The organism is Blautia sp. MCC283 (assembly GCF_018785565.1).
GTDB lineage: Bacteria > Bacillota > Clostridia > Lachnospirales > Lachnospiraceae > Blautia_A.
Genome location: NZ_WQQB01000005.1, coordinates 1 through 115,343, shown reverse-complemented (window position 1 = coordinate 115,343; position 115,343 = coordinate 1). Strand labels below are relative to the sequence as shown.

General features: G+C 43.6%; 86 protein-coding genes, 7 pseudogenes and 4 riboswitches (1 of these 97 running past the window's edge). Of the genes and pseudogenes, 80 read left to right on the top strand and 13 right to left on the bottom strand.

Annotation, left to right across the window (positions count from 1 at the left end; genetic code table 11):
* On the bottom strand, positions 1 to 139 hold the start of the coding sequence (locus GPK81_RS01830) for a diguanylate cyclase domain-containing protein (protein ID WP_330627457.1). Its footprint begins 1,622 nt before the window's first position; only the first 139 of its 1,761 coding nucleotides appear in the window; the start codon lies at positions 137 to 139; the stop codon falls past the left edge of the window.
* 407 nt (positions 140 to 546) lie between these two features.
* Positions 547 to 801, bottom strand: a complete 255-nt coding sequence (locus GPK81_RS01825; protein ID WP_215706420.1) for a helix-turn-helix domain-containing protein — start codon at positions 799 to 801, stop codon at positions 547 to 549.
* Positions 802 to 975: 174 nt separating this feature from the next.
* On the opposite strand from GPK81_RS01825, the gene GPK81_RS01820 reads away from it, so the two are divergent.
* The 19 genes and pseudogenes from GPK81_RS01820 (at position 976) to GPK81_RS01730 (ending at position 23,484) form a co-directional block, all read left to right on the top strand.
* Positions 976 to 1,383, top strand: a complete 408-nt coding sequence (locus tag GPK81_RS01820; RefSeq protein WP_215706419.1) for a type II toxin-antitoxin system RelE/ParE family toxin — start codon at positions 976 to 978, stop codon at positions 1,381 to 1,383.
* On the top strand, positions 1,376 to 2,455 hold the full coding sequence (locus tag GPK81_RS01815; protein ID WP_021975931.1) for a HigA family addiction module antitoxin: 1,080 nt from the start codon (positions 1,376 to 1,378) through the stop codon (positions 2,453 to 2,455). The genes GPK81_RS01820 and GPK81_RS01815 overlap by 8 nt, the downstream gene beginning before the upstream one ends.
* 89 nt (positions 2,456 to 2,544) lie before the next feature.
* A complete protein-coding gene (locus tag GPK81_RS01810; protein ID WP_148445658.1) occupies positions 2,545 to 2,826 on the top strand; it encodes a hypothetical protein in 282 nt (93 codons plus the stop codon).
* A gap of 20 nt (positions 2,827 to 2,846) precedes the next feature.
* On the top strand, positions 2,847 to 3,239 hold the full coding sequence (locus tag GPK81_RS17825; RefSeq protein WP_237972460.1) for a hypothetical protein: 393 nt from the start codon (positions 2,847 to 2,849) through the stop codon (positions 3,237 to 3,239).
* 26 nt (positions 3,240 to 3,265) lie between these two features.
* Positions 3,266 to 4,144 (top strand): LysR family transcriptional regulator, encoded by an 879-nt coding sequence (locus tag GPK81_RS01800; RefSeq protein ID WP_021650153.1) that lies wholly within the window; start codon positions 3,266 to 3,268, stop codon positions 4,142 to 4,144.
* Between the two features lie 126 nt (positions 4,145 to 4,270).
* Complete coding sequence (locus GPK81_RS01795) at positions 4,271 to 4,741, top strand: flavodoxin (protein ID WP_005426704.1); 471 nt, start codon at positions 4,271 to 4,273, stop codon at positions 4,739 to 4,741.
* Between the two features lie 28 nt (positions 4,742 to 4,769).
* On the top strand, positions 4,770 to 5,537 hold the full coding sequence (locus GPK81_RS01790; RefSeq protein ID WP_118071534.1) for a carboxymuconolactone decarboxylase family protein: 768 nt from the start codon (positions 4,770 to 4,772) through the stop codon (positions 5,535 to 5,537).
* Positions 5,538 to 5,547: 10 nt separating this feature from the next.
* Positions 5,548 to 6,295, top strand: a pseudogene (locus GPK81_RS18410) (aldo/keto reductase).
* A 541-nt stretch (positions 6,296 to 6,836) separates the two neighbouring features.
* Positions 6,837 to 6,927, top strand: a riboswitch (cyclic di-GMP riboswitch).
* 232 nt (positions 6,928 to 7,159) lie between these two features.
* Entirely contained in the window at positions 7,160 to 10,366 is a 3,207-nt protein-coding gene (locus GPK81_RS01780) for a hybrid sensor histidine kinase/response regulator (RefSeq protein ID WP_215706418.1), read from the top strand.
* 58 nt (positions 10,367 to 10,424) lie between these two features.
* Positions 10,425 to 12,269 (top strand): ABC transporter substrate-binding protein, encoded by a 1,845-nt coding sequence (locus GPK81_RS01775; protein WP_215706417.1) that lies wholly within the window; start codon positions 10,425 to 10,427, stop codon positions 12,267 to 12,269.
* A gap of 146 nt (positions 12,270 to 12,415) precedes the next feature.
* Positions 12,416 to 14,557 (top strand): ATP-binding response regulator, encoded by a 2,142-nt coding sequence (locus tag GPK81_RS01770; protein ID WP_215706416.1) that lies wholly within the window; start codon positions 12,416 to 12,418, stop codon positions 14,555 to 14,557.
* 204 nt (positions 14,558 to 14,761) lie between these two features.
* Positions 14,762 to 14,938, top strand: coding sequence for a helix-turn-helix domain-containing protein (locus GPK81_RS01765; RefSeq protein WP_118062263.1), 177 nt, complete (start codon positions 14,762 to 14,764; stop codon positions 14,936 to 14,938).
* 121 nt (positions 14,939 to 15,059) lie between these two features.
* Positions 15,060 to 15,275 carry a hypothetical protein gene (locus tag GPK81_RS01760; protein ID WP_243004412.1) on the top strand — a complete coding sequence of 72 codons (216 nt, stop codon included), beginning with the start codon at positions 15,060 to 15,062 and terminating at the stop codon, positions 15,273 to 15,275.
* 434 nt (positions 15,276 to 15,709) lie between these two features.
* A complete protein-coding gene (locus GPK81_RS01755) occupies positions 15,710 to 16,960 on the top strand; it encodes an ATP-binding protein (RefSeq protein ID WP_215706415.1) in 1,251 nt (416 codons plus the stop codon).
* A 153-nt stretch (positions 16,961 to 17,113) separates the two neighbouring features.
* Positions 17,114 to 18,235: pseudogene (locus tag GPK81_RS01750) on the top strand (McrC family protein); the annotation flags it as partial.
* Positions 18,228 to 19,430, top strand: a complete 1,203-nt coding sequence (locus GPK81_RS01745) for a DnaB-like helicase C-terminal domain-containing protein (RefSeq protein ID WP_215706414.1) — start codon at positions 18,228 to 18,230, stop codon at positions 19,428 to 19,430. The pseudogene GPK81_RS01750 and the gene GPK81_RS01745, both read left to right, overlap by 8 nt.
* Positions 19,431 to 19,469: 39 nt before the next feature.
* Positions 19,470 to 20,564 (top strand): hypothetical protein, encoded by a 1,095-nt coding sequence (locus GPK81_RS01740; protein ID WP_215706413.1) that lies wholly within the window; start codon positions 19,470 to 19,472, stop codon positions 20,562 to 20,564.
* Between the two features lie 117 nt (positions 20,565 to 20,681).
* Positions 20,682 to 21,923, top strand: a complete 1,242-nt coding sequence (gene codB / locus GPK81_RS01735) for a cytosine permease (protein WP_215706412.1) — start codon at positions 20,682 to 20,684, stop codon at positions 21,921 to 21,923.
* A gap of 139 nt (positions 21,924 to 22,062) precedes the next feature.
* Complete coding sequence (locus tag GPK81_RS01730) at positions 22,063 to 23,484, top strand: GGDEF domain-containing protein (protein ID WP_118071525.1); 1,422 nt, start codon at positions 22,063 to 22,065, stop codon at positions 23,482 to 23,484.
* 58 nt (positions 23,485 to 23,542) lie between these two features.
* Here the strand turns inward: GPK81_RS01730 and GPK81_RS01725 are convergent, their stop codons facing one another.
* Complete coding sequence (locus tag GPK81_RS01725; protein WP_021975939.1) at positions 23,543 to 26,365, bottom strand: HD domain-containing phosphohydrolase; 2,823 nt, start codon at positions 26,363 to 26,365, stop codon at positions 23,543 to 23,545.
* Positions 26,366 to 26,770: 405 nt separating this feature from the next.
* Between GPK81_RS01725 and GPK81_RS01720 the strand changes: the two genes are divergently transcribed.
* The 8 genes from GPK81_RS01720 (at position 26,771) to GPK81_RS01685 (ending at position 33,517) form a co-directional block, all read left to right on the top strand.
* Entirely contained in the window at positions 26,771 to 28,354 is a 1,584-nt protein-coding gene (locus GPK81_RS01720; RefSeq protein WP_215706411.1) for an ATP-binding protein, read from the top strand.
* Positions 28,355 to 28,574: 220 nt separating this feature from the next.
* On the top strand, positions 28,575 to 28,916 hold the full coding sequence (locus GPK81_RS01715) for an arsenate reductase family protein (RefSeq protein ID WP_021976587.1): 342 nt from the start codon (positions 28,575 to 28,577) through the stop codon (positions 28,914 to 28,916).
* Positions 28,917 to 28,976: 60 nt separating this feature from the next.
* Positions 28,977 to 29,198: a hypothetical protein gene (locus GPK81_RS01710; RefSeq protein WP_021976586.1), complete on the top strand. Its 222-nt coding sequence runs from the start codon at positions 28,977 to 28,979 to the stop codon at positions 29,196 to 29,198.
* A gap of 119 nt (positions 29,199 to 29,317) precedes the next feature.
* Entirely contained in the window at positions 29,318 to 29,839 is a 522-nt protein-coding gene (locus GPK81_RS01705) for an O-acetyl-ADP-ribose deacetylase (protein ID WP_334292218.1), read from the top strand.
* A 3-nt stretch (positions 29,840 to 29,842) separates the two neighbouring features.
* The gene (locus tag GPK81_RS01700; RefSeq protein ID WP_177968122.1) at positions 29,843 to 30,055 is read left to right on the top strand and encodes a hypothetical protein; all 213 of its coding nucleotides are present in this window, start codon (positions 29,843 to 29,845) and stop codon (positions 30,053 to 30,055) included.
* A gap of 171 nt (positions 30,056 to 30,226) precedes the next feature.
* Positions 30,227 to 30,949, top strand: a complete 723-nt coding sequence (locus tag GPK81_RS01695; protein WP_215706410.1) for an AzlC family ABC transporter permease — start codon at positions 30,227 to 30,229, stop codon at positions 30,947 to 30,949.
* 60 nt (positions 30,950 to 31,009) lie between these two features.
* Positions 31,010 to 31,336: a branched-chain amino acid transporter permease gene (locus GPK81_RS01690; protein WP_275945125.1), complete on the top strand. Its 327-nt coding sequence runs from the start codon at positions 31,010 to 31,012 to the stop codon at positions 31,334 to 31,336.
* A 663-nt stretch (positions 31,337 to 31,999) separates the two neighbouring features.
* Positions 32,000 to 33,517: a CoA-acylating methylmalonate-semialdehyde dehydrogenase gene (locus GPK81_RS01685; RefSeq protein WP_021977103.1), complete on the top strand. Its 1,518-nt coding sequence runs from the start codon at positions 32,000 to 32,002 to the stop codon at positions 33,515 to 33,517.
* Between the two features lie 293 nt (positions 33,518 to 33,810).
* On the opposite strand, the gene GPK81_RS01680 is transcribed toward GPK81_RS01685, so the two are convergent.
* Positions 33,811 to 34,575, bottom strand: coding sequence for a DeoR/GlpR family DNA-binding transcription regulator (locus tag GPK81_RS01680; protein ID WP_021977104.1), 765 nt, complete (start codon positions 34,573 to 34,575; stop codon positions 33,811 to 33,813).
* A 177-nt stretch (positions 34,576 to 34,752) separates the two neighbouring features.
* On the bottom strand, positions 34,753 to 36,393 hold the full coding sequence (gene hcp, locus GPK81_RS01675) for a hydroxylamine reductase (RefSeq protein ID WP_118071518.1): 1,641 nt from the start codon (positions 36,391 to 36,393) through the stop codon (positions 34,753 to 34,755).
* Between the two features lie 484 nt (positions 36,394 to 36,877).
* On the opposite strand from hcp, the gene GPK81_RS01670 reads away from it, so the two are divergent.
* The 5 genes from GPK81_RS01670 (at position 36,878) to GPK81_RS01650 (ending at position 41,351) form a co-directional block, all read left to right on the top strand.
* Positions 36,878 to 37,291, top strand: a complete 414-nt coding sequence (locus tag GPK81_RS01670) for a Fur family transcriptional regulator (protein ID WP_021977106.1) — start codon at positions 36,878 to 36,880, stop codon at positions 37,289 to 37,291.
* The gene (locus GPK81_RS01665) at positions 37,288 to 38,286 is read left to right on the top strand and encodes a metal ABC transporter substrate-binding protein (protein ID WP_118062250.1); all 999 of its coding nucleotides are present in this window, start codon (positions 37,288 to 37,290) and stop codon (positions 38,284 to 38,286) included. Before GPK81_RS01670 ends, GPK81_RS01665 begins: the two co-directional genes overlap by 4 nt.
* 28 nt (positions 38,287 to 38,314) lie before the next feature.
* The gene (locus tag GPK81_RS01660; protein ID WP_118071517.1) at positions 38,315 to 38,977 is read left to right on the top strand and encodes a metal ABC transporter ATP-binding protein; all 663 of its coding nucleotides are present in this window, start codon (positions 38,315 to 38,317) and stop codon (positions 38,975 to 38,977) included.
* Entirely contained in the window at positions 38,974 to 39,771 is a 798-nt protein-coding gene (locus GPK81_RS01655) for a metal ABC transporter permease (RefSeq protein WP_178744863.1), read from the top strand. The genes GPK81_RS01660 and GPK81_RS01655 overlap by 4 nt, the downstream gene beginning before the upstream one ends.
* 98 nt (positions 39,772 to 39,869) lie before the next feature.
* On the top strand, positions 39,870 to 41,351 hold the full coding sequence (locus GPK81_RS01650) for a S1C family serine protease (protein WP_215706408.1): 1,482 nt from the start codon (positions 39,870 to 39,872) through the stop codon (positions 41,349 to 41,351).
* A 588-nt stretch (positions 41,352 to 41,939) separates the two neighbouring features.
* On the opposite strand, the gene GPK81_RS01645 is transcribed toward GPK81_RS01650, so the two are convergent.
* Positions 41,940 to 42,698: a LuxR C-terminal-related transcriptional regulator gene (locus GPK81_RS01645; protein WP_118071514.1), complete on the bottom strand. Its 759-nt coding sequence runs from the start codon at positions 42,696 to 42,698 to the stop codon at positions 41,940 to 41,942.
* A 430-nt stretch (positions 42,699 to 43,128) separates the two neighbouring features.
* Between GPK81_RS01645 and GPK81_RS01640 the strand changes: the two genes are divergently transcribed.
* From GPK81_RS01640 to GPK81_RS01555, 20 genes and pseudogenes are all read left to right on the top strand, one after another.
* Positions 43,129 to 44,484, top strand: a complete 1,356-nt coding sequence (locus GPK81_RS01640; protein ID WP_215706407.1) for a Na+/H+ antiporter NhaC family protein — start codon at positions 43,129 to 43,131, stop codon at positions 44,482 to 44,484.
* 12 nt (positions 44,485 to 44,496) lie between these two features.
* Positions 44,497 to 46,113, top strand: a complete 1,617-nt coding sequence (locus GPK81_RS01635; protein WP_215706406.1) for an amidohydrolase — start codon at positions 44,497 to 44,499, stop codon at positions 46,111 to 46,113.
* Positions 46,114 to 46,181: 68 nt separating this feature from the next.
* Entirely contained in the window at positions 46,182 to 47,663 is a 1,482-nt protein-coding gene (locus GPK81_RS01630) for an aldehyde dehydrogenase family protein (RefSeq protein ID WP_215706405.1), read from the top strand.
* 44 nt (positions 47,664 to 47,707) lie between these two features.
* Positions 47,708 to 48,322 carry a cytidylate kinase-like family protein gene (locus GPK81_RS01625; protein WP_118062242.1) on the top strand — a complete coding sequence of 205 codons (615 nt, stop codon included), beginning with the start codon at positions 47,708 to 47,710 and terminating at the stop codon, positions 48,320 to 48,322.
* A 19-nt stretch (positions 48,323 to 48,341) separates the two neighbouring features.
* Positions 48,342 to 48,470, top strand: a complete 129-nt coding sequence (locus GPK81_RS18120) for a hypothetical protein (protein ID WP_255820980.1) — start codon at positions 48,342 to 48,344, stop codon at positions 48,468 to 48,470.
* A 236-nt stretch (positions 48,471 to 48,706) separates the two neighbouring features.
* Positions 48,707 to 49,819: a 4-hydroxybutyrate dehydrogenase gene (locus GPK81_RS01620; protein WP_118062240.1), complete on the top strand. Its 1,113-nt coding sequence runs from the start codon at positions 48,707 to 48,709 to the stop codon at positions 49,817 to 49,819.
* 1,003 nt (positions 49,820 to 50,822) lie between these two features.
* A complete protein-coding gene (locus GPK81_RS01615; protein ID WP_215706404.1) occupies positions 50,823 to 51,779 on the top strand; it encodes a hypothetical protein in 957 nt (318 codons plus the stop codon).
* Positions 51,780 to 51,795: 16 nt separating this feature from the next.
* Positions 51,796 to 51,912 (top strand): annotated as a pseudogene (locus tag GPK81_RS18405) (transketolase); the annotation flags it as partial.
* Positions 51,904 to 52,586, top strand: a pseudogene (locus GPK81_RS18400) (transketolase family protein); the annotation flags it as partial. The pseudogenes GPK81_RS18405 and GPK81_RS18400, both read left to right, overlap by 9 nt.
* Positions 52,516 to 52,926, top strand: coding sequence for an FGGY-family carbohydrate kinase (locus tag GPK81_RS01605; protein WP_215706403.1), 411 nt, complete (start codon positions 52,516 to 52,518; stop codon positions 52,924 to 52,926). The pseudogene GPK81_RS18400 and the gene GPK81_RS01605, both read left to right, overlap by 71 nt.
* A gap of 231 nt (positions 52,927 to 53,157) precedes the next feature.
* Positions 53,158 to 53,856, top strand: a complete 699-nt coding sequence (locus GPK81_RS01600) for a hypothetical protein (RefSeq protein WP_118071506.1) — start codon at positions 53,158 to 53,160, stop codon at positions 53,854 to 53,856.
* Between the two features lie 46 nt (positions 53,857 to 53,902).
* A complete protein-coding gene (locus tag GPK81_RS01595) occupies positions 53,903 to 54,259 on the top strand; it encodes a hypothetical protein (RefSeq protein ID WP_215706402.1) in 357 nt (118 codons plus the stop codon).
* Positions 54,260 to 54,307: 48 nt separating this feature from the next.
* Positions 54,308 to 55,468 carry a hypothetical protein gene (locus GPK81_RS01590; RefSeq protein WP_147343296.1) on the top strand — a complete coding sequence of 387 codons (1,161 nt, stop codon included), beginning with the start codon at positions 54,308 to 54,310 and terminating at the stop codon, positions 55,466 to 55,468.
* Positions 55,469 to 55,495: 27 nt separating this feature from the next.
* Positions 55,496 to 57,826, top strand: coding sequence for a serine/threonine protein kinase (locus GPK81_RS01585; protein WP_215706401.1), 2,331 nt, complete (start codon positions 55,496 to 55,498; stop codon positions 57,824 to 57,826).
* A gap of 201 nt (positions 57,827 to 58,027) precedes the next feature.
* Positions 58,028 to 58,843, top strand: coding sequence for a sugar phosphate isomerase/epimerase family protein (locus GPK81_RS01580; protein ID WP_215706400.1), 816 nt, complete (start codon positions 58,028 to 58,030; stop codon positions 58,841 to 58,843).
* Positions 58,844 to 59,091: 248 nt separating this feature from the next.
* A complete protein-coding gene (locus GPK81_RS01575; RefSeq protein ID WP_215706399.1) occupies positions 59,092 to 63,906 on the top strand; it encodes an Ig-like domain-containing protein in 4,815 nt (1,604 codons plus the stop codon).
* Positions 63,907 to 64,008: 102 nt separating this feature from the next.
* Positions 64,009 to 64,194: riboswitch (cobalamin riboswitch) on the top strand.
* A gap of 192 nt (positions 64,195 to 64,386) precedes the next feature.
* On the top strand, positions 64,387 to 65,226 hold the full coding sequence (locus GPK81_RS01570) for a leucine-rich repeat domain-containing protein (protein WP_118071501.1): 840 nt from the start codon (positions 64,387 to 64,389) through the stop codon (positions 65,224 to 65,226).
* 33 nt (positions 65,227 to 65,259) lie between these two features.
* Positions 65,260 to 66,024, top strand: coding sequence for a gamma-glutamyl-gamma-aminobutyrate hydrolase family protein (locus GPK81_RS01565; protein ID WP_021976061.1), 765 nt, complete (start codon positions 65,260 to 65,262; stop codon positions 66,022 to 66,024).
* The gene (locus GPK81_RS01560; RefSeq protein ID WP_021976060.1) at positions 66,021 to 66,578 is read left to right on the top strand and encodes a TIGR00730 family Rossman fold protein; all 558 of its coding nucleotides are present in this window, start codon (positions 66,021 to 66,023) and stop codon (positions 66,576 to 66,578) included. Before GPK81_RS01565 ends, GPK81_RS01560 begins: the two co-directional genes overlap by 4 nt.
* Before the next feature lie 223 nt (positions 66,579 to 66,801).
* Entirely contained in the window at positions 66,802 to 69,315 is a 2,514-nt protein-coding gene (locus GPK81_RS01555; protein ID WP_118168471.1) for a beta-mannosidase, read from the top strand.
* A gap of 197 nt (positions 69,316 to 69,512) precedes the next feature.
* Here GPK81_RS01555 and GPK81_RS01550 read toward each other — a convergent pair whose 3' ends face one another.
* Positions 69,513 to 70,925, bottom strand: a complete 1,413-nt coding sequence (locus GPK81_RS01550) for an alanine/glycine:cation symporter family protein (RefSeq protein ID WP_181989047.1) — start codon at positions 70,923 to 70,925, stop codon at positions 69,513 to 69,515.
* Position 70,926: 1 nt separating this feature from the next.
* Positions 70,927 to 71,034, bottom strand: a riboswitch (glycine riboswitch).
* A gap of 174 nt (positions 71,035 to 71,208) precedes the next feature.
* Positions 71,209 to 72,108, bottom strand: a complete 900-nt coding sequence (locus GPK81_RS01545; RefSeq protein ID WP_118608989.1) for a LysR family transcriptional regulator — start codon at positions 72,106 to 72,108, stop codon at positions 71,209 to 71,211.
* Between the two features lie 359 nt (positions 72,109 to 72,467).
* Between GPK81_RS01545 and GPK81_RS01540 the strand changes: the two genes are divergently transcribed.
* The 13 genes and pseudogenes from GPK81_RS01540 to GPK81_RS18605 form a co-directional block, all read left to right on the top strand.
* The gene (locus tag GPK81_RS01540) at positions 72,468 to 73,733 is read left to right on the top strand and encodes an SLC13 family permease (RefSeq protein ID WP_021977661.1); all 1,266 of its coding nucleotides are present in this window, start codon (positions 72,468 to 72,470) and stop codon (positions 73,731 to 73,733) included.
* Between the two features lie 228 nt (positions 73,734 to 73,961).
* Positions 73,962 to 74,867, top strand: coding sequence for a L(+)-tartrate dehydratase subunit alpha (ttdA, locus tag GPK81_RS01535; RefSeq protein ID WP_021977662.1), 906 nt, complete (start codon positions 73,962 to 73,964; stop codon positions 74,865 to 74,867).
* 20 nt (positions 74,868 to 74,887) lie between these two features.
* A complete protein-coding gene (gene ttdB, locus GPK81_RS01530; RefSeq protein WP_021977663.1) occupies positions 74,888 to 75,520 on the top strand; it encodes a L(+)-tartrate dehydratase subunit beta in 633 nt (210 codons plus the stop codon).
* Positions 75,521 to 75,872: 352 nt separating this feature from the next.
* Positions 75,873 to 76,502, top strand: a complete 630-nt coding sequence (locus tag GPK81_RS01525; protein WP_330627443.1) for a hypothetical protein — start codon at positions 75,873 to 75,875, stop codon at positions 76,500 to 76,502.
* 539 nt (positions 76,503 to 77,041) lie between these two features.
* Positions 77,042 to 78,337, top strand: coding sequence for an aminotransferase class V-fold PLP-dependent enzyme (locus tag GPK81_RS01520; RefSeq protein ID WP_215706398.1), 1,296 nt, complete (start codon positions 77,042 to 77,044; stop codon positions 78,335 to 78,337).
* 141 nt (positions 78,338 to 78,478) lie between these two features.
* Positions 78,479 to 79,357 (top strand): alpha/beta hydrolase, encoded by an 879-nt coding sequence (locus GPK81_RS01515; RefSeq protein WP_118071494.1) that lies wholly within the window; start codon positions 78,479 to 78,481, stop codon positions 79,355 to 79,357.
* A 6-nt stretch (positions 79,358 to 79,363) separates the two neighbouring features.
* Positions 79,364 to 79,885: a cysteine hydrolase family protein gene (locus tag GPK81_RS01510; RefSeq protein WP_021975862.1), complete on the top strand. Its 522-nt coding sequence runs from the start codon at positions 79,364 to 79,366 to the stop codon at positions 79,883 to 79,885.
* Positions 79,886 to 80,012: 127 nt separating this feature from the next.
* Positions 80,013 to 80,270 (top strand): annotated as a pseudogene (locus GPK81_RS01505) (PTS transporter subunit EIIB); the annotation flags it as partial.
* A gap of 194 nt (positions 80,271 to 80,464) precedes the next feature.
* Positions 80,465 to 81,565, top strand: coding sequence for a YibE/F family protein (locus GPK81_RS01500; protein WP_215706429.1), 1,101 nt, complete (start codon positions 80,465 to 80,467; stop codon positions 81,563 to 81,565).
* Positions 81,562 to 82,341, top strand: coding sequence for a YibE/F family protein (locus GPK81_RS01495; protein WP_118071491.1), 780 nt, complete (start codon positions 81,562 to 81,564; stop codon positions 82,339 to 82,341). Before GPK81_RS01500 ends, GPK81_RS01495 begins: the two co-directional genes overlap by 4 nt.
* A 197-nt stretch (positions 82,342 to 82,538) precedes the next feature.
* Positions 82,539 to 82,787: pseudogene (locus GPK81_RS18395) on the top strand (TnpV protein); the annotation flags it as partial.
* 1 nt (position 82,788) lies between these two features.
* Positions 82,789 to 83,523 (top strand): ORF6N domain-containing protein, encoded by a 735-nt coding sequence (locus tag GPK81_RS01485; RefSeq protein ID WP_432366502.1) that lies wholly within the window; start codon positions 82,789 to 82,791, stop codon positions 83,521 to 83,523.
* 65 nt (positions 83,524 to 83,588) lie between these two features.
* A pseudogene (locus tag GPK81_RS18605) lies at positions 83,589 to 83,729 on the top strand (ORF6N domain-containing protein); the annotation flags it as partial.
* 138 nt (positions 83,730 to 83,867) lie between these two features.
* Here the strand turns inward: GPK81_RS18605 and GPK81_RS01480 are convergent.
* Positions 83,868 to 84,740, bottom strand: coding sequence for an AraC family transcriptional regulator (locus GPK81_RS01480; protein WP_118071490.1), 873 nt, complete (start codon positions 84,738 to 84,740; stop codon positions 83,868 to 83,870).
* A gap of 319 nt (positions 84,741 to 85,059) precedes the next feature.
* On the opposite strand from GPK81_RS01480, the gene GPK81_RS01475 reads away from it, so the two are divergent.
* Genes GPK81_RS01475 through GPK81_RS01465 form a run of 3 tightly spaced genes read left to right on the top strand, consistent with a single transcriptional unit; the run spans position 85,060 to position 87,362 of the window.
* Positions 85,060 to 86,319: a glycoside hydrolase family 27 protein gene (locus tag GPK81_RS01475; RefSeq protein WP_117569647.1), complete on the top strand. Its 1,260-nt coding sequence runs from the start codon at positions 85,060 to 85,062 to the stop codon at positions 86,317 to 86,319.
* Between the two features lie 27 nt (positions 86,320 to 86,346).
* A complete protein-coding gene (locus GPK81_RS01470) occupies positions 86,347 to 86,511 on the top strand; it encodes a hypothetical protein (RefSeq protein ID WP_174088098.1) in 165 nt (54 codons plus the stop codon).
* Positions 86,505 to 87,362 (top strand): MFS transporter, encoded by an 858-nt coding sequence (locus GPK81_RS01465; protein ID WP_174088097.1) that lies wholly within the window; start codon positions 86,505 to 86,507, stop codon positions 87,360 to 87,362. The genes GPK81_RS01470 and GPK81_RS01465 overlap by 7 nt, the downstream gene beginning before the upstream one ends.
* 393 nt (positions 87,363 to 87,755) lie before the next feature.
* Here the strand turns inward: GPK81_RS01465 and istB are convergent, their stop codons facing one another.
* Both istB and istA read right to left on the bottom strand, forming a co-directional pair.
* Complete coding sequence (gene istB / locus GPK81_RS01460) at positions 87,756 to 88,532, bottom strand: IS21-like element helper ATPase IstB (protein ID WP_215706397.1); 777 nt, start codon at positions 88,530 to 88,532, stop codon at positions 87,756 to 87,758.
* 6 nt (positions 88,533 to 88,538) lie between these two features.
* Positions 88,539 to 90,077, bottom strand: a complete 1,539-nt coding sequence (istA, locus tag GPK81_RS01455) for an IS21 family transposase (protein WP_215706396.1) — start codon at positions 90,075 to 90,077, stop codon at positions 88,539 to 88,541.
* A gap of 1,040 nt (positions 90,078 to 91,117) precedes the next feature.
* Here istA and GPK81_RS01450 point away from each other — a divergent pair.
* The 3 genes from GPK81_RS01450 to GPK81_RS01440 all read left to right on the top strand — a co-directional run bounded on the left by GPK81_RS01450 (position 91,118) and on the right by GPK81_RS01440 (position 93,803).
* Entirely contained in the window at positions 91,118 to 91,555 is a 438-nt protein-coding gene (locus tag GPK81_RS01450; protein WP_215706395.1) for an Hsp20/alpha crystallin family protein, read from the top strand.
* A 267-nt stretch (positions 91,556 to 91,822) separates the two neighbouring features.
* Complete coding sequence (locus GPK81_RS01445; protein ID WP_118062217.1) at positions 91,823 to 92,779, top strand: nucleoside hydrolase; 957 nt, start codon at positions 91,823 to 91,825, stop codon at positions 92,777 to 92,779.
* A gap of 64 nt (positions 92,780 to 92,843) precedes the next feature.
* Positions 92,844 to 93,803 (top strand): 3'-5' exonuclease, encoded by a 960-nt coding sequence (locus tag GPK81_RS01440; protein ID WP_118062216.1) that lies wholly within the window; start codon positions 92,844 to 92,846, stop codon positions 93,801 to 93,803.
* Here the strand turns inward: GPK81_RS01440 and GPK81_RS01435 are convergent.
* The gene (locus GPK81_RS01435; protein WP_243003827.1) at positions 93,777 to 95,096 is read right to left on the bottom strand and encodes a D-alanyl-D-alanine carboxypeptidase family protein; all 1,320 of its coding nucleotides are present in this window, start codon (positions 95,094 to 95,096) and stop codon (positions 93,777 to 93,779) included. The two genes, GPK81_RS01440 and GPK81_RS01435, sit on opposite strands and share 27 nt — an antisense overlap.
* 719 nt (positions 95,097 to 95,815) lie before the next feature.
* Here GPK81_RS01435 and ileS point away from each other — a divergent pair.
* The 3 genes from ileS (at position 95,816) to GPK81_RS01420 (ending at position 104,499) form a co-directional block, all read left to right on the top strand.
* The gene (ileS, locus tag GPK81_RS01430; protein WP_215706394.1) at positions 95,816 to 98,980 is read left to right on the top strand and encodes an isoleucine--tRNA ligase; all 3,165 of its coding nucleotides are present in this window, start codon (positions 95,816 to 95,818) and stop codon (positions 98,978 to 98,980) included.
* Positions 98,980 to 101,442, top strand: coding sequence for a glycogen/starch/alpha-glucan phosphorylase (locus GPK81_RS01425; RefSeq protein WP_215706393.1), 2,463 nt, complete (start codon positions 98,980 to 98,982; stop codon positions 101,440 to 101,442). Before ileS ends, GPK81_RS01425 begins: the two co-directional genes overlap by 1 nt.
* Before the next feature lie 321 nt (positions 101,443 to 101,763).
* Positions 101,764 to 104,499: a DUF4430 domain-containing protein gene (locus GPK81_RS01420; RefSeq protein ID WP_215706392.1), complete on the top strand. Its 2,736-nt coding sequence runs from the start codon at positions 101,764 to 101,766 to the stop codon at positions 104,497 to 104,499.
* Positions 104,500 to 104,578: 79 nt separating this feature from the next.
* Here GPK81_RS01420 and GPK81_RS01415 read toward each other — a convergent pair whose 3' ends face one another.
* Positions 104,579 to 105,406, bottom strand: coding sequence for a leucine-rich repeat domain-containing protein (locus GPK81_RS01415; protein ID WP_118062212.1), 828 nt, complete (start codon positions 105,404 to 105,406; stop codon positions 104,579 to 104,581).
* 93 nt (positions 105,407 to 105,499) lie between these two features.
* A riboswitch (cobalamin riboswitch) is annotated at positions 105,500 to 105,691 on the bottom strand.
* A 322-nt stretch (positions 105,692 to 106,013) separates the two neighbouring features.
* On the opposite strand from GPK81_RS01415, the gene GPK81_RS17815 reads away from it, so the two are divergent.
* Genes GPK81_RS17815 through GPK81_RS01385 form a run of 6 tightly spaced genes read left to right on the top strand, consistent with a single transcriptional unit; the run spans position 106,014 to position 115,196 of the window.
* Entirely contained in the window at positions 106,014 to 107,438 is a 1,425-nt protein-coding gene (locus tag GPK81_RS17815) for a DUF4430 domain-containing protein (RefSeq protein WP_021976319.1), read from the top strand.
* A 20-nt stretch (positions 107,439 to 107,458) separates the two neighbouring features.
* The gene (locus GPK81_RS01405) at positions 107,459 to 111,040 is read left to right on the top strand and encodes a prenyltransferase/squalene oxidase repeat-containing protein (RefSeq protein WP_118070814.1); all 3,582 of its coding nucleotides are present in this window, start codon (positions 107,459 to 107,461) and stop codon (positions 111,038 to 111,040) included.
* A 2-nt stretch (positions 111,041 to 111,042) separates the two neighbouring features.
* Complete coding sequence (locus GPK81_RS01400) at positions 111,043 to 111,936, top strand: energy-coupling factor transporter transmembrane component T (RefSeq protein ID WP_118070816.1); 894 nt, start codon at positions 111,043 to 111,045, stop codon at positions 111,934 to 111,936.
* Positions 111,909 to 113,618 (top strand): ABC transporter ATP-binding protein, encoded by a 1,710-nt coding sequence (locus GPK81_RS01395; RefSeq protein ID WP_215706391.1) that lies wholly within the window; start codon positions 111,909 to 111,911, stop codon positions 113,616 to 113,618. Before GPK81_RS01400 ends, GPK81_RS01395 begins: the two co-directional genes overlap by 28 nt.
* Positions 113,600 to 114,337, top strand: a complete 738-nt coding sequence (locus tag GPK81_RS01390) for an ECF transporter S component (protein ID WP_178745735.1) — start codon at positions 113,600 to 113,602, stop codon at positions 114,335 to 114,337. The genes GPK81_RS01395 and GPK81_RS01390 overlap by 19 nt, the downstream gene beginning before the upstream one ends.
* Complete coding sequence (locus tag GPK81_RS01385; RefSeq protein WP_178745732.1) at positions 114,327 to 115,196, top strand: energy-coupling factor transporter transmembrane component T; 870 nt, start codon at positions 114,327 to 114,329, stop codon at positions 115,194 to 115,196. Before GPK81_RS01390 ends, GPK81_RS01385 begins: the two co-directional genes overlap by 11 nt.
* Positions 115,197 to 115,343: the final 147 nt, after the last annotated feature.

The following is a 115,343-nucleotide window of genomic DNA, read 5'->3' as shown; positions in this document are numbered from 1 at the left end:
CGCCATAGGTGGCTACGTTTAATTGTGCTGTTATGTGTCTCTGCTCTTTTTCGTGGGTGTCTGTTTTGTATACAATCAAACTAATAAGGCATATGCCCAGTAAAAAAGTGATAAGAGGCACAAGTGTTTTCTTTTTCACTTGGTTCACCTCATTTTGTCCATGGGAATTATTATAATAAAGCATTATATCACAGAAGTTGAAAAACAGAATAAGTTTTATGAAAAAGACGAACTGTGCAAAATCTTTATACATCTATGACAGAAGAATGTATATCGATAGGGATTTGTGAAATCTATATATTTTAAGAAGGAGCCTTGGAATCATCATAAATATCCTGTATTTTTGCTTTTACAGCTTTACGACGTTTTTCTGTATCAGAAGGTACGTGGTGGAGCCATGCAAGATATCCTGAGCGAGAGACACCTAAAAATTTCAACATTCCGGAGACGGAAACCCGGCGTCCAGTCTTTTTGGCAGCTTCCGTCTTCTCAGACACTTCAAGATAAATGGCTTCCGTCATTTTCCCAGAATGTTGATTGCTTTTTTTAACACATCAAGTGTATCTTGGGCATCACGTAATTCACGTCTGAGACGGGCAATTCCTTCTGCTCATCAGATGCATAATTACCAGAACCACGAACAGGAATATCACCTGATTCCCGGAAGTCTTTCAGACATTTTGTTAATGTGCTGTATCCGATGCCAAGATTTTCTGCACATCCACGTACTCCGAGATCTTTGTGATCCTGATAGTACTGGACTGCATCAAGTTTAAATTGTTTGTCATGTTGCTTTGCCATATGAGATCCTCCTTCAGCATGCCTCTATTGTATCATGCTTATGTGTATTTGGAATTTCTCATTTTGGTTTGTACTATTTATATTCTAGCACCAGAGGTTGAAGCCAGAAAGCAGAAGGAAATGGAAGAATAATTGTGAAAAGAGTGTGTGAATTATTGACTAGAGCCTCTCCTGATGGTATATTTAGATTACCCAACGGGTAATTTGAAAAGGATGGCAAACGTGCAGCTACTATACAATAACAGCAAAGTTCAGAAACAATGTACCGATTTAAAGACTGCAAAAAAATTGTTTGGCGGGAATGCTGCATTAGCAACCAGCCTATTTGCCCGAATAAATGCTATGCAGCAGGCGAGTGTAATTAAGGATATAGTAATGATGCCGACGTTTCATTTTCATAAGTTGAGTGGCAATATGGATGGATTTTTTGCTATAGATGTAAAAACGAGAAGAGATCCATGGCGTATTATTATTCAGCCATTAGATGAGAATGAAGAACCTTATGATCCTTGTAATATTGATGAAATTGCTGGTGTGGTTAGAATTGTTGAAGTAAAGGAGGTAAGTAAGCATTATGAGTAATTATATTGAATATAATGATAAGATTGCTTTTCATCCTGGATACTATATCAAAGAAATCATTGAAGAAAGTGGACTTTCTCAGAAAGATTTTGCAAAACGATTAGATACCACGCCAAAGAATTTAAGTATTCTGGTACGTGGGGAGCAAAGCTTATCAATCGATATAGCCATGAAATTATCTCGAATGTTAGGGACTAGTGTTGACTACTGGCTGAATCTTCAGAAGAGCTATGACGCTTTGATTGCTGAGTTTGAATCATCCAAGGAATTAGAGCAGGAAAGAAGAATTTTCAAATACTTTCAGTACACATATTTCAGAGAGAATTTTGGATTGCCTGATCTTCCGAGAAAAACAAATGAGCAGATTAAGTGTCTACGTGAATTTTTAAATGTTGCATCATTATCTGTTTTTACAAAGCAAAATATGACAGTTAGTTTCCGAAGTGCATCTGAGGATATGAAAGAGACTAATACTGCCAGAGCAAATGCAATGGTTCAGATCGCAATTAATCAGGCACTGAAGATAGAAGCACCTAAGTTTGACAAAAAGAAGTTTGAAAAAGCTGTTGATTATGCATTGACATTAACAACACAGCATGGTGATTTTTATCCACTGATTAGGAAGGCCTTTGAAGATGCGGGAGTAATATTCGTAATACTTCCAAATCTTCCGGGTTCAGGAATAAATGGTGCAACCAAGAAGATTGGGCAGAATGTAATGCTGATGGTGAATGACAGACGTTTCTATTCAGATACATTTTGGTTTACTCTGTTCCATGAGATTGGCCATATTATTAATGGTGATTATGGAATTACGTTTGAAAATGAGCACGCTGGACAGGAGGATGCAGCAGATAAATATGCGGAAGACAAATTGATCCCTCCGGGAGAATATGAGGCTTTCGTTAGAATGAATGAGTTTAGCGAAAATGCTATCCGCAGATTTGCTGAAAGAATTGACAGAGATCCGGGTATTGTCCTTGGCCGCTTGCAAAATGATCAGATTGTTCCATTTACAAATGTTGCACTGTCAAAAGCATTAAAACACAAATACAAAGTAATAACATCATAAAGAAGTATATAACTTGAGGTCGTCTACCGTTATCCACGATAGATGGCCTTATTTTTTTATCCATTTGGGGAGAAAGGAGGTGAAAGCGATTGGAGGAATTTAAGGCGAAAAGACATGCGGTCAAAAAGATGACCCGAAAGGGACTTGTGGAAACAGATTCCAGAGAAGGGATAGTGAAGGAAACTGCGGAAGCAAAGTCCGATGGAAGGCGCATCAATGAGGCTGACTTTGTGTGTACCATCATTTGGTACCGCACGCAGTACATGAATTATATTATCCTGGGAATCGCTGAATTCATGTTGGTAGGCGTATTGGCTGCAGGAGCATTTGTCCTGGCATTGGAGTCAGAAGTGAGAAACTGGCAGTGCTGATGAGAGGATACCTGCAATCTATGAAGGCAAATCTGAGAGAAATTATTCACTATATTGACGAGTCAACACTTGAAAAAGCGAAGAACGAAAAAGTTCAAAAGCAAGAGTCTCCCTCAAAGATGTCAAAAGACGTAGAGGAGTCTGTTGATAAGATGATCTCCAATCGTATGAGCAAAGCATATTCTGAATGGAAATCAAATCAAGATACACAGCCATTTAATGAAAATATAGAGAAGGAATACCAGAAGCTTTTGGAAACACTGTCTCCGGAACAAGAGGAAGTGCTTACGAAGTATTGTGATGAAATATTTGCCAGCGGAGCAGAGACAGAAGAGTTTTTCTATCGCCTGGGTATAAAGGATGGACTGAGATTAAAAAGTACGGTAAAATCTGTATTAGAAATGATGTCGTGAAATCGAAAGTTGAGGGAACAAAAAATATGGAATTAAGACTATTGCGCTATTTTCTGACGGTGGCAAAAGAACAGAGCTTTACAAAAGCAGCAGAACAATTGCATATTACCCAGCCAACGCTATCCAGACAAATGGCGGCATTTGAAGAGGAGCTTGGAGTAACATTATTTATTCGAAGCGGGAAGAAAATTTCGCTTACTGAAGAGGGGATTTTATTAAAAAGGCGTGCCCTGGAGATCCTTAATCTTGAGGAAAAAACACTTGAGGAACTGAAAGGAAAAGAAGATGTTGTAGAGGGAAATATAACCATTGGATGCGGTGAATTTGCAGCGGTGGAGACATTGGCGGAGATATGTAAAACATATAAAGAAAAATACCCGCTGGTTCAGATTGTATTGCATACTGCAACAGCAGATGCAGTGTATGAGATGATGAACAAAGGACTTGTAGATATTGCATTATTCATGGAGCCGGTGGACACCGAAGGGCTGGATTATATCCGGATCACAGATTGCGATCACTGGTGTGTTGGAATGCGGCCGGATGATCCGCTGGCAGAAAAAGAGTTTATAAGAAAAGAAGATCTTATTGGAAAACCATTGATCCTGCCGGAAAGAGTAAATGTTCAAAGTGAACTTGCCAATTGGTTTGGAAAAGACTTTTCGAAACTGCAGATTGCTTTTACAAGTAATCTTGGAACGAATGCCGGAGTTATGGCAGCAAATGGACTGGGCTATCCGGTATCCATCGAAGGTGCTGCAAAGTATTGGCGGGAGGATATTCTTGTACAGCGAAGAATTTCTCCTGAAATCACAACAAGTACTGTGATTGCCTGGAGACGAAACATTCCATATTCTCTGGCGGTCAGTAAAATGATAGAAGAAATAAATGCTTTTCAGGCATAGAATGGAATTCAATATAAGCATTAGACATAATAAAAATATCAGGTATAAAATAGATGTATAAGAGAAATTCAAATCTTATACATCTATTTTTATACGAAAAATTCGCAAAGAAAGGGGATTTTTATTATGAGTAAAAATTTAGTCGCATTTTTCAGTGCAAGCGGGACAACAAAAAAAGTAGCAGAAATGATTGCAGAGGAAGCAAAAGCGGATTTATTTGAGATTGAGCCAAAAGTTCCATATACAAAGGCTGATCTTGACTGGATGAATAAAAAATCCCGCAGTAGTGTGGAAATGAGTGATAAGAAATACAGACCGGAGATTATGAAGAAAAAGATGGATATGAGTTCTTATGACGAGATCCTTCTGGGATTCCCAATCTGGTGGTATGTAGCTCCGACAATTGTCAATACATTTTTGGAAGCCTATGATTTCAGTGGCAAAAAGATTGTGCTCTTTGCAACATCCGGTGGAAGTGGATTCGGTAATACTGTAAAGGAATTACAGCCATCCGCACCGGATGCGGTTATCACAGAAGGCAGCCTGTTAAACCGTGGAACAAAACAGGAAATCAGTGAGTGGGTAAAATCTTTATAAATAACAGTGCTATGGAGGTATACAGAAAATGGGAAAAATAATACAGACAGCAGGAAGAAATGCACTTGGTGAATTTGCACCGGAGTTTGCACATTTTAACGATGATGTCCTTTTCGGTGAAAACTGGAATAACCAGGATATTGACGTAAAAACAAGAAGTATCATCACAGTGGTTGCTCTGATGGCTTCCGGAATTACAGATTCTTCTTTAAAATATCATCTTCAAAATGCAAAAAATCATGGTGTAACACAAAAAGAGATTGCCGCAGTAATCACACATGTCGCATTTTATGCAGGATGGCCAAAAGCATGGGCTGTTTTCAATCTTGCAAAGGAAGTGTGGGAGACAGGCGAAGGAGATTTGCCATACGAAGAGGAAGCGATGCGGGCGCATGCAAAAGAGATGGTATTTCCAATTGGTGCACCAAATGATGGTTTTGCACAGTATTTTTCTGGCAGAAGTTTTCTTGCACCGATTTCCACTTCTCAGGTTGGCATTTTCAACGTGACATTTGAACCCGGATGCAGGAATAATTGGCATATTCATCATGCAAAAAGCGGTGGCGGGCAGATCTTAGTATGTGTAGCCGGCCGAGGGTTTTATCAGGAAGAAGGCAGGGATGCGGTAGAAATGAAACCGGGTGACTGTATTAACATTCCGGTAGATGTAAAGCACTGGCATGGGGCCGCTCCGGATGAATGGTTTTCCCATCTGGCAATTGAGGTGCCGGGAGTGGATTGTTCCAATGAGTGGTGTGAGGCGGTATCGGAGAAAGAGTACGCTGGATTAAGATAAGGAGAGCACTATGGAATACGGTAAACTCGGAAATACAGATATAGAAGTGTCAAAATTATGTGTGGGCTGCATGAGTTTTGGGAAAGCTGGAACCATGCATGACTGGACGTTGGATGAAGCTGAAAGTGAGAATGTTATCAAACATGCACTTGATTTGGGATATAACTTTTTTGATACAGCAAATGGATATTCAGCAGGAACAAGTGAGGAATATTTAGGTAAAGCATTGAAGAAAAATGTAGCGAGAAATCAGGTTGTGATTGCATCCAAGGTATATTTTAATGAAGGTCGTTTATCAAGACAGGCAATCATGAGGGAAATAGATGGAACTCTGTCACGTCTTGGAACCGACTATCTTGATTTATATATCATCCATAGATTTGACTATGATACACCAATTGAAGAAACTATGGAGGCACTGCACGATCTGGTAAAAGCAGGAAAGGTCAGGGCACTTGGTGCATCTGCCATGTATGGATATCATACAGATAGTTAAACGTGTAGCGGAGCTTGCCGAAAAGTATAACTGCAAAATGTCCCAGATAGCCATTGCATGGCAGTGGGCAAAGGGAATTCTATCGCCTATTATTGGGGCAACCAAAACGCAGTATCTGGATGATTCAGCCGGAGCATTTGACATTAAATTAACTGCCGAAGACCTTGCATATCTTGAAGAGCCATATGTTCCACATGAGATAGTTGGTGCAATTGATAAAAATCCGGCGCAAGGTGTTATTTTGCTTGATGAAAAGAAATAAAGTTTCAGTAATCATAGAGTGTATGGATTCAATTCCATCGGTAAGACGTAATCCTATAAAATGTCTGTGATTCAGTTCTTTATCTTTGTTTTCTGTTCTCATACTCCTCCTTCCACTGAGACTATTCCTCCCTCCGGGAGTCCACGTATTTCAATATCGGCTGTCCCTTCCGATATTAGAAATAGTGCTGTGAACACTTTCAGGTGGAACCAACAGACAAGTGAAACGTCTGTTATTGAGAGGGTATGGGGAGATCCCCATCAAGATAAATCCCATAGGAGAACAGGATGCCAAACGGCAATACTGTTAAACATGGGTGGATCTTGCTCTTATTTGTATCCCTCTATATAACGAAACGCTCAGAGGCTGTTTTACAGTGGGGGGAAAAGAAAAAATATCAAAAAAATGTTGAACGGAATGTATTAAATGTAATTGACTACTTATACAACTATACCAAGATAAAAAAATATACAGATTTTCTATCCAATATTATTGACGTGTAAAAAACTTCATGGTATTTTTATTTTGGGAAAAATGAAAATTATTTTAAAGGCAAACCTGTTGAAAGGCAGGGGCGCAAAGCCAGAAGGGACTAAAGTCAGAAAGCTTGACCATGTCAGCCGGTTGCCACTGTTTCCATATCAACATAATATATGGAAAAGATGTTTGAACAGAAGAGATTCCGATACCTTTTATACTATATAGATGTGTGATTTAAAAAAATATAATAGGGACACTGGCAGATTTTGGCAAGTGTCCTTTTTGTATGCAAAAATGGGTAACAAAACTGGCAGGGACAGGTTTTCTGTATACAGATAAAAGCAGGGTGAAGAAGGCATAAGACGGAGAGAGGATTTTTATAAAATGAAAAATTATGAGGACAAAATATATTCCTTAGGTGAGACTGTACCAGGACAGACACAGGCCATGTCACAGGCAGTACAGAAAACACTGGAAAATAATGGCGGGGTAGGCATAATGACAGGATATTATGACCAAAACCTGTCTGTTTTATCTGTGAGCAATCTGCTGTTACATAGTACAGGATATACATTCGACTCTTTTATGAAGCAGACAAACGGCTCATTGAAAAATTTCTTTTATGGCGAGGAAGATATACTGGATCGAGATCGTTTTTTGCAGCTTCACGGAGCAGGGGAATCACAGATCCTTACAGCAGACGGTACAGTGAATAATGTACGGCTTTATAAAGAAGATGCGACAGATGAGGCGGGCAGACAGATCTGGGTTATGTCTGTACAGGTCAACTGGGATCATGTAAATCTGGCACTGCTCAATGAGGCTATCTGTTCCGGCTTCTGGTATTTTGACTGTGACGAAAACAGTGAGATTGTGAATGCAAACTGGAGTCATGAATTCCGAAAAATGCTTGGCTATCATGACACTCTGGACTTTCCGAATAAACTGGAATCCTGGTCAGATCTTCTGCATCCACAGGATAAAGAAAGAGTAATGGTGCAGCTTCAGGCGGCAATTAAGGATAAGACGAACCAGATAAAATACCAGGTAGAGTATCGTATGAGAATGAAGGATAATCAATACCAGTGGTTTCGGGCATCGGCAGAAGTAATACGCCGTCTGGATGGTTCTGCCAGCAGGATTGCCGGGATTTTTATTAACATTGATGGGGAGAAAAAAGAAATCATGCAGGCACAAAAATCTGCTGCTTTCCACCGGGCTTTTACAAAAGCAGATCTGTGCGAGTATTATGTGAATCTGGAAGCGAATACTTTTGATACCTTTAAGGTTGAGCCGTCCCTGATGACCGTCTTTGAACAGAGTCATACATGGGATGAACTGATTCGGCATTTTGTGGATTCCTATGTTGTGGAGAAAGATAAGAAGGCGGTATCCTCTTTTTACGACCGTGGTTATATTGCAGAAAGGCTGAAGGGTCTGGAAACCGAATTGGCTTTGGAGTGCCGTATCACTCTGAATGGAGAAGAACGATGGGTCCGTAATGTGATCATACGCGGCGAGATAGAGGATTCAGAATATGCCATGATCTTTCTGCGGGATATCACAGAGACAAAGGTGGAGAGTGCACGGCATCTGCAGATGGCAGCGGATAATGCTTCCATGGAGCAGCTGATCCAGAGTATTGTGCGTCTGGTTGACCGTTTTGTTGTCTGTGATCTGGAAAATGACAGGTATGAATTCTACAATCTGAATGGACAGATGATATATAAACCTCTGGGATTTTATCATGATTTTCAGATGCAGGTTCTTGAAAAATATAAGACACTGGAACCATTGGAAGCTATAGATATCCTGATAGCCCCGGATAATATTCGGAAAAAACTGAAAAGTGAAAATGATATTTATAAGTTTGAGTATTGCAGCCAGGATGAAAAGACTTATAAGATCGCTTCTTACATACCCCTGGAATGGGAGGATGGAAAACTGGTAAAAGTATTGCTGGCATCCATGGATGTGACACAGGAGAAAAAAGCAGAGATTGAATCCCGTCAGGCACTGAAAGAGGCTTACTGTTCTGCAGAAAATGCTAATCGTGCGAAAACAGAATTCCTTTCCAATATGTCCCATGATATCAGGACACCGATGAACGCTATTGTCGGTCTGACAGCGATCGCAGGAGCAAATATTGAGAGTCAGGACAGAGTCATTGAATGTCTCAGCAAAATTACAAAATCAAGCCGTCATCTGCTGGGGCTGATCAATGAAGTGCTGGATATGGCACGTATCGAAAGCGGAAAAATGACGCTGGCACAGGAAGATTTCAATCTGTCAGAACTGGTGGATAATCTTATTACGCTTACGAAACCGGTGCTTGATGAACATAAACATAATTTTGATATACATATTAATCACATTGAACATGAGGATGTCTGCGGTGATAGTCTGAGGATTCAGCAGGTGTTTGTGAATCTGATGAGTAATGCGATCAAGTATACACCGGATGGTGGGAATATTATTTTTTCCATAGAGGAAAAGCCAAATGGATTTTCAGAGCTTGGATGCTATGAATTTACGATTGAGGATAATGGAATCGGTATGTCACCGGAATTCCAGAAAATCATGTTTGATCCTTTCAGTCGCGCAGATGATCACCGGACAACCAGAGTTCAGGGAACTGGTCTGGGAATGGCGATCAGCAGAAATATTGTTAATCTGATGAATGGTAATATTAAAGTGGAGAGCACCTTACATAAGGGAACCAGAATTACGGTAACGATTTACCTGGAGCTTCAGGAAAAAGAAAAAGAACAGGACAAAAATCTGATGAATCTGCCGGTTCTGGTAGTGGATGATGATAAGACATGCTGTGAAAGTACAGTTGCCACACTGAAGGAAATCGGTATTATGGGTGAATGGGTTCTCTCTGGCAGGGAAGCGGTTGAGCGCTGTTATGCACGGCATGAGTTGAAAGATGATTACTTTGCTGTTATTTTAGACTGGAAGATGCCGGAGATGGATGGCATAGAAACAGCCAGACAGATTCGGAAGCGGATAGGAAAAGAGATCACCATCATTGTATTGACATCTTATGAATTCAGCGAAATTGAAGAAGAAGCAAAGGTTGCAGGTGTAGATGCTTTTATTGCAAAACCGCTGTTCCGTTCCCGGCTGACGGCTACACTGCGGCAGTTTACTTCAGGCAGAAAAGAAAAAACAGCAAGAAATTATCTGGAGAAGTTGTCAGAATCAGACTACACAGGAAAAAGGATTCTGCTGGTTGAGGATAATGAGTTGAACAGAGAAATTGCTGGTGAAATTTTGCAGATGACAGGGGCAGAAGTGGAAATAGCAGAAAATGGAAAAATCGCAGTTGAAAAAGTGGAAGCTTCTCCGAAAGGTTCGTATGATCTTGTTTTTATGGATATCCAAATGCCTGTCATGAATGGCTATGAGGCAACCGCAGCGATCAGGAGCCTTCCGGGTGAACAGGGAAAACTGCCGATCGTTGCCATGACTGCCAATGCTTTTGCAGAAGATGTACAGCTGGCAAAAAACACAGGCATGAATGGACATATCGCAAAACCGCTGGATATGAATAAGCTGAATGATGTCCTGGAAAGCTGGCTGTAATTGATTCCCGATTATTGAATTAATGTTTTTAGCAGGAAAGAATGAGGAAAATACGAGTATGAAAAAGGCAAAACATTGTCTGATAGCTTTATTGTCAGGGGTGCTTGTAGCAACTACTGTTTTGTCTGGCTGTGGACAATCTGAAAAAGCAGTATCTGAAAATGATGATCACCTTACTGTGTATCTGTGGGAAAATCGTTTAATGAAAAATATTGTACCCTATATCTATGAGCAGTTTCCGGATCAGGATATTGAGTTTATTACCGGCAACAATGATACCGATTTATACAGCTATTTTGAAGAACATGGTGAACTGCCGGATATCATAACTGTACGTCGATTCTCAGGAACAGATGCACAGAATCTGGAGCCGTATCTTATGGATTTTGCTTCTTATGATGTGGTTTCCAGGTATTACTCCTATGCATTGCAATATTATAAAAACTCAAAAGATGAGATTCAGTGGCTTCCTATCTGCGGTATGCCGCAGACGATCATTGCCAACAAGACATTGTTTGAGCAGTTCGGGATCAAGATACCGGAAAATTATAAGGAATATGCACAGGCGTGCCAGCAGTTTTATGATAATGGTATAAAACCTTATTCTCTGGATCTTGCAGAAGACTGGTCTGCTCATGAGGTGATTCAGACAGGTGCAATCGGTGAATTCATGAGTCTGGATGGAATCGAATGGAGAAGCTCAGCTGAAAGTGCATCAGGGGATATTGCGTTTGATGATGCGTTATGGAAACGTATTTTTTCAGAAACCAATACATTTTTGAAGGACTCACATTTTACAAGTGATGATATTAGCGTCGATATTAATACTGCAGCGCAGATGTTCCTTGAGGGAAAAGCAGCAATGTTTCATGGTTATCCGGCACTTATGCAGGAATATCAGGAACAGATGGATGCAGAATTAACCCGTATACCGTTTTTTTCACAGATTTCGGATGAAGCTTTTATAAATATGACCCCTTCTCTGAATATTGCATTCAACAAAGACCTGGAAAAAGATCAGGAAAAACTGGACCTGGCATTCGATGTCCTGGATCGTATGATTTCAAAAGAAGGACAAACGCTGATTGCAGAAGGAAAGGGTGTAATTTCATTAAATGTAGATGTTCCAAACATGATGGAAGATGTACCTGGCCTTGAAGATGAAATTAATAATAATTCTGTTTATATCCGATATTCTGCTCAAAAATCATTTGATGCCAGCCTTAAGGCTGTTCACGGATTATTGTCAGGGGAAATGGATGAAACACAGGCGTATGATGCTTTTCGCAGCACAATGAACAGCAAGGATTCAAAAGAAGAAACCACAGTTAATTTTGAAAACGAATATGCCATTTCGCTAAATGATAAAAACGGTCGCGATGCGGCATCTTCTATTTTAACTACGATCAGAGAAGAAAATGATGCTCAGCTGGCTTTGGTACCATATTATTATTTTACTTCTTCCATTTACAAAGGGGAGTGCACCGGCAGCCGGGTTGCTTTGATGACAGCAAAGAGTTCAGATACACCATTATATCTGGCAAAAATCAATGGCAAAGAGGTTTATGAACTTGCGGAGAAATATCTTGCTGATTCTGATGAGAAATTTCATGTAACCAATAAATATGAATTACCAATTGCATCCGGTATGAAAATAATCGTCAGTCAGGAGGAAAACGGATTCTCATTACAGGACATAGAAGTAAATAAGAAAAAAACAGACAAAGACAAGGAGTACTCTATTCTTCTTACAGACACCACAATGTCTGTTTTGAAAAAAATAAATCCGGAATGTGAGATCAGGCAGCTTAAGGACACAACATTATCAAGTGCATGGACTGCAGCAATGGCAAACGGACAGCAACCGTCAGCACCGGAAGATTATATAGAGGTTGAAAAATAAAAGTGGGAAAAGAACAAGTGATAACAAAAAGAAAAAAGATCATAGTACCATTGTTTTTTTTAATTCTTATACTTTTAAGCTTAATTTTTGTAAAGCTCCTTTTGAACAGGATGAACAGCTATATCGCAGAAAACGGGAAAAGCAATATGGGAGCGGTTGTTGAACAGATACAGCAGACCTATGATCTGCAGGTGAATGGATACTACAGTCAGCTGCATTTGCTTGAGGATTCTCTTATTCAGGAGGACGGAAGGTCTCTTGGACTGGATATAAACAAAAAGTTTTTTGAGGCATGGCAGAAAGAATCTGAAAGTACACTTATATTTCTCCAGGAAAATGGAAAGGCAATAACCACTGATGGAACAAAACTTCGGGTTGACATGCCAAGTAAACTTTTGTTGGATTTGAGGAACGGATATAATATTGGAAAATTAGTTTCTCTTGATTACAACCAGAAGAAAAAAGATGGTTATCTGGTTGCAATTCCATGTCAGGAATATACGATTAATGGGGAAACTTATACGGCAATTGGAACCTTGTATGATCATTCAAAATTAGATTCCATGTTAAGTGTGAAAAGCTATAACGGGAATGCGTATCTGTTTATGCTGGATAACGACGGAAATATTACTTATACAAATCAGAAAGAAGATAAATTTTTTAGGAACTATTTTTTGTTAAAGCATTTAAAAGGAGATCAGGCTATCACTGAGGAAGAGGCTGATTCTCTTCAAAAAAAGCTGGATGGCAGAGAACAGGGGGTAGAACTTCTGGGAAGTGACAAACCTTACTATCTGGGATACTGTCCGATAGAAAATAATAACACCATGCTGATCTGTATTGTAGAAAAGAGTGTTGTAGATAATGTACTGAAAGATTATCAGAAAACAATAGGATTTACAACATTACTCATGGCAGGTTTTATACTTTTGCTTTTTGCCGGATTATTCTGCAGTATTTCTAGACGCAGTCTTGCTGAGCAAAAAGCTGAATATGAAAAAAGAAATAATGAGATTCAGACGCAGGCAATGAAGGAAATGGAGGAGTCCAATAAAAAACTGAAAAAAGCAAAGGACATTACAACGGAAGCCTTGCAGACAGCTGAAAATGCAAATAAGGCGAAAACAGATTTCCTGTCCAATATGTCACATGATATTCGTACACCAATGAATGCAATTATCGGTATGACGTCATTGATTAGACATGATGCAGGCAATAAAGCGAAAGTAATAGAGTATGCAGATAAAATAGATATTTCATCACAGCATCTGTTAGGAATCATTAATGATATTCTGGATATGAGTAAGATAGAAGCAGGAAAAACAGTTTTTAAATATACAGACTTTTCCATGCCAGATCTTATTGAGGAACTCAATACGATATTTCAGCCACAGATTGCTGAAAGAAATCAGACTCTTATGGTCATAAAAGAAAACATCCGGCATGAGTGGGTAAATGGAGATCAGGTTCATCTGATGCAGATTTTCAGCAACCTGCTTTCTAATGCAGTGAAGTACACGCAGGAAGGTGGAAAAATTCAGTTTCTGGTAGAAGAATGTGAGACAAAGTCATCTGTCTATGCAAAGTACCGTTTCTTAGTCAGCGATAATGGCATGGGAATGTCGGCAGATTTCAAAGAGACGATCTTTGATCCGTTTACCCGTGCTGAAGGTTCTGTGACTAATAAGATACAGGGAACCGGTCTGGGAATGGCTATTACCAGAAACCTGGTTGAAGCAATGGGAGGCACCATAGATGTGGAGAGTGAACTGGGACAGGGAAGCTGTTTTGAGGTTCTCATAGATCTGAGAATTGCAGAGGATAGATCTGTTTCCTCAACAGTACAGGAAGAAAAGAATGAACAGAATGATAATATCTTTCAAGGAATGAGATTCCTGTGTGCGGAGGATAATGAGCTGAATGCAGAAATTCTGACGGAACTGTTAAAGATTGAGGGGGCAGAATGTACCATCTGTGAAAATGGTGAAGAGATTTTGAAGACATTTGAAAAGTCTGCACCAGGGGATTATGACATGATCCTGATGGATGTGCAGATGCCTGTTATGAATGGTTATGAGGCAACGGAGGCAATCCGCAGAAGTTCTCATGAGTTGGCAAAGAAGATTCCGATTATTGCAATGACCGCCAATGCATTCTCGGAGGATATTCAGCATTCTCTGGCAGCCGGTATGAATGCGCATGTTTCAAAACCGGTTGAGATGAGGGTACTGGAAAAGACGATCAGAAGCATAAAAACCGGTGGGGGGGGGCGAAACTCAAGGCATTAATCAATAACCACTAAAAATAATAATATTATTAATCATAGAGTGTATGGATTCAAATTCCATATGCTCTTTTTCTTTACTTAATTTCAGGAAAAATGCAAAAAATTCAAAAAGATTGCTTTTGACCACTGTAAAACAGGCTCTGAGCGTTTCGTTATATGAAGGGATAATTTTTCTTTCGTATTTCAAAGAAAAGAGGATAAAGAAATGTCAGAAAAAAGATGTTATACAGTTCAAGAGTTACAGGAAATCTTAGGAGTCAGCAGACCTACTATTTATAACCTTTTGAAGAAAAAGGAATTCCGGTGGATCCAGTTGGATGGCGGCAAGTATCGCATCTCCAAGAAGAGTTTCGATAACTGGCTCGATAACTTGGAACAGTAAAAAAACAGGGTGTTGATCAGGCAGATTTTGTCTGCAATCGATATCCTAAATTTTTATCTGGATTTGAGATATGATATAAGAAAAAACACTAACACTAAAAAAGACAGGAAGTGAAGAATAAATGGCAACAGCAATTATGAAACAAAAAGAAGTTCCGGAAATGGACGATGTTGAAGAAATCATTTCGAAGATATCAGAGGACAGCCCTTACAAACGTCGTCCAACACAAAAGAGAACCTGGATGACAGTGCCGGAAATGGGAAAGCTGCTGGGAACAACCAGAAGCTCAGTATATGCAATTCTTGATAATCCAAAGTATGCGTTATATTATTTATAGACAAGAAAATATCTTGTGCTTTCGATAGGAAGTTTAATTGAATACTGTTTACCATGATCGAACGTACGAAGCATGGTGGTCATATAACAGATGTCGATGGTAATATCAAGGCATTCCCCGATTATTAGCTGGAGCAAACAAACAGCTAACTTTCAGAGCTTTACAGAGCTTGACAGAGAGTGACAATAGGTTGGAGCTCTCCTAAGCGAGGGGTCGGAGGTTCAAATCCTCTCGGGGACGTCTGACAGCGGTCCATGGTTCGCAGATTGTGCGGATCGTGGGCTGCTTTTTATTGGATTTATGTTTTCTTAGGGTTATGTGCAGATAAATCAATCGAAAACGGCCAAAAAAACAATCGCAAAAAAATACGATTGTTTTTTTGACCGTTTTTGCATATAATAATATAACAAAAAAATGGAAAGGATGGAAAGAGTATGCAGGAAACAAGAACGATAGAGTTTAAAGAAACGATTACAAATACTTTTTTAAAAACAGTGAGTGCCTTTTCAAATTACAATGGGGGAAAGATTTTCTTTGGAATTGATGACAGCGGGAAGGTAAAGGGACTGGCAGATGTAAAACAAGCATGTCTGGATATTGAAAATAAGATCAATGACAGCATTTCACCTCAACCGGATTATACACTTGAAGCACAAAAAGATCATACAATAATACTTTCTGTTAAAAGTGGTGCATATAAGCCATATTTGTATAAGTCAAAAGCATATAAGAGAAATGATACAGCAACGATAGAAGTAGATGCACTGGAATTATCAAGACTTATTCTGGAAGGAAAAAATATACGCTTTGAGGAACTTCCATGTAAAGAGCAGAATTTGTCATTTGAAGTTTTAAATCATAAGCTGGAAGAGTGTGTTCATATCGAAAGATTTAATCAGGATACTTTAAGAACCTTGAATTTATATAATGATGATAATGGTTATAACAACGCTGCGGGGCTTCTGGCAGATAAAAATCAATTTCCGGGAATTGATATCATGAAGTTTGGTGAAAACATCAGCATTATTCAAAAGAGAGCAACTTTTGAAAATGTATCAGTTTTGGAAGAATATGATAAGACAATAGATGTATTCAGAGATTATTATCAATATGAGATAATAGAAGGCACTGACAGAAAAAAAATGGAAAAAATACCCGAGGCTGCATTCAGAGAAGCGATTGCAAATGCTTTGATCCACAGAGCGTGGGATGTGGAAGCGAGAATCAGAGTTTTGATGTTTGATGACAGAATAGAAATTGTTTCTCCCGGAGGTTTGCCATCTGGAATAACAGAAGATGAATATTTAGCTGGTAAATTGTCTGTTTTAAGAAACAGAATTCTTGCAAATGTGTTTTACAGATTAGGGTTTGTTGAGATATTTGGAACGGGAATTACAAGAATTAAACAACTTTATGAAACGGGACTGAAAAAACCAGATTTTGAAATCTCAGAGAACACTATTAAAATAGTACTTCCAGTTTTGGAAAAAGATTTAAATTTAACAGACGACGAAAGACTGATATATAAAAACTTAAGTAAAACAATGTTGAAGCCAATCAGTGAAATTGTATCACATGTCCCTTTTGGAAAATCAAAGACAACGGATATATTGAAAAGTATGATAAAAAAAGGTGCTGTAAAAGTTGAAGGAAGAGGTCGAGGAACGAAGTATATATTAAAATAGATGAAAAGCAATAGTCCCCTGCGGAGCTGCGACAGGCAGTGCGCAGGGGATTTGTTTTATTTGGTGACGGGAAGTTTTTCAAATGCATCAACCGGAAGAAGGTAGCGCATGGTGCAGTTTCCTTTGTAGGCTGGGGAGTTTGGGTATGTAGGAGAGCTGGAACTGAAAAGCGGACTGCGGCTTCAGATTCTGCCAAAGATTTATTTTGGCGGCAGTGAGGATCGGACGAAACAGATCTATCTGGAGATGCTTAAGAGCACCTACAGGTTAACGGAAAAAGCGATGAACCAGATTTCTCTTGGAATGGGGGATATGGAACTGTTTGAGGCTTATATCCGGATGTATCTTGATGAGGCACAGATGCTGGTGAAACGGGGACTTCGTTCTGCATATGAAGAAAAAACGGATAACCTCAGATGCTTTCGCGGAAAGCTCCAGGTGTCAGGCCATATCCGTCGAAATATCGCACATAAAGAGAGATTCTATGTGACGTATGAGGAATTTACAAAGAACCGGCCAGAGAACCGACTGATAAAAACTACGTTAAAGAAACTGCAGAAAGTTACCACAGATGGGAAGAATAAACAGGATGCAAGAGAACTTCTTCTGTTTTTTGACGGGATACAGGAATCCGTGGATTACCGCCAGGATTTTGCACAGATAAGGATCGACCGGAATTCCAGAGAATATGAGAAGATCATGAAGTGGACGGAAGTGATCTTACTGGGAAACAGCTTCCTCAATTTTTCAGATGGGCTCAAAGCCAGATCCATATTATTTGCCATGGACGAAGTTTTTGAGAATTATGTGGCATGTCAGATAAAAAAATATTTCAGAGAAAACTGGGAGGTATCTTCCCAGGATAAAAATTATTATCTGTTTGAAAAACCACGGGATTTTCAGCTGAGACCGGATATTGTAATGAAAAAAGGGGAAGGAAACAGAACTGTTATCCTTGATACAAAATGGAAAAGCCTTCCTGATATGAAAAACGAAGGATGGAGTGCCTTCAATAAAAAAGCCAGAAATGATATTTATCAGATGGTTACATATGCAAGCCGTTATGAGGCAGAGGAGATCTGGCTTCTCTATCCGAAAGCAAAGTATTCATACCAGTATGAAGGAATCAGGGACCGTTTTGAAACAAAAATTTATGGTCATACACTGGTGATCCATCTGTTTTTTATTGATCTGGAAAATATGGAAGAGTCTATGAAACGTTTATCTCAGGGACTTGAAGACAAAATGGCCGGGGAGGTGAAGAAGTATGAGTGAACAGGCATCCGGAAATTTTATTTCTGTTTCAGAGAGACTGAAACGGTTTAAACCGGCCAGTGGAAGAAGAACTGTAAAGCATTATCCTACCGGGATCAAAAAGCTGGATCAGATGCTTGGCGGCGGACTTTATGCAGGACTTACTTTTCTCGGCGCAAGACCAGGAATGGGAAAGAGTACCTTTGCGCTGCAGATCGCTTCAGAAATTGCGGCAGCCGGTTCGCCGGTACTGTTTTACTCCCTGGAGATGCCATCTGTCCGTATGGAGGCAAAAATATTAAACCGTGCCATTCATATGCGGTATCCGAACAGCTCCCTGACCGCGGACTGGTTTCTCAGAGAAGAAAACAATACAGGGAAACAGAAAGACTGGAAACTGATAGAAAAGGTGGGAAAAGAGATCAGCGGCAGTTTTGACAAGATGTACATAAAAGAGCGTAAAAAGCTTTCTGTTTCGGGCCGGGATATCGTTCAGGATGTGGAAATGTTCATGAACGAAAAGAAAGAAAAACCGGTGGTTTTTGTAGATTACCTGCAGATCCTTTCTTCCTGCACAGGAAACAGAAACGCTACAGAGCGGCAGAAAAATGATGAAAATATCAATGAGCTCAGCGGCCTTTCCAACAAGTATGACCTAGCGGTTTTTGTGATCAGTTCCCTGAACAGAGAGTCTTACCGGGAGGAACAGAGATCTCTGAGAATGGATTCTTTTAAGGAGACGGGAGGAATCGAGTACTCTGCAAGCGTGATCCTGGGACTTCAGCCAAGAAATATCCGACAGCCTAAATTTAATTATGAACAGGAAATATCGAAAGAGATCCGGGAGCAGGAGATTGTTTTTCTGAAACAGAGATATGGTATATCCGGGATGAAGGCGAATGTGAGTGTGGATTTCCATGCTGCGAAGGACCTTTACACAGAAAAAGGAGCATTCGGGAAAAAATCAGCTCAAAATGTTTCACGTGAAACAAAAACGGATAAGAAAAATACGGAGAATGCAAATGCTTTACCGAAAAAGAGCGGGAGTGCTTCAGAAAACACAACATTGCAGGATGTAAAAGCCAATGCAGATTCACTGAAAAATACAGAAACACAAGCCCTGGAAGCAGAACGCCCACAAACTCAAAATGCAAATCTGGAATATCCGGATGATCCGAGAGCACGTCTGGAGGAAGAATTTCGAAGTCTTTTGTAATATTCCGGGAACCGCAACAGAAGAGAGGAAAGAATAACTATGAAAATACCTGATAATATTTACATGAACATATGCAAAGTATTTCAGGAACTATATAAAAATAAATTTGTACCGAATGAACTGAATATCGCCGAGGTAGGCAGCCGCGGAAAAAATATGACATGCAGATACCGCATTACCGTTCCGGAAGAAATGGAGAGCGTGACATTTTCCTACTATGACGCGGTTGTTTATGATGCGGTCTACACCCTGTACAGAGCAAACTGTTCCAAATTTGCGCTGACAGATTTACTCCGGGTAATGTCCGGAGACGAGAAGGTACGTTTTTACAGCACAAAAGGCAGGATACAGAAAAGAGAGCAGAGGCTTCGGGATTCCCTGGAAAAACTTCGGAATACTACCATCGCCATTGACTACAGTGAAGAGGTACAGATGCGGGAGCTGAAAGATGACAAAGGGAAGCCACTGGAAGGTTTTGTGGCAGATTATCTGCTTCCTGTAGCAGTGGAAAAAAACGGGAAAGCATACTGGTTTCTGGAAGGCAGAGAGCTCCCGGTCTATAAATATGCGGAAGATATCGGACAGATGATCTGTGTGTTCCGGGAACTGCTTGATCCGGCAGCTCTCCTTAAAACAATGTTTCCGGATCAGGAATTTCAGGACAGTGAAGAAGGGAAAAAACTTCTGGAGAATGTAAAGTTTTCAAGTACAGATGAGATGATACTCCTGAAAAGGATCCTGATCCAGCGTCTTGAGATCATGAGAAATTCCAGAAACAATGCAGACGGCCGGCGAATTCGCTACTATGCCATGAAAGCAGATGAGGGAATCCTGCCCATGGCAGATATCCGCAGAGAAAATTTTGAGCAGGATATCCGGTTTGTCAGCGACAGGGGAAAAGTACGGTTCGAGAGCCGGGGCTGGAAGAATAAAGTACATGCGGTAAACAAAAAACTGTGTGCGATCCTGGATATCTACAAAAAATGCGGTTATGTGACAGAATATGAGCTTTTACGAAATGAACCGAGATCTCTGGTGAGAGGGATGGAGATCCTGGGAGAGATCAAAAAGGTTGAAATCAGAAAAAACCGGGAAACGGAAACATCTGCGGAAAAAACTGCAGAACAGAAATGATTTGTGATATAATCTCCACAGCAAACAAAAGAAAGGAGAAGGGAAAGGGCGGAGTGTGTAAGGAAAAACACTCCGGAGAGTAACTGACAACAGTATAAGATAAACGAAGGAGAAAAAATGAGCGAAAAAACAAAACCCCAGGTAACTGCGGCAGATGACGATTATTCCATGGAAGCAGTGCCGGAAAGTGCGAGAAAAGGGTTCCGCAGCATGTTTTTTGTAATGCTGGGATTTACTTTCTTTTCCGCAAGTATGAGTGTCGGCGCGAAACTTGGAAACGGACTGGATCTGAACGGGTTTGCGGCAGCCTGCGTCATTGGTGGCGTGATCCTGTCCGCATACTGCGGAATTCTCGCGTATATCGGCTCTGATACAGGAATGAGCATGGATCTTCTGTGCAGAAGAGCTTTTGGAAAAAAAGGTTCTTATCTTTCCTCACTGGTACTTGGCCTCACACAGATCGGATGGTTTGGTGTCGGTGTTGCCATGTTTTCCATTCCAACTGCAGAATTACTGGGAATCAATAAATGGGTTCTGACGATCGTGGCAGGTCTTCTGATGACCATTACCGCAGCAACAGGAATGAAAGCGCTGGAGATTGTAAGTACGATTTCCGTACCGCTGATTGTGATCTTGGGGGTATATTCCATGGTAACAGCGGCAGCAGACGGCGGTGGCCTGGCGGCAGTATTTAATCAGTCTGCAGGATCAATTACTTTATTTACCGGTGTGGGATATGTAATCGGGTCTTTTATTTCCGGTGGTACGGCAACCCCGAATTTTATCCGTTTTGCGAAGAATAATAAAGTTGCCGTATGGACAACCGTGATCGCATTTTTCCTTGGAAATACCCTGATGTTCTGTTTCGGAGCTATCGGCGGCGCGTTTACAGGAAAAGATGATATCTTTTATGTTATGATTGCACAGGGCCTTGCGATTCCGGCAATTATCGTGCTGGGAGCCAATATCTGGACAACCAACAACAATGCACTGTACACCGGCGGTCTTGCAATCTCGAACATCACCAATGCAAGAATGAAGATCGCTACCTGTATTTCCGGTGTGATCGGTACAGCACTTGCGATCTGGTTATACTATAACTTCACAGGATGGCTGAATATCCTCAACTGTGCCCTGCCGCCCATCGGCATCACAGTGATCCTGGATTTCTTCCTTCGCCGTGACAAATACAGAGAAAAAAATGTACCGCTGCAGACAGCCGACTGGTTTAATCTGGCAGGTGTTGTGGCGGGTGCGGTAGCTGCCAACCTGATCCATGCAGGAATTGCGGCAGTAAATGCCATGGTAGTGGCAGCAGTGTTCTATCTGATCGGATTTGCGGCAACAAAACAGAAATAATCCTCAAAAACAGGCGAATGTATCTTTTTGAAAACATCTATTGAAATGTAAACATGCACTATAGTAACAACGTAGATACTATAGTGCATGTTTTTTTTGCTGCTCTGCATTCAACGCAGAGCAGCAGTCAGGAGCAGAAATGCAGAAAATAAAATACGATAAAGTACGACAATTGGATAAAATCGTATTCCTTGCGCTGGGGCTTATTCTGGTAGCTTTGGTTATTCAGATGGCGATTCTGAACTGGATCAATAACAGGAATATATCGAAAATGTCAGAGGTATTGCTGGATCGTGTAGTCAACGTGATTGAGAAGAATGAACAAGACGAGAAGGATATGATAGCTTCTCTGAAAGAGGACTATATTGTGCGTGCCAAGGCAGTGGCCTATATTATCAATGCGAATCCGGAAGCAGAGAAAGATGTGGACGAACTGAAAAAGATCGCCAAACTTATGGCAGTAGATGAGATTCATCTGCTTGATGCCACTGGAAAGATCTACAGTGGAACCATACCGGAATATTACGGATACAGTTTTGATTCCGGAGAGCAGATGGAATATTTCAAACCAATGCTGGAAGATAAAACTCTTACCATGTGTCAGGATGTCACGCCGAATACCTCCGAGGGAAAAAAGATCATGTATGCCATTACCTGGGATGAAACCGGTACCCGTATGATCCAGGTTGGGATTGAACCGGTGCGGCTTCTGAATGAGGTGAAGCAGAATGAAATGTCTTCTGTTGTAACAAATATGCCGGTATACGAGGGAATCCGTATTTTTGTGGCAGATAAAGAATCCGGAAAGATTTATGGAGCGACAGATTCTTCTGATATCGGGAAAAAACTGGATGATATCGGCATAACAAAAAAGGGTGATGAGGAAGGTAAAATATTCACTGGTATCAATGAGATCGATGGTGAAAATTATCGCTGTTCTTTTTATATCACAGGAGATTATGCGGTGGGAGTTGCCTGCTCCAATTCTTCCAATGCGGAAAGTAATGCCATTGCGCTGCTGATCGTCGGGATTTATCTTACGCTGGCAGCAGTGGGAATTATTTATATGTATGTAAAGGTTAACAAGGCAAAAATCGATGAACTGACCGGCTGTTTGAATCGAAGAGCCTACAAGGATGACCTGAGCGGAATCTCTCTTGCATCGGAGTTTGTTTATGCAGCTCTGGATGTAAACGGGTTAAAAGGTGTGAATGATACATTGGGGCATAACGCAGGTGATGAGCTGATCCACGGTGCGGCGGAATGCATGAAGCAGTGTTTTGGAAGCTATGGAAAGGTTTATCGGATTGGCGGAGATGAATTTGTCAGTATCATTTTTGTAGATGAAAGTGAACTCAAAAAAATAAGAGAAGACTTTGACGAAGTGATAAGCCACTGGTCAGGGGCAATGGTCAATAAAATATCCATATCCTGCGGATATGTTTACAGCAGGGAAAAGAACTGGGAATCTTTCGAAGAAATTGCCAGTGAAGCAGACATTCGAATGTATGAAGCAAAAGAAAAATATTATAGCGTAGAAGGCAGAGACAGAAGAAAATAAAAATACCGGCAGGTGAATGAGTACATAAAAAACTCATTTATCTGCCGGTATTTTGTTATTAAGGCTGTTTTTCGTCGATCATGGAGAGATATTCATAAATCGGATGAAAATCGCGGTCGCTGCACTGGCGGTAATATTGCAGGAAGATCCTTTCCATGATATTGGGAATCTGTGTTTCAATCGGCTCGAACAATATGATCAGATATTGCATGGAACTGTAGCGGGTACAGATATCCACGCGGCGGATTTTTTCACAGATGGCCTGCTCCATGCATTTCAGAGCGTGCTCAATGGCTTCGATGTTAGGCAAGGTATCAATGACTGTCTCCATGGTAACCATGACGAGGTAACAGCGGCAGTTACTGCGGTTGACAAGCTGGCTCATGTATTCATAATGGCGGGCAAAATCACGGTAATTCAGATCAAGTGCACCACGGTAGCTGCCACTTTCACGGAGAGAGTTCGCAATCAGCTTCAGATCTTTTCCAACGCTTGAGCTGGAAAGATCTCTGCGGTCCATCTGCTGATAGAAGAAAAACTGATTTTTACCATTTTGTTTTACGTAGTACAGTGTCTTATCTGCCTTTAGGTAGCAGCTTTCGAAGGAGTCCTCACAGGTGCACATGCAAAGGCCGGCAGAAAGTGTTGCGCACTGGATTTCCACATCGTTTTCGATAATGGAATGAAATTCCTGAAAAAGTTTGTGCATCTGTTCTGCAACTGCTTCATGAGAAACATCCGGCATGAAAATGAGAAATTCATCTCCGCCAAGACGGCTGGCAATGCCATGTCCTGTGTACTTGGCGAGCATATTGCCCAGAAGTTTCAGTGCCCGGTCTCCGGCGGTGTGGCCATAAATGTCATTGATCCGTTTGAGATTATCCATATCAAGGAAGATCAGGCAACCATTATGTTCCTGCATAAGTTCCGCGGCGAGACGTTCACCGAGGCTCCGCATGGGAAGCCCTGTGAGAAAATCGTAATTCTTGGTATCGGCCTGTGCCTTGATAGTAGTTACTACATCAGAGATGAACTTGCTGACGGTAAGCTGCATATCAGGAAAATTGTAGGAATCCGTATCTTCTGAATCGGAATCCCATTTTGGCAGCCGGTTTTCATCCATCAGTTTCAGGAATATATCGGTGATTTCAGGATCAAACTGAAGACCGCGGTTTTTGCGGATCTCTTCGTAAATGACATCACGGGAAAGTGCACTGCGGTAAATACGCCGGGAACTCATAGCGTCATAGCTGTCAGCCATGGCAACGATCCGTGCGTGAACAGGAATCTCTTTTCCGGCAAGTCCATCAGGATATCCATTGCCATCGTAACGTTCGTGATGGCCGCGGGTAACTTCGAGAACATGGGGAAGAAGAGTAACGTCTTTCAGGATCTCAGCACCAATAACAGGGTGCTTCTTAATAAGGCTGTATTCGTCATCTGTAAGCCGGGATGGTTTATTCAGGATTGAATCTGGAATACCGATCTTGCCGATATCATGTAAAAGTGCAGAATGTTTCAGTACCTGTATCTCTTCCGGTGACCAACCCAGTTCAGAGGCGATCAGTGCGGCGTATTCAGCAACCCGGTAAGAATGTCCACGGGTGTACTCATCTTTGGCTTCAATGGTTGTGGAGAGTGTCTGCATCATCTGAAGAGACATTTTTTCGGTTTGTTTTCGCCTTTTTTCAAGTTCGATCTGATGTCGCTGGATTTCTGTATCCTGGACATTTTTTAAGGTTCTTATAATGTTGACAAAAAGCAGGATCAGCATTCCGATTCCCATAAAAATTCCGGACAGGGATGTTACAAAATATACGGAGATCCCTTCAACGCAGGTACATATGATGGAGGTAAGCAGACCTAGCAGAAGAATACGGTCTGCCTTATTCTGCCCGGCCCGTATATATTGAAAAAGATGTATAAATATAAGGATAAGTGTAAATGCAAGGAGCAGCTGCCCAACGGGAAGCGTTTCCATATAATCTGCTTTTTTCGTTACAGCCAGAACAGAACAGGCTGCAAAATTGGCAAGTGCGATCCAGCCGAGACATGCGTAAGAACGGTGGTGCTGCTCTTTCTGTATGCTGTCCGCATAAAGGATAATCGGAAGCGGGCTTAACAGGATCATAACGAAACACAGAGATCCCAGGGCGGAAGCGTTGGGAACCAGGAGCTGACGCATTTTTGATTCTCCAAGCATCCATATGGCACCCATGACCATACACCATCCCAGATATTCCATATCAAATCTTTTTTTGTATACCATTCCAAGGGCAAAGCTGAACAGAATGGAAATAATCCCGGAAAACAGAATAAAAAAGGCAATACCGGTGGACAATCCATATTCAGCGAAAATGGAAAGCCAGATATCGGATTTATTTCCACAGTAAATGGTATTTACAACCCCGGAATAATTGGAAGTATATGTAGTCAGCTCAATGCGGAGCTGTTTTCCGGCATCGCTGGAAGAAACCGGACAGAATATATAACGGCTGGCAGAATTTTTGCCGGCCAGCCGGGTTTCACGTGTACTGTAACTGGTGCGGAGTTCATTATTAATATAGACGTTTACATCCTGCAGGGAAGAACGGATGGCGATGTCCGTTTCCTGGAGAGTGTCCGGAAGCTGTGAGATGAGGACCATTGTTTCACCGGCAGGAACTTTGTATTTTCCGGGAACAGTAATTTTCTCGGAAGTTCCGTCAGATTTCTGCCAGATAAAGGTACCGGAATAAATAACGGGACCGGAAGACATTTCCTGAGAACGCTCATCTGCACCAAAAAACTGCATGAAAAGGAACCAGCCCAAAATGGCGATCATCAGGATATAAAAAAGGTATCGTTTTCCTCTGTCGAGGGTAAAGGCTTTTTCTTTCATAGGATATCCTCCTTGCGTCTGGGAGTTCAAAGTATGAGGGATAGTCACCTGATTATAGCTTTATTATAACAGAAGAAGTATTATAGCGGTTGTAATATTTGAGGTTTCGTACTAAAATAGTAAATAAGGTATAAATTGCCGTATAAACGGCAGAAAATGCACTATGACATAATTAAATGCACATAAGCACCCCCTGTTTTAACCGAATCAAGTAAGTCCCCTGCTTCAATTGCGAAAAGCAATAAGCAGTGAGTGGGGATTTGCACAAAACTGCAGGACAGGGGATGTGACTGTGTTTATGAGCATGTAGCATAGCGGAATGGAATGTCCGCTTTATGAGGGATTATGGAGTGAATTATAGCTATGATATATGCGGTTTTACTATGCAATAAAGAATGGAACATCGTGAAAATAAAGCAAAACGTATCGGGGCTGTCTTTGAAACCGGGTGACTGTCTGGCGGATGTGGTGCAGGATGCAGATGAGCTTACAGAAAACGATGAGAAGCAGTATTCGCTGTTTCTGACATTCAGAGAAAACGGGATGACATTATCAACTCTTGTACGGAGCTTTCAGGAGGGGAATCTGGTCATCCTTTCTCATGTCCGGAGTGATGCGGATTTTGTAGAATTTAATAATGAATACCTGGATTTTGTGGAATGGGTGGAGAATCATCTGGAAGGCTTTTATCATAGTGAATATTTTCAGATCCAGAAACTGAATAATCAGCTGATCGATTCGCAGAGAGCTTTGATCCGAAGTAAGAGAAATCTTGAAATGGCACTGGAAGAAAATAAAAAGATAAACCGGAAAATATCCGAAGCCAGACAGGCTGCAGAACAGGCGAGCCGGTCAAAAACGCAGTTTCTGGCAAATATGAGTCATGATATCCGGACTCCGATGAATGGAATCATCGGAATGTTAAATATTGCGGATCGATATGTAGATAATCCGGACGAGGTAAAAAAGTATCATCAGAAAATCCGGATGGCATCGGAATATCTGTTGGCGCTGATCAATGATGTTCTGGATATGAGAAAGATCGATCAGAAGGATATCATGCTGCTTGAGGAATCCGTGAATCTTCGGGATGTGATAGAGAATTGCCGGGATATTCTGGAAGCAAAAGCAGGGGAACAGGAAATTACTCTGGACACAACCGGAATGGCAGAATTTAATCCACCACAGTTAATGGCCAGTGAGGTGCATCTACGTCAGATATTTATGAATATCATCAGCAATGCGATCAAATATAACAAATATGGTGGAAAGATTTTTATTCAGGCGATCGTGCTGGAACAGACAGAAGATAAGGTCACATGCAGGTTTTCTGTTACAGATACAGGAATTGGTATGAGCGAAGATTTCCAGAAGCAGATGTTCGAGCCATTTACACAGGAACATGGAGAGAACCGAAGCGAATTTAAAGGTACTGGTCTGGGGCTTTCGATTGTAAAACGGATCATTGAGGAAATGGGTGGAGAGATCCGCGTAGAAAGTGAGCTGGATATAGGCACAAAATTTTCCTGGGATCTGACATTTCCAATTGATAAGGCAATCAATGAAAGGACAGAAAATATTCCAGACAGGATAGTGACTCTGAGAGGAATCCGTGTACTTGCAGCAGAAGATAACAGCCTTAATTCTGAAATCCTTAAGTTTATTCTGGAAGATATGGGAATAAATGTGAATCTTGTAGAAAACGGGGAACTGGCAGTAAAAGCATTCGAAGAATCCAGGCCGGGAGAGTATGCTATGATTCTTATGGATATCATGATGCCGGTTATGGATGGATATGAAGCAAGCGGTATCATCCGAAATATGAAACGGCCAGATGCTGCAAAGATTCCGATCATTGCGCTGACTGCCAATGCTTTTGCGGAAGATATTGTCCGATCATCGGAAGCGGGAATGGATGCTCATATTACAAAGCCGATTGATGAGAATAAATTAAAAGAGTGTATGCTACGGCTGCTTGCAAGTCGATGAGATACCTGGAAAAATATAATGTTTCACGTGAAACATACGAAGAAGTCCGGAGAAATCCGGGCTTCTTTTTTCGAGAAAAGTGTGAAGTGAACAGGAACGATTGTGGCTATGAGTGAGCTGCAAAACGGAATAAGAATGTCCGGTTTATATATAGATGTGGTATAATGCAGGTAGTGACTGCGGAGTAAAAATCATATATCTTTGCAGAATGGGAGGTAACATGAATATACAGATTTTTGGAACAAAAAAGAACTTTGACAGTAAGAAAGCAGAGCGTTATTTCAAGGAGCGCGGAATCAAATATCAGTTTGTCGATATGAAAGAAAAAGGCCTGAGCAAAGGAGAATTTACCTCGGTGTGTCAGGCAGTGGGCGGATATGAGAAGCTGATCGATGAGAAATGTAAAGACAGGGATCTTCTGGCTCTGATCAAATATATTGCGGAGGAAGACCGTGCAGAGAAAATCCTGGAAAATCAGAAAGTTCTGAAGCTTCCGATTGTCAGAAACGGCAAACAGGCAACAGTCGGCTATGAACCGGATATCTGGAAAAACTGGAAATAAAAGATTACCGGACATTTTGCAGAAAGCAAAAATAAATAAAATCGAAAGAGAGGAATACCCATGAGTAAAATTGTAAATATCACATCAAAAGAAGATAAGGATCAGAAACTGCAGGATATTGCGAATTCACTGCAGGAACTGAAAGATGTTATGGCTGAGGTGATCGAGGCATATGAAGAAGACAATGCAGACAGTCGAAAAATGGATACGCTGACAGAAGCACTGGATGCGCTGGAGGATGCCTATGAGGCAGTCAGTGATGTGCTGCTGGAGGAATTATAAAATATAAACGTAAGGATGCAGATCACAGATGAATTCTATTGTATTCATGAGCATGTAGTGAGCATAGTGAAATATTTGTTTTGCGGCAGATTTCGGAAGGAGGAAGCGAAATGGAAACTATGATCCAGACAGTGATGGGGGATATCACAAAGGTTACAGATGTGGAAGCTATTGTTAATGCGGCAAATAACAGTCTGCTTGGCGGAGGCGGTGTAGATGGCGCGATTCACCGGGCAGCAGGTCCTGGATTACTGGAAGAGTGCCGTACTTTACATGGGTGTGAAACAGGCGAAGCGAAGATCACAGGGGCTTATGATTTGCCATGCAAGTATGTGATCCATACAGTAGGGCCAATCTGGTGGGGCGGTCTTCGGGGAGAAGCAGAGGCGTTAAAAAATGCGTATTATAATTCACTCCAGGTAGCAGTGGAGCACGGAATCAGAAGCATTGCTTTTCCATCCATTTCCACAGGGGTTTATCATTATCCGCTGGAAAAAGCAGCGTGTATTGCTGTGCAGACAGTAAAGGAATTCTGTGAAACACATCCCGGAAAGATTGAGGTTGTCCGGTTTGTATTGTTTGGGTGGCGTACATTAAAAGTATACGAAAAAGCAGTAGAGGAAATCTGGAGGGAAGTATAAAGCATGCAGTATAAAGTGCTGAAAATCGAAGAAGACATCGATTTTGGCTGCGAAGAACGCCAGCCAGGGGAAAAACTTATGTCCGTTGTTCTGCTGGAGAGAGAAGATGGATGTGAAATGAGTCTGAGACATGATGACGGGCTCTTATATGAAAGAGATATCAATGAGGGAGATCTGGTTACACTGGATGAGAACCGTGAATTGTGGAAGGCGTAGAGCTATGTAGTGAAGAGGATATTTTTATCCGCTGGATTAAAATTTCACGGCTTTTACCGAAGTGATCAGGGTGAAAACATTTGCAAAAAAATGTTTTCAGATATTCTTGACAGCTTCAGTAGGAAAAAGTAAAGTATAACGTGGAAATTGCTGAAAGGAAATATCTGAGATATGAAGAAAAAAGCATTTAAGGCAGCCTTTCCGTATACTTTGCCTATCTGCGTGGGGTTCCTTTTTCTGGGAATGTCTTATGGTTTTATGATGCGAAGCAAGGGATTTTCCTTTGTATATCCATTATGTATGAGCTTTTTTATCTATGCGGGGTCCATGGAATTTGTTACGGCAAATCTGCTTTTGTCAGCATTTAATCCGGTGTATGCGTTCTTTCTGACACTGATGGTAAATGCAAGACATCTGTTTTACGGAATTTCCATGCTGGAGAAATATAAGAATACAGGATGGAAGAAGTTTTATCTTATTTTTGGAATGTGTGACGAGTCATTTACAGTCAACTGTACCGTAGATCCTCCGGAAGATGTGGACAGAGGATGGTTTATGTTCTTTGTAAATGCGCTGAATCAGTTTTACTGGGTGACAGGAGCTACAGCAGGAGCACTTCTGGGATATGTGATCCATTTCAATACAAAAGGTATTGATTTTGTTATGACAGCATTGTTTGTGGTAATGTTTATCAATCAGTGGGAAGAGGCAGAGAATCACAAACCGGCGCTGATCGGAGTTGGATGCTCAGTGATCTGCCTGGCGATTTTTGGAAGCGGGAATTTTATTCTTCCGGCTATGGCATCGATTATCTTATGTTTCCTGGGAATGAAACGATATCATGCGAGACAGCAAAAAGAGAGGATACAGGGATCAGAAGAATCTCCATCATAGAGAAGAATTCGAATGTAAAGATCCGGGCGTAGCCAGGGCAGGAGGAAGAAAAAAATGACGATGACAATAACACAGCAGATTATTACCGTTGCAGTAGTGGTGCTGGGAACGATGACAACACGTTTTCTGCCCTTCCTTATTTTTCCGGAGGGAAAAGAACCACCGGCTGTGATCACATATCTGGGGACAGTGCTGCCGTATGCAGTGATCGGACTGCTGGTGGTGTACTGCCTGAAAGATGTTCCGGGAAGCGGCCATTATGGGATACTGGAACTGATTGCCATTTTGTTTATCGTGGCACTGCATAAATGGAAAAAAAGCACTCTGCTCAGTATAGGCGGCGGTACGGTGCTTTATATGGTACTGGTGCAGACGATATTCGGGTGATCGGAATACGCAGAAAATTATAATGATGATAAGACATGAGGTAATGTATGGAGAATATGTTATCGCATGTCTTTTTTTGTTTTGTGGGTGGGGACTTGCTTGTATCAGGAGGAGTGCAAGCAAGTCCTGATAAACTGCGGAGCAGTTATTTGGTGTAGAGCTGCGTAGCGAAGCGGATTGCGAATATCCGCTTGACATGCGACGATTGGGCAAAAAAGAAGCGTGTACGTAATACACAGACAAATGTGTTTTTTACTTACTGAAATATATCTGGAATTTTACGGCTTTTTGGTACTTTTAGGGGTCATTTCAGCAGATTTACGGTGCGTTTTTCGGATGCTGTTTCAGGCAGTGTTCAGGGTGCATGTTACGGAAATAACAAAAATGAGTATCTTTTACATTAATATTGAATAAGAAGATGGAAAGATGGAACATGGATTTATACCATAAATACGCTAATTACAAGAGTTTACACATCATATCTGAAATGCCATAAAATGTGAATAAATTAACACATAATTTTAAAAATATACTCAAAATATAACCATGTTATATTGACAAAAGTAAAAAGAAATGATAATATGTGACCAGAACAAAACGAGAACGACAGAAATTTATGCAATGAAAAAATAAAAAGATAAACACGAAAGGGGTATCTTGAAAATGGCTGAGATCAAGAAAATGGGTTACTGTGTAAACGGTGAGTGGAAAGAGTCAAAAGCAGAGAAATACATGGATGTTACAGATTCCAGTACAGGTGAGGTGATCGCGCAGGTTCCTTGTTGTACACCGGATGAGGTAGAAGAGGCGATCGCTTCCGCGCAGGCTGCATTCCCGGAATGGTCCTCACTTTCTCTTGCAAAGAGACAGCAGTATATGTTCAGATGGAGAGACGTTCTTTATGCTCATAAAGAAGAACTTTCCGTACTTTGCGCAAAAGAGCTTGGAAAGAACATCAAAGAGGCAAGAGGAGATGTTCAGAAAGCGATCGAGCCTACAGAAGAGGCATGTGCACTTCCGACAATGATCCAGGGCGATGCTGCAATGCAGGTAACTACAGGATATGACACAGCTACATATCGTAAACCACTTGGAGTAACTGCTGGTATTGTTCCGATGAACTTCCCTGCAATGATCCCATGGGGCTGGATGGTTCCGCTTTCCATCGCATGTGGAAATACAGTAGTACTGAAAGCAAGCTCTCAGACACCGCTGACAGCTATGAGAATCATGGAGCTGTTCTATACAGAGGGTGGATTCCCGAAAGGTGTTGTAAACCTTGTAACATGCAGCCGTGTAGAGGCTGATATCCTTCTTACAGATGAGAGAGTAAAGGCTGTTACATTTGTAGGTACAACAGGTGTTGGTAAACAGGTATATTCCAAAGCAGCAGCTCATGGCAAACGTGTTCAGGCACAGTGTGAGGCAAAGAACCATGCACTTGTACTTGAGGACTGCAACCTTGAGGCTACTGTTAATGCGATCATCAACTCCACATATGGATGCGCCGGTATGAGATGTATGGCTCTTCCGGTTGTATGCGTGCAGGAGAGTATTGCAGATGAGTTTGTTTCCCTCCTTAAGAAAAAAGCAGAAGCCATGAAACTTGGATGTGCATATGATGAAGCTACAGATCTCGGTCCTGTAGTAAATGCAGGCCATAAGGAGAAGATCTGCAACTGGATCCAGAAAGGTATCGATGAGGGCGCAGAGCTTGTACTTGACGGACGTAATGTAGTAGTTCCGGGATATGAGAACGGATTCTTCGTAGGACCGACAATCCTTGATCATGTAACACCTGAGATGACAGTAGGAAACCGCGAGATCTTCGGACCGGTAACCTGCATCAAACGAGTAAAAGATTATGAGGAAGGTATTGCGATCATGAATGCCAACCCATTTGCAAACGGTTCCTGTATCTTTACACAGAGCGGATATTACAGCCGTAAATTCGCTATGGAGACAGACGGCGGTATGGTAGGAATCAATGTAGGTATCCCGGTTCCGACCGCATACTTCCCATTCTCCGGAAATAAAGATTCCTTCTTCGGTGATCTGCATGTTCTCGGAAAAGACGGATATCGTTTCTTCACAAGAGCAAAAACAGTTACAACACACTGGTTCGATGAAGCTGCCGGAAAGAGAAAAGTCGGCACATGGGAAGGAAGTACTGAGGCATAAGAAAGCTTCGAAAATAAATCCATGACACTGTAAGGCAGACCATGTAAAGTCTGCCTCTCAGATAAAATCCTCTAATGAGATGAGCATATTCAAAAACGGTGCATCTGCTGAACTCCTGGCAGGTGCACTGTTTTTGCCTGGCTGAATATCTGAATGGTTTTGCGGCGGATCATAAAAAAGTGTATCGGTGACAGAAATAAAGGATGTCACCGATACACTTTTTTGGTGCGTATGTTTTGTGCGTATGCTACCGGACTGGCGTATCTTACGGTATGCGGCTCATGATGAAAAGATCAGTCGATCGTCATAACACGGATGCCGTGTTCCTGGCAGAAATTATCGTATTCTTCCGGAAGTGCCTGGTCGGTTACGATGGCGTCCAGTTTTTCCATTGGAGAATAGGTCATAAGTGAGATCCGGCCGAACTTGGAATGGTCAGCAAGAAGGATCATGCTGTTGGCGTTCTCTGCAATGGCTTTCTTTGTGATGTATTCTTCGGCACTGGCGTTGGTGAGTCCGCTCTTCATCGTTACGCCTGTGCAGGCCATAAAAGCCATGGAAATGTTGTAAGTCTGCAGATAATCGTTGATATCAGGACCTGTGAAAGACAGGGTCTTGCGGTTCAGTCTTCCGGGAACGGAAATGATATCCAGGTTCGGATAGGATGCTGCCTTGTTGAAGATAAGCAGGCTGTTGGTAAGGATCGTGCAGTGCTTATCCGCAATAAAATCAACCAGATTCAGACAGGTTGTACCGGTATCGATATAGATGGTGTCGTCTTCTGCCACAAGTTCTGCGGCACGGCGGCAGATTTCTTTCTTTTCTTCAGGAAAACGTCCGCCACGCTCTTCGTAAGACAGAAGGGGGAGAGTCTGTGGAGTTTCAAGTGCTGCGACACCACCGTATACTTTCATGATACTGCCGCGTTTCAGAAGGATGTCGACATCTCTTCTGATGGTGTTTTTGGATACGTTAAATTTCTCACATAATGTATCGAGAGAAGCGTTCTTATGCTCCAGCACATATTCTTCGATCATGTCCAGTCGCTGTGATTTCATAGAGGTCTACCTTCTTTCTATTGGTTAAGTCTTGGTTATATTTTATCATAAAAGAAGGCGGAGATAAAGTGCTTTTATGAGAACATACCAAAAAAATTGAACGCAGATCCTGTGCGGGACCTGCGTTCAGAAATGACTGGTGTAAGAGCATTGCAGATGATCAGTTTATATCGGGGATTATTTTCCGAAAAACAGTTCCATATCTTCTTCCACGCTGCTAATTCCTGCAATACCAAAATTGTTAACCAGAATTTTGGTTACATTTGGAGAAAGGAAGGCCGGAAGTGTTGGTCCAAGGTGAATATTTTTTACCCCGAGGGAAAGCAGCGCCAGGAGAACGATCACGGCTTTCTGCTCATACCAGGCAATGTTGTAGATGATCGGAAGCTCATTGATATCCTCAAGGCCAAAAACTTCCTGAAGTTTCATGGCGATCACTGCAAGGGAATAGGAATCGTTGCACTGGCCTGCATCCAGAACTCGTGGGATGCCGTTGATATCTCCCAGATTCAGTTTATTGTAGCGGTATTTTGCACAGCCTGCGGTGAGGATCACGGTGTCTTTTGGGAGCGCCTGGGCAAAATCGGTGTAGTAGCTTCGGGATTTTGCCCGGCCGTCACAGCCTGCCATGACTACGAATTTACGGATGGCACCGGATTTTACGGCATCTACGATCTGATCTGCCAGGGCGATCACCTGATCATGGGCAAAACCACCGACAATTTCACCATGCTCGATTTCGGTTGGAGCTGCACAGCGTTTGGCGTGGCTGATGATTTGTGAGAAATCTTTTTTGCCGTCAGGCCCGGGTGTGATGTGGGTGCAGCCTGGATAACCGGTAGCACCTGTGGTGTAGATCCGGTCTTTGTAGCTGTCCTTTGGCGGAACGATGCAGTTGGTGGTCATGAGGATGGGACCGTTAAAGCTTTCGAATTCTTCTTTCTGTTTCCACCAGGCGTTTCCATAGTTTCCTGCAAAGTTCGGATATTTTTTGAACGCCGGATAGTAGTGGGCCGGAAGCATCTCAGAGTGGGTGTAAACGTCAACGCCGGTTCCTTTTGTCTGTTCAAGCAGCATTTCCAGATCGTGAAGGTCGTGGCCGGAAACCAGGATTCCGGGATTTTTGCCTGTGCCGATATTTACTTTTGTAATTTCCGGATTTCCGAAAGTTTCGGTGTTTGCCTGGTCGAGAAGGGCCATTCCACGGACACCGAATTTTCCGGTTTCCAGAGTGAGAGCGGTCAGTTCCTCTGCTGTGAGACTGTCGTCCAGAGTTTTTGCCAGGGTGCTCTGGATAAAAGCATCCAGTTCCGGATCTTCACGGAGAAGTGCGTTTGCATGGCTGGTGTAGGCGCAGAGTCCTTTCAGGCCGTAGGTGATCAGCTCGCGGAGGCTTCGGATATCCTCATTCTTTGTAGACAGAATGTTGGTGACATATCCCATGGACTCGTAATCCGCAGGGCTTTCCGGGTGCCAGAGTGCGGCAGCGGGAAGGCTTTTTCTGTCAGAAAGCTGAGAGAGAAGCTGTTCTTTGGCCGAAAGGGTTTCGCTGATCTTTGCAACGATGGAATCTTTGTCGAAATTTGCGTTTGTGATGGTGGTGAAAAGATTCCGGATCACCATATGATTGATATAGGAAGGGATTTCCCGGCCTTCGCCCCGAAGTGCGGTGGTGATGGCGGAAAGTCCCTTTGTTACGTAAACGAGAAGATCCTGCATGGCAGCTACGTCAGGCTTTTTGCCGCAGACACCGGAGATGGTGCAGCCGGAACATCCGGCGGTTTCCTGACACTGATAACAAAACATTTTTGGTTCCATAAAGTATACCTCCTGTGGTAAGTGGGTGGGCCTTTGAAAATAAAGACCTGCTTTTTTTAGTGTGGTTTATTTTGGATTTTTTATCCCTGAAGTCATTGGAAAAGGCTGCATCGCAGTGTTCTCAGATGTGAATCTCTGTGTCAGACGGAAACTCTGGAGTCAGAGGGGAATGTATCTCTGATATGGAACACGGATCTGGATATCTGGTATGCTTTCAGGTGATGGAGAAAGGATAGCATGTGCCGGTGGAAAAATCGGTAACATATGATACGAAAAAAGACCTTGACGGAATTCTTTTTTAAATGTAATATGAAAACGGTTTTCAAATTCATATTGATTTAACCAAATCAAGCAAGTAGCGAAGCGGATTGCGAATATCCGCTTGACGTATGGATGACTGACCGGCCATAAAGCTGTGTATGAAAATACAGACGATGAAAAAATTTGTTATGGAAGGTGCAGTTGACGGAAGAGAGTGAACTATATGGAAGAAAAAATGAAATACAGTACCAGGCAGCAGAAGCTGATCCTGGAGTGTCTGCAGGAATATGGAGATACGTTTTATACGATTGACCAGTTTATGGAGATCCTTCGTGGAAAAGAGATCCGGATCGGAAGGACAACGGTGTACAGAGGTCTGGAGCGTCTGCAGAAAGAAGGGGCTGTGCTGAAAGTTCCGTCTGTGGAGGGAGCACCGGCACAATATCGGTTTATCCGGGATGAGGAACGGAAGAATTATGGTAAGCTTGTGTGCCTGGAATGTGGGCATACGATTCCTCTGCAGTGTGGATGCATTGACCATTTTGTGGGACATGTGCTGGATGAGCACGGGTTTGAGATTGATCAGAGCCGGACGATCTTTTATGGATATTGTGATGAGTGCAGGAGGAAGAAATGAATTTTAACAGAGGGAAGATGGCTGCGGCAGCGGTTCTGGCGGCAACGCTCCTTGTGGTCGGAGGTGTGACCGGTTATGGATTGCACAGGGCCGGAACAGTGGGGCAGCCGTTTGTGGATGATGGCCGGCTGAAAGTGATGGCCAGCTTTTATCCCATGTATGATTTTGCCCGGAAGGTGGGCGGCGATAAGATCCAGGTGAAGGATATGGTTCCTGCGGGAACGGAGCCTCATGACTGGGAACCTGCGGCGACGGATATCCGGAATCTTGAGGATGCGGATGTTTTTGTCTACAATGGCGCGGACCTGGAACACTGGGCGGAAGATGTGCTGGACACTCTGGAAAATCAGGATCTGGTGGTGTCTGAGGCATCGGATGGTGTGGAGCTTCTGGATGGAGGTGAGGATCATGCTCATGGCGATAATGGAAAAGATCCCCATGTCTGGCTGGATCCCATGCGGGCGAAACAGGAGATGGCGAATATTAAGGATGCTTTTGTAAAAGCGGATCCGGAGAATAAGGATTATTATGAAGCGAATTATGAGAAATATGCCGGTGAATTTGACGAGCTGGACCAGGAATTCCGGGATGGCCTGAAAGATACAAAGAGCCGGGATATCATCGTGGCTCATGAGGCGTTCGGATATCTGTGCAATGCCTATGATCTGACACAGCTGGCGATTGAAGGCCTGACACCGGATTCAGAGCCTGATCCTGCCAAGATGCAGGAAGTGATCGAGTATGCGAAAAAATATGACATCCATACCATATTTTTTGAGGAACTGGCAAGCCCAAAGGTGGCGAAGACTGTGGCGAAGGAAGTGGATGCTGTGACGGCTGTGCTGAATCCTATTGAGGGATTGAGTGAAGAAGATATAGAAGCCGGCGAGGATTATTTTTCTGTGATGAGGAAGAATCTGGAGGCATTGCAGAAGGCACTGAACGGAAGCCGTGAGGCAGCAGTTGCTGAGAACAAAGGCTGTTCTGAAATGTAGAACTGCTGTTGCGATAAAAGGAGAAATTATGGGAATTTTGATAGAAAATCTTTCGTTTTACTACACAGGAACGCCAGTGCTGGAGCAGGTGAACCTGGAAGTAAAGGATGGTGATTATGTCATTCTTACCGGTGAAAACGGAAGTGGAAAAAGTACGTTTCTGAAGCTTCTTCTGGGTGAGCTGAAAGCCCAGGAAGGAAGCATTACCGTAAATGGAAAAGATATTTCTGCCACATTTGGAAAGGGAGATCTGGGATATGTTCCGCAGAACAGTATCAGCAGAAATCAGAATTTCCCGGCCACGGTAGAGGAAATCATGATGACAGGCGTGTATTCCTCTTCATGGAAAGCACGTTTTCAGGTGAAAAAAGAGATTCCACGTCTGAAAGCCGCACTTGCGGAGATGGAAATGGAAGAGTTCTGGAAAAGAAGGATCGGAGATCTTTCCGGCGGGCAGCAGCAGAGAGTTATGCTGGCACGTGCACTGGTGGGAAATCCGAAGATCCTGATCCTGGATGAGCCTACCACAGGTATGGATACAGTTTCCGTGAAAGCACTTGCAAAAGTCCTGCAAAAGAGGAATGAGGAACAGGGGCTGACCATTCTTATGGTCACTCACGGAAATTCCGGTGAATTCAAAGGGGCCAATCGGTTCTTCAAGGCAGAAGAGGGGAGGATTGACGAGGTATGAGTATTTTACAGTATGGATTTATGCAGAGGGCTTTTTTCGTGGGAATCCTTCTGGCTGTGATCACGCCCTGTATCGGGATCACCATTGTTCTGAAACGGATGTCCATGATCGGAGATGCGCTTTCCCATTCTTCTCTGGCCGGTGTTGTGCTGGGACTGATCCTGGGAGTGAATCCGGTAGCTGGTGCGGTAGTGATGTGTATTGTGGCAGCCCTTGGAATTGAAGCGATCCGTAAAAAAATCCCACGGTATTCTGAAGTTGCAATTTCCATCGTCATGTCCGCCGGGATCGGACTGGCAGGTGTGCTGTCCGGTTTTGTGGAAAACGGCGCAAGCCTGAACAGCTTTTTATTTGGAAGTATTGTGTCCATCAGTGAAGGAGAGCTGGCATTGGTAGTTGTGATCAGCGTGCTGGTTCTGGCAGCGGTGCTGTTTTTTTACAGAGAACTGTTTTATATTGGATTTGATGAAAATGCGGCAAGGATTTCCGGCGTTTCCGTGCGGAATATTAATTTCCTGTTTACGATTCTGACTGCACTGACCGTTTCCATTGCATCCCGTACAGTGGGAACCCTGATCGTTTCTTCCATGCTGGTAGTTCCGGTGGCATGCGGGATGCAGATGGCAAAAAGTTATAAGGGGACTCTGGTGTGTGCCATTGTTGTGGCGGTATGTACTACGGTTATTGGTCTGTTTCTTTCTTATTATGCGGGACTGAAACCAGGTGGAATGATCGTTCTTCTTGAGGTTGCATGGTTTGTAATTGTGATGGCCGTGAAAAGTTTTAACAAATAAAACACATTTTTCCCACAAAGTAAACACAATTAAAATCTATACTTTGAAGCATCAAAAGGAAACAGAGAAGAAATTTTTTTCCAGGGAGGGACTTAATCATGAATAACAACAGAAAATTAAAAATAAAGAAAATGATGAAAAAAGGTGCAACCATCAGCCTGTGTGCAGTACTTGCAGGTGGCATTGGTGTTGGTGCATATGAAGGTGTGGATTATTTTACAGGAGCACAGTCTGTACAGGCAGCTACAGATAGTTCCGAGAAGCTGACACTTATGAAATCTGATAAAAAGTCAGATAAGAGTACCGAAGATACAACAGATACAACAGATACAAAATCTTCCGATACCAAGGGAAGTCTTGATGTATCCGAGGTTGCTGAGGAGGCAATGCCTTCTGTAGTTGCGATCACAACCAAGTCTGTTCAGGAGGTTCAGAATTATTACAGCATGTTTGGTTCCCAGTATGCGCCAAGCCAGGAGCAGGAAGTTCAGGGCAGTGGTTCCGGTATTATCATCGGAAAAACAGATTCTGAGCTGCTGATCGCAACAAACTATCATGTTGTAGATGGTGCGGACACTTTGTCCGTTGCTTTTGCAGATGGAAGTGCTTATGAGGCTACTGTAAAAGGCTTTGATGAGAACGAGGATCTTGCGGTTGTGTCTGTTGCAACCAAAGATGTTTCTAATGACACGATGGATGCGATTTCTGTTGCAAAGATCGGAAGTTCTGATGATCTGAAGATTGGTGAGCAGGTTGTTGCTATTGGTAATGCACTTGGTTATGGCCAGTCTGTTACTACTGGTATTGTCAGTGCAAAGAACCGTAAGACAGATTCTTCAGGTCAGATTGAGTCCAGTGATTCTACAGATAACAGCAGCAGTATCAATAAGGGTGTGAATCTGATCCAGACGGATGCGGCTATTAACCCTGGTAACAGTGGTGGTGCGCTTCTGAATATGGATGGTGAGGTTGTTGGTATCAACTCTTCCAAACTTGCTTCTACGGAGGTTGAGGGTATGGGTTATGCCATTGCAATCTCTGATGTTGCGGATTCTCTTGAGAATATGATGAATGCCAAGGCAAGGGATAAAGTGGATAATCATGGTATTCTTGGTATCACAGGCAGCACGGTCAGTGATGAGGCTGTTCAGATTTATGGTATTCCGCAGGGTGTGTTTGTTTCTGAGGTGACTGAGGGTGGCCCGGCTGATGATGCGGGTATTACCAAGAATATGGTTATTACGGAGTTTGATGGTAAGACCATTACCAGTATTGATCAGCTGGTTGAGCTGCTTCAGTATTATGAGCCGAAGGAAAAGATTGATGTGACGGTTGCGGTTCTGGATGGTAATGAATATAAGAAGAAGACGCTTACTGTGAAACTTGGTAAGGATGATAGTGCTAGTAAGGATAGCTCTGAGGAGAGTGCGGCACAGGATAGTCAGGATTCCCAGGATTCTCAGGATGAAAGTATCGAAGGTGGACAGGATGGTTCTGATCAGGGAGATGCAAATGCGTTTGCGGATGATGGTGAGGCCAGTCTGTTCAGGGATTTTGAGCAGAATGGGTTGAAGGATTGATACGGAAACCAGTTGTGACAGACATAGATGAGCATGTGAGATAGATATACATATAAAAATGAAGGCTTCGTGGCTGACCCGGGATTGGGTGGCTGCGGAGTCTTTTTTTGTGTGGGGGTGTGGGGCGGATAAGGGACGCCCGTGAGGCGTGTGCTGCCTGTCGCCGGGGCTTCGTCGGGGGCTGGCTTCTAAGACGCTGGAAATCTGCTAAAACCGTTTTCCAAAAGTCCGAACTCGCTTCGCTCAAACAGCGAACTTTTGAAAAACAACGCAGATTCCCACCGCCTAAGAAGCGCTCCCCTCCTGCAGAGTCCGGCGACAGGCAGCACACGCCTCACGGGCTGGCTTTTCCGGGCGGGATGGGAGAGTGGTGAAGTGGTAGTGTGGTTCAGGAGGAATGGTTGAGTGGTTTCCCGGGAGTTGGATGAGCCATCAGCGCTGCGCTGGATGGCGTGGAGGAAAGGCTGAGTTTCCTTGTGGGATGACGGGAGGGGGGCCGTCGGCGCTGCGCTGGACGGCTTCTATTGCATGCGTAAACGTAGGTTTAGATCCCCCATGATAACCTTGTTCCATAGTTCTGGACGGCTTTTATCGCATACGGAATCTCAGGAGTTCCCAGCGGGAGGTTACGTTGGTTTTTCGGAAGATGTTCTGCAGGTGTTTCTGTAGGGTGTTTTCGCGGATGCCGAGAGACCCTGCGATTTCGTCGTTGTTGCGGTACTGGTAGATCTGTTCGGCAATCTGGAGTTCGCGGTTTGTGAGGTGGCAGGTGTTTTTCAGACGGGCGAGGGTTTGTTTGAGGTCGTTGGTCTGGGGCAGGCTGTGGGTAATCTGGTAGAGGACGGCGTTTAAGTGCATGCCGATGGCCTGGAGGTAGAACATGTCTTCATTGGTGAAAGGGCCGTCTTTTTCGGTGCGGAAGAGGGTGAGGATTCCCAGGAGTTCCTGCTGGTAGACACTGGCGTATTGCATGGAGTCGAAGATGTTGTATTTGCGGTAGCAGTGGACGTAGAGGGGGGAGTTGAGGCGCTGCTGGTCTTCCAGGAGATCGCTTTCGCGGACGAGGCGGGGTTCCCGGGAGTGGAGGAGCCAGAGGAGGTGGTCTTCGTCTGCGACCTTCATGTATTCGTTTTCTGCTTCAGTGAAGGCTTCGGGGATGCAGATTGGGGTGGTGAGGCGGATGGTGTCCGGATCTTCGGTGGTTTCGTGGAGGAGGATGCTGGCGTAGCTGTAGGGGATGACCATTTTCAGGCGGAGCAGGAATTTTGCTTTGATTTCGTTAAGGCTGGTGCAGGAATAGAGATCGTAGATCATGTCGTTGATCATAAGAAAGGTGTTTTTTTCCATGGTTTTTCTCCTTTTTTTGGTACAGTGGTTGCTGTTTTTTAGTTACAAAGAGATCAGGGTTATGGATATGCAGTGGATTGTAACCGTAATGTTTGTCTTATTTTTGGATAAATCTTACTGGTTTTCCAGATTTGTGAGTACTGATTTCATTTGAAGTTAGTATACTATCACATATACTTAAAATCAAGTATATATACTTAAAAAACATTAATTTAACTACCGAAATTAAGCATTGTATCAGAGTGTGAAAAATAATAGTATATCAGTAACAAAATAATAAAAAACACGAAACGTACGATGGTGTATTGATTGCGGAAGCGCAATGAATACGCCATTTTTTGTTTCACGAAAAAGTCTGTTGATGCAAAGGGGCATATCCGTTAAACGGGTATGCCTCTTTCTGGTTCACAGAGGGAAAGGGGAGAAAAAAATGAATACTGGACTGATTGCAATTTTTATTCTTCTGGTTATTATCGTCGGTGCTATCGCAACCAGGAGATGTGTGGAGTTTCTGATCGGAGGTTCTCTGGTGGCGGCCATATTCATGTATAGGAAGGATTTTCTGCCTCAGTGGTGTACGTTGATCCAGGATGTGCTTGCCGAAAATGTGTGGATCGTTCTTGTGTGTGGCCTTTTTGGCAGTCTGATCGCACTTCTTCAGGAGTCGAAGGGTACTTTTGGTTTCCAGAAACTGGTTTCAAAATTCTGTAACACGGAGAGGAAAACTCTTCTTACTACTTTTGTTATGGGTATCCTGATCTTTGTGGATGATTATCTGAATGTGCTTTCCATTGGTGTCTGTATGAAGGGTGTCTGTGACAAACGTAAGATCCCCAGGGAGGCGCTGGCGTATATGCTGGATGCCACAGGTGCTCCGGTGTGTGTACTGCTTCCGTTTTCTACATGGGCTGTTTTTTACGCAAGTCTTTTTATTGACCAGGCAAGTGTGAAGGTGCTGGGATTTAAAACCGGTATCCAGGCTTATATCCACGCGATTCCGTATTGCTTTTATCCGATCCTTACCATTGCTATTGTTTTCCTCTTTGCGCTGGGTGTGATGCCAAAGCTTGGTGCTATGAAAAAAGCCTATAAACGTGTGGAGGAGACTGGCAAGGTTTACAGCGATGCCAGCAGAAAATATAACCACGATGACAGAAAAGGTTATGAGGAAGAAGGTAACATCTGGAATTTCGTGATTCCCATGGGTGTGTTGGTTGCCATTGCTATTGCGACAAGCAACCTGCTTCTGGCTGTTGTGGTTTCCCTGATCGTTTGTTTCGTGCTTTATGTACCGCAGAAAGTGGTTGCGCTGGATGATTTCTTTAATCTGGTTGTCCGTGGTTTTGCAGATATGCTTCCGATTCTGATCCTTCTGGTCATTGCCTTTGTACTTCAGAAAGTAACGGAGGGAATGGGAATGACAGATTTTATTATTTCTGTTGCAAAACCGCTTCTCTGGGGCCCGGTTTTCCCGGCAATCGCTTTTGTTCTGGTTGCGGCACTTACCTTTACTACCGGTTCTCTCTGGGGCATGAGCGCAGTAGTTGCACCTATCGTATTTCCACTTGGTGCAGCCATCAGCGCAAATCCGATCCTTATTATGGCAGCGATCATTTCCGGTGGTGCATTTGGAAGCCATGCCTGCTTCTATACAGATGCGACACTTCTTTCCTCCCAGAGTGCAGGAATTGACAATATGGAACATGCGCTGACACAGCTTCCATATGTAATCATTGCAAGTGTACTTTCTGTTGTGGGATTTCTGATCTGTGGTTTTGTGATGTAGGAGGTATGGCTTATGGGAAAATTTATTCTGAGAAGTAAAGCTGTTTTTACAGGTCTTGAAGACTTCCCCAGACCGGCAGCCATCGCAGTAGTGGACAAAAAGATCCAGGCGGTTCTTCCCTGGGATTTCCAGAGAGATAAGGATTATGCGGACTGGCCTCTTTACGATCACGGAGAAAAAATGATCATGTCCTCTTTCCTGGATGCACATACCCATCTTTTTTCCGGAGCCATTGATGGCAGCAGATATGTGTGTTCAGATTTGGGAAAAGGACGTTCCCAGGCAGAATGTGTAAAGATCATTAAGGAATTTGCAGATGCACATCCGGATTACAAAAGAATCCGAGGTTCCGGATGGTTTATCACCAACTGGGGTGACGAGCCGCTTCCGGATAAAAGACTTCTGGATGAGGCCATTCCCGACAGGCCGGTGTATCTTTTCTGTGCGGACTGCCACAGCATGTGGCTGAATTCCAGAGCACTGGAAGAGGCAGGGATCGATCCGGACCGGAAAATGGATAACGGTGTAAATGTAAAGTTTGAAAATGGTGAATTAAGCGGTCTTCTTCTGGAACCGGCAGCGTGTGAACCGGCCCAGAAAAAATATATGGAATTTTCGGAGGAAGAGATGCTTGAGATCCACCGGAATTTCCAGGATGTTCTGGCTGACTACGGAATTGCTGCGGCAAGTGAAATGTTTGCCGATGATTACACCGAAGAAACCATGAAAAAATACGATATCCTGAAAAAACTGGACGAGGAAGAAGGGCTTAAGGCACAGATCTTTTCCTACATGAAACTTTTCGGGTATACGGAATTTTCGAAGTATTTTAAATTTCAGAAGCATTTTGATTCCCCGCATTTTTACATTGCGGGGGTAAAGGGTTTTATTGATGGCGTGACGGAGACTTACACAGGACTTCTTCTGGAGCCTTATACCGATAAGCCGGAGACCTGTGGCGAGGGACTTCCGTTATGGCCGGAGCGGAAAATGAAGAAAGAGATCATTGCGGCGAACAAGGCAGGGATCCAGGTAAGACTTCATTGTATTGCAGATGGTTCCGTGCGGATGGCGCTGGATCTTTTTGAAAAATCTGCGGAAGTGAACGGGGAGCATGGTCTTCGAAATACGATCGAGCATATCGAAAACATCCATCCCGATACCCTGGATCGTTTTGCGGAGCTTGATGTGATTCCTTCAGTCCAGCCGTATCATGTAACACTTGCGGCAAATGGAAAGGTGAACCAGATCGGAGAAAAACGGGCAAGGCTTCAGTGGCCGTTTCGGACTTTGCTGGAGCATGAAGGCGCGCTGGCACTTGGAACCGATTATCCGGTTGTGACTATAGATCCTTTTACAACAATCTATGCGGCAGTTACAAGAAGAGATGATGACGGAAAACTGACATCCACCAACCCCTGGGAAAAAATCTCCATGGCAGATACGCTAAAAGCTTACACTTCCGGCGCGGCCCGTGTTTATCATGTGGAGGATTCCATGGGAACTCTGGAGCCGGGAAAAATGGCAGATATCATTGTTCTCAGCGGAGATCTTTTTGAAGTGGATAAGGAAGAGATCCGGGGGATGAAGGTGGAAGCAAATTATTTTGAAGGTGAAAAGATCCGATGATCGTGGGAGCCAGAAGATTGAATGGGAAGATTATTTGAACGGGTTAAGAAAATAAAAGGAGGACGCTTATGGAACTTCAGAAAATGTTTATTGATGGTGAATGGGTAGAAGGCAGTACAGGAAAATCAGTTCCTACATTAAATCCTTCAAATGGTGAGGTTCTTGCCATGGTAACGGAAGGAAATGTGGAGAATGTAGATAAAGCCATTGCGGCGGCAAAAAAATCTTTTTATGTGACAAGGGAATGGCGTGATATGGATTCCCAGACAAGGGCGGATATCCTTCTTCAGATCGCAGATGCTATTGATGCGGAAAAAGAGGATTTTGCGAAGCTGGACTGCATGGATCATGGAAAACCCTTAAGAGAGGCAGAGGCTGATGTGGATGATGCAGTTCACTGTTTCCGCTATTATGCAGGACTCTTAAAAATGCCACAGGGCGGTGTTTATGAAGTAAATGAAGGATTTGGAAAAATGCATTCCTATACCGTTCATGAGCCGGTTGGCGTGTGCGGACTGATCACTCCCTGGAACTATCCGCTGCTGATGGGTGTGTGGAAACTGGCTCCTGCACTGGCAGCCGGTAACAGTGTGGTGTTTAAACCAAGTTCCAACTGTGTGCTTTCCTGTGTGAAACTGTTTGGGATTTTTGAGAAGATCGGAATGCCCAAGGGCAGCGTGAACCTGATCCTTGGCCCTGGCGGAATTACAGGAAACCGGATCGCGGAGAGCAAAGATGTGGATATGGTTACTTTTACCGGAAGCACGGAAGTGGGACAGAGCATCATGCGTGCGGCAGCAGACAATGTAAAAAAGATCGGCCTTGAGCTTGGCGGAAAGTCACCCAATGTGATCTTTGCAGATGCGGATCTGGACGGCGCAGTGGAATGGGCCATGATCGGTATTTTCCTGAATCAGGGCGAGGTGTGCTCCGCAGGTTCCAGGATTATCATCGAGGAAAGTATCAAGGATGAATTTGTGAAACGTCTTGCAAAGAAAGCAAATGCCATCACTATTGGAGATCCTATGGAGAATCCGGATATGGGCCCGCTGGTTTCTGAGAGCCATATGAATAAAGTTCTTGGATATATTAAAAAGGGCGTTGAGGAAGGTGCTACGCTTGTGTGCGGCGGCGAGCGTTACACAGAAGGGGAGTGTGCGAAAGGCTTTTATGTAAGACCGACGGTGTTTGATAACTGTACTTCGGATATGACCATTGTCCGGGAGGAGATTTTTGGACCGGTTGTGACTATTCAGACGTTTAAGACAGAGCAAGAGGCCATTGACATGGCAAACGATACGGAGTATGGTCTGGCTGGAGCAGTATTTACCGCCGATGGTTCCAGAGCGCTTCGGGTGATCAAAGAGATCCGCGCAGGTATTACCTGGATCAACTGTTATAACCCGGCATTTAACGAGGCTCCGTGGGGCGGTTACAAAAAATCCGGAATCGGCCGTGACCTGGGTGTTCAGGGCCTTGAGGAGTATCAGGAGATCAAGCAGATCAATATCAATCTGAATCCGGGAATCGTCGGATGGTATGAATATTAAAAACATGAACCTGGAATGTATCCTTTAATTCGGGAGGAAATTATATGGGAAAAAGTAAATACGTAGTTACGATCACCAGACAGTTTGGCAGCATGGGTCGTCCGATCGCAAAAAAGATGGCGGAAAAACTGGGGATTGAATATTATGACAGGGATATTGTGGATCAGGCTGCAAAGAAGCTGAACCTTCCGGTGTCTGTTGTGGATGAAGTGGAGGAGACAGCGAAAAAAGTCAAGGCCAGTCCTTTTGCAAGAATGATGTTTCCTCTTGGAAAAGGAACCAGCAATACACAGGATAAGATTTTTGAGGCGCAGCAGAATATCATTAAATTTCTTGCGGAAAAAGAGACATGTGTTATTGTCGGAAGGTGTGCGGATTTTACTCTGGAAGAGATGGAAAATGCCATGCATATTTACATTTATGCACCATATGAGGTTCGTGTGGAGCATTGTGTGAAGGATCTGAACATTGAGGTTGAAGAGGCCAGAAAAATGATCGTGGCTATTGATGAGGCCCGTGATTCCTATCATATGCAGTATGCGGGATATCACCCGGATGACAAGAACCACAAGAGTATTCTGGTGGACAGCAGTTTTCTTGGCGTGGAAGGTACTGCGGATTTTCTGGTGGATGCAGTGAAAAGAAAGTTTCAACTGTAATATGTCAGAGACTGCAGAAATGGAGAAACAGGGTGTGATCACTGCGGAGTTTGATCTGGATGCCATCGCACAGAAGAGACGGGAGTGGGGTGTTTTCCGGGATCGAAGACCGGAGATGTATGGTACGCTCCTGACGCATGGATGTTGAAAACTGATTGGATCAGGAAAGTCCTCTGCGGAGCTGCAAATATCTGCCTGACTTGTGAAGGGATCGTATGCCGGTGGCAAAGTAGAATGTAAAAGCCTGTTTTGGCGTTTGATCTGTTTGGCAGGAGGCGGGTGGTAATGCGGATTGCAGAGGGCTGTCTGCCAGTGTTATTATATTATAATAAAATTTTATAAAAAGAGCTTCTGCGAAATGCGGGGCTGACAGGAGGAAAAACTATGCAGGAACTGATGATCAGACCGACGATTTACAGTTTTGATAATTGCCGGCAGTTTGCGGAGGAATTTAAACTTGGTAAAGGGGATCTGCTTTTTACCAATAAGAGATTGTTTAAGAAATTTTTTGAGCCGCTGGGGCTTGGCTGTGATGTGATCTTCCGTGAGGATTATGGTAAGGGCGAGCCTACGGATGTGATGGCTGAGGCAATCTGGAAGGATGTGCCGAAGGATGCGAAGCGTGTGGTTTCTGTTGGTGGCGGCAGCATTCTGGATCTTTCCAAGTTGTTTGCACTGGAGAATATTTCTCCGGTTACGGATCTTTATGACGGGCTGCTTCCGATCGTGAAGAATAAGGAGCTGGTGCTGGTTCCGACTACCTGTGGTACGGGTTCTGAGGTGACGAATATTTCGATTCTTTCCCTGACTGCGAAGGGTACGAAGAAAGGGCTTGCTGTGGAGCAGCTTTACGGGGATTCTGCTGTGCTGATCCCGGAGCTTCTGGAGGATCTGCCGTTCCAGTTTTTTGCTACGAGTTCTATTGATGCGCTGGTGCATTCTGTGGAGTCCAGTCTTTCTCCTAAGGGGAATGAGACTACAAGGATGTTTGGGTATAAGGCGATCGAGATGATCCTGAAGGGTTATATGGAGATCAGGGATCATGGTCAGGAGGCCCGGATTCCGTTGATGAAGGATTTTCTGATGGCGGCTAATTATGCGGGTATTGCGTTTGGTAATGCGGGGTGTGCGGCTGTGCATGCTTTGAGTTATCCGCTGGGGGCTAAGTATCATGTGGCTCATGGTGAGTCCAATTATGCAATGTTTACCGGTGTGCTCAACAACTATATGGAGATCAAGAGTGATGGCGAGATTGCGCGCCTGAATAAATTTATGGCGGGAATCCTTGGATGTGATGTGGATGTTGTTTATGAGGAGTTGGAGAAGCTTCTGAATGTGATGATTCCTAAGAAGGCGCTGCATGAGTATGGGGTGTCCGAGGAGGAGCTTGAGGAGTTTACGGATTCTGTGCTGGAGAACCAGGGTAGATTGATGGCGAATAATTTTGTGAAATTGGATCGGGAGAGGGTTTATAAGATTTATAAGGAGTGCTTCTGATTTTTTGATTTTTGGGATTCAGTTTTTTGTGAACGGGTCGGTGTGTGCCGGCCTGTTCTTTTTTTGTGGGAAAGGGAGGACCGTGAAAGGGACGCCCGTGAAAGGGACGCCCGTGAGGCGTGTGCTGCCTGTCGCCGGGGCTTCGTCGGGGGCTGGCTTCTAGGCTGCCGGAATTCTGCTAAAACCGCTTCAAAAATTCTCAAACTCGCGTCTGAAGCCGCTCAGACAGTGAGAATTTTTGAAGCAACGCAGATTTCCGCCAGCCAAGAATCAGCTCCCCTCCTGCAGAGTCCGTCGACAGGCAGCACACGCCTCACGGGCTGGCTTTTCAGGGCGGTAGTGTGTGTGTGGGGCTGCTCGGGAGTTGGATGAGCCGTCAGCGCTGCGCTGGACGGTTGGTAGGAGAGGCTGAGTTTGCTTGTGGTTTAACGGTAGGTGTTTGGGGTCGTCGTCGCTGCGCTGGACGGCAGGGAGGAAAGGTTGGGGTTCCTTGTGACCTGATGGGAGTAAGTGAGTGACTGGAAAAAGTTGTGGAGAATAGGAATAGATCGGCACAGCGTTTCATATCCAATACCGCAGCATCCATCGCCCCGCCAGTATCTGAACACATCTCCACAACCTACAGTAATTTGCGTGGCCGGAGGGGAGGAGCGCGAGGAGGGGAAATGGCCTTTCGCAACTACGAATGCTTCCCCTCCTCGCAATTTCCTCAGCTTTGAAAAGCGAAAAAATTTCCGGCTGTCTGACGAAGTAAATCGAGGGGGTCTGCTGTCTGTTTGTCGAATTATAGTGGGATTTTTGGATGAAATCTGAGTGATTTTTTTTATAGTATGTGATATGGTTGTTATATCTTATAAGATCTTTTGTCTGTATGGACATTCTTGGAGCTTCGTATTCTGAAGCATTTTCCATTTTTGTTTCTGTGAATTTATGAAAGGCCGGTTTATGGCGTTTTCATGTTTTGTTTGTGTGGTATAATTCATATATACCGATAGGAGTGTTAATGAACAACAATACTATATTCGATGACGTTTTCCGGACGATGGTGGAGAAGATGACGTACTTGCTTGTTCCGCTTATCAACGAGGTGTTCCATACTTCGTATCCGGAGGATGTGAAGATCGTGCATCTTCGGAATGAGCATCAGCTGGAGGACGGGGAATTGATCACGGATGCCCGGCTTTTGATCGGGGATAAGGTGTATCATATTGAGTGTCAGAGTACAGATGATGCTACGATGGCAATCCGGATGTTTGAGTATGATTTTGCTATTGCGCTGGAGAGCAGGCGGAGGGTTGGACGGAGATTTTTTGTGGAGTTTCCCAGGTCCTGTGTGATTTATTTGAGAACTACGAAGAATACGCCGGATGTTGAGGAAGTGGAGCTAAAGCTTCCGGATGGGCAGGTGTGTGTATATCGGGTTCCGACGGTGAAGGTGGAGCGTTATACGAAGGATAGCATTTTTGAGAAGAATTTACTGATGTTGCTGCCGTTTTATGTGATGAGATATGAAGAGTCAGCGCATACGATAGGAGAAAATACAGAGAAGTTACAGGAATTGTTGAGTGAGTACGAGGATATCCGGGTAAATCTGGAGAAAGAGCTTTCGATGGCGGGAAGGTCAGAATTATATACAGATTTGAATAGACTAATCGTAAGGATATCCGATTATATTTTCCGGAAAGAAGAAAAAATCAGGAAAGGAGTGGATGAAGTTATGGGCGGAAAGGTTTTACAGTTGGAATCGGAACGATTACTTGAGTTAGGAGAAGCGCGTGGAAAAATTATTGGAAAGGCAGAAGGTAAAGCGGAAGGAAAAGCTGAGGGTGAGGCCATTGGCGAAGCGCGGATGAGAATGCTGATCAATCGTCTGATTGCGGATGGCCGAATGGATGAGATTGGGAAAATTATAGACAGTGTGGAGGCTTGCAGGAAATTATATAAAGAGTATGGTTTGTAAAGGAAAGAGATAAAAGATTGAGCAGCTCCACGCAGCATTTGAGGAAGCAAAACAGACAAAAGGCCAGCCGACAGTCCTCATCGCAAACACTGTTAAAGGTAAAGGCTCTGCAGTTATGGAGAACAAGGCTGCCGGAATCAGTGGTGGAATCAGCTACGGTGCTCTTGGAATGAGCCATCATTCCGCACAGGATATCGCCGCTATGTCCGCAATCCCCAACATGAGAGTTTATCTTCCAAGTGACCGTTTCCAGACAGCAAAACTGATCGAGGCACTTCTGAAAGATGAGAAACCGGCATACATCCGTGTAGGAAGAAACCCGGTTGAGGATATTTATACAGAGGATAACTGCCCGTTCGAAATGGACAAGGCAACGGTTCTTACAGATGGTACAGACGCAGCGATCATCGCATGCGGCGAGATGGTGTACGCCTGGCTTACGAGGCTGTCAAACTTCTTGAGAAAGACGGTATTCACGCAACAGTTCTTGATATGTACTGCGTAAAACCTCTGGACAAAGAAGCAATCGTAAAAGCAGCATCCAATGCAAAAGTTGTTGTAACTGCTGAGGAACACGCACCGTTTGGCGGACTTGGTTCCATGGTAAGCCAGGTTGTTGGCGCTGAGTGCCCACGTAAAGTTCTGAACATTGCACTTCCGGACGCACCGGTTGTAAGCGGAGATTCCCAGGGTGCTTTGTTCGGACAGGGCTACATACGGAACAGGTTCCTCTGTTATGATGAACGCAGGAACAGAACCGATCATGTCAGATCTTGGTCTTGTAACTTCTCTTGCATGGGGGCTTAACGGCAAAATTACTTATCAGATCACAGACATTGTGGAGATGATGAAGGCAGAAGATGGAATGACAGTAAAAGAGCTCTGCGTAGACGGCGGCCCTACAAGAAACCAGTATCTGATGAAGTTCCAGAGTGATATCCTGGGAACAATAGTAAGCCTTCCAAGATGTGAAGAATCTTCCGCGTTCGGAGCTGGCCTGATGGCAGGATTAAGCTGTGGACTTTACAAGATGGAAAGCATCTTTGAGGTGAAAAACCGCAACCAGTTTATCCCGTCCATGAATGCGGTCGAGAGAGAGCAGAAATACAGCGGATGGAAAAATGCGGTAGAGAAAGTTCTCGTATAATTCTTGTAAAAAAAATTCTCAAAATAACATGCATTTCCAATGTACTCCAGCTACAGAGGAAATGATAAAAAGCCGGTCTTTGCAGCAGCAGAGGCTGGCAAAAATTATATCCAGGGGTAATTAAGCTTATGGTATAATCCAGGTAGAAATATTTTTCGCAAAAATATGCAGAAATATTTTACTATACTGTTTATACATAATAAATTTACAGAAGAGAAGGAGAAATAAGCTATGAGTAAGATGTCTAATGTGGTAAAAACGGTTGCAGTGATTGCAATTGCTACGGTGATCGGCCGGTCGGTCGGTTATTTTACAGGAACAAGAATGGCGGCTTCCAGTCAGACTGCCAGTTCAACGTCCTCCACTTCCAATGAAGCAGATTCTTCAGCTGCTTCTCAGATCATGAATTCTTCAGCAAATTCTGACGTCACTTCTGACAGCAGCACATCAGAAACTGCCATTGCAACACCGGCTACGGATTCTCTGTTAATAGAGCACCGTGTATTTAAGACTGACGACACTGCAGAACATCCGGAATATATAGTGATCTTTTATGAAAGTGGAAGCAAAAAGCTTGTGCAGTTAAATGATGAAACTCTTTTTTACAAATCTGCAGGTTATACTCTCGAAAGCATCCAGGGTATTGATGTCAGCCAGGTTTATCCAGGGGTTGAAAATTTCGATTTCATGACAAAAGAAGTTACTGATGAAGGTGACTATATCAGATATGTGCTCGCATTTAATAATCTTGAGAAAAACGAAAATCTTAAAGCTCTTGACGGAGCCGGAATTATCGTATTAGATGATGGATTCACAGAAAATAACTATGTAAATGCAGAGACATTATGCCAGTCCATGATTGACAGTGGGCGCCAGGAACTGAAATTAACGGAAATGCCGGACAGCCTTACCTACACAGTTAATGAGTAAACGCACTTCCTCGTAAAAAGCTTTCACCGTCAGGAAGGGAAATTCTATGTATGTAGAAAAAAGAATAGGTGGAGATTATTACCAGTATGTAATTTCCATCACCACTTATAATCCGGAGCAGGCAGCTATCCGAACCCTTAAATGGTATGTGAATTATCTGAACCAGAGACTGTTTCAGAGCTGTTATTCTTATGAGCTGACTCACGGAGAATGTTTTCTGATCATCCATCTAAAGGAAAGTGAATATAAAGATACAGAATCCAGAAGTATATTTCTGCAGACCGGGAAGGAAACAGCTGACAGTGTATGTGAAGATTTCAAAATGCTGGCCTGCGGAATCATTCCCCTGGAAATTCAGCAGAAAGTAACTGCTGAAATTGATGGAATAAAAAAGGAATGGTAAGCATAAACATGAAGAAGTATGTGGATCTATCAGGGGGTGGAACAGGATATGAGAAAGAAAACAAAAAGAATATTTGATGACATCATTATCGGTCTCAAAGGAAAAGATGCGCTTGCGTGCCTGGAATCCCTCGAAAAAATCCAGAAGGATTTCTTGCAGGACCGGGATTCCCTTGAAGGGATCCAGAAGAAGATTGACAGCTATCCCCTGCGTTACCGGATCATTTACAAAGGCTTCTGCAATCAGTGGAGTCTTGCTGAGCTTAACGCTGCATTACAGGAAAAAAATGAGGAAGTTCTCTATGCCCGGGATCTGATCGAGGCAAGTCTGATCTATGCTTTTCAGAAAAAACTGACCTTTGATCACTGGTACAGTCTGATCGTGCAGATCCGCGAATTTGAAAGCAGTGGTTCTTATGATGGATTTCTTATTAATGGGTTCAATGGCTCCTATTCAGCGTTTCCTCTTGCACGTATGGAAAACTATGTGCAGATGAATTCCTGTTTTTATGCGGAGACTATGTATACACTTCAGCGAACCCTTACTGTGGAAAAGGATCTCGGGAGACTGGGTGAGAATCAGGAATTTGTTTCTTATATGTGTGAAAACATACGGATGTTTTGTGATGGCAGAGAAAAATCCAGATATTATATCTGCAAATATTTTCTTTTTTATCTGAATACCAGGATCAAATATTATATGGCAAGTGATAAAAACCGACGGATCAAAAGAAACATTTATCTTGATCTTCCACTCAGCAATATTTCCAAAATGGATCCGAATCGACATGCTCATATGTCCGAGGAAGAGATAAAAGAGTGTCTGGCCACAGCGAAGATCAGTCCTAATAAGTTGTTTGAACTTCTGAACCGATTTTATTCCTATATTCTCCTCAGTGATTCGGATGCCAATGATCCGAACTGGGAAGAGTACAGCTTTATGCACAGGATTCTTCAGGGAGACTGCATTTCCCGGTCACTTCTTTTACTCATGATCTTATTCTTTGGAAGTGAAGCAGAACTTCCTGATCCGGGACTGATCCTGACAGTAAGACGAATGAATGAGATTCTTCAGGCCTGCAGATTTCAGGTACTGGATGAGAGCGCGGAAGAGGACAGTCTTGACAGTTTTTTGATTGCCGTTCTCTGTTCTGATGACAAAAAATCAGCGATCAACAGGATGATCGGACAAATGAATCTGATGCAGTAATTTCTGAAAACAGAAGGAACTAATATTATGCAGCAACTGAAACCCGGAAGTAAACTGAATAATAAATACAGAATTCTTCGTTTTATCGGACAGGGCGGTTTTGCCTTTGCCTATGAAGCAGTCCAGGAGCCTATTGGTCTTAAAGTCTGTATCAAGGAACTTTTTATAAAAGAATCCAGAGACACTTTTCTCAGGGAAGGAAGAATTCTTGCCACGTTAAAGAGTGACAGTATTGTAAAAGTTCTGGATTATTTTGAGGAAAATGAAACCAGTTATATTGTACTTGAATATCTGGAAGGAATAACCTTAAAAGAATATGTAAAGCGATATGGACCAATTCCGGCAGACCAGCTTTTTTCTGCGATTCTTCCAATCCTGTCGGGGCTTTCCCTGATACATAAGCGTGGTTTGATTCACAGAGATATTGCTCCGGACAATCTTATGGTCCTAGGCACGGATTTTTCCGGTGGACCTTCGCAGACTCTGCGGTTGAAACTTTTTGATTTCGGGACAGCAAGGGAATGTGGAAGGGATGAATATACCTGTACTCTGAAGGATGGTTACAGTCCGATAGAGCAGGTAAGTTCTCAGGGAAACCAGGGAACGACGACAGATATTTATGCTCTTTCAGCTACTTTATGGTATTGTCTTACAGGTAAGATACCGGATGGAGCGTACAGTCGTCTTCTGGATGATAATCTGAAGGCGCCTTCCAATCTGGGGATAGAAATCGATCCTGAGCTGGAAGATATTCTGATGAAAGGACTGTCCCTGCAAAAAGAAGACCGGCCGCAGAGTATTGATGAAATGCTGGCGATCGTGGGTAGAGAGCAGGCTGTGAAGAAAGCAGGCGATGGCAGCAGAGCAGCAAAAAGACCTCAAAAAAGAAAAAAGGTGTTTTTTGCCTGTGGTGTTTTCTGTCTCTTTGCGATACTTACGCTGTTGGGTGTTTTTCTTTACCGGAAAAATACACCGCTGGAATATAATGCGGAGACCATGTATCAGGTGACTCTGACTCCGGACGATAAATTTACAGTAGTCGGATATAATGAATCCATAAAAATTCTGGAGGAACGTCTGAAGCGATTTGCTGTCAAAAGTGGAAGGTATTCTTTAACAGAAAATAAAGGAGTTCTTACCATGCTCCTGCTGAAGGAAGATTTTCCGAAAAATACAGCCGGTGGCAATAATTACAAATCTACAGATACTGATTCAGCTTCAGTTCCGGAATATGTCCTGAAAGCTTATCTTACCCGGGCTGTAGATCTGATCATTCAAAGCCGCGAAAAAGGAGATACTTTTAACGAAAATCTGAAACTGGATCAGACGAAGGACTTTACCCTGACCTGGCACAAAGGGTCCGTTTCGGAGGTGAAATCTGACAGCGCGATGACTTCCACACAGAACTCCAATGGTTATTACGAAGTGATCTTTTCAAAAGATTTTCTCTCCCGGAACAGAGAAAAGATAAGATTCTGGAATAATAATTATGCCATTTATCAGGATCCTGATGATATTCCGTCAGTAACTCCTTATACGACCATTCCTATGGAAGATGGAAGAGGCTGTTATCTGACAGATAATGATAATGGTGCTTTTTCAGATCTTCTTAAGTATAATCTGACGCATCCACCACTGGAACACAGCTTCTCCATTTCTATTAAAGAACAGGTGGACTGGCAGACGGATGACAGCAGTTTTGGGGAAGATCAGGTCAGAGAGAATAAGATAAATGATGGAATTTACTGTTCTGTTTATGGAAGCATGACGGATGGAGAAGAAATGGATTGCTATCAGGCATTGCGTAATCGACTGGACAGCCTTGATATCTCCTATGCGCTTGGAAAAATGGATGCTCTCACAGCAGTAACGAAAGGCTGTGACGCACCGGCTTATCGTTTTCTATCTGTTAAGATAAATTCATCTGATGAGAAACTGCAATATTGGGATGTATGGAATCTGATCGCATGCAGCCACACGTTTTGTCTGACAGATGGGGATGGAAATATTGGGTGGATCTTTGATTACACAACTACTGTGGATGAGAATGGAATTACGATCGCGCAGACAGAACTGCCGGGTAGTTTTCAGGATGAAGATAAGACAGTTTATCTGTCATATTTGAACGGAGCTGATACGATCCGTATGATGTCGGGAAAAGTTCAGGGAGACGGGAGCTGTTGCTTTGATCATTTTGCAAATGGAGCGGAGATTTCGGATGATAACAGATGGATCATTCCGCTGATCGGAACCTGTATCAAAAATGATCTGCCGGTAGAACTTTTACCCTATGATCTGAAGCTCAGAAATGAAACAGTAAATGACTGGAAATCTCTGGGGCTTTTTATTGAAAAATAGCCAGTCAGATGTCGGCTTGACCCTGTGAGGATGTCAGATTATAATAAAATAACAGGCATTTCCTGTACGTTTCAGAGGTATTGGAAATGACGGAAAGCCGGTCTTTGCCATAACAGCAGGGCCGGCAAAAATTGTATACAGGTACAGAAATACCTGAAAGAAAGGACGGGAAGCCATAAGTGCTTACCCTGGTAAAGAATTATGATATATATCAGTCATCTTCTGCCGGATCATGAGATGAACGAGATTATCGAGCAGACAGGAGTGGGAATCGAAAGTATTGAATTTTCGATAGCAGACAATCTGGATCATCTGAATGATTCCATTGGCAGCTACCGGGAACGGTTGAAATTTATGGACTGTCGGGGACTGACCCTGCATGGACCGTTTATGAATATCGATCCCGCGGCTTTTGACAGCGAAGTGCGTAAAATTACGATGATGCGTTTTCACCAGACTTATACAGCAGGTATGGAACTTGGGGCAAAAAAGATCATCTATCATACCTGCATGAACCCTTATGTCCACTATCTTCAGGGCTGGCCTGAGAGAGTTGCGGAGTTTTTCGGAGAATTTCTGGAAGAGCATAAAGAGCTGGAAGTTGTGATGGAGAATGTGTTTGACCCGCAGATCAATCCGGTTCTGGATGTTTATAAACTTCTTGGGGAAAAATATCCGAATTTCCATCTCTGTTTTGACATGGGGCACGCCCACTGTTATTCGAAGATCCCGGTTCTGGAATGGACAGAGAAGCTGGCGCCTTATGTGACCCATGTCCATGTTCACGACAACAATGGTGACCGGGATTCCCATGCTGCCCTGGGCGCCGGAAATATCCCTTATGAAAGAGTACTGGGACTGCTTCCGGAAACCAGGGAGCGGACGTGGACCATTGAGTGTTGCAGCAAAAAGGATGTTCTGCAGTCAATTCGTGTGCTTCATAACATCAGCAGGACACGGAAAGAAAATCTACAGCAATCCCGAGAATTATTTGACATAAAATTTCCAAACTGTTAGAATAACAGAAGAAACAACTGCATATTTCAGATGAGGTGAACTGCCACAGACAGTTCTTAAAGGAGGATTCCAGCGTGAGGTCTGAATCGCATCTCTGCCACGTCATTTACATTATTTTTTCGCAGAGGGGATAAGAGTATCTGAGATATTCAGCTAAAATTAAATACAACTAACCGATAGAAAATCAGTTCTCTCATTTCAGTGAGGGAACTTTTTTAGTGCGGAAATAAAAGGAAAGGAAAAAAAGAATGAAAAAAACAAAAAAAGGCTATGGAAAAAAGGCGCTTAGTGTGTCTTTGTCAATGGCGCTGATGCTGGGAGGAACTGCACCGGTACAGGCCGCAGATCTGTTTTCGGATCAGACCGCAGAAGAAAGTACTTCCATGGAGCTTTATCCGGAAGAAAACACTGCAGAAGAAAGTAATACCGCAGATTTTGCGGCAGATGAAACTGAGAATGGGGCAGAAGATTTTTCAGCAGGACAGGAAGATCAGGCGGATGAATTTTCGGCAGGAGATGAAGACAGCTCTAAGGCTGCTGTGGCAGAAGTACAGTCTGCTTCCCATGTGATAAGTACAGCAGCAGATCTTCCGACAGGAGGAATCGCGGAAGGCGAAACTTATGAACTTGCGGCAGATATCACTCTGACTTCCGGTCAGCAGATCAGCTCCATTGCAGGTACGCTGGATGGAAAAGGCCATGTGATCACTCTTGCGGATAAGCCGCTTGCAGATAAAGTTTCCGGAACGATCCAGAATCTTGGAGTTGCAGGAAGCAGCACACTGACGCTTTCAGACGGACAGGGCAGTGTGGCAAATACAGTAACAGGAACGATCCAGAATTGTTATTCTACAGTATCCTCCAATGCGGCAAGTGATTATATGGATACCATCGGAGGTTTTGTGGGAAATCTTCAGGGAACAGTAACCAACTGTTACTTTGCAGGAAATACAGATATGTTTGGTGGAGGAATCGCTGCTACAAATGGAGGTTCCTATAAGATCAGCCATACACTCTGGGCATCCGGTATGTCTGCGGTTGGTATGGGAAGAACCGATAATATTTCTGATGACAGCAAAACCAAAATGACTGCAGATCAGATCAAAGCCAGTGTGGATATCCTGAATACAGAGATCCCGTCTACAGGTTTCAGATGGGCACTTCCTTCTGATGGAAGCAACAACGGACTTCCGGTACTGACAGAAGGTTCCGGGACTCCGGCAGAAGTAAACTGGGACAGCCTGAAAGCTGCCATTGAATCTACAGAGAAACTTACAGAGTCTGACTACACAGAGACCAGCTGGAAAGCTGTTTCCGAGGCTCTTGCTGAGGCCAGGGAAATGCTGGATGCAGGTACAGCTTCCCAGTCAGAAGTAAACGCAGCTGCAAAGAAACTCAGCGATGCAGTGAACGCACTGAAGAAACAGAAACCGGAAGCGCCGGTAAAAATCCCGGAAGGTGTAACCGTTACACATATTACTTCTGCAGACCAGATCGAAAATATCTGGAGCGGTACAGAAGGTCAGTATTATGTGCTGGATAACGATATCACTCTTACAGGTGATTATATGAACTTCTGTGAATTTAATGGTGTGTTTGACGGCCAGGGTCATACTGTTACGCTGAAAGATTCCCAGGGACTTTTTACCAGAGTGGGAGAGAGCGGTGTTGTACAGAATACCGCATTTAAAGGAACGATCGGAAATGTATGGGAAAATACAGGTGCACTTGGCGGAAGCATCAAAGGTGCGGTACTGAACTGTTCTGTGGAAATTTCCGGAAGTTATGCCTGCGGTTTCGCGAAGAAATTATCAGGCGGAGTTATCGCAAACAGTATTTCTTTTGGCGAGAGCCCGAAAGGCGCGTTGTTTGCACAGTATGAAACTGCGGATGATCCAGGACTTGTAAAGAACTGTTACTGGGCAGATACCCTGTCCATGCCGTCTGTACCGGAGGGAGTTCTGGTAAATTCCACATCCAGGGATGAGACAGAAATGAAGACGCTGGATCTGGTTGATGTCCTGAATAACGGACGTGGAGACAATGGTACAAAATGGGGACAGAGCAGTGAAGGATTCCCGTACTTTGGAGAAAACCAGTCCTATAAACCGGATACTGAAGTGTGGCCGGAACTTCCAGCAGAAAATCAGTATCAGGTAGAATTTTCTGCTTATAATGGAAGTGCAAAAGAAACCCTGACAGATTCCCGTCTGCAGGTATCTCCGGATTCTGTCAATGCATTTAAAGTTGCAGGCAGATTAAGCCTTAAGGATTATCAGGCACCGGAGGGTAGTCATCTGGAGTGGAACTGTACAGAGATGAAGCCGTCCGGAGCAATGGCAATGGACCTTTCTTCCGGAGATCTGTATGTATACAGAAACGGAAAAACACTTATCACAGCAACACAGATAAACAGTGACGGTTCCAGTAAAGTTGTTGCGTATGTTTCTGTGATCGCCACAACAAAGAAGATCGAAGCAGTCAGACTTCTTATTGACGGACAGGATATAACAAACGGAAGCTTTACGGTAGCAGGTTCCGAGACTAAGAAGATCCAGGTTCAGGGAAAATATACAGGGGAAGATGATTTCAGCGATATGGCTTTTTCAAGTTTCCTGTATAAAGCCGCTGACAGATCTGTGATCAGTAATGATGAAAGTTACAGTTCATTCTTCTTCCTGAAACCGGGAACTTCCTCTATCACCGTAAGCTCCAAGGCACAGCCGGATATCTCTGCAAAAGTAGATCTGACATCTACATATGTGCCGATCGAATCCATTGTACCGGGAATGTCCGGACAGCAGGTGATCCATGGAAGAAATGCAAACAGTGACGGTCAGGAAGAGGACGGCAGAGTTGCATTTAACCCGATTCCGGGAAGTGCCGTAGTAACTCCGACCAATGCAAGTTATGCATCTGACTGGACCATTACAAGCAGTGATGATACGATCGGATATTACAGCAACGGTTCCAAAGTATTTGTTCCGAAACAGTCCGGAAAAGTAACTTACACAGCAGAAATTAAAGATACAGATCCGGAAACAGGAAAGACACGTACCATTACCGGAACTTCTGAGGTTGAGTTTGTATATAAGAATCCACTGACTTCAGTCACTTCTCCTGTAACAGAGGTAACCGTAAGATCAGGAGAAAGTCAGGATATCGATCTGAGCTTTACCGGAGAGATTTCTGACCAGGGATACAACGTGACAGATCCATCCATGAAATGGACTTTTGACAAAAAAGGTGTTGTAGTCATTACAAAGAAAACAAGTGGCTACTGGAAACGTCAGGATGGAGCACCAGATACAAACAACTACTTTATCGGAACCGATTACAGGATCACGGGAATCGGCGAGGGAACGGTGATCGCTACCGGTACACCGGTTGACCAGACCAATTCTCCGGAACCTGTAAAGATCAGGCTCACAGTAACAAAAGGTGACGGACAGGATACAGACAACAAAAAACTTGCGTCTGAAGACGTTGAGAAAGCAGTTTCTTATCTTACAGACCTTCATCAGGAAAAAGGATATCAGTATGGAGATGAGTGGGTGGTATATGCTCTTCTCCGCAGCGGACAGACCATTGACCAGGATAAACTGGACGCATATTACGAGTCTGTATGTGCGACTGTAAAAGGCTGGAGTGCAGACCAGAAACCTACAGATATTGAGCGAGTGTCTCTTGCATTAACAGCTATGGGAAAAGACATCACAAATGTTGACGGTGTAAACCTTGCAGCGATGATCTACAATTCTGAAAAACTGAAAAATGGTTCCAATGAACTGATCTATGCATTGATCGCTCTGGATGCCGCAGATATCCAGATCCCGGGAAATGCGAAATGGAACCGTGCTTCCATCATCAGGGCACTTGGAGAATTCCAGAATCCGACAACCGGTGGAATCGGACTTACCGATGCAAAAGGAGGAAGCTCTGATATTACAGCCATGGCGCTTCAGGCCCTTGCTGTCTACAGAAACCATAATACAGTCGCAAAAAATATTTCAGACAAAGCACTCACTTACCTGGCAAATGCCATGGGAGATGATTTCGGATATGGTACCTGTGAAAGTACAGCCCAGGTTCTTCTGGCACTGACTTCTATGGGAATTGATCCGTTAAGCGATGATTTTGGTACTGTAAATATGAATATGATCACAAATCTGACTGGTTATATTCAGAGCGACAATGGTTTTTCACATTCCATGTCAATTTCAAAATCCAGCGAAATGTCTACAGTACAGGCACTTCAGGCACTGGATTCTTACAGACGTTTTGTAAATAAGGAGACAACATACTGGGATCTGAAAAACAAAGGAGAACATGCAAAACACAGCTGGGATGCAGGAACAGTAACAAAGAAATCCACCTGTAAGACAAAAGGAACAAAATCTTATACCTGTACCTGGTGCGGAGAGAAAAAGACCGAATCAACAGCTCTTGCAGCACATAAGTGGAGTTCCTGGAAGACAACGAAATCTGCAACTGTTTTTGCACCGAAACAGATCACAAGAACCTGTTCTGTATGTGCCAAAAAAGAAACAAAGAATTCAGGAAGCAAACTGAAACCAACGATCAAACTGAACGCATATGGAATTCGTCTGAATCCGGGAAAATCTACTAGCAAAGTGAAAGTCAGTGGTCTTGCAAAAGGAGATTCCGTGAAGTCCTGGAAATCCAGCAATACTGCAATTGTAAAAGTAGATAAAAAAGGTGTGATCACCGCACAGAAAAAGACAGGTACTGCTTATATCACAGTAACTCTGGCAAGCAAAAAAACGGCGAAACTGAAAGTCGTTGTACAGAAAGGAACAGTAAGAACTGCGGCCATAACCGGACTGCAGTCCAGAATAACCATCAGTAAAGGAAAGACAACGACCTTAAAGCCGATACGCAGACCAATAACATCTGCTGAAAAACTTACATACAGTTCCTCCAATAAGGCTGTTGCCACAGTAAGTTCCAAAGGTGTGGTCAGAGGTGTGAAAAAAGGAACTGCGGTAATTACAGTAAGATCCGGAAAAGTTTCTTACAAATGCCGTGTAACTGTAAAATAAATACTGATCATTATGAAATAACCCCGCCTATAACTCTGATTCACGGGATTGTCACAGAAAAAGAAGTGTGTTATAATTTCTGAACAGTTAAATATGGAGAAAAAACAATTACCGGTTTTAAGTTCTCTGCCACATCGGCAGGGCCAAGAGGGAACAGGGTGAGAATCCCAGGCAGTCGTGCTACTGTATTTGTTTAGATCTTTCTGTAACCATTGTACGGATCTGTATGAGAAGGGGAGGGATCGTGATTACATAAGCCAGGATACCTGCTTAAAGCTGCTACCAGTTATTACACGCAATGATAAATGGAGGGGGAGATTGTTTGGTTTTGTGTACCTATTTTTCGGGACACAGAAAGAAACATTTCCTGAATTCAGAGATATTGCGGTAGCAGATGGTATTGTTGAAAACATGATCATTATATACGGATGCGATATCTTTCAGGGTATTGCATCCGTTTTTTTGTTGAGAGGTTAAAAAATGCAGAAAACACTGGTGTGGCGTTCGCAGAAAGAAAGAGAAAAAACATTTGTAAGAGGATGTGCAGAGAAACACGGAGAGAGAATTCTTGTTATCGGACAGCCTTACAGCCGAATCGGGGACGAGGCACTGAAGAATAATATCCGGATCAGAGAAGTGAGCCTGGAAAACTGCGTCAGAGAGATTGGCAGAGAAAGTTTCGCCGGATGTACAAGGCTTCGAACAGTAAGATCAGAGAAAATAAAAGTTATAAAAAACAGAGCTTTTTCCGGTTGTGTAAACCTGAGAAGTTTTGAAATCCCGGCTACAACAGAATATATTGGAAAAGGGGTTTTGTACGGGTGTAAAAGACTGCAGAAGACAGTTTTTGAAGAGAATAAGAAAATCATCCGAATTCCGGCAGAAGCTTTTATGGAGTGCCAGGAACTTTCCGGAGTAGTGCTTCCGGAAATGATCACTGAGATTGGGCGAAGGGCATTTTATAAATGTGGGAATCTGACAGAGATAAAAATTCCTCAGTCTGTGGAGCGGATTGAAAGAGAGGCGTTTTATCAGACCGGACTGCAGAAGCTGGAACTTCCTCAAAAGCTGAAATTTATTGGAGAGAGCGCTTTTCTGAAGTGCAGAAATCTGGAATATGTCCGGGTTCCGGAATATGTGGAAACTGTGGAAAAATGGGCGTTTCACGGGTGCAGTATGTTGAAAACAGTGGAATTTTCCGGGGATCCAGAAGTGCTGGGAGAATGGATCATAAATAAAGGGACAAAGATCCTGTGCAGAAAAAATACCAGAGTCGATGACTATTGTAGGAAGTATGGATTTGCGGTAGAATATCTGTAAAAGCGACCATTTTTTTGTGGAAAGAGGAGAAGGATGAGGGAAAGAAAACCTGTGATCGGCGTTACCTGTAATTTTGACTACAGGGATGCTGTTGGAATGGTTTCGGGCATGGGGATCACCGGGCAGGACTGGGACTTTGTCAGCGGTGATTATGTGTATATCCTGGAGAAAGCCGGTGCGATTCCTGTGCTGATCCCGCAGTATGGAGATCTGGAGGCGGCGAAACCGTTCCTGGAACAGCTGGACGGAGTGCTGATCTCCGGCGGACATGATGTAGGGCCGGAGCGGTACGGGGCGTTTCCAAAAGGGTACTGCGGAACGATCATGCCCATGCGGGATGAGCAGGATATTGCGATTTCCAGATATTTTATGATGGAAAAGAAAAAGCCGATCCTCGGGATCTGCCGTGGCATTCAGATCATGAATGTGGCCTGCGGCGGAACCCTGTATCAGGATCTGGAAAAAGAAGGGGGTTTTGAACATCATTTCGGGGATAAGTACCCGAGAAATGTGGCGTGGCATAAAGTGAGCATTGCCAAAGACAGTATATTGGAAAAGACTTATGGGAACCGGGAGATCCGGGTGAATTCTTTTCATCATCAGGCGATAAAAGATGCCGGGGAGAATGTGAGGATCACAGCCTGGTCCGAGGACCGGGTGCCGGAAGCTATGGAACTTGAGGATCATCCATTTGCGGTGGCTGTGCAGTGGCATCCGGAGATGATGTATGATTCTTCGGAGCAGATGAAACTTTTACAGGCATTTGTGAAGGCAGCAGAGAAGGGGACAGAAGCATGAATATTTGTATATATGGAGCATCCAGCGCAGAACTGAAAAAGATTTATTATGAGAAAACAGAGGAATTGGGACGGCTGATAGGAAAACGTGGCCATGGCCTTGTTTTTGGCGGTGGAAAAGAAGGACTGATGGGTGCGGCGGCCCGTGGCGTTGACAGAGAGAAAGGTTATATCCTGGGGATCGCACCGCGATTTTTTGACAAGCCGGGAGTCCTGTATGAGCATTGTACAGAGTTTATTTTTACGGAAAATATGCGTGAGAGGAAGCACCTTTTGGAAAGCCGTTCCGATGCGACCATCGTGGTACCTGGTGGAATTGGTACGTATGAGGAGTTTTTTGAGATCCTGACACTGAAAAGTCTGGGACGGATCGACAGGCCGATCGTTCTTTATAATATCAACGGATATTATGACAGCATGAGGGCCCTTCTGGAGTATACGGCAGGGGAGAAATTCATGGCAAGAGATGTTGTGGATATGTGCCGGTTCATGAAAGATCCGGAGGAGATCCTGGATTATATTGAGAATTACCGGAATTATGGGGGAAAGTTATAAAAAGGGTTGTAAGGATAATAAAAATAAAGTCCGGGTTATAGGACAGATTGCAAAAATACAACAGTCCCAAATATAGGACTGTAAAAACGAATGTGTTACAGAATAATATAAGAAAGTCTGTAGTAATTCCGGGAAGTTATATTCTGAACAGTCAGGTTTGATATAGTAATTGATGGAAATGCCATAGTCTGCAAGGGGATTTTTACAGGAGAAGGTATATTTTATGAGGAAGATTATGTTAAATGGCCGGTGGGAGCTGGCGGAAGCGGGGAAAGATACATTATGTGCAGTGCAGGTTCCGGGATCTGTACTTTCCGGACTTTACGGGGCCGGAAAGATTGAAGATCCTTTTTACCGCACCAATGAAGATGCCACGAGGGAACTGTTCTGGAAGGATTATGAATTTTGCAGAACGTTTGCGGTTACGGAGGATGTCCTTAATGAGAAGAAAGTGATCCTGGTATGCGAGGGACTGGACACACTTGCGGATATTTATATCAATGGAAAAAAAGCCGGATCTACAGATAATATGCACCGTACCTGGAAACTGGATGTGAAAGGATTTCTTCATTCCGGTGAGAACCAGATCCGGATCGTATTTCGGTCGGTGTTTAAGTATATCGAAGATTATGAGTATGAAGAGAATAAAGAGATCCATTATGTTCCCTGCGGCGGAATGAAAGGAAACCAGCTGATCCGTAAGGCACACTGCATGTTTGGATGGGACTGGGGCCCCCAGACGATTGATGCCGGAATCTTCCGTGATATTTATCTGGAAGCGTACAGTCATCCGAGGATTGAGGATGTGAAGATCACACAAAGGCATGGGGATAATGCTGTGGATGTGTGTACAACTGTAGCTGTGAGCGGCGATGCTGTGGATAAGTGTCAGGTGAGAGTGAGTATCCGGAAGGATATGACGAGTGTCCGTGGAAATGGACATGCGGTTCAGGAGACTGGAGACTTAGAGATATATGCAGATGGAGCTGTACTGTTGAACAGTAATTCTGTAACTCTGACGGGAAGAATCCACAACCCGAAACTCTGGTGGCCAAACGGCTACGGCGATCAGCCGTTATATAAAGTTAAGGTGGAACTTCTGGATGAGGATGGCGAAGTTCTGGAAACTATAACGAAGCGCATTGGTCTCCGTACTCTTACCATCAGCCAGGAAAAAGATCTCTGGGGAAAAGAGTTCGCGTTCTGTGTCAATGGCGTGAAGATTTTTGCCATGGGCGGAAATTATATTCCGGAGGACTGTATTTATTCCAGGATCACGCCGGAGCTTCAGGAGTACCTTCTGGAATCCTGTAAACGTGCCAATTTTAACTGCGTCCGTGTGTGGGGTGGCGGTTATTATCCTTCGGATCATTTCTATGATCTCTGTGACGAGATGGGGTTGATCGTATGGCAGGATCTGATGTTTGCTTGTAATGTTTATGATCTTACAGAAGAATTTGAAGAGAATATCACGAAGGAAATTACAGAAAATGTAAAACGTCTCCGTCATCATGCATCTCTGGGACTGTGGTGCGGAAATAACGAGATGGAATCTGCCTGGGATCACTGGCCGGAGGTGCAGAGTGAGTCGAAATATCTTCGTGCGGACTACATAAAAATGTTTGAGCATGTGGTGCCAAAAGCAGTGAAAGCGGCAGACAGCGAGACCTTTTTCTGGCAGTCTTCTCCGAGTTCCGGGGGTTGTTTTGATGAGCCGGATGATGAGAACCGGGGGGACTGTCACTACTGGGATGTATGGCATGGCCAGAAGCCTTTTACGGATTATCAGAAGCATTATTTCCGGTTCTGTTCGGAATTTGGTTTCCAGTCCTTCCCGTGTCTGAAAACAGTAGAGAGCTTTACGGAAGAAAAAGACCGGAATATTTTTTCCAGGGTGATGGAGAAACACCAGAAGAATCCGGCAGCCAACGGAAAGATCCTGTATTACCTTTCGGAGAATTTCCGTTATCCGGAGAATTTCCGCAAGCTTCTCTATGTGAGCCAGATCCTTCAGGGAATGGCCATGAAGTATGGCGTAGATCACTGGAGACGTCACAGAGGCCGCTGTATGGGAACTCTTTACTGGCAGATCAATGATAACTGGCCGGTGGCGTCCTGGGCAAGTATCGACTATTTTGGTCGCTGGAAGGCACTTCATTATATGGCAAAAAAATTCTATGGGCCACAGGCGGTGAGTATGTGCATGGATGGGGATACCATGCAGGTGTATCTGGCAAATGAAAGTATGGAAGCACAGTCATATCAGGTTGTCTTTTATGTGAAAAATATGGAATGCGAGATTCTTGAGAAGATTACCGGAAAGGGCACTGTGGGTGTGCAGGAGTCCGGGCAGATCCTGACGGTGGATGTTTCAGGATGGGAAGATAAGAAGTATGAGATTTTTCTTGAGGCGGAAGTGACACTGGCTGATGGAAGGGTGCTCCGTGATGTGGAGACTCTTGTTCCATATAAGTATCTGGAACTGGATAAACCGGAGATCACTGCTGAGGTGGAGGAGCAGGATGATGCATTTGTGATCCATTTGAAGAGCAGCTGTTTCAGCCCGTTTACAGCTGTTGGATTTACGGATGTGGATGCGACACTTACAGATAATTTTTTCCATATGACAGATGGCGGGGAAATCTGTGTCCGGCTTGATAAGAAGGACGTTCGAAACGGAGAGATCCTGGATGCGGCGGATCTTACACGGCAGATGGAGATTTTGACGCTGGCATAAGAATTTCCGCAGACTGAGAAGATCATCATACAGGTGAAAAAGTCAGGTGCATGATCAGAGAAGTTTCATTAAAATTAGAATAATGAAAAAGACGCGACTCTTTATCGGATGATAAAAGGGTACGCGTCTTTTTTGTATGATATTAGGGGGAATTTTATGGGGTTGTGCGTGTTTTCAGTTGATTACGATGTCCGGGATCAGAACTCGTAATTTTTATGTCTTTTGAAGAAATCTTTTGTTTCTTTTACAACCACACCGCTCAGAGCAAGAAGAGCGATCAGGTTCGGGAATGCCATCAGGGCATTGAAGATATCTGCGATGTTCCATACAGCTGCTACAGTCATATATGGTCCGATGAAAACGCAGATGATGTACAGCCAGCGGTAGGTTTTTACTGCGGCTTTATTTCGGTTGAAGAGGTATTCCAGACATCTTTCACCGTAGTAATCCCATCCGAGGATTGTTGTGAATGCGAAGAATACCAGGCACAGCATCAGTGAGAAGGATGCTACAACCGGCGGGAAAGGAAGTCCTTTCTGGAAAGCGGCGGTTGTGATGGCAACACCTTCAAGACCTGTGTTCCATGTCTCTGTGATGACAATGGAAAGTCCTGTCATGGTACAGATGACGATGGTATCAATGAAAGTACCTGTCATGGATACAAGACCCTGACGTACCGGCTCTTTTGTCTGAGCTGCAGCAGCTGCGATCGGGGCACTACCAAGACCGGACTCATTGGAGAAGATACCGCGGGCGATACCTTTCTGCATAGCTACGACCATGGTTCCCATTGCGCCACCTGCAAGTGCGCTTCCTGTGAAAGCAGATTTTACGATAGTTACGATCGCTGCAGGTACTGCAGTGATGTTTGTGATCACGATGATCAGTGCCAGTGCAACATAGAGAACTGCCATAAACGGTACAACGACCTGGGATACCTTTGCGATTCTCCGGATTCCGCCGAGAACGACAAGTCCTACGCATACGGTAAGTACCAGACATGCAACTACAGTTGCCCAGGAATATGTATTTCCGAAAAGTGCTACTGTGTGTGCTTTATCCGGATCAAAGAAGTTGGTGACTGCAGATGCGATACCGTTTACCTGTGTAAATGTTCCGATACCGAAAAGTCCAACGCCTGCTCCGAAAAATGCGAAGATCTTTGCAAGCCATCTCCACTGTTTTCCCATACCGTTTTCGATGTAGTAGAATGGTCCACCGAGAACGTGGCCTTCTTTGTCAATGGTACGGTACTTGATTGCCAGAAGTCCTTCTGCGTATTTGGTTGCCATTCCGAAAAATGCGGCTACGATCATCCAGAAAAGTGCTCCAGGTCCGCCGGCTGCGATAGCAGTTGCAACACCTACGATATTTCCAGTTCCGATGGTTGCTGAAAGCGCAGTACACAAAGCTCCAAAGCTTGTGACCTCACCATCACCGCCTTCTTCATTTTTAACCATGAATTTCAGTGCTTTTCCGAGATGCCTTACCTGTAAAAGGCCTAACCGAGCGGTTAACAGAATTCCTGTGAACAGGATCAGAATGATCAGCGGAAGTCCCCAAACGACTCCGTCAAACCATGTGATAAAGTTGTTGATTTGTGTAAACATTACTCTTTCCTCCATCCTTTTGCCTGAGAGATTTACAGCATTTTGTGTGCTGCGTACACCTTCGGCGCTCTTCCCTTTTGATTTGAAGAGACTCTCCTGAGTTTTTTTATTTTTGAATGATGCCAGGACCTTTTTGTGTGCGGTGGTGGCGGCCATTCGTTTTGTGTAGAAATACACTGTAACACAGAGTATCACATGAATTGACGGATTTCAATGGGTTTTATTAAAAAAATTCCATTTATTAGAAATATTAATCGACATATAATCAGGATCTGGTAAATTGTTATTTTTCTATCAGCGGATGTTCTTTGTAATACATGCGGGTGAAATGCAGAAATGTCAGCATATCGCCGCTGATGTATTTACTTTTTTTCCATACCATGCCGATTTTTATGCGGACAGGTGGATTGAGAGGGATGCCGGTAATATTGGAAGAGGAAAATTTATCGGTCATGCTGGAATAGAGAAAACAGCCGTATTTTCCGGTTTTTACAAACTGCAAAGTAGTGTAGATCTGGCTACTTCGCATCACGATATTGGGCTTGTAGCCGTCCATTTCAAAACGCATTTTCAAGATCTGATTCTGGACAGAATCCGCGTTAAAAAAGATCAGCTGTTCTTTTGACATTTCTTTTGTTGTGACAGATTCTTTTTCTGCCAGTTTATGGTCATTGCTTACGCAGAAAACTACCTGGTCGTTGGCCAGGACAGCGTTGTGGAATTTATCAATATTATACTGTTCCATATTGACCAGAGCTACATCCAGGGTGTCATCCTGCACCAGGTTGCAGGCACGGACAGATCCATATTCCTCCAGGACCACGGCGATCTCCGGGTGTTTTTCATGAAATGCCATAAGCAGCTCCGGGAAAAATACAGTACTCAGCATGGGCGGGATTCCAATGCGAAGAGGGGGTTTTACCCTGGACATGCTGGAGTAGTCAGCCTGAAGTTCATTACAATATTGAAGAATATAAGTAGCTTTTTTGTAGAAGGATTCTCCCTCCTGGGTCAGACTCAGCTGATTTCCTTTTCTGGAAAAAAGACTGATTCCGAATTCGATTTCCAGGTCGCGAATGGCCATGGAAATGGTTGGCTGGGTCACATATAATTCTTCGGCTGCTTTTGTGATGCTGTGGCAGCGGCTGGCTGTGCAGAAATAGCGTAGTTGATTCAGTGTCATAATATACCTTCTCTCCGTGTATGATCAGATGAAATTTTTGACAGATTTCGCTGTTTTTTATCGAAAGAAATGCGGAACAGGACATGCTCTTTGGAGCTGACTGTCATTATAAAGATATCATGGACATGTGAAAAATTCCATATTCATTTGAAAACGAGAAAGTTTTGTGGTAATAGTGCATAAAAATTATCATTAAAAATTGAGAGTATAAAATTTTTTTATGGGGATATGTGTTTCGCTAATTTGTTTTTTTATATGTACACGAGTTATAATAAAGCCATCAAAAGAAACGTGTACGGCCTATACTTTTCAGAAGAAAACAATATGAAATCACAACATAGTGAAAGGAGAGTACAGAAATGTCTCAGACAACTATCACATTGCTGTTTCTTGTGTTCACCATCATCAGTTTCATCCTTGAAAAAATTCCTCTGGGACTGACGGCTTCGATCTGTGCCATTGGCCTGACCCTTACAGGAGTTGTGGATGCGACAACAACGTTTTCACAGTATGTAAACAGTAACGTAATCCTTTGCGTTGGCATGTTTGTAGTAGGCCAGGCATTGTTTGAAACAGGAATGGCAAACAAGATCGGAGGCCTGGTCACAAAATTTGCCAGAACAGAAAAAACACTGATCATTGCGATCATGGTAATCGTAGGTGTAATGTCCGGGTTCTTATCCAACACAGGTACCGCAGCAGTGCTGATCCCGGTCGTCTGTGGAATCGCCGATGAGTCCGGGTATTCCAGAAGCCGTCTTCTGATGCCATTGGTATTTGCGGCAGCTCTTGGCGGAAACCTTTCCATTATCGGTGCGCCGGGAAACCTGATGGGTGTCAATGCTCTGCAGGAGATGGGGCTTTCCACAAGCTTCTTTATGTATGCGCCGGTTGGAGTTCCGATGCTTGTTCTTGGAATCCTCTATTTTGTTTTTATCGGATATCGTTTCCTTCCCAATGGAAACCATGCGGCCGGGGAAGCGCTTGAAGATCAGCAGGATTTCAGCCATGTACCGAAGTGGAAACAGACGGTTTCTCTGGTAGTTCTGATCCTTGTGATCCTTGCAATGATCTTTGAAAAAGAGATCGGTATCAGCATTGAGGTTTCTGCATGTATCGGAGCCATCGTCCTGGTTTTGACAGGAGTTATTTCCGAAAAAGAAGCACTGAAATCTATTGACCTGAAAGTTGTATTCCTTTTCGGCGGTTCTCTGACACTTGCAAAAGCGCTGGATACAACCGGAGCCGGAGAGCTGATCGCAGATAAGATCGTAGGACTTCTTGGAGCAGATCCGAGTCCGATCCTTCTTCTTCTGGTGATCTTTATTGTAACCTGTGTACTGACAAATTTTATGTCAAATACAGCAACCACAGCACTGATGATCCCGATCGCGGTATCTCTTGCGAACAACCTGGGAGCAGATCCGAGAGCTGTTGTTATCGCAACGGTTATCGCAGGTTCCTGTGCATATGCAACACCGATCGGTATGCCGGCAAACACCATGGTAGTTGGTCTTGGAGGATACAAATTCAAAGACTACGTAAAATCCGGTCTGCCGCTGATCCTGGTATCTTTTGTGATCTGTATGATCCTGTTACCGATCCTGTTCCCGTTTTATCCGTAAGGAGAGAAACTTTTGAGTTACTGTTCACTTTGTGACCAGCAACATTTTTGATCAATTAAGTTCATTCCCTTCTGTACTGACCATACAGTACAGGAGAAGTGATAAATAAGCCAAAAAGCTATCTTAACCATTAATCAGCCAAATTAATGATGAAACAACCAACCAAATTTATGTAAACCTATGTAACTAAAAAACATTAAACCATCGAACCATATCAGGAGGTAAATCATGACTAAGGAAAATGGAGTTAAAGTATTAACAGACATGGTAGCAGATTTTGTTGCCCATATTGGAAAAAAATTACCGGATGACGTAGTTAAGAAACTGGAAGAGCTTGGTTCTCAGGAAACAGCTGCACTTCCAAAAGTTCTCTATGAGACAATGACAAAGAACCAGGGTCTTGCTGTAGAGCTGAACCGCCCAAGCTGTCAGGATACAGGTGTTCTTCAGTTCTGGCTGAAATGCGGAACAAATTTCCCGTATATCAATGAGCTGGAAGCACTTCTGAAAGATGCTGTTGTTCAGGCTACTTTTGCAGCACCGTTAAGACATAATTCCGTTGAGACTTTTGATGAGTACAATACAAAGAAAAACGTTGGTAAAGGAACTCCGACTGTATGGTGGGATATTGTTCCGAACAGCGATAAATGTGAGATCTACGCATACATGGCAGGCGGCGGATGTACTCTTCCTGGAAAAGCAATGGTTCTGATGCCAGGCGCAGGATATGAGGGTGTTACAGATTTTGTTCTGGATCAGATGACAACTTATGGACTGAATGCGTGTCCTCCGCTTCTTGTTGGTGTAGGTGTAGGTACATCTGTAGAGACAGCTGCCCTGAACTCCAAGAAAGCGCTGATGCGTCCGATCGGTTCCCACAATGACAACGCAAACGCAGCAAAAATGGAGAAGCTTCTTGAGGACGGTATCAATGCCATTGGCCTTGGACCGCAGGGTATGGGCGGAAAGTATTCTGTAATGGGTGTCAACATTGAGAATACCGCACGTCATCCATCTACCATCGGTGTTGCAGTAAACGTTGGATGCTGGTCTCACCGTCGTGGACATCTGGTTGTAAATCCGGATCTTACAGTAACCTGTGATACTCATTCCACATGGAAATTTAATGCTTAATATAAACGGAGGGAAAAATCATGATCGAAATCAGAGGAGATAAAAAAGTTCTTATTACACCTATAAGCGCAGAAGACCTGGCTGATATCAAAATCGGCGATATTGTATGGCTGGACGGAGATCTGATGACCTGCCGTGACGTTGCTCACCGTCGTCTGGTTGAGTATGGAAGAGAGCTTCCGTATGATATCCGCAACAAAGCGATTTTCCATGCCGGCCCGATCGTTCGTAAGATCGAGGGTACAGAGGATGATTATGAGATGGTTTCTGTAGGACCGACAACTTCCATGCGTATGGAGAAGTTCGAGTATGAGTTTACAAAACTGACTGGTGTCAGAGTGATCGTTGGTAAAGGTGGTATGGGCCCGAATACGGAGCGTGCCTGCAAAGAGTTCGGTGCGATCCACTGTGTTTTCCCGGCTGGATGTGCAGTTGTGGCTGCTACAGAGGTTGAGAAGATCGTTGAGCATCACTGGGATGAGCTTGGTATGCCTGAGACTTTATGGTGCAATAAGGTTAAGGAGTTTGGTCCGCTGATCGTATCTATCGATGCACAGGGACGTAACCTGTTTGAGGAGAACAAGGTTGTATTTAATGAGCGTAAAGAGGCTGCCAAGCAGGCAATTTATCCTGAGGTTAAGTTTATTAAATAATATTGATATTGGAAAAATTTTTCGGGATATCTAAAATGACGAAGCTCTGCCATGAGAGATTCAGGATTGACTGGTGATTGTGAGATTGAATTAACAGCGTGATATGAAAAAGAGAGATGTCCGGCGGATCATATAATGTGGTCTGCCGGATGTCTTTTTTTGTTGCTTTTTGTTGTTTCTTGGGGTTTTTGTGTTTTACAGGGGTGAGGTGGTGTGATAGAATATAAGCGTTGCAGCAGGCTGGTTATTAAGGTATTATCTGGTATGGATCTTGCGCAGTGAAGGTGGATCGTGGATATCTGCCTGACAATATTTTCAGAGAGGATAAGGTAGAAGGTTTATGGGGGAGTATTTGAAGAACATTAACTGGAAGCATGTTCTGATCATGTGTATCGGAAATGTTTTTGCAGGTATGGGGATTGGAATTTTCAAGCTGGCCGGGCTTGGAACAGATCCGTTCAGTGGTATGAATATGGCGGTTGCAGATACGCTTGGTATGGCTTATGGTAACTTTCAGCTGATTGTAAATATCGTGTTATTGATCATTGAGATTGCTTTTGGCAGAAGATTCCTGGGAATTGGAACTGTTGTGAATGCGGTGTGCCTGGCTTATATTACTACGTTCTTTTATAATATTTATACGGGAGTGTTTGGACTGGAGCTTACAGCTTTGCCGATTCGACTGGTGGCACTGTGCGTTGGTGTTGTGATTTGTTGTCTGGGTTTGTCTATGTATCAGATGCCGGATGAGGGAGTTGCACCTTATGATAGCCTTTCCCTGATCATGACAGAGAGATGGCCGAAGATTCCTTATTTCTGGCACAGAATGTCCAATGATGTGCTCTGTGCGCTGATCTGCTATCTGACAGGTGGTGTGATTGGAATTGGTACGCTGGTGACGGCTTTTGGGCTGGGACCTGTGATTCATTTCTTTAACCGGCATTTTACCGGGAAGCTGCTTGCCTGGGTTGATGGTGAGTGAGTTTGTAGTTGTATGGTTTGAGCTGAACTGGCTGCGGGATGTGGCTGGTTCGGCTTTTTTTGTGAAAGGGACGCCCGTGAGGCGTGTGCTGCCTGCAGCCGGGGCTTCGTCGGGGGCTGGCTTCTAGGCTGCCGGGAATCTGCTAAAAGCGTTTTACAAAAGTCCGAACTCGCGTCTTGCAGTCGCTCAGACAGCGGACTTTTGTAAAACAACGCAGATTTCCGCCAGCCAAGAATCAGCTCCCCTCCTGCAGAGTCCGGCGACAGGCAGCACACGCCTCACGGGCTGGCTTTTCAGGGCGGTAGGGTAGTGTGGCTGCTCGGGAGTTGGATGAGCTATCAGCGCTATGCTGTGTTAAAATATAAACAATGTTAATATAATACAGTTACATTATTCATTTTATAACTATTTGTAAATGTGTTATGCTATCTTCTGATGAGAGATATATAATGAACACGGTCGTATGAAATGAGAGTGTTCATGAACAGTTGATTATCCGGGAAATCCGGGGCTTATGTGATGAAGGAGAGGAAATCATTATGGAATTTAATCATGGCGTTTTATTTTCAGATACATATCAGAAGAAACTGAAAGCTCAGTTTTGTTATGCAGATAAGGATCCGCAGTATGGTGCGCGTCTTTTCTTTGAGAACTCTGGTGGTTCTCTGAGACTGAAAAAGGCGGTTGAGGCTAAGGCTGCGATCGAGGAGTTTCCGGATTGCCCGGAGCGTGCACGTGGCAGAGGTTTTGATCTGGCTGATTATGTTAAGGATGGTACTCAGCAGATCCTTGAGGTTATTTTTGGTGCGAAGAGTGGTGCACTGATTACGGAGCTGACTGCTTCCCAGACTATGTTCCATGCAGTTGGCACGATCATGGAAGGTGTTGACTGGGGTAAGAATGCGGTTACTTCTGCTCTGGAGCATCCGTCTGCGCATGATGCGGTTGAGTATTACTGCAAGAAGACTGGCAGGGAGTTCCGTGAGGTTCCGGCTAATAAGGTAACCGGTGGTCTTGATCCGGATGAGATCATGAAGTATGTGGATAAGGATACGGTTCTTCTGAGCATTATGGCTGCTTCCAATATTTCCGGTAATATCATGGATATCAAGGAGATCGCCCGTCGTGCAAAAGAGATCAACCCGGATATCTATATTGTCAGCGATGCGGTTCAGCATGCTCCTCATGCAGTGATCGATGTTGAAGACTGGGGTGTGGATGTCTGCAACTTTGCTCCGTATAAGTTCTTTGGTGTTCGTGGCTGTGGTTATGCTTATGTTTCTGACCGTGTTGCTGTAATGCCGCATATCAAACTGACCTGCAAGGATGATAATGTCTGGGCCCTTGGTACTCCGGCTCCGGCGAACTTTGCGGCTATGATGGCTGTTATTGATTATGTTTGCAGTATCGGTAAACATTTCCTGGGCGATTCCGCACATAAATATAATAAGCGTGAGCTTTTCGTTGAGGGTATGAATCACATTCATCTTCAGGAGAGAGCGCTTCTGTACCGTATGCTGGAAGGTACCGATAAAGTTCCGGGTCTTCGTCATATTCCGGGTGTTCAGGTTTATGTCGATATGGAGGATCTTACATATAAAGATCTTATCGTTGCCATGGGTATCGAGGGTATTGAGTTTGCAGAGTGTGCAAGAAGATATCTTGAGCATGGTGTCACTCTGTTCGAGCGTGTTAAGAGCAGCCCGTATTCCAAACGTATCGTAGAGACTCTTGGTCTTGAGGGTGCACTTCGTGTTTCTCCGCTTCACTGCCATGGAACAGACGATATCGATAAATTCCTGAAGATCACAAAGGATATCGCTGAAGGTAAATAATCCCTACGGCTACAATTAAATAAAAAATGAAAATGTCCTGCAATCAAGAATGTGCGCAAAAGAAAATCAGAAGCTGCCAGACTTGAGAGCAGGGCTTTTTTTTGTGGTATACTTAAGAAAAAAATGAAAGAGGTGTCGAAAATGGAAAAAATGAGCAGCATAATAAGGCGGGAATTCAAAAAAGGCGATGATATCCGCGATGCAGGTCTGACAGCTCCGGATGATGTGATCCGATATAAAGATATTGCTTATGGAAAAGATTCAGCCATGCAGGTGCTGGATGTATATCGTCCGAAGGATACAGAGGGAAATCTGCCGGTGATCGTCAGCGTACATGGTGGTGGCTGGGTATATGGTGATAAAGAGCTGTATCAGTATTATTGTATGAGTATTGCGCAGAGAGGTTTTGCAGTGGTTAATTTCACTTACCGGCTGGCACCGGAGTATCAGTTTCCGGCACCTATGGAAGATACGAACAGTGTTTTTGCATGGATTCTTGATAATAAAGATAAATATGGCATGGACGTGGCGAATCTTTTTGCAGTGGGCGATTCTGCCGGTGGACAGATTCTTTCACTGTATGCAGATATCTGTACGAATGCAGAGTATGCAAAAGAATATGATTTCCAGGTACCGGAAGGACTGAAGATAAAGGCTGTGGCATTAAACTGCGGTCAGTATAACATGGAAGACACAAGTGATATGACCAGGCAGCTTATGGAGGAATATCTTCCGGGAAAAGGAACTCCGGAAGAATTAAAAAGGATATCTTCTGATCTGTACATAACAGATCAATTCCCGCCTGCATATGTTATGACTGCAGAAGGTGATTTCTTACGCAAACAGGCACCATATATGTATGGGAAACTGAAAGAGAAAAATGTATTCTGTGAGCTTCATGAATACAGCAGTCCGAAGGAGAAGCTGATGCATGTTTTCCATCTCAATATGAGATCTGAGGATGCAAAAAGATGCAATGATGATGAGTGTGAGTTTTTCAGGAAATTTATTGGGAGGTGACAGGAAATGAAAAAAATTCTTATCGTAGTAGATATGCAGAATGATTTTATCGACGGTGCCCTCGGCACAAAGGAAGCGGTTGCGATCGTACCGAAGGTAGAAGAGAAGATCCGCAATTTTGACGGAGAGGTATTTTTCACAAGGGATACTCATGAGACATATTATCTGGAAACACAGGAGGGGAAAAACCTTCCGGTTAAGCATTGTATCCGTGATACCGAAGGCTGGCAGATCCGAAAAGAGTTGGATGCACTGAGAAAAACAGAGCCGATCGACAAAGAGACTTTCGGTTCAACAGATCTGGCGGGCGAACTGGTTACACTTAATGAAGACCAGGGAATCGGAAGCATTACTCTTGTGGGACTTTGCACAGACATCTGTGTAATCTCCAATGCTCTTCTGATCAAGGCATCCCTTCCGGAAGTGCCGATCTGTGTTGATGCCACATGCTGCGCTGGCGTAACACCGGAGAGTCATGAGAATGCACTGAAAGCCATGGAGGCGTGCCAGATCAGGATTATCAGATAAAAATATATCTGACGAAAATTAAATATTTTTTTCAATAAATAAAACTATCCTGAACAAATTGCAAAGTTGAGAAGCTTTGTACCTGACAGGATAGTTTTATTTGCGTTAAGAGGCTGCGAAAAACATATTACTTGCAAATGATGATTATACTGCTATTGCCGCAAAAATCCTTGAAGGCTGTGGCGGAAAAGAGAACATCACAAGCATTGATAACTGCATCACAAGACTGAGACTTGAGGTTAAGGATATTACAGCTGTAAATGATAAGGTGATCAAATCTGCAGGTGTTGCAGGCGTGATCAAACCTGGAAAAACTTCTGTACAGGTTATCATCGGAACCAAGGTTCAGTTTGTTGCAGATGCATTTTCTGAGCTTTGTAAATAATGGCTTTTTTGGAGTCAGGTATTTGCTAAAATAATTATGGGGCAGCAGCAGAATTGTGAAAACGGTTCTGCTGCTGTTTTTTTGTATACCTTATATTGACCGATACTTTCAAAAAGCGTACAATGTTACTTCGATAAAAAGCAATAGGTCAGTGCATTTACGATTGCAATATTTCTACAGGGGGAATGAAGTTAATGAAATCCTGCGTATTTCACAAAAAATATCTTTTAGCCGGTATATATATTATTTTTGTTCTGTTTACCTGCTGTAATTCCCGATTTTATCATACACCGCTGGCAAAAATATGTTCCGTAACAGAAAAACAGACTCTGAGCAGAGAAGGAACCAGGGGCTCAAAAGAATATTACTATACTCAGAATATTACGGCACGGATATTAAACGGTTCGCATAAAGGGGAAAAAATAACGGTCTCTAATGAATATACATCTTCTCAGGTTCAGACCAAGAAATATCATAAAGGAGACACCGTTCTTTTAAGCGGTTCAAAGGAAAGCCCCGGAAAAACGATACGTTCTGTAAAAAGGGATGGGTATTTGGCATTACTGGCAGGAGGATTATTTTTTCTTCTGATCTGCATTACAGGAAAGCAGGGATTTTACACGATCATATCACTGATACTGAATACAGTCATATTTGCGTATGGATTTCAGGCTTTTACAGAAGGGAAAAATATTTTAAATATCTGTAATGTCATCGCAGTTCTTTTTTCACTGACTACATTGATCTGCTTAAATGGAATTCATAGAAAAACATTTTCCTCAGTTCTTTCAACACTGTGTGTTCTGTTTCTGATCATGGCATTGTTTGAATTTTCTATTTATATGTACGGAGATCTGGATTATTCCAATCTGGAATACCTTGGAAGTATAGGCAATTCAGCAGATATATTCTGGGCAGATATTATGCTGACAGGACTTGGTGCAATTATGGATGTGACGGTGACGATCAGCGCAGCAGTAGGAGAGATCGTGCGGAAAAATCCATCGGTTTCTCTGAGAAGATTGATACATTCCGGTCGTGAAATCGGATATGATATTATGGGAACCATGATAAATGTACTGCTGTTTGTTCTGGCAAGCGGCATGATTCCCATGTTCATACTTAAGATGAATAATGATATAAGCTTTGTAACGATCGTGAGATACCACATTCCATATGATATCTGTCGTTTTCTGATAGAAAGTATTGGAATTGTACTGGCAATACCGGTATCTGTTTTTATTGCTTCAGCGATTATGAAAATACCATCACGGAAAAGGGGTGTCAGAGAATGATCATTTTTCTTGCATTGATTTTAATTTTTCTGGTGATCTTGATTGGCGGAGAGCGTGGAGCCATGTCAATTATGACATTGGCGGGGAATATTGTAATTTTGTTTTTTTCAATTATGCTGATGTCTGCCGGTTTTCCTGTACTGCTCCTGATATTGGTGGCAGGTGCAGGTGTCTGTTATATTTCTCTGTTTTATCAGAACGGAAATAATCCAAAGACGCGGGCGGCTTTTCTGGCTACACTGCTGGTAATGTTACTTTTGTTTATTCCTATTTATATTATTACATGGAGATCAGGAAGTTACGGGTTAAATGAGCTGCAGATTTCGGAAGACGATTTTATGTATTATTACAGTACGGACCTTCATATTAACATGCTTCATGTAGGAATATTTGTAACTGTTTTCAGTACTCTTGGGGCTGTTATCGATACAGCATTATCTGTAACATCTTCTGTATATGAAGTCTGGACTCATAAAAACGGTCTGACAGCGAAAGAACTTACAGCTTCCGGCTATCAGGTTGGGAAAGAAATTATCGGTACAACGGTAAATACGCTGCTGTTTGCTTATCTTGGAGGAACTATTTTATTGTTTTCATACATTCAGACACAGCAATATACCCTGGAGATCATTCTTAATTCCCAGTTCCTATTCCAGGATGTTGCAGTCATGCTATCTGGTGCGGTAGCCTGCCTTATTACCGTCCCGGTATCGATCAGATGTATTATTCGACAGATTCACCGTACTGATTCGGAAGAAAAATCTGAAGTTATATAATAGCGTTAAAAAACAGTCAGACCTGTGGAGAAGAATGTGAAGGGAAAATGTGAAGAGGTTGAATGAAAAAGTAACTGCCACCATGTACGGAAAATGTGAAATTAGCGCTCACCTCTTGACAATGGAAGTCGATTTTTGTCCTGTCTTGTGTATCCTAGAAGTGCCTGCTTTACAGGCTTTCCAGGGCATAGGTCATTTTGTCTGGTATTGTAAAGCAGTGCCAGATTTGTCGTAAATGTCGTAAATTTGTGGTCAAAATTCCGAATCTCACTTATAAATCCGGTGAGCAGATGGAGCAACTTGGCAAATATGGATTCTTACGCAGAGATTATCTGAAGAACCATCGAAATTCAACCTATCAGGTGATGCTTTTACAGGATACAATTGGAAAGCACCTTCTGGAAGTAGACAAGGCAGCCAGAGAACGGGAAGAAGTGATCCTGAAACATAAAACGATTTCCAGAAGATTTTTGTTTTCAGATTACAACAGAAGAAGCAGAATCTTTGAAGTGCCAATCTGGCACCTCAAAAATACAAGAGTCAGGAAAAAAGGATGGACGAGGTGGCAGACGTACGCTACCGTATGTATTTACAGAGCAGAGAATATCAATGCTAGCCAGTGTATTACATAGTGAGGTGGCAATCAATGTAAGCATAGGTATTATGCGGGCATTCGTAGAAATGAGACGGTTTATAGCCAACAATGCACTTTTGTTTGAAAGGATTAGTAACGTTGAGTTAAAACAACTTGAATATCAGAAAAAGACAGATGAAAAGCTGGAGCAAATTTTTGAGTACATATCAGATCATGAGGAGTCTAATCAAAAGATATTTTTTGATGGTCAGATATATGATGCGTTCAGTTTACTAATAGAACTGATTCAGAAGGCAGAAACGGAAATTGTTCTGGTAGATGGATATGTGGATGTAGGAACATTAAATATTTTGTCAAAGAAGAAAGAAAATGTGGCGGTGACAGTTTATACACTGCAACGGACAAAATTATCTCAAACAGATATAGATAACTTTAATGCACAGTATCCTAAACTGGATGTGAAGTACACAAGAGCATTTCATGATCGTTTTTTAACCGAATCAAGTAAGTCCCCTGCTTCAATTGCGAGGAGCAATAAGCAGTGGGTGGGACTTACTTATATCAGGAGGGGTACAAGCCCCTGCTGATAAACTGCGGAGCAGTTATTCGGTTATGAGCAAGTAGCGAAAGCGGATTGCGAATATCCGATTGACTTCTTGATAAAACGAAAGCATATCATGTTGGTGCGTCTTTGAAGGACGCAGGTAAAAAATGTTTTGGAATTAATTTGATTGAAGATGCAGGTATTGTAAGAGATATTTTACAGAGATTGGAATTAGAAACAGAAGAATAGAAAAGTAAGTTATGCAGAAAGGCGTGAGTCATAAGAATATGGCTTGCGTCTTTTTCTGTCTGGATTCTTTCGAGGTCTGGCAGTTATTTTTTTGCACAAGAAAAGGAGCTACGCACTAATACTTAATGCGACAGCCCCTTATTTTACCAGAACAATTTGGCGTTCGCGTTTGTGACGGTTTTTTCTATATTCTGTAGGAGAAATTCCGTGGTATTCTTTAAATATTTTTGAAAAATAAGAAGGCGAACTGAATCCACAGATCTGACTGATATAGTCCACGGACCAGTCAGAAGTAAAAAGAAATTCTTCACTCTGGGTGATGCGAAAATCCAGTATATATTTTTTCAATGGAACACCCATCTGCTTTGAAAAGATTTCTGAGAGATAGGATCGATTCAGATTCAGTTTGTCTGCAATATACTGAACTGTCAGGCCTCGTCCGTAGAAATCTTCTACAATAGAAATTGCTTGCTGTACATGACTTTCTGAATTCTGACGACTTTTTCTTTCGGGAAGCTCTTTGGAGTTCTCGATAAAAGTACCAACTTTTGAAAGAAGAAGGAGAAGAATGCCATTGGTATACAGATCATTTTTTGTACTATCATTTTTTATGGAAATCAGAATCTCAAGGAGATCCTTGATTTCCTCAAAGACTTCTGTAGAAAGTCCTTTTGTGAGGGACGGATAACCGAATCCAAGACGATGCATGAAGTATGGAGCGAGTTTGCCATTGAAGCCAACCCACGAATAAGTCCATGGATTCTCCTTATCGGCCTGATAGAAGACCATCTGATCCGGTTCAATCAAAAAAATCTGTTTTTCTTCAATAAGATATTCTGTTTTATTAACAACAAGACGTCCCTTCCCGGAAAGAACAAAATGCATGAGATAATAGGGTCTTGTTCCAGGTCCGTAGGAATGAAGCGGCAGACATTCTGAATGACCGCAGAAACGAAGTTTTATATCATTCCAGCTGGTGTCTCTGTACAGATTCAATTTTTCTAATTCCATAGGATCTCCTTTCGGTAGTTTGTATATTTATATTCGATAGATACAAAATTCTTGCTTTTATTAAACTACAATTTCCGACAAAATTTATAAGTTATCCAACAAAAGTGACTAACATGGTAATAAGATTATAGTATATGATATCAATGTAGACAAGAGAAAGAAAAGACAAAAATAATCTAAAAATTCAGACAGGAAACGAATCGATTCAAATTCACAGAAAAGTAAAAAGCTATAGTTATTAGAAGAAAGAAGTCAGTTTGTAAAAGGTGACCTGTATTTTGTGCACCCTAAAATAAAATGGAAAGGTAAGGAAAGAGATATGTTAGAATTTGCAAAAACACCACCAAAAGGATGGAACAGCTGGGATGTATATGGAGCGTCTGTTACAGAAGAAGAAGTAAAAAGAAATGCAGATATTATGGCAGAAAAGCTTAAGAAATATGGATGGAACTATGTGGTTGTAGATATTCAGTGGTACGAGCCAGGAGCTGAGTCAGCAGCATATCGCAAGTTTGCGGATTTGAAGATAGATGAATATAGTCGTGTGCTTCCGGCTGAAAATCGTTTTCCAAGTTCAGCAGATGGAGTTGGGTTTGCACCACTTGCTGAATATGTACACCAATTAGGGTTGAAATTCGGTATTCACATTTTAAGGGGAATACCAAGACAGGCTGTTCATGGAAGAATGCATATCAAAGGAACGGATAAGACAGCAGATCAGATTGCAATAAACAGTATCTGTCCATGGAATTCAGATATGTATGGAGTGGATATGTCAATTCCAGAAGGACAGTTATATTATGATTCGCTTATGGAATTGTATGCTTCTTGGGGAGTTGATTTCATTAAAGTTGATGATATCGCATATTCAACGATTTACAGAGATTCACATAGAAAGGAAATTGAAGGGATTCGAAAGGCTATCGACAAAACGGGACGGGACATTGTACTTTCCCTTTCGCCGGGACCGGCAAGACTGCAGGATGGAAGTTTTCTTCAAAAAACTGCAAATATGTGGAGATTGACAGATGATTTCTGGGATGAGTGGGAATTGCTGTATGATATGTTTGACCGCTGTAATTATTGGTCACCATTTATTCGTAAAGGAAACTGGCCTGATTGTGACATGCTTCCATTGGGGCATATTGGAATCCGCTCAGGTGAACGTGGAAAGGCAGACCGTATGACCTGCTTTACAAAGCCAGAACAAAAGACAATGATCACATTGTGGTCTATCTTTCAGTCACCACTGATGTATGGCGGAGAACTAGCTGATTTGGATGAGTGGACGCTCTCATTGTTAACAAATACAGAGGTAAACGAGATGCATCGTACACTGGATGGACAGAGACAAGAGTACAGAGACGATGAATGGATTGTCTGGTCAGGAGAAAACGAAGAGAATACATATATTGCAATATTTAATGTATCGGATAAAAAGAAAGAAATTCCTGATAAATTAGCAGAAATATATATCAAAGAGGATGCAAAAGAAATCTGGTCCGGCAAAAAAGCAACTGAAGCAGCAGAAGAAGTAGATAGTCATGGTTGTGTGTTGTATCAGATGAAAAGAATGTGATGAATGTCGGATAGGAGGAATGAAGTGATGGATACAATAGGAAAGAAACTTGCCCTAAAAGAAAAGATGGCTTATGGCTGCGGTGATGCGGCAAGCAATATTATCTGGGCATCTATGGGAACATTTCTGATGTTCTATTATACAGACAGATTGCAAGTCTCCTTGTTACAGCAGGAACACTCCCATTGGTAAACTTTATGACAGAGTATGTGGGGGAAAAGAAAGCGTGGAGTATCGTATATGGAATATTTGGAGTTATTGCAGCAATTCTGTTCTTTTTATGTTTTGCAGGGTGTAAAGAGAGAATTCATGAAAATGAAGAAGAGAAGACAGAAAAGATTCGTGTTATTGACGGAGTAAAAGCAGTGCTGAAAAATAAATACTGGCATATGCTGATGGTGATATCTATTTGTATTAATATATTCTTCCAAGCTATTAGTACGGTAAATACATATTATAGTAAAGCGGTTCTTCATAATAGCAGTATGATTAGTGTATTGAATACGGCTTATATAGTTCCTGCAATTGTAACCTTTTTCTTTGTACATCTGGTTGTGAAGAAGTATGGAAAAGGAAAGACTACGATGTTTGGCTGGATTATTATCTGTGTCAGCTATGTGATATTGTTACCATTTACAGAAAATACAACGGTACTGATTATTACAGCTGCTATGAGGGGAATAGGATATTGCTTCTTGCTTGCAGTGTCTTCTGCGATGGTAAGTGATGCAGTTGAATATGGGGAATGGAAAACGAAAATTCGTGTTGAAGGTCTGACATTTAGTATGCAGGGATTTGTAGGAACAATCGCAGCAGGTATTGTTACGGCGGTCATTGGATGGGTACTCAATTTCAGCAAATATGATGGAACACTGTCATTTGCAGATACACAGGCAGGATCCGCAGTATTTGCAATTAAACTGCTGTTTATTGCGGTTCCGTTTGTTGTTGGAGTACTGAATATTATATTGTTAAGATTTTACAAACTTGATAAAATGTATCCGCAGATTATTGAGGATTTAAATAAGCGGAATGGAAAATAAGTGGGGAATGCATATGAAGACAAGCATATCAGAAAAAATAGCTTATGGTATGGGAGATGTTGCATGTAATGTAGTATATGCACTTACATCTGGTCTTATCGTATATTTTTATACAAATGTAATCGGAGTATGGAGCTGTCGCTTTAACGAATGAATTCATATCTTTTCTCCCAGTTCTTTCATACGTTCTCCATCTATCGTCCCTTCATAATGTCTGATTCTTGACTTATCAAGTTTTATTTTAACCGAATCAAGTAAGTCCCCTGCTTCAATTGCGAGGAGCAATAAGCAGTGGGTGGGACTTATGAATATTCTCGTGCGATGAAATCGCACTTCCGGAAATTTGGGAATCAGATGTCCGGAAGTGGAAATCACCTGTGTAATTATGCGAGTTTACTCGCGTAGTGCTTTATCCAAGCCATATACCTCACGCATTGATCTATCATGTTCAGCATCAATGCTCGTGATATTTATTCGATAGCTGTCGTGGGCAATACGATCAATGATCGCATCTGCCAGAGGACTGTCACCACCGCCGAGCTGCTCATACCATTCCTCAAATGCATACTGGGAGCAGAAAATCGTTGAAGATTTCTTACGTCTCCTATGAAGCAGTTCGAAGATATCCCTTTGTTCTGCATTCGTCGGTTTCAAGAGAAGCCACTCATCCAGAATCAGGACAACTGGATTTGCATACTTCGCCATGACTTTTTTGTAGTTACCATCTGTCCGTGCTGTCTCCAGATCAATAAGCAGATCAGGAAGACGGACATACTTGGTATTGAAATACTGCTTACAAGCCTCCATACCAAAGGCGCAGGCCATGTAAGTTTTACAACAGCCTGTAGCGCCGGTGATAAAAAGATTCCGGTGTTCAGATATATATTCGCAAGTTGCAAGTCGGTTAATAAGACCCTTGTTAAGCTTGCGTCCGGAAGTGTAATTGATATCCATGATACTTGCTTCCGGTTGGTCGAATCCAGCATTACGGATCAATCGTTTCTGACGATTATTCTTACGATTACTGTATTCGATGTCCACCAGCATACCAAAACGGTCCTCGAATGGTACGTCTTTAAATTTCGTATCATCCAGCTGGTTGCGGAACGCATCTGCCATAGTAGTAAGGCGCATTTCAATTAATTTATCTATTGTACTCTGATTCGTCATATATGTTTACCTCCGATAGTAATCGGCACCTCTTGTGATGCCGTGTGCTTTATGTGTAGTCTTGGATTCAGTAGTTTCTGATTCCGGTTTTACAGAACCTGTTACAAGGATGTTTTTAATACTCTTATAACTGGGTGAAGCTGTATAAGATAGTGCCTTTTTACAGGCTGCTTCAAACAATGCATCTGAGTATTTCTCTGCAAGCTTCAGAAGCCCCATACAACTTCGGTAGGTCTGTTGTTCCACACGTTTGGAGGTCAGTATCGCATTGACCACAGTGTACGTATTTATGCCAATCCGTTCAGCCCATTTGCGGAACCTGTCGCCGTTCCATTCCAGATATTTCTGGTGGTCTTCCGGCATATGTTCCGTGACAGTGCTGTACTTCCCAGGACGCCCCTTCAGACGGCGGTGGGAAGCAATGCGGTTATGATTGTAAAAAATTTCAATAGTGGTATCTGTTATCTTGACATCAACTTTCTTTTTGATGTATTCATAGGGAACTGAGTATAGCATTCCGTCCACAGATATGTGATAATTGAACTGGACGGTGGCTGTTTTCCAGTCGCTCAGTTCAAAACGGGTAGCAGGTAATGGTGCCAGCAATGGTTTTTCTTCCTCAAGAAATAAGCTTCGCCGACTACCCTCTTTCTTCTGAAAGAGCCTTTGGTTGAACAGTTCTAGCTTATCTTTTATTGCACGGTTTAATTCTGCAAGGGAAAAGAACTGTTCATCCCGAAGTGCTGCTGTTATCCAGGTAGAGATATTTCCTACCGTTCCTTCAGCATTCGGCTTATCCTTGGGAGCTCTGACACGAGCCGGAATAATAGCGGTGCAATAATGTTCAGCTAGTTCCTGATAAGTTTCATTGATCTGCTGGTCTTTCCATCCCCCATTGTGAATAACTGTGGTTTTGCAGTTATCCGGTACGAGGATTCTGGCAACACCGCCAAAGTACTCATACATATGGACATGAGCATTGATCCATGATCTCTGCTTCATATCCAGAAATGCTTCCACATATGCATACTGACTGTAAGTCATTACACCTACAAAGATGTAAGATTTTAAGATTTCACCAGTGTCAGGATCAATAATTGTTGCCGGATCACCAGCCCAGTCAACCTCAACCTGTTCGCCGGGTTTACGGTTGATATGCATGGTAGCACGATGTTTCTGCTCATCCTGTTGGATGTGATAGCAGAATTGTGAATACATGAGTGGTTCTTCACCGTTGGCACGGCAATCCTCTATGTACTCAGTCCATAAGAGCTTTTTGGTGACTCCATTACGGAGCAGTTCCTTACGGATGTAAGCGTAGTCGGGCATCTTCTTACTGGCAGATACCTTGCTCTCTTTCGAGAACATGAGCTTTTGAAGCTCTGTGTCGGTCATTGATTCATCAAGAGGCCAAGAGATATTTAGTTCTCTGGCACGTTTTTGAACTTTGACGACAGTTTTTTGTGAAACACCACAGCTTGCCATGATGTTACGTTGTGAGAATCCCAATCCGGTAAGCCGGATGATTTCTCGATATTTGGTCATAATCGTGACCTCCTCATAATGAATTTACACTAAAAGTGCATAACATCATTATAAGGGTTTAGGAAAAATGTGATTCCATTTTTGCCGGAATCGTGATTCCCTAAAAAACGGAACATTGATTTCCATACGCCGGACAGGTGATGGATTTCACCCCGGATTATTCAACTTACTTGTATCAGGAGGGGTACAAGCCCCTCCTGATAAACTGCGGAACAGTTATTCGGTTATGAGCAAGTAGCGAAAGCGGATTGCGAATATCCGATTGACCCAATTGATCATTTTCCGACAGACTGCTTTATTCTTTTTTATAATCACTGCTTTTTAAACGTACGATAAATTTAATACCTTTATCCATCATATGTATAAACGCAGGTGTAGAAGGATATCCTCGGTCCATGATAATGATAAATGGAATATTTCCTATTGTTTCCGGTATTCGCTCTAATTGCTTTTATGCCAGGCGCATCTCATCAAATTTTACTTTGTTACAATCACTTTCTAGTATCATGCGATTCATTACATCATAGATACAGCCTAATCCTATTTGAGCCTGGGGTTTTGTATTTTTTCGGCTTGCAGAACCATACAGTTCCAGCGTTTCAGCAGTGGTAGGAATATTAATGTCTGAGCCGTCTGCCGACAAAATGCCTTAAATTCATTAGAACTCATTTTTTCTATGTCCATGAATGTACGTTTTTGAGAATGTTTCATCAGCATCACATCCTTTTCTGCGGCAGGTTCATGGTTTTTTTTTACAATATAAGCATATAAAAAAAAGCAGAAGACATCTAATTTTTTTAGAATAAATATCGTCTGCTTTAAGTTAATGACATTGCATAAAATCAAGGCTTCACAAATTCTTCACAAAATAATTAGCACTCATCTCTTGACAGTGCTAATAATACGTGTTATAGTACATACAGAACAAAGGAAGAGAGAAAAAGAAATCTTCCGGAGAAAGTTCTTACAGAGTTTTCAGAAACAGTAAATTAAAAACGCCTGCATAATACGCAGCGAATATAGATCAGGAGGAATGAGTTATGTTAATGCCAAGTATTTTCGGAGAAGATTTATTTGATGATTTCATGGGATATCCAACAGGCCGTCAGGCAGCTGCCAATGCTTATCCTCAGGTGAAAGATATGATGAAGACAGATATCCGTGATGTTGACGGAAATTATGAACTGGATATCGATCTTCCGGGATTTAAGAAAGAAGATGTGAAGATCCAGTTGAAGGATGGTTATCTGAACATCCAGGCAACCAGAGAAGAGAAAAAGGATGAGAAGGACGGTAAAGGTAAATATGTTCGAAGAGAACGTTACACTGGAACCTGCAACAGAAGCTTCTATATTGGTAAGAGTATCAAGCATGAAGACATCCATGCGAAATACGACAACGGAATCCTTCATCTGACATTCCCGAAAGAAGAGACCAAGAAAGAAGTAGAAGAGAAGAAATTCATTGCCATTGATTAAGTAATAACAATGTCCGGAACAACCCAAACAGACATTGGATACGTTTCAAAACTCCAAATTGCACATTGCATTTGTTTAAATAAATGTAACCCCCTTTTTTTCACCCCTCTGCCATGCCCCGGCAGAGGGTTTTTTTCATATCTTTACACTTTTTTTTGACTCTGTTATACTTGAGGACAGGTAAACAGCGGAAATAAAAATTATTACAGCAGAGTTTTTCAGGACAGTATATATAAATTTCGGGAAGGTTTTTACAAGGGTGAAGATATGGGAGAGAAAATAAAGGTTATCATGGACTGCGATCCGGGGATCGATGATGGTATTGCACTGGCGTATGCAGCAGCGCATCAGGATGAGATAGAACTTCTTGCAGTAACAACGTTTGCCGGAAATCAGACCATCGATAAAGTAACGAAGAATGCATTGGAACTGGTAGATTTTTACGGACTGAAAGTACCGGTGGCAAGAGGACAGGAACGTCCCCTCGTAAAAGAAGTGATTCATGCAGAAGAATTCCACGGGGAAACAGGACTGGGACATTGCGTACTTCCGGAAACAGGAACGAAGGCTGCATCAGACAATGCAGTATTTTTTATCAGAGAGATACTGGATGATCTTCCGGAAGGACAGCAGGTGACTTTTATCGAGACAGCACCTATGACCAATCTTGCGCTGCTTCTGAGAGTTTTTCCGGAAGTAAAAGATAAGATCCGAAGGATCGTATTTATGGGCGGTGCTGTGAAAGGCGGAAACGTTACTCCGGCAGCGGAATTTAATATTTATGCGGATCCGGAGGCTGCCAAGATCGTGTTTGAGGCAGGGATTCCCCTTGTTATGTGTGGACTGGATGCCACGATGAAATGTAATCTTACCAGAAACCAGATCATGAAGCTATGTCAGTCCGGTAATCCGGTTGCCAGAGCCTGCGGCGATATGGCAGGATATGTTCTTGAAAATTCATCCAAATACCGTTGCGTGGCAAGTATCCATGACGCAGTACCTTTCATGTATCTGCTTCATCCGGAATTCTTTAAGATGGAAAAAGCGATCCTGGATGTGGACTGTTCTGACGGAGCCGGACGAGGTGCCATGCTGTGTGATTTCCGCTGGTGGCTGCACGATGAAGAAAAAATAAAAGATATGATCCTGACAGACGCAGATACCGAAAGCTTTCAGCAGGAATTGTTTGAAGCAATTTATTCAGTAACCGGACAGAAAGCGTGAAGTAGTCTGTGACCGGGAAACGGGATACCGGTTTGAAACTGTCAGATAAGAGGACAGAAAACCCATGAACTATATTGTATTTGACCTGGAATGGAACCAGAATCCGGATGGAAGAAAACATCCGGACAGTCGACTCCCTTTTGAGATCATTGAGATCGGGGCAGTAAAATTAAATGAAAAAAGAGAGATCATCGACACCTTCCAGTGCCTGATCAAGCCCAAAGTGTACCATTGGATCCACGACAGCATTCATGAAGTGATCCATGTGGATTATCATGAGCTTGAAAAAGGAATTCCCTTTCCACGAGCGATCCGCAGATTTCTGGACTGGTGTGGAGAGGAGTACCGTTTTTTTACCTGGGGGAATCAGGATGTAATGGAGCTTCAGCGTAATATGAAATATTATAATCTTCTGAAGCTGATCCCGGGCCCGGTACATTATTACGATGTGCAGAAGCTTTTCAGTGTGAAATTTGAAGATGGAATTGCCAGACGTTCCCTGGAATATGCCATTGATTATCTTAAACTTCCGAAGAACCGGGATTTTCACCGGGCACTGGCAGATGCCAGCTATACGGCAAGAATCCTTCTGGAGATTGATGAAGCCTGCATGATCCGTCATCCATCCCTGGATGTATACCAGAATCCAAAATCAAAAGAGAAGGAAATTTATATTTCCTATACAGATCATGATAAGTTTGTATCCAGGGAATTTGTATCAAAAGAACGCCTGATGAAGGACCGCACTATGGTGAGCACGGTGTGTCCTATCTGCAGATGCCCTGCCAAGCGGAAGATCCGCTGGTTCAGTACCAACAATTCCAAGGTATATTACAGCCTTGCCCTCTGCCACGAGCATGGACCCGTTGCAGGGAAGATCAGAATCCGAAAAACCGATGAGGGAAAATATTTCGGGGTAAAAACCCTGAAAGCAGAAGATACAGAAGCGGCGGATGAAATCCGTGAAAAGCACGAATCTCTCCGCCGCAGAAAAATCTCAAGAAGCCTGGACAAGAAGATCTGATACGACATTCCGTTCGTATTGCATTCCCCAGCCAACCATTTGTTTTTTGTAATAATATTTGCTTTTCAGACGCAGCGGGCCGGCAGCATTCTGGAGAACGGCCTGGCGTTTGGTAAGCTGTGATTTGTCAATTCCTTTTGGTAAAGTCACATAAACCTTTGTCTTATAATAAAACGGATAAGTATTTCCGTTGTTCTTAAGAATATATTTATCACATGGAAGTACCTTAAACGGGACTGGTTCCATGGACACTTTCATATCTGTTTTTTCAAAATTTCCAAAACCATAATCAAACAGGGAAGCAGTGTCACCATAGGCGTTTGCGGCAGAAGTAGAATTCAGGATCACTGCTACAAGTGTTGTATTTCCACGCCTGCAATAGGTGACGAGTGTATTTCCGGATGCATCTGTGTAACCTGTTTTTCCACCAAGAACACCTTCGTAATAATATTCCCCGTTTTTGATCATCTTGTGGTGGTTCAGAAGCTGCCTTGCTTCCGCAAATTTGTTTGTAGGAGGAATCTCATAGTAACGTCTGGTGCAGAACTTGCGGTAAAGCGGGTTCATCCAGGCAGATTTCGCGATTTTTGCCATGTCGGAAGCTGTGGTGTAATGATTCTCATCGGGAAGTCCGTTTGGATTGTTAAAATGAGTATTTTTGCATCCGAAAAGTCTGGCGCGCCAGTTCATAAGCTCAGTGAATTTTTTTACAGAGCCGGAAACTTTCTCGGCAACAGCTACGGACATTTCGTTGGCAGACTGAAGCATAACAGCCATAAGAGCCTGATCTCTGGTGAATTTTTCGCCGGGAGCGGCGTAAATACTGGAATCTCCGGCAGACACACTGGCAGAAGCACTGTCAGAGACTACGATATTAGTTTTCAGGCTTAAATTTTCACAGGCCAGAAGAGTTGTCATGATCTTGGTGATACTGGCCGGATAAAGTTGTGTATCTGCATTTTTGGAATAGAGGACTGCCTCCGTATTCACATCCATAAGAACTGCAGCCTGTGCTTCTATGTTCGGGCCTGTTGGCCAGCCTTCAATAGAGTCTGTATCAGCGGCCTGTGAATAGTAGCTGGAATGTGCCGGAGCGGTGTCTGCTGCAGCCTGACCGGAGGAATCTGCTGTCTGTGCGTCAGGAACCGGTGTGGCAGTAACGATCGGATCACCATATTCATCGTATCCGTAAGCTGCTGCGGCACAGGGCTGTGTACCTGTGAAAAGGATTCCCATACAGAGAATACCTGCAAAGATCCGGCGCAGGGATCGTTTTTTTGAAATTTTCATCATAAAATACCTTTCAATAATAAATCCGGGCGAAAATCTGCCCATATGTGATGCAGACATATCACCGTCTGCGTGATTCTGTAGTAGTATACCACTTTCTTTTTGGAAAAACCACTTACAGTCTGTGAAAATTGAGGAACCACAGCTTTTGTTCCATGAATATGCGTAAATATGCACATTCAATAAGAGGAAATCCGTCAAAAACACTTGACATATAGATTTTCCCCAACCTATAATATACAGCGTATATAGAAAAAGCTGTGATGGAGACAGTAAGTCATATGGAAAACTGGCAGCGAACCGGGGATGGTGAGAGCCCGGGGCGAGTAAATATGATGGAATATCACTCCTGAGCTTCAGTTCTGAAGTTGGCCGGAAGCAGCCGGGGAACGATATCTGAGTTACAGATATCAGTAATTTCAAGTAAGAACTGACGGATTTCCTCCGTTACAGGGAACATATATCGGCAGATACAGTAATGTCCGCCATGGAAAGACATGGACAATAGAGTCCTCACAGGATAAGGTGCAGGGATCCGGACACAGGCCCGTATAATGTAACAGGTGGTACAGCGAATCAGACTTCGTCCTTTTACAGGATGGGGTCTTTTTTTATAAGTGCCCGAAAGAAACACTGGCACGAACAAGTATCTGTGAAGAAATAAACCGCTGCATCTTATAAATGAGACAGCAGCCAGTAATCAGACACAGGAGGTAAAAATTGTGTATCGTAAAGTTGACACGAATCTGAATTTTGTTGACCGCGAAAAAGAAGTTGAGAAATTCTGGAAAGACAATAAGATTTTTGAAAAGAGTATGGACAGCCGTAAAGAGGGCGAGACATACACATTTTATGACGGACCGCCTACCGCTAATGGTAAGCCACACATCGGACACGTTCTGACACGAGTTATCAAGGATATGATCCCGAGATACCGTACAATGAAGGGATACATGGTTCCGCGAAAAGCAGGATGGGATACTCACGGACTTCCGGTTGAGCTTGAGGTTGAGAAGAAACTTGGTCTTGACGGCAAGGAACAGATCGAGGAGTACGGAATTGAGCCATTTATCCAGCAGTGTAAAGAGAGCGTATGGAAATACAAAGGAATGTGGGAGGATTTCTCCTCTACCGTTGGTTTCTGGGCTGACATGGAGCATCCGTATGTAACATACGACAACAACTTCATCGAGTCCGAGTGGTGGGCACTGAAAGAAATCTGGGACAAAGGCCTTCTTTACAAAGGTTTCAAGATCGTTCCTTACTGCCCGCGTTGTGGAACTCCGCTTTCCGCACAGGAAGTTTCCCAGGGATACAAGACTGTTAAAGAGCGTTCTGCTATCGTTCGTTTCAAGGTTGTCGGTGAGGATGCATACTTCCTGGCATGGACAACAACACCGTGGACACTTCCATCCAACGTTGCACTTTGTGTAAACCCGGATGAGATCTACTGTAAGGTAAAAGCAGCAGATGGCTATACCTACTACATGGCAGAAGCACTTCTGGACAAGGTTCTCGGCAAGCTTGCAAAGGATGATGAGCCTGCATATGAGATTCTTGAGAAATATAAAGGAACAGACCTTGAGCGTAAGGAATATGAGCCGCTTTTTGCATGCACAGGCGAGGCAGCAGCAAAACAGCGCAAAAAAGCTCATTTCGTAACCTGTGACAACTACGTTACCATGAGCGATGGTACCGGTATCGTTCATATCGCACCTGCATTTGGTGAGGATGACAGCCGTGTCGGACGTGAGTATGACCTTCCGTTCGTACAGTTCGTAGACGGACAGGGTAACATGACCAAAGAGACACCATATGCCGGTGTATTCGTAAAGAAAGCGGACCCTATGGTTCTCACAGACCTTGACAAAGAGGGCAAGCTTTTTGACGCACCGAAATTCGAGCATGATTATCCGCACTGCTGGAGATGTGACACACCGCTTATCTACTATGCACGTGAGTCCTGGTTCATCAAGATGACAGCAGTAAAGGATGATCTGATCCGTAACAATAATACTATCAACTGGATTCCGGAGAGCATCGGTAAGGGACGTTTCGGTGACTGGCTTGAGAACGTTCAGGACTGGGGTATTTCCAGAAACCGTTACTGGGGAACACCACTGAACATCTGGCAGTGTGAGTGCGGACATATGGAATCCGTGGGAAGCCGCCAGGATCTCTATGAGAAGAGTGGTGACGAGCGTGCGAAGACCATCGAGCTTCACCGCCCATACATTGACGACATCACTATGAAGTGTCCGGATTGCGGCAAGACCATGCATCGTGTACCGGAGGTTATCGACTGCTGGTTTGATTCCGGAGCAATGCCTTTTGCACAGCATCATTATCCGTTTGAGAATAAAGACCTGTTTGAGCAGCAGTTCCCGGCAGACTTCATCTCCGAGGCTGTTGACCAGACAAGAGGATGGTTCTACTCCCTTCTTGCTGAGTCCACACTGCTTTTCAATAAGGCTCCGTATAAGAATGTAATCGTTCTGGGACATGTACAGGATGAGAACGGACAGAAGATGAGTAAGTCCAAGGGAAATGCCGTTGATCCGTTTGACGCACTGAACAAATACGGCGCAGATGCTATCCGCTGGTACTTCTACATCAACAGTGCTCCATGGCTTCCGAACCGTTTCCACGGTAAGGCAGTTGTAGAGGGACAGAGAAAGTTCATGAGCACTCTGTGGAACACTTACGCATTCTTTGTATTGTATGCGAACATTGACAATTTTGATGCGACTAAATATACTTTAAATTACGATAAGCTTCCGGTTATGGATAAATGGCTGCTCAGCAAGCTGAATACCATGGTGAAGACTGTCGATGCAGATCTTGATTCCTACAAGATTCCGGAGGCTGCAAGAGCACTTCAGGAATTTGTTGACGATATGAGTAACTGGTATGTAAGAAGAAGCCGTGAGCGTTTCTGGGCAAAGGGCATGGAGCAGGATAAGATCAATGCTTACATGACACTTTACACAGCACTGGTAACAGTTGCCAAGGCTGCAGCTCCGATGATCCCGTTCATGACAGAGGATATCTACCAGAACCTTGTAAGAAGCATTGATGCAGACGCTCCGGAGAGTATCCATCTCTGTGATTACCCGGAGGTAAACGAGGCATGGATCGACAAGGAGCTTGAGGCAAACATGGAAGAGCTTCTTGAGATCGTTGTTCTCGGACGTGCATGCAGAAATACCGCAAACATCAAGAACCGTCAGCCGATCGGAACCATGTATGTAAAAGCTGAGAAAGCTATGGATAAATTCTATACAGATATCATCGCAGATGAGCTTAACGTAAAAGAAGTGAAATTCGCAGATGATGTAGAGTCCTTCATTTCCTACAGTTTCAAGCCGCAGCTCCGTACAGTAGGACCGAAATACGGCAAGCTTCTGAACGGCATCCGTACCGCACTCTCCGAGATCGACGGAACCGCAGCAATGAAAGAGCTGAGAGATAATGGTGTTCTCGTTCTTGACATTGCCGGAAACAGAGTCGAGCTTGCAGAGGAAGACTTATTGATCGAAACAGCCCAGAGCGAGGGCTATGTGACAGAGACAGACGGTGAAACATCCGTTGTCCTTGATACAAACCTTACACCTGAACTGATCCAGGAGGGCTTTGTCCGCGAGATCATCAGCAAGGTTCAGACCATGCGTAAAGAGGCTGGTTTCGAAGTCATGGACAAGATTATTGTCTATGCAAAAGATAACGATAAGATCATGGATATCATGAAAGCAAACCAGGATGAGATCAAACGAGAAGTACTGGCAGAAAACATTGTTCTGGGAGAAGCAGAGGGTTACACCAAAGAATGGAACATCAACAAAGAGGCTGTAACACTGGGAGTATCCAAAGTACAGGAGGAAAACTAATGATTGACAAGCAGTTTGAGAAAGAGGAGTTCAAAAAAAGCGTAAAAGAAAACGTAAAATTCCTTTATCGAAAAACACTGGAAGAGGCTACACAGGAGCAGATCTTTCAGGCTGTAAGCTACACAGTAAAAGATGTGATCATTGATAACTGGCTTAAGAGCCAGAAGGCGTATGAAAAACAGGACCCGAAGATCGTATATTATATGTCCATGGAGTTCCTTATGGGCCGTGCCCTTGGAAACAACCTGATCAACCTTGGTGCATACGGCGAGGTTAAGGAGGCTCTTGAGGAGCTTGGACTTGACATTAACTGCATCGAAGACCAGGAGCCGGATCCGGCTCTTGGAAACGGTGGACTTGGAAGACTGGCAGCATGCTTCCTGGATTCCCTTGCAACACTGAACTACTGCGCATACGGCTGCGGAATCCGCTACCATTATGGTATGTTCAAGCAGGAGATCCGTGACGGTTATCAGGTAGAGGTACCGGATAACTGGCTGAAGAACGGCTATCCTTTCGAGCTCCGTCGTCCGGAGTATGCAAAAGAAGTTCATTTCGGCGGATACGTACGTGTTGAGTGGGATCCGGTGAAGAACGAGAATAAATTTATCCATGAGGGATATCAGGCAGTAAAGGCTGTTCCTTACGATATGCCGATCACAGGTTATAACAACGATGTTGTAAACACACTTCGTATCTGGGACGCAGAGCCGATCGTAGACTTTAACCTGGACTCCTTCGACAAAGGTGATTACCACAACGCAGTTGAGCAGGAGAATCTTGCACGTACCATCGTTGAGGTACTTTACCCGAATGATAATCATATGGCAGGTAAAGAGCTTCGTCTGAAACAGCAGTACTTCTTTGTATCTGCCAGCCTTCAGGCAGCCATTGCCAAATATAAGAAAACTCATGATGATATCACAAAACTTCATGAGAAGGTTGTATTCCAGATGAACGATACTCATCCGACTGTTGCAGTAGCAGAGCTGATGCGTATCCTCATTGATGAGGAAGGTCTTGGCTGGGATCAGGCATGGGATATCACAACCAAATGCTGTGCATACACCAACCACACCATTATGTCCGAGGCACTTGAGAAATGGCCGATCGAGCTGTTCTCCAGATTGCTTCCGCGTGTATACCAGATCGTTGAGGAGATCAACCGTCGTTTCATTCTTGAGATCCAGCAGAAATATCCTGGAAACTACGAGAAGGTTAAGAAGATGGCGATCATCTATGACGGACAGGTTAAGATGGCTCATCTTGCTATCGTTGCAGGCTACTCTGTAAACGGTGTTGCACGCCTTCATACCGAGATTCTGAAGAATCAGGAGCTGAAAGATTTCTATGAGATGATGCCTGAGAAGTTCAACAACAAGACAAACGGTATCACACAGAGACGTTTCCTGGCTCATGGAAACCCGCTTCTGGCTGACTGGGTAACAGACAAGATCGGACCGGACTGGATCACAGATCTTTCCCAGATCTCCAAACTGAAAGTTTACGCAGATGATGACAAAGCTCTTCAGGAGTTCATGACTATTAAGTTCAAGAACAAAGAGCGTCTTGCAAAATATATCCTGGAGCACAATGGTGTTGAGGTTGATCCGCACTCCATCTTTGATATCCAGGTTAAGAGACTTCATGAGTACAAACGTCAGCTTCTGAACATCCTTCATGTGATCTATCTGTACAACCAGATCAAGGCACATCCGGAGATGGATTTCTATCCGAGAACATTTATTTTCGGCGCAAAGGCTTCTGCAGCTTACGCACGTGCAAAGAAGATCATCAAGCTGATCAACTGTGTGGCAGATGTTGTAAACAATGATGCTTCCATCAACGGTAAGCTGAAGGTTGTATTCATCGAGAACTACCGTGTATCCAACGCTGAGATCATTTTTGCGGCAGCAGATGTTTCCGAGCAGATCTCCACAGCAAGTAAAGAGGCTTCCGGTACAGGTAACATGAAATTCATGCTGAACGGTGCTCCGACACTTGGAACCATGGATGGTGCTAACGTTGAGATCGTACAGGAGGTTGGCGAGGAGAATGCATTTATCTTCGGTATGAGCTCCGACCAGATCATCAACTATGAGAACAACGGCGGTTACGATCCGGACTTCATCTACAACACAGATCCGGAGATCCGTCAGGTACTGATGCAGCTGATCAACGGAACCTTCTCCAGCGATACAGAGATGTTCCGTGACATCTACAATTCACTTCTCGACAAACGCAACATGCCGAGACCTGACCAGTACTTCATCCTTGGCGACTTCCGTTCCTATGCAGAGGCACAGAAACGTGTTGAGGCAGCATACAAAGATGAGAAACGCTGGGCGAAGATGGCACTTCTGAACACAGCATGCAGCGGTAAGTTCACATCCGACAGAACCATTCAGGAGTATGTAGATGATATCTGGCACCTGGATAAGGTTATCGTAAAAGAGAACTAAAAAACATTTGATTTGACAACACCTGACTTCATTTGTATAATGAAGTCAGGTGAATAATTGAATGAAAGGAAGCTTTCAGGCGAACAGGTGAGATTCCTGTACAGGAAAATGCGTTGTCGTACAGTCGGCGGGCCGGAGCTTTTTTTAAAAAGATAGTGACTACAGAAGTCAGTTTGCGCATAAAGAACGTCTATCAGGTAACAGAAATCCCGTAAGGGACTTTTTCTGTTACCTTTTTTGTTGCCCTCGTGGCATCATGATCTTTCAATTAAAACAGCAAAAAAGAAAGCTGTCACCGAAAAATCAAAAGGAGGAAAGGTTATGAAACGCAAAAAAATTCTCAGTATTCTTCTTGCAAGTGCTATGATCGGCACTGCTCCGGCATCTGCCTGGGCCGCTGATTTCACAGACACAAATGTGGTTGACGCAGAAGAAGTAACAGAGGAAGCTACAGAGGAGGACGTTCCGGAACAGCAGGAGGATGACGCAGAAAGCATTGATCTGGAAGCAGATGACGCAGAAGATCTTTCACAGGATGAAGACGCAGCAGCTGTTTCCACACAGGAGAGCGAAGATCCGTTTTCCGCAGGAGAGGCTGTAGCAGCATTTGCAGATGGTGAGGAAAGCGGAGATCTGACACTGGCAGGAACCGGTACAGAGGCAGATCCGTACCTGGTTACATCCACAGCTGACATTCAGGCAGTTGCAGATTATGTAAACAACGGAAAAGGTACTTTTGCAAACCAGTATCTGAAATTTACAGAGGATATCACACTTCCGGAAGGATGGACTCCGATTGGAATAAAAACATCCAAATTCCAGGGAAATCTGGACGGAGACAACCATCTGCTGACAGTACCGAAAGGGGAGAAATGTCTTCTTGGTTATGTAGCAGATTCTACTCTGAAAAATCTGAATATCTATGGAGAGCAGATCGCGTCTGACGGTGTTGTCTGTAATTATGAGGTTGATTACAGTTCCAGAAACCCGATCAAGATCGACAATGTAACTTTAAAAGCAGGAACACAGACTTTGAAATCCGGATTTATCGGAGGATATGCATCCGGACAGAACCAGATCACCATCACCAACAGTACTGTAGAAAAAGGTGTTGTGATCGGATATGACAAAGCACAGTCCAATATCGGTTCCTTTGGTGGTGACTTCAACGGAACTATCGAGAACTGCGTAAGTTACGCAGATGTCTACGGAACAAAATACGTAGGCGGTATCAGCGGAAACAAAGGTCAGTCTATGGGAACCTATGCACTGAAAAACTGTAAGTTCTACGGAACCGTAACTGCAAGCGGAAATTACGCAGGTGGTATTTCCGGCGGCGGATACGGCGGAACACGGTGGGGTGAATCTTCTGCGCCGAACACACCAGGTGTAACGATTCAGGACTGCTATTCCAACGGAACGATCACAGGAAATGACTATGTAGGTGGTATCCTTGGTTCTGAGACCGGTATGGTACAGTGCTGGGACAACGGTATCCAGTATATTCAGAACAACTCCTTTGAGGGAACGGTAAGCGCAACAAACGGAACACGTGTCGGCGGTGTGATCGGTTACATCAAAGGTATTGATAAATACAACATCATCGAGAACAATGAGTATACCTGTAAAGATGTAAAAGGAATCGGAGCGATCGATTTCGTTGATACAAATTATGCAAATCCCACACCTGTGGAAGGCGTAACTTATTACAATTCAGAAAACGGAAGACCAAGTATTTCCGGTGCAACGAAAGCACAGCATAACCGTACCGATGATCCTCTCGGTGCAGATGCAGATAAGCTTACCAAACTGGTAGTGCCGAAGATCAAAGTTTCCCTTACGATCTTAGGTGACCAGGTTCACGACAGTGATAAAGATCATCAGTATCATACCTACTATGCAGGAAATCTGGAGACCTGGCTGGAGCAGAGTGAGTATACCGTTGTAGAAGGCTCTACGGCAAAAGATGTCATTGACGCAGCATTACTTGCCAACAACATGACATGCGAGAATCCATCCGGAAACTACATTGCGTCCATCACAAAAGGTGATGTTACACTTGGCGAGTTTACAAACGGAAAATACAGCGGATGGATGTATACATTAAACGGCTCTTATCCGGATCTTGGAGTTTCCGAGCAGGAAGTAAAGAACAATGACCAGATCGTTCTTCATTACACAGACTACTATCCGGAAGAAGAGAATCATGTCTGGGAGACAGCATGGACATTTGACAAAAACGCCCACTGGCATGAATGTGCAAATTCCAAAAACGAAAATTCCTGGTGCAACATCTCCAGCAATGAGAGAAAGAACGGATATGCAGCACATACCTATGACAAAGGTAAAGTAACAAAAGCAGCTACCTGTACAACAGCAGGTGTGAAAACATATACCTGTACAGTCTGCGGCGCAACAAAGACAGTAAGTATCCCGAAGACAAGACATACTTACACCTGGAAAACAACAACAAAAGCAACCGTATTCAAACCGGCAGTACAGACAAAAGTCTGCTCCAAATGCGGTTATAAAACAAAGACAACCAGACCTTACGGCAAAAAACTGACTCCAACCCTGAAACTGAACGCAACAAAGATCACTCTGAAAGTAAATCAGTCCACATCCAGAGTGAAAGTAACAGGACTTGCCAACGGTGATGCTGTAAAGGCATGGGGAACTACCAACAAAAAAATCGTAACTGTAAGCAGCAAAGGTGTGATCAAAGCCGGAAAAACAGCTGGTACAGCAAAAGTTTCCGTAACCTTAAAGAGCGGAAAGAAAGCTTATATCACAGTAACTGTTCAGAAATCTACAGTAAAAACAACAAAGATCACAGGTGTAAAATCTGCCCTTACTCTGAAAAAAGGAGCAAAGACAACCCTGAAACCGGTACGTACACCGTTCACATCCGGTGAGAAGATTACTTACACTTCTTCCAATAAGAACGTGGCAACCGTAAGCAGCACAGGTGTGATCACAGCAAAAAAAGCAGGAACAGCAGTGATCACCGTAAAGAGCGGAAGCAAAAAAGTAACATGCAAGGTAACAGTTAAATAAAGCTGTTATCCCCTGAAAAATAAAAGCGGCATTTTTTCACAGAATGAAATGTGAAAAAATGCCGCTTTTGATCATTTGATCATAAATATTCAACTTTAAAATCAAATTCCTTACAATACTCATCTACTTTGGAACCTTTATAACACCGGATGGTACAGGCACGGTTGATGATCCATGGCCCGATAAAATCGGGATCGTGTCGGATCTCCAGATATTTCATACGGTTACATCCGTGGAATACCCATTTGCCGATATAATGGATATTTGTGGGAAGACAGACATAAGTAAGATTCATACACTTAAAAAATGCGCTTTCGTCCAAAAATTCCAGGGACTGGGGAAGATGAAGTTCTTCTATGGCACAAAAATAAAAAGCCTCTTTTCCGATACGTTTCAGACCTTCCGGGAAATCCACGGAACGGAGATTTTTACAGCGGTAAAAAGCACGGTCCTCGATGAGGGTAAGTGCGGAAGACAGCTGAAGGGATTCCAGGGAGGTACACTGTGAAAAAGCTTCGGAGCGGATCCGGGAAATCTGTGAATCATGGGGAAAGATCACACATCCAAGCTTTCGGTTCTCCTGAAAGGCGGCTCTCGGGATAGAAGAAAGTGCCTGAGGAAGAATGACTTTTTTCAGGGAATTACATTGAGAAAATACGTTGGATCCCATATTTTCCACCTGGGTGGGAAGCAATACTTCTTTCAGAAGAGTGCAGCCCTGAAAGGTTCTGGCGCCGATATTTTTAAGCGTGTCCGGAAAACAGACAGAGGAGATCTTGGTCTTTTTCTGAAAAGCTTCCGACGCGATATATTCAATTGGCGCAGGGATCTTTACATTTGAGGAAAGATAGTTTCTTGCGTTGTTTTTGGAAATGACACGACTGGATCTGTAATAAGTACCTGACATAAAAAAGTCTCCTTTAACATAAAAAAAGACACCGCATCACAGGCAGATACGATGTCAAAAAAGAATTCTCCATTTATTTATCATACGTGTAATAGCCGGCAGTATTTCCAAGCAGATCTCCTGACTTATGCAGTCACGTTTATCCCCTTCTCATACGATAAAGTACAATGGTTCACGGATAAACTAAGCAAATACAGTAGCACGTCTGTTGAGGATTCTCACCTTATTCCCTTTTAATCCGGTTTTCTGCAGGAAAAAACCGGAACTTGAAAACGTCTATATTTAATATTTTTGGGTGTCTGATTATTATATCACAGAAAAAGGACAGATACAATTGTTTTCCGGGTTTTCGTTTGACAGACAAGAGGAAATAAACTATAATTTCAGTATAAAATTTCATAGAAAAGAAAGACGTGCAAACAGGTGTGATTCCTGTACATGTAAGTGCGATGCCGTACAGTCGGCGGGCGGTTTTTCTTTCATGTAAGGTAGAAGCATTGGTTTGCGCATAGGAACATCTATCAGGTAATGGAATCCCCTTGGAAAAGAGGGATTATTTTCCGTTACCTTTTTTGTTGCTTTTTTTGTGCAGAGAAAAGGAGGAAGAATGGAAAGTAAGAGGAAAAAGACGCTGTTTAATGTGATCATGGTAGTACTGATCCTGGTCATTGCCGGATGCGGAGTGATGGCAGTGGGAAATCTGAAAGGATGGTTTGATAAAGGATCGGACAGCGTTCTTATGACAAAGAACGTAAAAGGTGTGGCCAATATTCAGAGAAACGGTGTGGGCTACGGCCTGGAAAAAAATGTGGCATTGAGAGCCGGAGATATTCTTGAGACGAAGAACGGAACCACAGCGGAGCTTTCAGCCGGAGAAAACAATACACTTTCACTTAACGCAAATACGAAACTTACTGCGGAATCCGTAGAAAAAAACAATTTGAAACTTACTGCGGATCAGGGAGAGGTTTTTGCGGATCTTACGGATTCTGTGGGAAAAGCAGAGATCGCTCTTGATGAAAATACGCTTACCTTTGAGACAGGAGTCTTTTCCGTAAGCGCACAGTCCGGAAGCGGCGCTGTGTATGTATTTAAGGATGAAGTGGAACTGGCCGGAGCGGACGGAAAAACCACAACCGTAACAGCCGGCGAAAGTGCTCAGATGACAAAAAGTGAGGACGGAAGCTGGAAAGTAGAAACAAGTAAGATCTCAGCAGGAGCATTAAATGAATATATGATCCAGCAGCTGCTGGGATGCGCAGATAAAGACAGTTTATGTTTTACACCGGAGGAACTTCAGAAAGTTCTGGATGACAGAGCCGCAGAGAAGAAAGCAGCTCTTGAGAAGAGTTTAAATTCTACAAACAAGATTCCGAAGACTTCAGAAAAATCGGATGATAAAAAGTCTGCAGATGGATCTGCGAAACAGAATTCCGATACAACAGACGGAAATACCGCAGACACTGCAGGCAGCGGAGAGAACACAACACAGGAATACACACCGGATGCTTCTCAGGATGAGACGGATTCTTCCGGAGAAGACACCGCAGGCAGTGATGGAGATGTATCCGATGACGGCAGTTCTGATGATGGTTCCGGTGACGGGGATTCTCAGGATACTAAGCAGTGTACCATCACGATCCTCTGCGATACCATCCTTAATAATATGGACAATCTGACAGCCGGAAAAGAAGCTTATGTGCCGGCAAACGGAGTGATCCTGGATACCAGTACCGTAGAGTTTACAGAGGGAGAAACCGTTTTTGAAGTACTTCAGAGAGTTTGTGAGTACGCCGGAATCCAGCTGGAATATTCCTGGACGCCTATGTATGACAGTTACTATATTCAGGGAATCAACAACCTGTATGAATTTGACTGTGGAGCACAGTCCGGATGGATGTATAAAGTAAACGGATGGTTCCCGAATTACGGATGTTCCAAGTACACACTGGAGGACGGAGACGACATTGTGTGGTGCTTTACCTGCAATGGTCTTGGCGCGGATGTCGGTGCGGAATATAACGGTGAGTGACAGCAAAGGGAGTAAAAGATATGCAGAGAAAAAAATTTCTGGCACTGATGCTGACGGCTGCTCTTGTGGGGCAGCCGGGAGCTCCTGTTTCAATTATGGCGGCAGAAACAGACGAAAGTTCCGATTTCGGATCGTTTGGATCAGAAGCTTCTGACACAGCAGAAAAAAAATTGCCGGTGATCACGGAGGACCTGTCGGAGGAGACCATTACATATGATCTCAATGAAAAGGCAGAGCCTTTAAAGGTTCAGACGGAAGAATCCGGCAAGCTGAAATATCTGTGGCTGAAAAGTGATGACAACGAGAATTTTTACAAAATAGAAAAGTCCGACAGCCAGGAAAAGACAAAAGAAGAACAGACCGGGGAACAGCAGGGGGAAAACAGCCAGCCGGAGTATGAAGATACACAGGAGTATACACCGGCTACAGATACAGCCGGAACCTTCTACTACAAAGTCCGGATCTGGAATTCAGAAGAAACAGACGAAAACGCTTACGTAGAAAGTAAGACTGTCTGTCTTCAGGTGTTAGATCCGTCCGCTGAAGACCATAGTGGATCGGATGCTACAGATGGGAAAAAGGACGGAGAGCAGAAGGATCCGGCAGCATTGGATAAAGAAGATCCGGCTGCAGATCATACATCAGGTGATACCGCAGAAAATTCGGGGAACGAAAAAGATGCGGATCCGGACGGCGAAAATTCCGGAAGTGAAGACAGTGGAAATGCGGCTGATGACGGGAAAGATTCCGGCAATGAAGCTGGTGAGAACACCGGTAACGAAGAGGACAATACCGGAGAATCTGGTGGTGAGAACATCGGAGATGAAGATCCTGCCGCTGAAGATACCGATAAAAAAGACACGGATATCGCCGAAAACGATTCCGAGAATCATCTTCCCAAACGTCAGGAAGACATCCCGGAAAGTGAAACTTACGAAACCGAAGGTTACTGGAACGTCTCTCTCAGTGAGATCTTTCAGGATCCGGACGGAGATGATCTGACCTATTACGAAAAAGGAGAAAGAGATGAGGACTGGACTCCTGTAGACGGAGATTCTTACCTTTGTCACCTGGAAGAAAATCAGGAGACCTATCTTTTTACTGCAAAGGATCAGGAAGGTTACGGAGATGTTTATGCCGTAACTCTGAAAAAGAAAGACGCGGCGGAACTGGAAGTATCAGAAGCACAGAAGGCTCAGGAGAAATCCGCGGCAAAGGATACGGAAGAGGAACTTTTCTCATCCGGAGACGCAGAGGCAGCTTCTGCTTCCAATACGGCAAGTTTTAATACCATTTATAAAGAAACCGGAGAACATCTGGCATTCATGGCAGAAAAAAGCGCACCTGTAAACGGAACGCTGTGCGGTGAATGGATGGTGATCGGCCTTATGCGAAGCGGCCAGCCTGTGGACGCATCGGTTTACAGCCGTTATAAATCCAATCTTGTGGATGTGGTGAAACAGAAAAAAGGTGTACTCCATGATAAAAAATATACGGAATATTCCAGGGCAGTTCTGGCGCTTACAGCCATTGGAGAAGATGTTACCGATGTAGGAGGATACAATCTTCTGCAGCCGCTGTCCGATTTCGACCAGACAGTATGGCAGGGAGTTAACGGAACGATATGGGCTCTGATCGCCTTTGACAGCCATGATTATGAGATCCCGAAAGCAGCGGTCGGAAAAACGCAGACAACCAGGGAAAAACTGATCAACAACATTCTGTCGCAGGAAGTATCCGGCGGCGGATGGAGCATCATGGGCGGAGCAGACAGTGACGTGACAGGAATGGCACTGCAGGCTCTGGCACCATATTATAAGAGTAATTCTTCCGTAAAAGCGGCAGTAGACAGAGCGCTGAAAAAACTTTCCTCTATGCAGCTTTCGGACGGAACTTTCGGAACTATGGGACACAGCACCTCCGAGAGCTGTTCCCAGGTAGTGACCGGACTTTCGGCACTTGGTATCGACTGTGATAAGGATTCCCGCTTTATCAAAAACGGAAAGTCCCTTCTTCAGGGATTATTAAGTTACTACGACGGAAAAGAGGGATTTCTTCATGTTGCCGGAAATGGCTATGACCAGATGGCAACGGAACAGGCATACTACGCAATGACTGCATACAGCCGAATGAAAAACGGGAAAAATTCCCTTTATGATATGACCGATGTGGCGATCAAATCAGACAAGGAAAAAGCGGCAGAAGTGACGAAACTGATCGAGGCACTTCCGTCAAAGATCACCATGAGTAATTTCCAGAAAGTGATCACTGCATATGCCGCATACAATGGACTGAATTCCACACAGAAAGCGGTTATCTCCAAGACAAATAAGGATAAGCTTCTCAAAGCCTATGCGGAGGCTCAGGATGTGGAAGTGAAGTATGTGGAAGGTCTGATCTCAAAGATCGGAAAAGTAACATTGTCCAGTGAAGAAAAGATTACAGATGCAAAAACAGCCTATAATTCCCTTTCTTCCGCTCAGAAAAAGAAGGTTACAAACTATTCTGTTCTGACAGCAGCGGAGAAGGCACTGCAGCAGTTAAAAAAAGCAACAGAACCCACACCTACCACAAAACCATCCGGCCCGTCAGGAAAACCGGGTTCCAAGGTAAATCTGGTAACACCGAAACCAACGGCAACTCCCGGGGCAGCGAATCCGTCCAAAACAAAATCTGCCGGAGGTTCCACCAAATCAGCAACTGTAGGAAGCGGCAGCAAATCCTCTTCCAAAACAGGAAGCAGCAAATCTTCCGCCAAGAAGAGCACTGCAAGTACCAAAAAAGCAAATTCCAATAAAACAGATTCCAAGACGTCTGCAGCCGAAACAAAAGCAACTGAGACAACGGCATCCAAAAAAGTTGTCAGCGAAATGAAGACGTTTTTCGACAAAAAGAGAAAAGATCCGTATCCGTCAAAGATTGATGATTATTCCGAAAAGCAGATCAAAGAACTTGGAAAAACCTGGAAAAATTATGAGAAACTTTCCGAAGGGGAAAAGAAAGCAGTTCAGGAAGAGAAAACCTATCAATCCTTCCAAAAGCTTCTTACCGCTCTTGGTGAAAAATATCATTTTGACCAGGCTACCGGAACGAATCTGGATGACAACAAGGATGAGGCATTACCGTGGTATGTCCAAATGGTGGTAAATCCAAAGATCGCAGACGAAAGCGAAGTGGAGACCATCCAGAAAGTCCTGGGCAAAAAATCCGAGGTACTTTCCCTGAATGAAATTCATTTTGTAGATACCCTTACCGGGGATGACTGGAAGCCGAAGGACATTTTGAAGGTGCAGCTTCCAATGGCAGATCTGGGCGATTATAAGAGCTGTATGATCGTACATATCACAGATAAGGGAAAAGTGGAATTCCTGAAAGGAAAGATATCAGACAGCTATATTTCCTTTGACGCGGCAGAATTTTCTTCTTACGGAATCGTAGGATTTATGGGAGATTCCGACGAGATACTTTCCGGGCAGGAAAAGAAGAAACCGGTATGGCCGTGGATCGCAGCCGGCGGAGCAGCGCTGATCCTGGTAGTGATCCTGGGCGGTGTACAGATCGCGGACAGCCGCAGAAAAAAGAAGGATAAAGGTGAAAAATAAAAATGAATGAAAAAAAAGATACTTTTTCCACCTTTCATCCGGTAATCAATTTTACCTTTTATATTGGCGCGTTTTTGCTGGGGATGATGCTGATCCATCCGGTTTTTCTGGCAGTTTCGGCAATCACAGCAGCGGCTTTTTACATTACCGTAAAAGGAAGAAAGGCGAAGAGTTTTCTGTTTGGAATGATTCCGCTTTTTCTCATGCTGTCCTTTATCAATCCTTTGTTTAACACCTACGGAGACAGGGTTCTTTTTACCTGGTGGAACGACCGGCCCTACACGCTGGAGGCACTTGCGTACGGAACAAGCCTTGCTGCGATGGTAGTGACCATTCTTTTATGGTTTGCTTCCTACAGTTTTGTGATGACCAGCGATAAGTTCCTGTACCTGTTTGGAAAAGCAGCTCCATCGGTTTCGCTGGTGCTGACGATGATCCTGCGTCTTCTGCCTAACTACGAAAAAAAGATCGCGCAGATCGGCAATGCAAGAAAAAGCATCGGCATGTCCGCAGAGAATGGAACCACAAAAGAAAAAGCAGAGCATGGACTGACCATCGTATCCGCGATGACCTCCTGGGCTCTGGAAGGCGGCATCATCATGGCAGACAGTATGCGCAGCCGTGGGTTTGGTACCGGGAAAAGAACGACATTTTCCCTGTACCGTTTTGAAAAAAGAGATAAGATCCTGCTGGCGATCATGGCGGGTTTTCTTGCCATTGTGATCTTCTGCTGTATCATGGGCGGCAGCAGCGCGCAGTACACACCGGAATTTCTGGTGGCAATGAGCCCATATACCGTTGTAGGAGCAGTTGCCTACGGAGCGTTTCTGGCTCTTCCTACAGCAGTTAATATTACGGAGGAAATCATATGGCACATTTTGAGATCAAAGATCTGAGCTTCTATTATCCTACAGAAAAAAAGAAGCCGGCTCTTTCCCATATTAACTTAAAGATCGAGAGAGGCCAGTATGTCACAGTCTGCGGAAAAAGCGGCAGTGGCAAGACCACACTCTTAAGACATCTGAAAAGCGTACTTGCGCCTCACGGAAAAACAGAGGGCGAGATATTTTTTGAAGGAAAACCTCTGAAAGATGCGGATCTTCGGACCCAGTCGTCCAGAATTGGGTACGTTATGCAGAATCCGGATAACCAGATTGTCACAGACAAGGTGTGGCATGAGCTGGCATTTGGGCTGGAGAGTCTTGGCATGGATCAGAAGACCATCCGTCTCCGTGTGGCGGAAATGGCCAGCTATTTCGGCATCCAGGGCTGGTTCCACAAGAATGTAACAGAGCTTTCCGGTGGCCAGAAACAGCTTCTGAACCTGGCTTCCATCATGGCCATGCAGCCAAGCGTACTGATCCTGGACGAGCCCACCAGCCAGCTGGACCCTATCGCGGCAACGGATTTCCTGAACACAGTCCGCAAGATCAACCGGGAGCTGCGGACCACCATCATCATTACCGAGCACAGGCTGGAAGACATTTTTTATGCCTCAGATAAAGTCGTTGTGATTGAAGACGGAAAAGTGATCGCGGACGATGAACCACGTAAGATCGGAGAATTTCTCCGTGAGGGCAATAACCGGATGTTTGCCGCAATGCCCACACCTGTACAGATCTTTTACGGGGTAAAAAATTCTTACATCAGCGAGGACGGGACCACAGTACCGGAATTTCAGAAATGTCCGCTGACAGTCCGTGAAGGCGGCGACTGGCTCAGCAGGATTTTTAAAGACAAAACACCGGAATATACCACAGTACCTGAAAAGATCACCACAGATCCGGACAATGTAAAAGACCCTGCCGTTCTGGTAAAAGAAGTCTGGTTCCGCTATGAGAAGGACACCCCGGATGTTCTCAAAGGGATCACATTCCAGGTTCCGGAAAACACGCTGTTCGCCATTGTAGGCGGTAACGGAACCGGTAAATCTACCACTCTGAAGGCGATTTCCAACATCTGTAAACCATACCGTGGAAAGATCTGTATCCAGGGAAAACCGGTAAACAAATATAAATCCGGAGAGCTTTTTGACGGTCTGCTGGCTATGCTGCCACAGGATCCCCAGAGCCTTTTCGTAAAGAAAACCGTGAGGGAAGATCTGGAAGAAATGCTCCACGGAAAAGAAGAGGAAAAAAAGAAAAAGATCGAAGAAGTTGCAGAAATCTGCGATATTTCCGGGCTTCTGGAACATCATCCCTACGACCTTTCCGGTGGTGAGCAGCAGAGGGCGGCCCTTGCAAAAGTACTTCTCACCAACCCGAAGATCCTGCTTCTGGATGAGCCCACCAAAGGAATCGACAATTTCTTCAAGCTGGAATTTGCCCGGATCCTGGACCGGCTGAAAAGCCAGGGCGTGACGATCATCATGGTTTCCCATGACGTGGAGTTCTGTGCCAGATATGCAGATCTTGTGAGCATGTTTTTTGACGGAAGCATTATTACAACCAATACGCCGAACCGCTTTTTCTCACAGAACAGCTTTTACACAACGGCAGCCAACCGCATGAGCCGCCATGTATTTGAAAATGCCATTACAAACGAGGATGTGATCGAATTATGCAAAAAGAATCTGTAAAATATTTCAGCGCAAAAAGAATTATAAGTTATTTAATGATCCTGATCCTGATACCGGCCACCCTGATCTTGTTCTGGCATTTCGGGGACCGGAAATATTATCTCTGCAGCCTGCTTCTGATCATTTATTCCATGATCCCGTTTTTCTTAAGCTTTGAGAAGCGGAAGCCACAGGCCAGAGAGCTTGTTTCCATTGCGGTGATGTGTGCCATTGCAGTTGTTTCCAGGGCCGCATTTATGATGCTGCCACATTTTAAGCCCATGCTTGGGATCATTATGATAACAGGAATGGCATTCGGGGCAGAAGCCGGTTTCCTTACCGGTGCCCTGGGCGCTTTTGTCAGCAACTTTCTGTTCGGACAGGGTCCGTGGACTCCATGGCAGATGTTCGGATACGGCATCGGCGGACTTCTGGCAGGACTGCTTGCCCGCAAAGGGATCATGACAGAGAAAAAACGCGTCCGTACAGCAGTGATCGGTTTTCTGATCATTCTCTGCATTGTGGGACCGATTCTGGATACCTGCACCGTATTCACCATGAACAGTGTGATCACGGCGGCATCCGCAGGGGCGATCTATCTGTCAGGACTTCCGGTAAACATTGTCCACGGGACAGCGACAGCACTGACTCTTTTAATCTTATGCAAACCACTTATGGAGAAGCTGGAGCGTATCCGTATCAAATATGGAATGATGGGTGAGGACGAAGATGAGATTTGACAGTTACCATCCGGTGATAAACCTGATATATTTTGTGTCGGCCATTGCATTTACCATATGGTTCCACCATCCGGTGTTCCTGGTGATCTCCTATGTGTCGGCATTCCTGTATTCTGTGAAGCTTAACGGCAAAAAAGCTCTGATCTTTAACCTGTGCCTGATTCCGCTGGCCGTATTGTTTGCCCTGTATTACGCTTCTTATCATCATTTCGGTATCACCAATCTGAGAAAGAATTTCATTGGAAATGAGATCACCCTGGAATCGCTGGTGTATGGACTGATGCTTGGTGTGACTGTGGCAGCGGTGATCATGTTTTTTTCCTGCATGTTTGCGGTGGTTTCTTCAGATAAAGTTGTATATCTTTTTGGAAGAATCTCACCGAGGCTTTCACTGTTTCTGTCGATTCTCCTGCGCAGCGTGCCAAGGATCAAAGAGAGAGGACGCAAGATTGAAATTTCCAGAGAAGGGATCGGCAAAGGCGTGCGCCAGGGAAATATCCTGCAGAGATTTTTACACGGGATCAGCCTGATCTCCATTGTGATCACCTGGACTCTGGAAGATTTTGTGGACAGCAGCGTTTCCATGAAAAGCCGCGGATATTCGCTGAAAGGCCGAACTGCTTTTTCCATTTACAGATTTGACAACAGGGACCGGAGTTTCGTTGTGATGATCTTTCTCTGCCTGACTGTGGTAGCCTGTGGGATACTGCTGGATCAGACAGAGATCATATATAATCCGGAGATCATCATGAACCGTATCACACCGCTTTCGGCAGTGTTCTATGGGGCTTATGGAGTATTGCTTCTGCTTCCCATGGGACTGCAGGTTGCAGGAGAGATCCGCTTTCGCAGACGGTAAAAGTACAGTAAAAAAGTACAGTAAAAGTTTCCACGACAAACGCATGAGTAAATAAATTGTGAACACCCCCCTTTTCTAGTAAAATAAAAGAAAAAGGGGTGTTATTTATGCAGGAATTATTAGAGTGGATGGAATACATTGAAGATA

Bases quoted from the DNA above. Each gene is read 5' to 3' on its own strand.
- GPK81_RS01825 (WP_215706420.1), bottom strand. From the start codon at position 801: ATGGCAAAGCAACATGACAAACAATTTAAACTTGATGCAGTCCAGTAC.
- GPK81_RS01820 (WP_215706419.1), top strand. From the start codon at position 976: ATGGTATATTTAGATTACCCAACGGGTAATTTGAAAAGGATGGCAAAC.
- GPK81_RS01815 (WP_021975931.1), top strand. From the start codon at position 1,376: ATGAGTAATTATATTGAATATAATGATAAGATTGCTTTTCATCCTGGA.
- GPK81_RS17825 (WP_237972460.1), top strand. From the start codon at position 2,847: ATGAAGGCAAATCTGAGAGAAATTATTCACTATATTGACGAGTCAACA.
- GPK81_RS01800 (WP_021650153.1), top strand. From the start codon at position 3,266: ATGGAATTAAGACTATTGCGCTATTTTCTGACGGTGGCAAAAGAACAG.
- GPK81_RS01795 (WP_005426704.1), top strand. From the start codon at position 4,271: ATGAGTAAAAATTTAGTCGCATTTTTCAGTGCAAGCGGGACAACAAAA.
- GPK81_RS01790 (WP_118071534.1), top strand. From the start codon at position 4,770: ATGGGAAAAATAATACAGACAGCAGGAAGAAATGCACTTGGTGAATTT.
- GPK81_RS01780 (WP_215706418.1), top strand. From the start codon at position 7,160: ATGAAAAATTATGAGGACAAAATATATTCCTTAGGTGAGACTGTACCA.
- GPK81_RS01775 (WP_215706417.1), top strand. From the start codon at position 10,425: ATGAAAAAGGCAAAACATTGTCTGATAGCTTTATTGTCAGGGGTGCTT.
- GPK81_RS01770 (WP_215706416.1), top strand. From the start codon at position 12,416: ATGGGAGCGGTTGTTGAACAGATACAGCAGACCTATGATCTGCAGGTG.
- GPK81_RS01765 (WP_118062263.1), top strand. From the start codon at position 14,762: ATGTCAGAAAAAAGATGTTATACAGTTCAAGAGTTACAGGAAATCTTA.
- GPK81_RS01760 (WP_243004412.1), top strand. From the start codon at position 15,060: ATGGCAACAGCAATTATGAAACAAAAAGAAGTTCCGGAAATGGACGAT.
- GPK81_RS01755 (WP_215706415.1), top strand. From the start codon at position 15,710: ATGCAGGAAACAAGAACGATAGAGTTTAAAGAAACGATTACAAATACT.
- GPK81_RS01745 (WP_215706414.1), top strand. From the start codon at position 18,228: ATGAGTGAACAGGCATCCGGAAATTTTATTTCTGTTTCAGAGAGACTG.
- GPK81_RS01740 (WP_215706413.1), top strand. From the start codon at position 19,470: ATGAAAATACCTGATAATATTTACATGAACATATGCAAAGTATTTCAG.
- codB (WP_215706412.1), top strand. From the start codon at position 20,682: ATGAGCGAAAAAACAAAACCCCAGGTAACTGCGGCAGATGACGATTAT.
- GPK81_RS01730 (WP_118071525.1), top strand. From the start codon at position 22,063: ATGCAGAAAATAAAATACGATAAAGTACGACAATTGGATAAAATCGTA.
- GPK81_RS01725 (WP_021975939.1), bottom strand. From the start codon at position 26,365: ATGAAAGAAAAAGCCTTTACCCTCGACAGAGGAAAACGATACCTTTTT.
- GPK81_RS01715 (WP_021976587.1), top strand. From the start codon at position 28,575: ATGAATATACAGATTTTTGGAACAAAAAAGAACTTTGACAGTAAGAAA.
- GPK81_RS01710 (WP_021976586.1), top strand. From the start codon at position 28,977: ATGAGTAAAATTGTAAATATCACATCAAAAGAAGATAAGGATCAGAAA.
- GPK81_RS01705 (WP_334292218.1), top strand. From the start codon at position 29,318: ATGATCCAGACAGTGATGGGGGATATCACAAAGGTTACAGATGTGGAA.
- GPK81_RS01700 (WP_177968122.1), top strand. From the start codon at position 29,843: ATGCAGTATAAAGTGCTGAAAATCGAAGAAGACATCGATTTTGGCTGC.
- GPK81_RS01695 (WP_215706410.1), top strand. From the start codon at position 30,227: ATGAAGAAAAAAGCATTTAAGGCAGCCTTTCCGTATACTTTGCCTATC.
- GPK81_RS01690 (WP_275945125.1), top strand. From the start codon at position 31,010: ATGACAATAACACAGCAGATTATTACCGTTGCAGTAGTGGTGCTGGGA.
- GPK81_RS01685 (WP_021977103.1), top strand. From the start codon at position 32,000: ATGGCTGAGATCAAGAAAATGGGTTACTGTGTAAACGGTGAGTGGAAA.
- GPK81_RS01680 (WP_021977104.1), bottom strand. From the start codon at position 34,575: ATGAAATCACAGCGACTGGACATGATCGAAGAATATGTGCTGGAGCAT.
- hcp (WP_118071518.1), bottom strand. From the start codon at position 36,393: ATGGAACCAAAAATGTTTTGTTATCAGTGTCAGGAAACCGCCGGATGT.
- GPK81_RS01670 (WP_021977106.1), top strand. From the start codon at position 36,878: ATGGAAGAAAAAATGAAATACAGTACCAGGCAGCAGAAGCTGATCCTG.
- GPK81_RS01665 (WP_118062250.1), top strand. From the start codon at position 37,288: ATGAATTTTAACAGAGGGAAGATGGCTGCGGCAGCGGTTCTGGCGGCA.
- GPK81_RS01660 (WP_118071517.1), top strand. From the start codon at position 38,315: ATGGGAATTTTGATAGAAAATCTTTCGTTTTACTACACAGGAACGCCA.
- GPK81_RS01655 (WP_178744863.1), top strand. From the start codon at position 38,974: ATGAGTATTTTACAGTATGGATTTATGCAGAGGGCTTTTTTCGTGGGA.
- GPK81_RS01650 (WP_215706408.1), top strand. From the start codon at position 39,870: ATGAATAACAACAGAAAATTAAAAATAAAGAAAATGATGAAAAAAGGT.
- GPK81_RS01645 (WP_118071514.1), bottom strand. From the start codon at position 42,698: ATGGAAAAAAACACCTTTCTTATGATCAACGACATGATCTACGATCTC.
- GPK81_RS01640 (WP_215706407.1), top strand. From the start codon at position 43,129: ATGAATACTGGACTGATTGCAATTTTTATTCTTCTGGTTATTATCGTC.
- GPK81_RS01635 (WP_215706406.1), top strand. From the start codon at position 44,497: ATGGGAAAATTTATTCTGAGAAGTAAAGCTGTTTTTACAGGTCTTGAA.
- GPK81_RS01630 (WP_215706405.1), top strand. From the start codon at position 46,182: ATGGAACTTCAGAAAATGTTTATTGATGGTGAATGGGTAGAAGGCAGT.
- GPK81_RS01625 (WP_118062242.1), top strand. From the start codon at position 47,708: ATGGGAAAAAGTAAATACGTAGTTACGATCACCAGACAGTTTGGCAGC.
- GPK81_RS18120 (WP_255820980.1), top strand. From the start codon at position 48,342: ATGGAGAAACAGGGTGTGATCACTGCGGAGTTTGATCTGGATGCCATC.
- GPK81_RS01620 (WP_118062240.1), top strand. From the start codon at position 48,707: ATGCAGGAACTGATGATCAGACCGACGATTTACAGTTTTGATAATTGC.
- GPK81_RS01615 (WP_215706404.1), top strand. From the start codon at position 50,823: ATGAACAACAATACTATATTCGATGACGTTTTCCGGACGATGGTGGAG.
- GPK81_RS01605 (WP_215706403.1), top strand. From the start codon at position 52,516: ATGATGAACGCAGGAACAGAACCGATCATGTCAGATCTTGGTCTTGTA.
- GPK81_RS01600 (WP_118071506.1), top strand. From the start codon at position 53,158: ATGAGTAAGATGTCTAATGTGGTAAAAACGGTTGCAGTGATTGCAATT.
- GPK81_RS01595 (WP_215706402.1), top strand. From the start codon at position 53,903: ATGTATGTAGAAAAAAGAATAGGTGGAGATTATTACCAGTATGTAATT.
- GPK81_RS01590 (WP_147343296.1), top strand. From the start codon at position 54,308: ATGAGAAAGAAAACAAAAAGAATATTTGATGACATCATTATCGGTCTC.
- GPK81_RS01585 (WP_215706401.1), top strand. From the start codon at position 55,496: ATGCAGCAACTGAAACCCGGAAGTAAACTGAATAATAAATACAGAATT.
- GPK81_RS01580 (WP_215706400.1), top strand. From the start codon at position 58,028: ATGATATATATCAGTCATCTTCTGCCGGATCATGAGATGAACGAGATT.
- GPK81_RS01575 (WP_215706399.1), top strand. From the start codon at position 59,092: ATGAAAAAAACAAAAAAAGGCTATGGAAAAAAGGCGCTTAGTGTGTCT.
- GPK81_RS01570 (WP_118071501.1), top strand. From the start codon at position 64,387: ATGCAGAAAACACTGGTGTGGCGTTCGCAGAAAGAAAGAGAAAAAACA.
- GPK81_RS01565 (WP_021976061.1), top strand. From the start codon at position 65,260: ATGAGGGAAAGAAAACCTGTGATCGGCGTTACCTGTAATTTTGACTAC.
- GPK81_RS01560 (WP_021976060.1), top strand. From the start codon at position 66,021: ATGAATATTTGTATATATGGAGCATCCAGCGCAGAACTGAAAAAGATT.
- GPK81_RS01555 (WP_118168471.1), top strand. From the start codon at position 66,802: ATGAGGAAGATTATGTTAAATGGCCGGTGGGAGCTGGCGGAAGCGGGG.
- GPK81_RS01550 (WP_181989047.1), bottom strand. From the start codon at position 70,925: ATGTTTACACAAATCAACAACTTTATCACATGGTTTGACGGAGTCGTT.
- GPK81_RS01545 (WP_118608989.1), bottom strand. From the start codon at position 72,108: ATGACACTGAATCAACTACGCTATTTCTGCACAGCCAGCCGCTGCCAC.
- GPK81_RS01540 (WP_021977661.1), top strand. From the start codon at position 72,468: ATGTCTCAGACAACTATCACATTGCTGTTTCTTGTGTTCACCATCATC.
- ttdA (WP_021977662.1), top strand. From the start codon at position 73,962: ATGACTAAGGAAAATGGAGTTAAAGTATTAACAGACATGGTAGCAGAT.
- ttdB (WP_021977663.1), top strand. From the start codon at position 74,888: ATGATCGAAATCAGAGGAGATAAAAAAGTTCTTATTACACCTATAAGC.
- GPK81_RS01520 (WP_215706398.1), top strand. From the start codon at position 77,042: ATGGAATTTAATCATGGCGTTTTATTTTCAGATACATATCAGAAGAAA.
- GPK81_RS01515 (WP_118071494.1), top strand. From the start codon at position 78,479: ATGGAAAAAATGAGCAGCATAATAAGGCGGGAATTCAAAAAAGGCGAT.
- GPK81_RS01510 (WP_021975862.1), top strand. From the start codon at position 79,364: ATGAAAAAAATTCTTATCGTAGTAGATATGCAGAATGATTTTATCGAC.
- GPK81_RS01500 (WP_215706429.1), top strand. From the start codon at position 80,465: ATGAAATCCTGCGTATTTCACAAAAAATATCTTTTAGCCGGTATATAT.
- GPK81_RS01495 (WP_118071491.1), top strand. From the start codon at position 81,562: ATGATCATTTTTCTTGCATTGATTTTAATTTTTCTGGTGATCTTGATT.
- GPK81_RS01480 (WP_118071490.1), bottom strand. From the start codon at position 84,740: ATGGAATTAGAAAAATTGAATCTGTACAGAGACACCAGCTGGAATGAT.
- GPK81_RS01475 (WP_117569647.1), top strand. From the start codon at position 85,060: ATGTTAGAATTTGCAAAAACACCACCAAAAGGATGGAACAGCTGGGAT.
- GPK81_RS01470 (WP_174088098.1), top strand. From the start codon at position 86,347: ATGGATACAATAGGAAAGAAACTTGCCCTAAAAGAAAAGATGGCTTAT.
- istB (WP_215706397.1), bottom strand. From the start codon at position 88,532: ATGACGAATCAGAGTACAATAGATAAATTAATTGAAATGCGCCTTACT.
- istA (WP_215706396.1), bottom strand. From the start codon at position 90,077: ATGACCAAATATCGAGAAATCATCCGGCTTACCGGATTGGGATTCTCA.
- GPK81_RS01450 (WP_215706395.1), top strand. From the start codon at position 91,118: ATGTTAATGCCAAGTATTTTCGGAGAAGATTTATTTGATGATTTCATG.
- GPK81_RS01445 (WP_118062217.1), top strand. From the start codon at position 91,823: ATGGGAGAGAAAATAAAGGTTATCATGGACTGCGATCCGGGGATCGAT.
- GPK81_RS01440 (WP_118062216.1), top strand. From the start codon at position 92,844: ATGAACTATATTGTATTTGACCTGGAATGGAACCAGAATCCGGATGGA.
- GPK81_RS01435 (WP_243003827.1), bottom strand. From the start codon at position 95,096: ATGATGAAAATTTCAAAAAAACGATCCCTGCGCCGGATCTTTGCAGGT.
- GPK81_RS01425 (WP_215706393.1), top strand. From the start codon at position 98,980: ATGATTGACAAGCAGTTTGAGAAAGAGGAGTTCAAAAAAAGCGTAAAA.
- GPK81_RS01420 (WP_215706392.1), top strand. From the start codon at position 101,764: ATGAAACGCAAAAAAATTCTCAGTATTCTTCTTGCAAGTGCTATGATC.
- GPK81_RS01415 (WP_118062212.1), bottom strand. From the start codon at position 105,406: ATGTCAGGTACTTATTACAGATCCAGTCGTGTCATTTCCAAAAACAAC.
- GPK81_RS17815 (WP_021976319.1), top strand. From the start codon at position 106,014: ATGGAAAGTAAGAGGAAAAAGACGCTGTTTAATGTGATCATGGTAGTA.
- GPK81_RS01405 (WP_118070814.1), top strand. From the start codon at position 107,459: ATGCAGAGAAAAAAATTTCTGGCACTGATGCTGACGGCTGCTCTTGTG.
- GPK81_RS01400 (WP_118070816.1), top strand. From the start codon at position 111,043: ATGAATGAAAAAAAAGATACTTTTTCCACCTTTCATCCGGTAATCAAT.
- GPK81_RS01395 (WP_215706391.1), top strand. From the start codon at position 111,909: ATGGCACATTTTGAGATCAAAGATCTGAGCTTCTATTATCCTACAGAA.
- GPK81_RS01390 (WP_178745735.1), top strand. From the start codon at position 113,600: ATGCAAAAAGAATCTGTAAAATATTTCAGCGCAAAAAGAATTATAAGT.
- GPK81_RS01385 (WP_178745732.1), top strand. From the start codon at position 114,327: ATGAGATTTGACAGTTACCATCCGGTGATAAACCTGATATATTTTGTG.